Source organism: Nostoc sp., assembly GCF_036917615.1.
Lineage (GTDB): Bacteria > Cyanobacteriota > Cyanobacteriia > Cyanobacteriales > Nostocaceae > Nostoc.
In genome coordinates this window covers 1-115,343 of sequence record NZ_JBALCZ010000068.1, presented here as the reverse complement: position 1 = coordinate 115,343, position 115,343 = coordinate 1, and the positions used below count along the sequence as shown (strand labels likewise).

Genomic DNA, 115,343 nt, shown 5'->3' with positions numbered 1-115,343 from the left:
CCAAGTCTGTGATCTTTTGGTTTGAAGAATCGGAAAACAGTACACTGCTTGAGGTAATTCCATTTTTTAGCTCAACTAAGACAGCATCGATTGTACTGTCTTTAACCAAATAAAACCTCAGGTTATCACCAGAATCGAATTCTAGTAAGCGTGTGAGTTCTGAATTAAACCCATTGGGACGATTGGTAATGGCGGATAAAATAACCTTTGACCGTTGTAAGGCGGCTTGGGTGTAACCTGTAGCACCAGGGACAATACCGTTAATTGTGCCTTTATCATCGTCAACTTTAAATACTCCTAGTTCACTCACGCGGTTAGAATTGTTTTCAGTGAGAGTGACGTGGAGTCTTGCTTTAGCACCGTCGTTTTTGATTTGAAAGATGTTATCAATGGTATTTGTCAGAGCAATTTCTTTGATATCTTGGACGGTGATAGTCAAGGGTTTCTCATAGATGACTCCACTAATATCTGTAGCCTTGATCCTAATTTTGTAACTAGATTTAGTTTCAAAATCTGGGGAAGTTTTGATTTTAAGACTATTGCCATCAATTGTGAAAACGTCATTATCAGTATCGCCAGTCCCTGTGACTAAACTATAGATGAAGTTGTCATTTTTGTTTGGGTCAGTGCTGGTAAATGTGCCGATGACAGTGTTAGCGACGACGTTCTCGTTGACAGTAGTGGCGCTTAAGCTGCCGCCGCCAAAGCTGCCATTGCCGCTGTTCGCCTCGTTATTGATGAGAACCGAGGCGTTGACTGTGATGTTGCCACCGTTGATAAACACCACCCCGCCCATCTCGGCAGCACCGCTGCCGCCATCAACACCATTGCCACCCTGGGCGAAGCTACCGCTGAAAGTAATAAGTCCTGACAGAGTAAGTGAGCCCTGGTTGACGAAAAATAAGCCCGCATTACTGACATCGTTGGTGTTGTTGTTATTAACATCACTGCTGATGGTGAGTAGGTTAGTACTTGTGTTGGTAATCGTCAGATCTTGATTAACAAACAGCGGCCCGTTAGTCAGGGTAATTTTGGCGGTAGTATTAAAGACACTGTTGTCAAAGGTAATAGTGTCAGCACCGGTAGTAGCATTAGCTGCGTTGATGGCGTCGCGTAACGAGACGTCGCCGTTATTAATGCCGTCGTTTTCGTCGTTAAGCGTATTGACAATATAATTAGTCATAAATAAAGATTTAACTTTTATAGAAAAAAGACATAAGAGTTGGGGAAGATTTAACAAACCTCCTTTTTGTGATGTAGGATGCAGTTACATTGAAGCATAAATGAAAATTTTTGCCTACCCCTCAATACAATTCGATTAAGGAAAGTTATTTGAGCAAGGCGAGATAGGGGAGATGAAGACCTTACTCAGGACTCAGAACTTAGGACTAAGTAAGGTTAAAGCAGAAGTTGCTACAGGAAAAACGGAAGTTCTTCCAGGGAAGGCAGAAGTTACTACAGACTGCGCGAAATACGAAAACGTCAACCCTGGAGCAATATTTTTTGATAGATGTTAAATATGGGATTCTGTTAAAAGGCGATCGCATCTTCAATACCTTCGCCAAAAAAAGAGGATGAAGAGACAGGGCTGATGTAGTAGAGTTTCTGTCTTCTCAAACCCCAACTTCATTACTACAAGCACGACCAAAAGATAGTAATAACAAGAATAAAACGGAGGTAGTGTTAACATCTGAATTAGTGCGAATTCAGCAGTTAGAAGCGAACCCACGCCGACCTACTTAAAATTATGTCTAATAACGCAATTATCCAATCGGAATTATTGGAACCCAAAGCTGATAACAAGCAAAACCTCTGTCAGATTCTCACTATACAGGAATTAAGTCTTCTAAACGATCGCTCCAACACCAAAGGACTAGTTCAACTGGCTTTTCATCTCACTGTTATGGGTTTGAGTGGCTACCTGTGGGCAACAAACTTTGGCAATTGGTCGCTGGCTATACCAGCACTGGTAATCTACGGCTTCAGTCTGGCTTCGATGTTTGCACCGATGCATGAATGTGTTCACAGAACAGCTTTCGCTAACAATCGTTTCAATGATGCTGTAGCTTGGTTTTCCGGCTTGCTCTCATTTTACAACAGCACGTTTTTTCGTCGTTATCATAAGTGGCATCATCGCTACACTCGCGTTCCTGACAAAGATCCGGAATTGACCGATCCCAAACCGAACAACCGGGGTAAATACTTGTTGATAATTAGCGGTTTACCGTGGTGGTGGGGTAAAATACGTGGGCATTTTCAAGTTGCAACTGCTCAATTTGACAATTTTCCATTTGTGCCAGAAGCAGCACGAGCCGAAATCATTCGTTCTACACGTTGGCAATTAGGTATTTATGCTGGTGCGAGCGTTATCTCAATTGCAGTTGGTCAGCCTTGGTTTTTCCTCTATTGGCTGCTACCACTCCTTGTAGGTCAACCGATTCTGCGGTTTATTCTACTAGCAGAACATACAGGTTGCACTATTGACGCAAATCTGCTCACGAATACGCGTACAACGCTGACCCTCTGGCCGGCACGATTTTTCATGTGGAATATGCCATTTCATGCAGAGCATCATTTGTACGCATCAATTCCGTTCCACGCCCTACCAAAAGCACATCAGCAGTTGAGCAAACACTTTACCCATATTGAACCTGGCTATCTGAAAGTCAACTGGGATATTGTGGCTAAATAGCGGTAGTTGGTAGGATGACAATAAGTCTATTTGATTTTTGTTTGCTCTAGGCTCGACCTTAATGCACCTTTATCAGATGATCATGAAGAATGATTAAGAAAAACGAGTATAGACAAACGTGATAAAAATGCTAGCTGAAAACTTGATTGGAATTGAAGCAAGATTACAAATTAATTGGGTTTGGCTAAATGCCAGCTTACAGTTTGCTACTTGGGGACTTTTGTCACTTTTACTCGCTGAGGTTTTGAGAGACAGCTACCATGCTTTGTGTCACCAAGTCAATTGGCTTGCTAAATGGCACAACAAGCACCACATGGCCTATCGCCGGGATTTATCGATAGTTTCCCCGAAAGTTTACCAAGAATCCCAGCTCTATCACGACATTTTAGAGTCGAGTCTACTGCTGGTGGTATTGGTGGTAATTGCCTTAATTGTCCAGCAAGTGGGGTTATGGCTGGGAGTAGCTTATGCTTGCACCTTTTTATATGGCGCGTCCTTGCGATATTTCCAGGGAAAAATTGATACAGACTACAACCACCTACCCGGCCCTTTGGAGACAATTCCATCCATTTGGTGGGTGAATCGGTCTTACCATTGGCGGCATCATTTTGATGATGTCAACGCTTACTACAGTGGTGTCTTTCCCCTAGTGGATAAAATTCTTGGTACAGGACTGTCCCTCAAGGGGAAAACCATCGCTTTAACCGGAGCATCAGGAGCGTTGGGGCAAGCATTAACAGCTGAACTTATAAAAAATAATGCTAAAATCGTGGCATTAACCACCAATCCAGAAAAATTAGTAGAGCAAGTTGGGGTAAAGGTGGTTCCCTGGCGGTTGGGTAACGAAGCCGAACTGAAGAATAGTTTAGAGAAAGTAGATATTTTAATTATCAACCACGGAATCAATGTCTACGCTAGCCGCACACCAGAGGCCATCAACTCCTCCTATGAGGTGAATACCTTTTCCGCATTGCGGTTGATGGATGTATTTTTGACAACTGTGACAGGCGCACAAGCAAAAGCAACTAAGGAAATCTGGGTAAACACTTCTGAAGCTGAGGTGTCTCCAGCGCTGAGTCCGCTTTATGAACTCAGCAAGCGATCGCTAGGAGATATTGTTACTCTCAAGCGTTTGGACGGGGATTGTGTAATTCGCAAGTTAATTCTTGGCCCTTTTAAGAGTCAACTGAATCCTTATGGAGTGATGTCTGCACAGCAAGTTGCTCGTGCTATCTTATTTTTGGCACGCCGAGACTTCCGAAATATTATTGTGGCAATAAATCCTCTTACCTATCTACTATTTCCCTTAAAGGAAACTAGTACATGGCTATACTATCGAGTCTTCAGCCGGACAGCGAAGAGTTAATAATTTTCAGGTGATAACCCAGTTCCTACTTCAAATAGTTTAGGATCTTAGACTTGAGAACCTACAACTTTCATAGAGTGCGTTAACGACAGCGTAACGCACCTACTCAACTACACTTAATTAAGTAACTGCAAATTCAGTATACTGTCTGATATCGGCTGGTTGGAACGCGAGAACAATTTGATTTTTAGGAATACCAGCGTTAACAAGTTCGTTGGCTATACTGTATTCTGTACCGTCTCTTTGAATCCAGATTTTGTGGTTGTTAATAACAAATGAGGGGTGTTTGGTTCAGATAGCGATCGCCGATGAGTTGCTGTAGGACAAAAGCCCCCACATCCGCCCGCGAAATTTTCCCTGCCGTAACCCCCGTTAAGTCAGTCAGAACTCGGTAATTCCCTTTTGCCGAGTCATTGGTTAATATTCCTGGACGAACGATCACCCAATCCAGATTGCTCTGACGAATCTCGGCTTCCTGACGATCTTTGTCGTCGTAGATTCGCTTCAATATCAGCGGTAGAATCAGCTTGTCATAGAGCAAGCCGCCGTGACCTTTACTATCGCCTGCTCCAAGTCCAGTGATACAAATTAATCGCTTGACGCTGTGACGCTTCATTGCCTGAAGCAACTTTTTTGTGCCTTCCGAAAACAGTGTCACAGATTCAAGACTGATTTTTTTAGTGCCTAATGAGCTAATGACTGCATCTTGCTGCTGCACCGCATCTAGTGAGGCGAGGTCAAGGATATCCCCCTTCACAATTTGAAGGGAGTTGTGCTGCATTTCAAACTTGTCGGGATTACGAACTAGCGCAGTTACTTCGTGTCCTTGGGCTAAACCTTGCTTGACAATCTGCTGTCCCGTCGGTCCCGTCGCCCCAATGACTAAGATTCTCATCTCTGTTTCTCACTTACAAAACTCACAACATTTATCCCACATTCCGCACCCTCAACTGTCACACAGCCAAAATATAGTACAGAGGAACTAAACAAAGACCAGCAAACAGAGGCTTAATGATCAGAAATAGCATTGAGTCCAGCAACTGTAAAATGAAGTACAGAATGTTGGTTGTATCTCGTACTATTTGCATTTGACCTGCGCTTTTGCAGTATCCATTAAATACAAAAAAAGGGATAAGCCCAAAAGCCTATCCCCTAAAAAATCAATTAATCAATCATCAAGTTCCAGTAGTCCAAGAATTGGTGTACTCAATTTGATCTGGTGTTAGCGTATCAATCTTAATTCCAATCGCCTCCAACTTTAGTCGGGCAATTTCTTGATCCACATCAATAGGAATTGAGTGCAAACCAGGTTCTAACTTACCTTTATTCTTCACTAGGTATTCAACAGCTAAAGCTTGGTTGGCAAAGCTCATATCCATTACTGCGCTGGGGTGTCCTTCAGCCGCAGCTAGGTTAATCAAACGTCCTTGTCCAAGAACGACAACTGATTTACCACTTTGCAGTTTGTACTCTTCGGTGAAGGGACGTACTTCCTTGATTTCCTTAGCTTGAGAAGCCAAGTATTTCAAGTCAAGTTCAATATCAAAGTGACCGGAGTTACAAACGATCGCACCGTCTTTCATCACATCGAAATGCTCGGCGCGAATTACGTGCTTGTTACCAGTAACTGTAACAAACAAGTCGCCAACTTTAGCAGCTTCTGCCATTGGTAAGACCCGAAAACCATCCATTACGGCTTCAATTGCCTTGATGGGGTCAATTTCGGTAACAATCACGCTACCACCCATCCCACGGGCGCGGAGGGCTGTACCTTTACCACACCAGCCGTAACCAACTACGACAATATTTTTACCAGCCAGCAGAATATTTGTGGCGCGGATAATGCCGTCTAAAGTCGATTGCCCAGTACCATAGCGGTTATCAAAGAAGTGCTTGGTGTCGGCATCGTTGACGTTCACTGCGGGGAAGGTGAGAACGCCATCTTTGAACATGGCCCGGAGGCGCACAATTCCTGTTGTGGTTTCTTCAGTGGTGCCAATCAAATCAGCAATTTGGTGTTGGCGCTCTTGGATTAATGTGGCAACCACATCGCTACCGTCATCAATGATGATGTTGGGGCGGTGATCTAGGGCGATTTGGACGTGGCGGCTATAAGTTGCGTTATCTTCGCCTTTTTGAGCAAAGACGGGAATTTCATGATCGACGACGAGACTAGCTGCTACGTCATCTTGCGTTGATAAGGGATTGCTAGCAATTAGAAGCGCGTCTGCACCACCGGCTTTCAAAGCGATCGCCAAATGTGCTGTTTCTGTTGTAATGTGGGCGCAAGCCACAAGCTTTAAACCAGCAAAGGGCTTTTCTTGGGCGAAGCGATCGCGGATTTGCCGCAAAACTGGCATCTCGCGTCCAGCCCATTCAATGCGCTGTCTTCCCAAGGCAGCTAGGCCGAGGTCTTTAACCTCGTGCTTTAATCGGGGAGAAGTTGCGGTCATCAAAAGTTACCTCAAAAAATTAAAAAAGTTACGTAGAATTTACGCACTCTACTAGGTTATTCTACGACTGGCGATTTTTGCTTGCAATTAGCAAACTACTAGTCAATAGTCCTCAAAACTAGCTTGACGTTTGATAAGCGGAATGTCAACTTCATCCCCAGCTTCTTCCTTTTTGTTTTATCTTTGGTCAGAATAAGACTATTTTAAGTCTTACCTATTCATTGAAAATATATTGTCATCTATCTTTAGATAGATAATAGAAAAAACATCAAAATTTAATCATCTAAAGGGAAAACCTCAACTTTAGATAGGTACATTTACAGAAAGTAATTGCGGAGGATAGCTATAGAAGCAATTAATAGTAGATTTTACTTAAGGAGGTGCTTGAGTGCGCTTTCAATTTTTGGCGATCGCTAGTTCAATGGCTATAGCCGTTGTATCTGTGCCAAAAGCCACAGCCCAGATTCCTTTTTTACCACAGCTGCAAGCTCCCAGCAGTGTGAGTAATGATTCAGATAACAAAGTTGTTTCAGGCTGGATTTATTTAGATGGTCGTCCGTTATTTCAGATAGCGGCATCAAAAACCAACTTTCCTGAGCGTTCACAAGACATCCAAAAGAAGTTGGAGAAAATTGGCCAAAATTACTTTCAGTCACCACCAAAAACAGTAGTCGAGGTGAAAGTGCGGAAAGTAAACGAATTACCAGTGGTTTATGTCAACGACCAATACCTGATGACCATCACTTCTGAAGATGCCCGACTGCGACAGGTAGATATGTCAACATCGGCAGATCAAATCGCCGACGCACTAAAAGAAGACTTGCAACAAGCAAAACAAGAAAGACAAACTCAATTTTTAATTGAGCAAGGTAAAATTGCTGGGGCTACTGGACTGGCAATGATTATCATGAGTTGGGGGGTATATAGCTGGGAGAGGCGTTCCAGAAAGGATTCACTAGACTCCATTGCCTCTCAACGCCAAAGGGAACTCTTCAACCCCTCAACACCAGCAGAGGAACCAATTACAACACAACTAAATCAACGGGAACAGCACCATGTCCAAGAAGCCAAGAAACGATTGTTTGAGCTAATTCAAGCCGGAATTTGGGGAGGTGGAAGTTTCTTTATCTTGGGTTTATTTCCCTACACACGAGCATTTCAAGTGACGATTCTCACCGCCGCCCAATTTCCTTTACGATTAGGTGTTGTGCTACTGGTCACTTATGTAGCTATTCGTCTCAGCTATGCTCTGATTGACCGCTTCGCCTCCACTCTGATCAGCAGTGGTGCTTTCCTAACCCCAGAAAGTTCTGAACGGCTGCAACTGCGAGTTTCCACATTTTCTGGCGTGACTAAAAGCATCGCTACTATTATCTGCATAGGAGTAGGCTTCTTGCTAGCGCTGGTGTCATTGGGGATAGATATTGTTCCCTTGCTAGCGGGTGCGAGTTTAGTTGGTGTTGCGGTGTCTTTAGCTTCGCAAAACTTAATTAAAGATGCAATTAACGGTTTCTTGATCATTATAGAAGACCAGTACGCTTTAGGCGATGTGATTTCTGTGGGAGATGTGGGAGGCTTAGTAGAAAATCTGAATCTGCGGATGACCCAACTGCGGGATTCGGAAGGGCGCTTGATCACGATTCCCAATAGTGAAATTAAAGTTGTTGCCAATCTTTCTAGTCGTTGGTCACGAGCCGATTTAACAATACCGATCGCCTACCAAGCCGATACAGAACAGGCTTTGAAGTTGATTCAAACTATTGGTTTCGAGATGAATCAAGAAATACAATGGCAGCCTCAAATTTTGGAACCGCCGCAAGTTTTGGGAATAGATCAATTTGGCGATCGCGGTTTGATTATTCGCGTCTGGATTAAAACACAGCCTCTCAAACAATGGGATGTAGCACGGGAGTTTCGCCGCCGCCTGAAAGTTGCCCTAGACCAAGCTGGAATTTCCATTTCTGTGCCTAATGATGATCATTTGTTAAATTTTCAGGAGAATGGCAAAGCTAATTAGAAATTTGGCTCATTACCGCCTTTTTCAATTGACTAAACCAAATCTTGACCTCTCTCTTGCTAGGGGAGCAGAGGGGCAGGGGGAGCAGGGGAGCAGAGGAGATATATTTGAGAATGCAATATTATAAGTCTTTGATACTCGTTAATGAGGCTTTGAACTCCATTAATGAGTGTTTGAATGCATCTGGCTCTAAATGCTGTATTGGGGGGCTGCCGCCTCCTGAATTTGCGGTAGAGCCGTTTTTAATGCATTTTCAGGCTTTGGCTGGAAACGAGAATTTTCTCTTGTGTTTTGGCTGAAGTTGACACGCGTGAGCAATGCTGTGCCCCGATGATAGATGTGATTGAAATAAATGAAAACTGCTGAAAAAGTCCCTATTGCCCCTTATCCCCAGAGAGCGCAACGTGTTCCTCAATCCCTAATCCCCAATTTTGGGCGATCGCAACACTAAGCTTTAATAAATCCTTATATTAATAAAAAGCTACTACCTCACTAACCTGTCTTAAACTTTTCACTGATTTATGTTTGTCAACACCTTCATCAGACGTCCAGTCCTGACGACGGTCTGTACGTTCATCATTTTGCTGCTGGGAAGCATCTGTATTCCGATCCTGCCGATTTCTCAGCTACCGGATCTCGCTCCGGTGCAAATTACCGTTAGCTCCAACAATATTGGTGCGGATGCTCAAACAACAGAAAGTACTGTCACCAACATTATTGAGCGACAAATTAATGGTGTTAAAGATGTATCTTATATATCTTCTAATACGGGTAATGATGGTTTGAGCAATATAACTGTCTCCTTCCCAACTAATGTCAATAGCGATATTGCTCAAGTAAACGTTCAAAATAAAGAAACACTTGCTGACCCTCAATTGCCAGACGCTGTTCAACGCACAGGTGTCACCGTTGAAACGGCATCGAGCAGTTTGCTTCTCGTCTTTGGGTTTTACTCAGAAAATAATGAGTATGACAACATTTTTATCAGTAACTATGTTGATCTGTTTATTTTCGATCAGATCAAACGGCTTCCTGGTGTAGGAAAAGCCACTATTTTTGGGGAGCGCAAATATGCAATGCGTCTTTGGCTTGATCCCAACAAGCTTGCCCAACATCAACTAACTCCTCAAGATGTGACAACTGCCCTGCAAGAACAAAATATTCAGGTGGGTGCAGGGGCGATTGGTAAGGAACCAGCACCAGATAATCAAAGCTTTGAATTTGCTTTAAGGGCAACCAGTCGATTTAAAGATGCGGCTGAATTTGAGGAGATGGTGCTGAAGGTGGGTCAAGTTGGCACTAGTAGCACCTTAGTTAAGGTCAAAGATGTCGGTCGAGTTGAACTGGGAGCAGAGAGCTATCTGGCTGATGCCAAATTCACCCTACCAGGAAGTACCCCCAAGGCAGCCGTCGGTTTGGGGATATATCAACTTCCCGGTAGTAATGCCCTGGACGTTGCCCATGCTGTTGAAGAACAGATCGCAACACTATCGAAGAGTTTTCCACCTGGACTAAAAGCACAGCTGGCATTTGATACCACTCCATTTGTAGAAATTTCTTTAGAAGAAGTTTTGCACACTCTGGTTGAGGCGATTATCCTGGTGGTCTTGGTAATTTTTGTCTTTTTGCAAGACTGGCGGACCACGATCATTCCCACTGTTGCGATCCCCGTCTCCCTGGTTGGGACATGTGCGGCTCTGTTGGTTTTGGGATTTCAGATTAATACACTGACCTTATTTGGTTTCGTCCTGGCGATCGGTATCGTCGTCGATGATGCGATTATTGTAGTGGAGGCAGTTGCAGTCAAACTAGAGGAGGGCATGAGGCCTTTTGATGCTGCTGTCGAAGCTATGAAGGAGTTGACTGGGGCAATCATTGCCACTTCACTTGTACTCATGGCGGTATTCATTCCAGTTGCATTCATTCCGGGCACTACTGGGATTGTCTACAAACAATTTGCGTTAACCGTTGCTTGCTCCATTGGCATCTCGACCTTCAATGCCTTAACCTTCTCTCCGACGATGGCAGCCATCCTCATGCGCCCGGCTCAGACTCCACGGGGCCCTTTAGGTTGGTTTTTCACGCAGTTTAATCGGGGATTTAGCTGGTTCACACGCCGCTATGTCGGGTTTGTTAGCTATCTTACCCATGTCAAGCCGATTGTAATTGGGGTTTTCATTACTGGTTTAGTAGCAACGGTTTTGATGTACAGAACAGTGCCTACCGGATTTATTCCAGAGGAAGACCAGGGTTACTTCTTTGTAATTGTCCAGGGCCCTGATGGGGTTTCTTTGAAATACACCGAATCTGTAATGAATAAGGTTGTCAAAGAAGTAACATCGCTTCCCGAAGTTCAAGCTAGTTTTATGATCAGTGGCTTTGGTTTCGATGGCAATGCTTCTAATTTAGGCATTGCCTTTGCTAACCTGAAACCCTGGAAAGAGAGAACTCTAGAATCTCAGTCTGTCTATGGCATACTTCAGAGGGTGAACAAAAAGCTCTCTGCAATTACAGATGCCAGAGCGATCGCTGTGAATGCTCCTCCGGTTAGAGGGTTAAGTACTACGGGTGGTTTTGAGTTTATCATTCAAGACAAAACCGGAAGTGCGCCGATTCAAACGCTGGTTGATACTGCTAACAAATTCATTGGGGCAGCAAATAAAAAGCCTGTTTTACAACGAGTCTTCACTCAGTTCACCGCAGACACTCCGCAATTTGACATCCAAGTAGACCGCAACCAAGCCAAAGCTCTCAACGTGGAACTCAGCACTATCTTTGGGACATTGCAAAGTTACTTGGGGTCGCAATATGTGAATGACTTTGTGCAGGGACAGCGACAGTATCGAGTATATGTCCAAGCAGATGGGGTTTTCCGCTCTAATCCAGATGATATTGCCAAGCTGTATGTTCGCTCTGCGAGTGGGGCGATGATTCCGTTGAGCAATCTGGTGAAAGTTACTCCCTTTGTAGGACCAAAAACCATCTCGCATTACAACTTGTACAGGTCAATCAAAGTCCAGGGCGCTCCTGCTCCCGGTTCTAGTTCTGGGGAGGCAATTAAAGCGATGGAGCAAGTTGCAGCAGAGGTTTTGCCTCAAGGATTTGGTTACGAGTGGACAGGGACTTATCTTCAAGAAAAGACATCTGGAGGAGCGACAGGTCTGATTTTTGGTTTAGCGATCGTTATTGTCTTTCTGGTGCTATCGGCTCAGTATGAAAGCTACATTGACCCGCTGATTATTTTGCTGACGGTTCCCTTAGCAGTCTTAGGAGCGATGACGGCGATTTGGCTACGTTCCAATATTTTTATGGCAAGTAGCCTTTTCCCGAAAGTGGTGGATGATATCTATTGCCAGGTAGGTCTGGTGACTTTGATTGGTTTGGCCGCAAAAAACGCGATTTTAGTCGTGGAATTTGCCAATCAACTGCATGAGGAGGGGATGAGCTACACGCGGGCGGCGGTGAAAGCAGGGCAAGAACGTCTGCGACCCATCTTAATGACTTCCTTTGCAGCCCTGTTAGGATTTTTGCCCTTGGTGATCTCTCAAGGGGCTGGAGCCAGCAGCCGTTGGTCTTTAGGAACAGCGCTCTTTGGGGGGCTGATGCTTTCGACATTCTTGAGTTTGTTCTTAGTGCCAATTCTGTATATCTTAATCAAGACTCTGGCTCAGGCTATATTTTCTCGTAAGGGATCGGGAGGTTCAAAGCCTCCAGATTCTCCTAATGGAGCTTCGGCATCTGAACATCGGGTTTTGCCTGCTGGCTCAAGTCAGCCAGAGACACAACTTAGGTCTCAGCAAGATGGGATAAGCTGACTTTTGTTGTTAAATCTCTATTTTGGCTCTGCCGCTCTTTCTTGAGGCGGCAGAGCCTCTTATTAGGCATTCACAGTCGGAGACTCTTAACAAGATAACGAGATAACTTTAGGGGTTAAACAGCACTCTCAAGAAGAAGATGCGATCGCTCAAATAGCAGAAATCGCACCTGTGAAAGTGCAAAAATCAGCCTCTGAGGTTCGACGTTGACCTTCTGAGGCTCGACGTTCACCTTCTGAGGCTCGACGTTGACCTTCTGAGGCTCAACGTTGACCTTCTGAGGCTCAACTAACAAATATATTTAATTATTCTTGAATTTACAGGGGTGAGCGTGTAGTAAAATTTGCTCACCTTTGTAAAGTGAAACATAACTTTAGACTTCTTTGCTCAAAATCTCCGAGGACGCAACTATAGCGCTTTTTGTTTGTATGCAATACACTTTGACCTCTCTCCAAACCTCTCTCCTAAAAGGAGAGAGGCTTTGAATTTACTCCCCTTCCCTACAAGGGAAGGGGCTGGGGGTTAGGTCTGTATTCGACTCAATTGAGAAGCGCTATATAAAGGTAGGAAAGACCTTGCGGGTGGAAACTTTAGCTATGCCCACATCTGAGGGGCAAACTTCACCAATGCTAACCTCAAAGGTGTAAAAAATTTTATTTTTACTTTCTCCTAGTATTTACAAGTTAAGTCATTTAATAGTAATCTTCTAGTGTCACAGGACTTACGCATTGACAGAAATACCAAATATAGATGGTTTGAAAAACCATATCTGTCGTAGGATTTAGCATTGCTAAACCCCTACAACGCGCGTTTATTTACTATCCAAGAATAATTAATCAAAGCTTGAAACAACCTATTTTGGTAAATTCATACCATGATTAATTTGTACAGTGCGTAAGTCCTATGTCAATAATTTATCCCAAGGTGTTTTGATTTCATGAATATGATGAACTTTAAAATCCAAGCCTTTTTTACGACGTTAATGATTGGTAGTGTGTCAGCGTTGACCATTTCAGATGCTATCTCTCAAAAGGTGAACGCCCAAGGTGCGCCTTCTTGTAATAATGCAACCATAAGAGGTAGCTATGGAACTCAATTCCTTGAGAATAGTAAAACAGAGCAAATAGCTGTGGTTGGTTTAATCAAGTTTGATGGAAACGGAAATTTTCAAGGAAATGATACTCTTAGCTTAAACGGTACTATCGCAAACAGGACAGTGTCGGGGAATTATGATGTTCAACCAGATTGTACGGTACGGATGGTATACGTAGCTAATATCAATGGTACTGGTTTTTTCAACGGTATCATTGTTAATAGTGGCAAGGAAATCTTTATTGTCGCAACCAATCCAACTACAGTATTCACTGGTACTTTTAAAAAAGTGTAGTGATTTACTCTATCTGTCCCAACGCTTGAAAATTAATGGGCGAAGGCGGAGTTCGTTTGTGTCGCTGCGAATTCCATTGCCTTGATATCATGTCGGCTTAATTACTTATTAAACTCTAAGAACCCGACCCAATACAGTTCGGTTAACGTGTTTATTCGTCGGAGATCCCCCCAACCCCCCTTAAAAAGGGGGGCTTTTTTTTCTAATTACCCCCTTTTTAAGGGGGTCGCCACAGGCGGGGGGATCTTATCCGAACGACCCCGCGAACCCCTCCCCTCGGTAACTATGGTGTCGAATTACCCCCCTTAATCCCCCCTTGTAAAGGGGGGAAACTAGAAATCCAGTTCCCTCCCCTTTACAAGGGGAGGGTTAGGGTGGGGTGCAATGACCGTGGGAATCATAACTAATTATTCGGACATGATATGACTTTAAGATAAAAAATCCCTAAGCCGTTAATACCTGCTGCGCTGTCAGTTTTAACTCAGGGAAAGTCAGAGAATATATCTGCTGGTTTGCTGTAAATACTGTTTGGTTATAACGTCCTTCATCCAACAAACAGACTGTCACCTTTGCCTCAAGAGGATCAACAATCCAGTATTCAGGGATAGAAAAGGCTGCATACTCAAGTGGTTTCCTTTGATAATCTCGCTTCACAGACTCAGCACTAACCACTTCTATTGTCAACAGTGGAGGTAACTCAAGCACAGCCGATTTACCCTGAATAGATTGTCGCTGTTCTTCAGTCATCACAATTAAGTCAGGCAAGCGGGATTTTTTGACAGAGGTACGAACGCCAGTACCGCTAGGGCGAACTTGCCAGTCTAACCCTAGTCGTTGGATTTCTAGATAGAAGCGGATTAACAAGAAAGTAATGATCGCTTCATGCAAATCTGAGGCTGGAGGCATTTCTAGTAGTACCCCATCCTCAAGTTCATAGCGCTTGTCAGTGCGATCATCGTAGGTGAGATATTCTGCAAAAGTATACAGACGTTCTACAGATTTTGTCGTGGACATATTCTTGTAATTCGTAATTCGTAATTAGCTCTCAGAAGATAGTCGTGTAAAGCTAGTTGGGTTCACAGGGGTGACTTCAGAAGCGTAGCGGTTAAAGTCCCTAACGTTGAAAGTTAAAATATGGGTTAGCCTGTTGACTAACATTGAGGCTACAAGCCTAGCATCGTGGACGTTTACCCCCATTACCCCATACTGTAAAATTAATCGCTTCCACTCTGGATAAATCTCAGGTACATCTGGCAGTACCAAGAAGAAACCTTCTAAGCGCTCCAGTTCCGTCCTAGCTTCAGCTATGGTTGAGCCTAAGCCGTTCCTTTCACCAGATCGTGTTGCACTTCGCCAAAACTCTATGAGGTTTTGCGAAGTAATAAAAAGCTCTAACTCTGCTCCTCGTAAAGTTGAAATTGCGTTCAGTGTATCTGCATACATTGGGTGGTGTGGCTGTACGCTTAGTAGCAATAAGTTGGTATCGACAAGATAAGTCACTTAAATATCTTCCGACTCCTCATCATCGTATATTCCTGCCCGACTTAAAGCATACTCTGATAGTAAGGGCGTATCTCTCCTATGGCTCTCTGCCCATTCCCGAAAAGCTGTTATCCACTCAAGAGCCGTTGCAGTTTTGTAAAATGGTTGCTCCTGTTTTGATTTCATCAACTGCTCAAGCAATGCATCTAAATGTGGCTTAACCACTTCAGCAGGGAGCTTAGTTATGTTTGCTAACACCTGCACAACGCCTTCTAACTCTTCTCTGTCAACCTCTGAGGGTAATGGTAGTATTTGATTATTATTGTTGACCACGCTCGTAGCTCTCCATAAATAATATCGTATCTACTTTCTTCATTCTCAGGTAGTTTTGGAATGTAGAGTTGAATTTTTCCAAAATGTCTTTAACTGAAGAAATTCTTTCCCAATTACCCAGCGACGTTTTAGCAGGATTGCGCCAAAGCGATCGCATCCTCACATCTGTGCGCGAAAACACCGCACCTATCCCAACGTTAGTTAAAGAAAGTCAACAGCCTTTAAGCGTCGTAGACTTCGATGTGCTTATCTGCGGTGGCACTTTAGGCATTTTAATTGGTTGCGCCTTGGTGGTGAAGGGGCTGCGGGTAGCGTTGATGGAAAGGGGAATTCTGCGGGGGAGGGAACAAGAATGGAATATCTCTCGCAAAGAATTAGATGTGTTTGTGGAATTGAACTTGTTAACAGAGGAAGAATTAGCAAGTGCGATCGCTACTCAATATAACCCAGCGCGAGTTAGTTTTGATGGCGGTACAGAAGTTTGGGTAGAGGATGTCTTAAATATCGGCGTAGATCCAGTTTATCTACTGGCTACTTTGAAAACCCGATTTCTCGCCGCTGGGGGAAAGTTGTTAGAAAATACACCCTTTACCGAAGCGGTGGTTCATCCAGATGGGGTGATGGTAAATAACCAATTCAAAACTCGGTTATTAATCGACGCGATGGGACATCTTTCACCCATCGCCCAACAAGCACGCCAAGGCAAAAAACCAGATGCTTTGTGCTTGGTTGTAGGAAGTTGCGCCCAAGGTTTTCCGCAAAATAACTCAGGCGACTTGTTATTATCATTTACATCTTTGCAGAATCAATGTCAGTACTTCTGGGAAGCCTTCCCAGCCAGAGATGGCAGAACCACTTACTTGTTTACCTATATGGATGCACATCCCCAACGTTTGAGTTTAGAAGCCCTGTTTGAGGAATATCTGCGTCTTTTACCAGAATATCAGGGAGTGGAATTGAGCAAGCTGAAATTTCAGCGATCGCTATTTGGCTTCTTTCCCACCTATCGCCAAAGTCCCCTAAAAACCCCTTGGAGTCGCATTCTACCAGCCGGAGATAGCAGTGGTAGTCAATCTCCCTTAAGTTTTGGTGGTTTTGGGGCAATGGTGCGTCACCTGAAGCGTTTAACGTTTGGCATTTCCGAGACACTGGAAACAGAACAATTATCTGCAAAAGCCTTAGCACTGCTGCAACCCTATCAGCCAAGTTTGACTGTCACCTGGTTGTTTCAAAGGGCGATGAGTGTTGGTATAAATCAGAAAATCGATCCAGATCAAATTAACCAACTACTCTCAGCGGTATTTCAGGAAATGCAACAGTTGGGTACACCAGTGCTAAAACCATTTTTACAGGATATAGTACAGTTTTCGGCACTAACGCAAACACTGTTAAAAACTGGTTTATCCCATCCGCTATTAGTTGCCAAAATAATTCCCCAAGTAGGTTTAGGAAGTTTGTTAGATTGGATGGTGCATTACGGAAACTTAGGTGTATATACTGCCTTATTTTGGTTAAGTCCAATGCTAGAAACATGGATTAAGAATCAACCAAATGAACAACAATATTATTGGCATCGTTTGATTGATGCCTGGAAGTATGGTTCTGGCGGTGATTACTTAGATGAAACTTAGAATTTTACCTGTGTGAAAATAACATGATTGAACGGAAATCTTTAGGAATAAAATACTTTGCGGTGCTGATTGGATTCCTGCGCGATCGCCAAGGTTTTCTAGAGGAAGTTCGCCAAGGTACAAGATTACCAAACAAAATCATTTCTCTGCTGGTTTGCAGTTCCTTGTTTCTCGCTGCATATGGCGGAATCATTGGTGCATACCATAGTTGGATGCAAGCTTTGTCTTCCGCCATTAAACTCCCAGCCCTTTATTTAATTACACTTTTGATTTGTATTCCGACGCTCTACTTTGCTAACATTATTTTTGGTTCCAAGCGGACTTTTGCACAGCATTTAGCATTGGTATTGACTGCGGTTTCAGTCACCAGCGTACTTTTATTTAGCTTTGCACCAATCACACTCTTTTTCTTAATTACCACGAATAATTACCAATTTTTAATCCTGTTAAATGTATTCATCTTTGCATTAACTGGATTTATTGGTATTTCGTCTTTATATCAAGCTACAAGTTTAGTTTTAGAACAAGATAATGAAGGTAGCAAGACACGCCAGAAAATTTTACAATTTTGGCTATTTCTTTACGCTTTCGTAGGTAGTCAGTTAGGCTGGACTCTCAGACCGTTTTTTGGCACACCTGGTTCTGCCTTTGAACTATTCCGCGAAAAAGAAGGTAATTTCTATTTGAGTGTGATTCAAGCTATTAGCTATCTTTTGGGAATCCGTTAATTAGTCATTAGTAATTTCACCAAATATACAACAGATATTATGCTGGGAAAACAAAATCGCGGAATTCAACAATTTGGGGTTTTGGTTAATTTACTCCGCGTATACGCATAGCGGCTTGTCGTCAGACATCGCCAGTCCTTCTTAGAAGAAATTCGTCAGGGAGTCCGATTACAAAATAAAATCAGTTCTCTGTTCGTAACTAGTTCTATTTTCTTTGCCATCTATGGCGCAATTATCGGTACCAAGATTTTTACGTATTTTATATGAACTCCGGTAAATTCCTTATAATATATCATTGCGAGTGCAACGAAGTGTAATGTTCGCAATTGACTTATGTTCAGCCGGACACCAACAGCGCTAGCTTTACCACAACTAATAATTGCAGTTTATTGATTATAAGGTGGTTTAATGAAGAAATTTGTAATTGGCAGTTTGTTAGCACTTTTGATTCCTGTGGGATACACACTAGCTCAACCCGTACAATCCAGACAACCAGTTAAACCTGTAACTACTTCTAAACCAACTACTATTAGGCTGAGAGACAACAGTACGTTGACTGCCGATAAATTGATTCCACAAGCTAAAATTCTTGCTAGGGTCAACAAAAAAGCTGTGATTAAATCCATCAAACTTGTGCATTTTGGCGAACATCTAGCCACCCGTGAAAAAGTGGTTGGTATAGAGTCGGAAAATCCAGAGATATCCAGTAATAGATTAGTGTACAAATTGATTACGGAATTAACAGATTTTACAATTCCCCGCGCCGGTCACTTTGATCGCGCTACCATTACAACGATTATCGACGCTGAGACGGGAGAGACTTGGAGTAGTGATATTTATGCTCCTCCAGGTGCATTTCAATCTAACCATGACGCTTTACCACCTCGTGAGCAATGGAAAAACCAGTAAAGGGTATTAGTAGCATTGGATGCTGTTTGTTAGTTTTTACTTACTAACCACTGCTGGTGTTTTAATCTCAGAAAACCAAAAAGTTTTTTAGGTAATTAAACTATAGAGTAGGGTAGCACAGCTAGCTGTGCTACCCTACGATACTGGATTGCATTTTCTAACTAAGTAATGATCTTTGGAGTTATAAAACTCCGAATACGCTACAACAGAAAAAACTCTCTGCTAAACCTGTGAAAAAACGAGTAACACTCACCTTCCCAAAACGCGCCGTGCAAATGCCAGTCACTTACGTACTGGCCAAAGAGTTCAACGTCGCCGCCAATATTATCCGTGCCCAAGTTGCCCCAAATCAAATTGGCAAACTGGTAGTGGAACTATCGGGAGACATCGATCAATTAGATGCCGCTATCGAGTGGATGCGATCGCGCCATGTTAGCGTTTCTTATACATTAGGCGAAATTGCGATTGATCCTGATGTCTGTGTCCACTGTGGTTTGTGTACTGGGGTTTGTCCTACCGAAGCCCTCACCCTTCACCCAGAGACATACAAATTGACATTCACGCGATCGCGCTGTATCGTCTGTGAGCAGTGTATCCCCACCTGTCCCGTACAGGCAATCTCTACTAACCTTTAAGATTGCCGCATACACCACGGAGGATTGCCCATCCTACTTTCTCACCAATCCAAAATCCCAGTTGCGCTGGAAGCGCACCAAAGGTACGACCCAAAATTGATTTTAGCCCAACTTAAACACATCCGCCCTAAGAGGTAAGGGTTGGGTTCTGATTCAATTTTTGCTAGCCTTTTAAAATTTTTTGCATCTGTATTTTCGGGTTTGGGTTTTTTACATTTGTACCTGTGAGAACCAACAAACCATAGGTAATAATCAGTGTAAACAAGTCCTTCTATATTAATTTCTTGGATATGCAACTATCAATAGTCATAAGCCTACTTTACACCCCTGATTGGATAAAAAAATATCAAAAGTAGGTAGATATAAATTTTTAACTAATGTTATTATGTAATAACCTCATAAGGTACTCGTCATTTAAGAACAATTATGAAATTAGCTACACAACCCAAGGTAAAAACTCTAGGGGACTACGCCTACCAAGCGATTGAAAAACACTTTAAGAAAACCTTGAAGTGGGAAAAATCAGTGAAGAAAGATGAAGATCCAGAAGCGCTGCACCAAATGCGAGTGGGAATGCGTCGCCTACGGACAGCGGTAACTCGGTTTGGGCTAGCGGTAGATGTGTCGAAACCAGTCAGCGATAAAAATATTGGTAAAATAGCCCGTCGTCTTGGTAGTCTGCGAGATTTAGACGTACTCAAAGAAAGTTTGGAAAACAATTACAAACCAAACTTACCCCGCAAAGAGCAGGAATCTCTGCAAACAGCTTTCACAGCTTTGGCTAAACAACGTGAAGATGTACAATCGAGTGTGCAGAAAACGTTAAAGGATGAATCTTACAAGTCTCTAAAAGATGCATTGGATAAATGGTTAGATAAACCCAGTTATCAACCTTTGGCACCTATTACTATTCAGCAAGTCCTACCAGATTTACTTTTACCAGAAGTGAGTAGCTTTTTACTGCATCCTGGTTGGCTAGTTGGCACCCAATTTGTGGAATCAGAAGTGAAAATCCAGAAAAACTGGAAACCAGAAAAGATAGAACAACAATTGACAACAGAAGGTGAAATTCTTCATAGTTTGCGAAAAGAAGCTAAACGTATACGCTACCAGATGGAGTTATTTACTGAGTTATATGGCGAGTCTTACGCAGCTTATCTTACAGAAGTGAAAAGTATCCAAGAAATTTTGGGTACGATGCAAGATAGTGCCGTCTTAACTGACTGGCTTTCAGATGTCTTCAAGTCAGAAATTCACACCGAGATGCCCACCCTTGCTAACTTGTTAACTGAAAATCGTTACCAGTCGTGGCAGCAGTGGCAACCTTTGCAAGAACGGTACCTGAAAGCTGAAACCAGACATAGTTTTCATTTAACAATACTGCACCCGCTTTCAGGAGTAATAAATTAAAACCTCCTCTTTGTTGGGCAAGGGTTGGACTAATGAGCAGACAATTGAATAGGAGCCTCCAGCGACAAAACATAAACACTGCTCTGGGGAATCTGTACAACACGGGTATTTTCGGCAGAGTGCAAACCTGAAATTAGTCCAACAGCGCTTCCTAGCATTGCTCCCGGGTGAAACTGTTCGGGATCACCTTGGCTAAAAAAGCCCAAGGTGCTTCCACCAATCCTAGTCCAAACAGAGCCATTCTCGACAGCTTTATCATTAGCTCGTATATGGATCATGGTTTTGCCGGGAATCATCTGACTTGATGCTTTAATTGAGACAAATCGACCGTTGACAACCAATGACTGCGCCACAATTTTAGCGCCTCCATCAGTGGGTTTGCGGGTAATAGTTACAGGAGTATTTTTTGGCGCTACGATATTACCTTGATTATCTTTAATAGCGCTAGCTAAAGGAAGTGTGAAGGGATAATCCTTTTTTTGCCCGATATCTACAGTAACAGACGCTGGAAATGAGACAATAATCGCTGTATCTTCAGGAATGTTAATCTCTTGATTGACTGCTTGAATCGGCTGAAGTGGGTGAGTCGTTATTGGTTGGGCGATCGCTGGCAGGATTATGCAACCTAACATAGATATAGAACAGGCGAGGCTCAACAACATTTGCGTTTTCATGAGCGTTTTTTCCTTTGACATGAGTAGTGTTTTTTAGGATTGAATCCCTTCACTCAATCAATAGGTTTGTAGTTATTGATTTATCCAGCCTTAGATCAAAAAAAGATTTAATTTATTACCTTGTTAAGAGTCTCTGGCTGGGAATGCCTATTTTGAGGCTCCACCTCTCGAATTCGCGGCAGCAGCCCAATGAAAGTGCATTTGCTTTTTAGAACCTGGAAACGATAATTTCCGATAATTAAACGTAACTGGCGATAAATAAAGACGGGTTGCAGCCCGTCTAAATAGCTTGAAAGTGCAAATACACCTTAGACCTCTTGCAAAAGTCGAACATCCGCCTATACGCTATATTCATGGCAATCCCAAAGCTGCTCAAATGCAACGCAGTTTTTTTTTCTCCGATTTCAGTAACTATGGCACTTATGACCCTTACGGGTGACGCTCGAGTACTCGCTAACGCTACGCTAGCGCCAGTTCCCTACGGCGGGAAACCCGCTTGCAGGACTGGACTCACCAATTGACTGTTGATGGATTGACTCAATGGCATCCGGCTTTTCTACAACTGGGTAAAACATTAGATGAATGTGCCACAAAGTATCGGGGGTTTTGTCAAAGGTATAAACCAAAAGCAAAACCAGCCAAACTTTCTTGCTGGGGATTTTGTTGCTGGCTGGCCATAAAATTAGCCGGAATAAGGGTAAGCACAAATGCTCACCTGGTCAACTGACACTTTTCGAGCAGTGGCAGGTATCGGAGTGCCCACAATTGGCAACAGTTTTAAAGAAGTTTATTCTAGCTAATAGAGCGTTTGACGTAAGTTGCATGAATGAGGTATGATACGTCTCAGATCGTCGCCAACTGTGCCACCCCATAGGTAAGTATGTATGGTGGGTGTGGGTGTGGATCGATCGGATCTGGCCAAAGTGGTGGTGTGGCTACCACTAAAGTGCTTCCGCCGCCAGCAGTCGACAAAGTGCTTTTTACAGCTGTCGACAATAATGGGGTAGAGGCAGCAATCGTTGTAGTAGGTGTTTTGCTCTTCCAAGCTCCCCCGGAATATCGGAAAGCTTCTACATCTGAAAGCTCGCAAAACACTTCTCCCTTCAACAGCTTTGTCGAGTGTTGAGAATTCATACGTGATACTTCAATTAAATGCAATATGCAATGCTAGGGATTTATTCATCCCATATTGTTTAGTACGATGCATTTTCTGATTTATGCATTCAATAGACCTCTTGCAAAAGTCCCCAGTGGCATGAGAAAACTAGGTGAGAGTGAGGGGGATCTATGAGTTACCAACAGGTAAAAAACCTAAAGCCAGAGGATTTCAAACGCTTGAGTGGAGTGCGTCGGGAGACTTTCACTCAAATGCTGGAGGTAGTGCGAGCGCATACTCGGCCGAAAAAGAAAACTGGTAGACCAGGAAAACTCAGCTTGGAAGACCAATTATTGATGACATTGGAGTACTGGAGAAAGTACCGTACTTATTTTCATATTGGTCAGTCATGGGGAGTAAATGAGTCAACAGTATATCGTATCATTCGTAAAATGGAAGATGCTCTGGTCACCTCAAGAGCTTTCACACTTCCAGGAAAGAAGAAACTACAAACTTCTGATTATCAAATAGAAGTTGTTGTAGTAGATGTCACGGAAACACCAATAGAGCGTCCTAAAAAAACAAAAACAGTTCTGCGGAAAAAAGAAAAGACATACATTAAAATCTCAAGTTGTGGTAAACCAAAGCACTGGAAAAATCCTCTGTACCGCACATGGTAAAGGAAAAGAGCATGATTTTCGCATTTTCAAAAATAGTAAACTTAGGTTAATAAAAGACATTGAATTCTTGGGGGATAAAGGATATCAAGGAATTCATAAACTTCATGTCAAGAGCCGAATACCAAAAAAGAAACCTAGAGGCGGTAAACTCAATCGTGAAGAGAAAAAGAGTAATCAAGAGTTAGCCCAAGTCCGAGTTGTGGGTGAGCATATCAATCGAAAACTGAAAATATTTAAAATTTTGTCTGACCGTTATTGCAATCGTCGAAAAAGATTTGCTTTGAGATTTAATCTCATAGCTGGTTTATACAACTATGAGCTTCGTCTCCCCAAAACTGAATCTGCTTAACTGACTTTTGCAAGAGGTCTCTTATATAGTGTTGAAAATAACACAGTTAATTTTCTCAGAGTTGCCAATTTGCCAAATCATCAAAAGAACAGATGTTACATCCGTCCCACAAGTCCTGGTCTTTCCGGCTAAATCATTTACCCATGCATCTTTGAGGATTTACGGAAATTGCGATGTCTGACAACAAGCCCGGAGTAACAGAAACGTCTCCGGCTTTGCATTGCGCGTCTACGTACTCCTCACACTCATTCAGCAATTTTGAGCTACTCTCTGGTCTGAAAACAGTAATAATCGCCCTCAAAAAATATTGCTTTGTCTAAATCAGTCATAGTAGAGCTTACAGCTACTGCATACAGAAGCTGATCTAATCTGTTGTCAGACAGGTTTAGTTTGACATCAACTCAAGCAGCAGCAAACATCAAGGTTTATAAGCATCGAATATGAACGTTTTACTTTTATATCCCCGCTTTCCAAAAAGTTTTTGGTCTTTTGAAAAAACACTGGCTTTATTAGACCGTAAAGCAATGCTACCGCCTTTAGGCTTGGTGACTGTAGCCGCGATTTTACCCCAAGAATGGGAGTTCAAGCTAGTAGATCGAAATGTTCGCGTCTGTACAGAAGCAGAATGGGCTTGGGCAGATTTGGTTATTATGTCGGCGATGATTGTGCAAAAAGAGGATTTGCTCTCTCAGATATTAGAAGCAAAGCAGAGAGGTAAGCGAGTCGCTGTGGGTGGCCCCTTCCCGACAGCGCTACCGAATGAAATGACATCCGCTGGAGCAGACTACTTGATATTAGACGAAGGAGAAATCACCCTACCTTTATTTGTAGCAGCGATCGCACAGGGCGATCGCACAGGCATCTTTCGCTCTGGTGGTGAAAAACCAGATGTTACCAATACTCCAACTCCTCGCTTTGACCTGCTAGAATTTGAAGCCTATGCAGAGATGTCGGTGCAATTTTCCCGTGGATGTCCCTTTCAGTGTGAATTTTGCGACATTATTGTTCTCTATGGTCGCAAACCCCGCACCAAAAACCCGGCTCAACTGTTAGCAGAACTTGATTATCTCTACAAACTGGGTTGGCGGCGCAGTATTTTTATGGTGGATGACAACTTCATCGGTAATAAGCGGAATGTCAAATTATTTTTGAAGTCCCTCCTGCCCTGGATGGTGGAACATAACTATCCCTTTTCCTTTGCCACAGAAGCTTCAGTTGATTTAGCCCAAGATCAAGAACTGATGGATTTGATGGTAGTGTGTAATTTTGGAGCCGTTTTTCTGGGAATTGAAACCCCCGACGAAGAAAGTCTCACTTTCACTCAGAAATACCAGAATACCAGAGACTCACTCAGTGAAGCGGTGCATAAGATTACCCGCTCAGGGCTGCGAGTCATGGCAGGCTTTATCATTGGGTTTGATGGCGAGAAAGTAGGAGCAGGCGCACGAATTGTCAAGTTTGTTGAACAAACAGCAATTCCCACAGCCTTATTTAGTATGTTGCAAGCGCTTCCAGATACAGCCCTCTGGCACAGATTAGAAAAGGAAGGACGACTCCGCAATAAATCTGCCAACATCAACCAAACCACGTTGATGAATTTTGTCCCAACTCGACCGTTAGAAGACATCGCTCACGAATATGTGCAGGCGTTCTGTGATTTGTATGAGCCAGAGCGGTTTTTAGAGCGTACATACAAACACTTCCGTCTTTTGGGCGAAGCAACCTACCCGAAAAAGGGCAAAGCTGCCAAGAAACCATTGAACTGGAAAGTACTCCGAGCGTTTGTGATCATTTGCTGGCGCCAAGGTTTACGTCGTCGGACGCGCTGGCAATTCTGGCCCAACTTGTGGAGCATGTATCAGCATAATCCGGGTGGGGTGAGTAGCTACTTAGCCGTTTGTGCCCAAATTGAGCATTTCTTGGAGTATCGCCAAATTGTCCGGGATGAAATTGAGGCTCAAGTAGCTGGCTTTCTGGAAGCAGAAGCTAGGGTAAAACCTGAAGCAGAAGTGATGGAAGTGTTAGGGAGTTTAAAATAATAACTCATATCACAATACCCTTGGATTAAGACAAATTGTTGGGTGTTTTATACCATTTCACACAAACCCTAATACATATAGATTTCTCGTAAGGAACATTGCTCATTGAAACCTCGTTTCCAGCCAGAGGCTGGAAATGCTCCTCATTGCGGCTCTGCCGCAAGTCAAGAGGCGGCAGCCCCCCCATTAGGCATTCCCACTCAGAGACTCTTAACGAGACAAAAGGTAATACCTTGCAATGCCAATGCATCGGCCGCATTGTTAATGCGTCCCCCTACAATGCCAATGCATCCCGATACAATGTTAATGCGTTGCCTTGCATTAAAAACGCTACGCTTTTAGGCAAAACTGTACTAAGTGACTATGCCAGCCGATAATTTGGAGATTAATCAAACGACTGCGACACAATTTGCTCAATTAGTGCTGGATTGTATCGGGCGGGAGTATCCCAACAGTAATCTGTATTGGGCTGATAGCGACGAGGATATAAAACCACCGCGTAAATTGACTCCTGCTTTTTATGGTTGCTTAGATTGGCATTCAGCTGTACATGGTCACTGGTTGCTGGTACGTCTGATGCGTCACTTTCCTGAAGCTTCCTTCAATGCAGCGTCAAAGCAAGCACTTGAGCAGAGCCTTACACCTGAGAAGATTCAAGGAGAGATTGCCCATTTCCAGCGGCTGCCCTTTTATGAATTTCCTTATGGCGTGGCATGGCTTCTGCAACTGGCTGCGGAACTTCACGAGTGGAATCATCCTCAAGCGAAAGAATGGCGGGTTGTATTGGAACCGCTAGAAAAGTTGATTGCAGGTAACTTACACCGCTGGATTGAGGCACTGAAACTCCCAAATCGCACAGGGATGCATAGCCAAACAGCTTTTGCTCTCGGTTTGATGCTAGATTGGTCACGGATTACTGAAAATACTGACTTCACTCAGTTAGTGGAGAACAAAGCACGGCAATTCTATCTCAACGATCGCAACTACTCGTTACAATTCGAGCCGCTTGGCTACGATTTTCTCTCTCCTGGCCTTGCTGAAGCAGACCTGATGCGGCGAGTCCTCCCAACAACAGCTTTCACTGACTGGCTCACCGATTTTCTTCCCCAAATACCGATTCAGAATTGTGCAAATTGGTTACAACCGAACATAGTAGATAATCCTAAAGATTATATGCAATCCCACTTCTGGGGTCTTAATCTCAGTCGCGCTTGGATGCTTGAGGGGATCATTTCTGGATTGGCAAATAGCGATCGCCGCATAGAAACACTTCGCTCTGCTGCCGTTCACCATCGTCGGAATGGACTAGCAGATGTTGTCATTGAACATTATGCAGCTAGTCACTGGCTAGGAACTTTTGCTGTTTACCTCCTAACGAATCGTGGATTGCAAGGGCAAACTATTTGAACAGTCTGGACGATCTCACAATGTATCAGACTTTGTAAAAACTCGAACAATTAGCTCAAAGAGATAAGTAGTAAATTAAAGGGGGATTTTCCCAATCCCTAATCTCCAATGCCCCAAACCTTAAAAGATGCCAAGTAAATATCCCTTAGCCGACTGAGACTGTCAGGATCAGAAAGTAAAGAGTAAAAGGCAATCTATTTTGACTTTTAACTTTCTCCTTTTGTTCAAATTTCCACAACGGGAGGTTTAATCTTGACTAAATTGAAAGTTGGTATCAATGGCTTCGGTCGAATCGGGCGACTTGTGCTTCGCGCTGGCATCGATAACCCCAACATTGAGTTTGTGGGGATTAACGACCTAGTACCACCAGATAACCTCGCTTATCTGTTAAAGTACGACTCAACCCACGGTAAATTAAAGCACAAGATTGAAGCCAAGGAAGATGGCATCCTCATTAACGGGCACTTCATTCCTTGTGTCTCCGTGAGGAATCCAGCAGAGTTGCCTTGGGGACAATTAGGTGCAGATTATGTCGTAGAATCTACGGGACTCTTCACTGACTACGAAGGAGCCGCAAACCACCTGAAGGCAGGTGCAAAGCGAGTGGTAATTTCCGCTCCCACCAAAGATCCAAATAGAGTTCCTACTCTACTAATGGGTGTAAATCATCACTTGTTTGACGCCAGCAAAGATATAATTGTCTCCAATGCTAGCTGCACTACAAACTGTCTAGCTCCCATAGCTAAGGTGATCAATGACAACTTTGAGTTGACTGAAGGGTTGATGACCACAGTTCATGCGATGACTGCCACTCAGCCAACTGTAGACGGCCCCAGCAAGAAGGACTGGCGGGGTGGTCGAGGTGCAAGCCAGAATATTATTCCCTCCTCCACAGGCGCAGCTAAAGCCGTAGCACTGGTTTTACCAGAATTGAAAGGTAGGTTAACTGGTATGGCATTACGAGTTCCGACTCCGGATGTCTCTGTAGTTGATTTAACTTTCAAAACTGCCAAAGCCACCAGTTATCGGGAAATCTGTGCTGCTATGAAGGAGGCTGCCGCCGGCTCACTGTCGGGTATCCTGGGCTATACAGATGAAGAAGTAGTTTCCACAGATTTTCAAGGCGATACCCATTCCAGTATCTTTGACGCAGGTGCTGGGATTGAGTTAAACTCCAACTTCTTCAAGGTAATTGCTTGGTATGACAACGAATGGGGCTACTCGAATCGCGTGATTGACCTGATGTTGTCTATGTTACAGAAGGAAGAACTCGCACCGACAGCGGCTGTGGTTTAATTGGTCAATTAGTCATTAGTCATCTGTCATTGGTCATTGGTCATTAGTGATTAACTTTTGACTTTTGACCCTTGACTTTAGGGATTTGGGTCAAATGGTAAATACCTCGAAAACAAAACGTCATTTAGTATCTTTACTTAGTAAATCAGTGATATGAAACACGTGTAAATTTGGATGCTTTGGGCGATCGCTCAAAGCATCCAAATTTGCAGGTTATTCCTCAACCCCCAATCCCTATGCGTCGAACCAAAATCATTTGTACTGTTGGGCCGGCTTCATCTGCACCTGAAAGGCTGCAAGCTTTAGTAGAAGCTGGAATGAATGTGGCGCGGCTGAATTTTTCCCACGGGGCCTATGAATTCCACGCCCAAACGGCTCACTATCTCAGGCAGATTAGTATTGAGCAGCAAAAGCCGATCGCAATTATGCAAGACTTGTGTGGCCCGAAGATTCGCTTGGGAACTTTACCACCGGAAGGGTTAAATTTAGAAGCTGGTAGTGAAGTCACCTTTGTTTTGCAAGAAAAGGGTGAGACTATCGACGAACTACCCCTACCATTGCCGACTTTGTTCGCAATGGTGCGACCAGGCGAACCGATTTTGATTAATGATGGTCGCGTCAAGTTGATTGTTACCGCTCGTGATGCCGATCGCATTCGCGCTCAGGTGAAAATTGGCGGGTTAATTTCTACGCACAAAGGAGTAAACCTGCCAGAAACTCCTTTACCTGTCAGTTCGATCACCGAAAAAGACTTGCTGGATTTGCGCTTTGGGATTCAGTTGGGTATAGACTGGGTAGCGGTGTCCTTCGTGCGATCGCCACAAGACTTAGAACCCGCCAAGCGAATGATTGAAGCTGCTGGTGCTTCGATCCGTTTAATTGCCAAAATCGAAAGAGCAGAGGCAGTAGAAAACTTTGACTCCATTCTGAAAGTTGCTGACGCGATTATGATTGCCCGTGGCGATTTAGGGGTAGAAGTGCCAATTCATGAAGTACCCCTAATTCAAAAAGATATTATTCGCCGTTGCAATCGTGCTGGCAAGCCGGTGATTACAGCCACCCAAATGCTAGAGTCGATGATTAGCGCCCCTGACCCCACCCGCGCCGAGGCAACCGATGTTGCCAACTCCATCTTAGATGGTACGGATGCAGTAATGCTTTCTGGTGAAACCGCCGTCGGACAATATCCAATCGCCGCCGTCCAAATGATGCACAATATCGCTGTGCGGACAGAACAGGCTCTAGATGAGGGTAGCAGACATGCCTGGTGTCATGAAGCAGGCAGTCTCAGCGTTACCGAATCGGTGGCAGAATCAGTGTGTCGCATCGCCTATGAAACAGGCTCACGGGCAATTCTCTGTAATACTTCATCAGGAAGTACGGCAAGAATGGTGTCTAAATACCGGCCAACTTCCCCCATTATTGCCCTAACCTCTGACATCACTGCTTATCACCAGTTAGCGCTTTCTTGGGGTGTGGAAGCTTTGCTGATCCCACCAGTCCACAATGCCGAAGAGATGTTTACGAATGTGGTAGACACTGTTGTAGACATGGGTCTAGCGAATAAGGGCGATAAGGTGGTAATTACCTCTGGGGTTCCAATTGGTAAATCGGGAACAACTAGTTTAATCAAAGTGCATTCCATTGGACAGCCAATCTCAGCATAAGGCGCTTAGAATAGGGCTGTGGCTGTGGATAGTAAGCAAACTTGGGCAATGATTCCGAAAAATTGCCAAAATCAGAATTGAAGGAATAGTAGAGAGTGTAAAGAACTGGGGAATAAAGTAAATCCTGTAACATTCATCACGGAGCATTTTATGTCTAAGAGTTTACTGGAACAATTGCGGAAAATGACTGTCGTGGTTGCGGATACAGGGGATATCCAGGCAATTGAAAAGTTCAAACCTCAAGACGCCACCACCAATCCTTCTCTGATTACTGCTGCGGCGCAGATGCCAGAATATCAGGAAATTGTCGATCAAACTTTACTCCAGGCAAAGAAAGATGCTGGAGCCAAAGCTACCCAAACACAGATAGTTTCTCTCGCTTTTGACCGTCTGGCAGTTGCCTTTGGATTAAAGATTTTACAAATCATTCCCGGTCGTGTGTCTACGGAAGTGGATGCTCGCTTGTCCTACGATACCGAAGCTACCCTGACTAAGGCACGGGAATTAATTGCCCAGTATAAAGCCGCTGGAATTGGCCCCGATCGCGTGCTAATTAAAATTGCCAGCACCTGGGAAGGCATTCGGGCTGCGGAAATCCTCCAAAAAGAAGGTATTCACTGTAACCTTACCTTGTTGTTTGGTCTTCACCAAGCGATCGCCTGTGCAGATGCTGGCGTTACTCTAATTTCTCCCTTCGTTGGTCGGATTCTCGACTGGCACAAAAAAGATACCGGACGGGATAGCTACCCAGCAGCCGAAGATCCAGGAGTTTTGTCTGTCACCAAAATCTACAACTACTACAAAAAATTCGGCTATAAAACCGAAGTTATGGGAGCTAGCTTCCGTAACCTTGGTGAAATTACTGAACTTGCAGGTAGTGATTTGTTGACAATTTCGCCGTCGCTTTTAGGTGAATTGCAGGCAACCATTGGAGAACTACCACGCAAACTCGATCCTGCCAAGGTAGCAAACTTGGAAATTGAAAAGATATCCATTGACAAAGCTACCTATGACAAATTGCACGCCGCTGACCGCATGGCAACTGACAAACTAGACGAAGGCATCAAAGGTTTCACCAAGGCATTAGAAGACCTTGAGAAACTTTTGGCAGACCGACTAGTTCGCCTTGAAGCAGAGGTAGTAGCAACTCATTAGAACGTAACGATAGTCATTATTTAATGGTTAGTGGTTATTCTAATAACCACTAACCATTAACAATTGGCTTAGTTGCATCAGCAGTCATTAATACCGTTGTCGGATAATCAGGTATTGTCCAACTGGCTACCGTCGTCGGATATTTTCGTATCCTCTGAAATGCTCCCGTCGTCGGTTATTTTCGTATCGTTCAAAACGCTCCCGTCGTCGAATATTTTCGTATCCTCCGAAATGCTCCCGTCGTCGGATATTTTCGTATCCTCCGAAATGCTGCCGTTGTCGGATAATCTGCCGTCGTCGGATGATTTGGTATCGTCCTGATCGCCGTCGAGCAATTAAAAGCTCTCCGGTTTTATCTCCAACGAGGTTAGCCTCTGGCGCAGCGTTCTGTTCATTGCGAACATTACTTAGAGAAATATCCTTCGCTTCAGCTAATGAGGGCGGATACACAAAGGCACATAGCAATAGTGCTATTGAGGATAACTTCCTGAAACCTTTCATGTTTTTGCTTCTACTAGACTTTTGGTAATAACTTTATTAAACACCTTAAATTCAAAAAATCATCGCTCATCCACTTTTTTTAAACTTAATTTAGGATGAAATTTTATATTCAAATTTCACCCTTATGGATAATTGTAATATTTTCAATCTATGTATATAAATAATCAGTAACTAGCAAAATGTAATTTTTTCTACATCGAGAAATTATAGCGTTTATTAATTGAATACACTACATTTTTTCTGGTAACTTAGCCCGGAAAGCCTTTACTAATAAGGGTAAGATGCTCCCATATTTTGATTTAAACAAGCCTTAGCTCAGACTTATCTCCATCCCACAAGATGTATCAAAAGTGTATTCAATGTAAACGATAACTGCTAAATATTCTTAGGGGAAACTGTAAAGAACTAGCTGTTACCAGGTTTCTAGCTTCAGTCAACCTGACTCAAATAAACCCTGATTAAAATATGGCGATCGCTCGTTCAATACAGAGCAAGTGCAAGCAGTATGGATGCGGCGTATCTGGCAACCTGAGTTGAGTAAAGAATTGGCTCCACAATTTCAAGCAGCCTGCACTAGTGAATCATTGGCCGCCTTAGATGGCTTTTGGGATAGTCTCAGAGGAGCTAGGTGGGTGGATGATTTACAAAGGATTAACGCAGCTGAAAACAAGTTACGCCAACTAAGGGTTGCTTCGGAAGTTGGTCTTGTCATACCTCAGACTCTTGTCACCAACAATCCTCAAGAAGCACGAGAGTTTTTCCACCGCGTAAAGGGAAAAATGGTTGCTAAACTCCTCAGACCTCTTTCTTACAGTATGGAAGGCTCCTCTTTTTTTATGTACACCAGCGCAGTCAGAGAAGAAGATTTAGTTGATGCCGAGACACTGCGCTATTGTCCAGTTGTGTTTCAAGAACAAATCCCCAAACGGCAAGAACTACGGGTGGTGTATGTAAATGGCAAGCTCTTTGTCGGAGCATTAAATGCATCAGATTATGCAGCATCTACCCAAGACTGGCGACGTGCTCCAAAAGACGCTTGTGCATGGCAACCCGATGAATTACCTGATGAAATAATCCGTTGTCTCCATGCCTTTATGGCAAAGTTTGGACTGGTTTTTGGAGCCTTTGACTTCATCCAAACACCATCAGGGGAATACGTTTTTTTGGAAGTTAATCCTACAGGAGAGTGGGAAATGCTGGAGAGAGATTTGGAATATCCGATTGCGGAAGCGATCGCAGATGCACTACTCTCAACAAGTGCCCAATGATAACTTTGACCCTGATTAAAAATTCAAAACTCGGCAGTTGAATATGACTGTTTTAATCATTACCCACAGTGAAGACAACGAAAGTATTCCCCTAGTCATTCAAGCAATTGAGGCTCAAGGGAGCAAAGCATTTCGTTTTGATACAGACCGATTTCCCACAGAAGTACAGCTAGATGTTTACTACGGTGCAACTGAGCAAGTAATTCTAGAAGCAGATGACCAGAAGCTAGATTTAAGTGAAGTATCCGCAGTTTGGTATCGGCGGATCGCCATTGGGTCAAGGATTCCCACTACGATGGACAAGCAAATGCGACAAGCCTCAATTCAGGAATCTCGCGTCACTATTCAGGGGATGATTGCCAGTATTCAGGGGTTTCATCTTGACCCTCTGCCAAATATCCGTCGAGCCGAAAATAAGCAGCTTCAATTACAAATAGCAAGGAAAATAGGTCTGGATACTCCACGCACCTTAACTACTAACAACCCACAGGCAGTAAAGCAATTTGCCCAAGAGTGCGAACAGGGTATGATTACCAAGATGCTTTCTTCCTTTGCCATCTACGACGAGCAAGGGCAAGAAAAGGTCGTATTTACCAATCCAGTCGCACCAGAGGATCTCGACAACCTTGAAGGACTGCGTTTTTGCCCAATGACGTTTCAAGAGAAAATCCCAAAAGCTCTGGAACTGCGGACAATTATTGTAGGTCGAAATGTGTTTACAGCCGCAGTTGATTCCCAAGCTTTGGATAAAGCACGTTACGACTGGCGCAAACAGGGAATCGCCTTACTCGACGCTTGGGAATTATACACTCTACCCCAAGATGTGGAAGATAAACTGCTCAAACTCATGGCAGAATTTGGTTTGAACTATGGAGCGATTGATATAATTTTAACTCCAGATGGTCGTTATATATTCCTTGAGGTCAACCCAGTTGGTGAGTTCTTCTGGCTGGAACGCACTCCTGGCTTACCAATTTCCCAGGCGATCGCACAGGTTCTACAGAATTAATATAATTAACCAAACAAGTTTGCATAAGTCCATTCATAGCCACTGTTAAATCATCAGAACAAGTTTCTGAATATTACACAGTTAAAGTTGTCCGTCAGGACTGGGTGAGGTTTTTGTTTATTTTCTTTGTATCCCTAAGTTTAATTACCAACCAAGCTCCTCCAGAAGATATCAATAACAATGGTGTCAACCAATCACCCCAATGCACATATAGAGTTTGCGTCTGTCGGCGATAAATTGTTTCAGCATGAGTTTCGTAGGTATTATATCCAGATATCCACAAGGTTCTGCCGTGAGGATCTACAAAAGCTGAATATCCGGTATTAGTTGCCCGTGCTGACCATCGATCAGTTTCAATTGCCCGCATCATATCCTGTGCATGGTGCTGGAATGGCATTGATGCAGTGTAATGGGCATCATTAGAAGAACTGAGGATAAACTGCCCACCCGCCGCAGCTTGACGGCGAAATTGCTCCGGAAAAGCAGATTCATAACATATACTAGCGATCGCCCGACCAAAAGGGGTATCAAATAGCTGATTTGCTGAACCGGCAACTTGGTGTGCATCCAAAGGCGACAAGCGTTGAACTATTCCGCCTAAAATTCCTTCAAAGGGAATATATTCTCCCAGAGGTACTAATTTGGCTTTATCGTAGCGGCTGACAATTTCACCCTTACTGTTGAAAGTAAATAAACTAATTGTATAACTGTCTCCCCGTTCGCCAAAAGCCCCAATCCAAGCAACTACGCCTTTTTCTTTCACGGCTGCGACTAAGGCAGTTGCCATCAAGTTACGCTGGAAAATAGGTAAGGCTCCTTCTGGGGTGAGGACTGCATTTACACCTTGGTCTGCTAAAGTTAGATATCCATTGGTATAGTTTTCTTGGGCGCGACGAAACCCTTCGGAACTTCGTAAAAGTCGGTTCGGGATATTACCCTGAACAATCCCCACTTTCAAGGCTGCTTCTGGGGGTTGGGCAATGGGACGGCTATATAAGATAAAACCGATCAGGTGTAAGGTAATTAATAATCCTGTGGCGATAACCCAGTATTTATTAACGAACCGCAGAGGCGCAGAGGACACAGAGGAAATCTTGGCAGACTTGGCGTCTTCTCTGCGAGACGCTGCGCGTTCACGTAGTGTCTCCAAGAGTTGGCGGTTCGTCCATCCTTCAGCAATTAAGCCATTGACGGCAACTATTGTTGCTGTCACAGTATTAGGCCCAGAGAGTTGGCCCAGATGTAAAATTACGAGGTTATGCGGACTTTGTGTGTAAGCAAGAGAACTCCACCATAGAGGTCCGGCACTCCACAGACTCTCTAAGCCGCACCAGATGGCTGTACCAATTAATATACGTAACCACGGGTTTTGTCCGCCCAGGCGAACCATCACCGCCGCCCAAATAGCAACGAATACCCCTCCCAGGACACTGATGAATCCCCAACAAAAAAGGGTGATTGCCAAACTCGGCAACCAAGGAACACCCAACCATGTCATCGGATGAATTCCCGTAATCCAAAATAAGGCGACACCGTGATAACCGATACCCCAGAGGAAAGCCGGGGGGAATTGGTTTTTGCTTTTGGCTGAAGTGACAACTAGTACCCATAAAGGGACTATGGCAATCCAAGCCAATAACCATGCACCTACAGGGGCTACGGTTAGCCCCATTAAAATGCCGCTGGCTAAGGCAATCAAGTAAGGGAGTGAGGCGGTTAACCTCTCTCCCTGCTTTTTATTCAGCTTCTTCTGCATCGACAGCATCAGGTGGAACTATTGCCACTCCAGTAATGGCGTCGTCTTCGTCTAAACGCTGCACTCTGACTCCAGTTGCCGATCGCGATTGGATAGAAATCGCATTCAACGCTTGACGAATGATAATACCGCGATTTGTCACCATCATCATTTCATCATCATCATCGTTGACAATGCGTAGGGTTGCCAACTTGTCTTTGTTTTTGCGGTTTTTGAATTTGGTTGCCATTAAACCCTGACCAGCACGGTTTTGCAGGCGAAACTGGCCAACTGGTACGCGCTTACCATATCCTCCCATTGTAATTACTAACACCCAAGGTCCAATACTGCCGTTGCTAAGTACTTCTGCGGACTCTTCATTAATTTCGATAGTTTCGATATCTTCTGTTTCGATAGTTTCGATATCTTCAATTTCGGCTTCTGTAATTGTATCCAAAGTGGCAAGAATTGCTGCAGGGAGAATATCCATACCCACCAGTTCATCTTTATTTTTGAGTTTCATGGCTTTCACACCACGAGTCGCTCTACTTAAAGGACGCAGTTGTTCGTGGTTGCACCGGAAGTGAATCGCCATCCCGTGACGAGAACCAATGATTACACTGTCCTCTGCTTTAGCACGTCGCACCCAGCGCAGTTGGTCGCCTTCTTCGAGGGAAATCGCAATCAAGCCATTGGCGCGAATGTGGCTAAACGCTGCCAATTCGGTTTTCTTGATATTCCCGCCCTTGGTGAGCATCACCAAATATTCTTCGTTGCTAAACTCATCAACGGGTACAATTGAGGTGATTTTTTCCTCTTTGGGAATCGGTAGCATTTGGACAATCGGTGTCCCGCGACTGGTACGGGAACTAACTGGAATTTGATACGCTCTTAAGCAGTAAACGACGCCACGCTCGCTAAAGAATAAAATACTGTCGTGATCGCAGCAAGTCAAGAAATGCTCAACGGTATCATCATCTTTTACCTTAGCTGCGGCTTTACCTCTGGTAGCACGGCTTTGCGCCTCAAAGGTGTTGACTGGCATCCGTTTGATGTAACCTTGCTCTGTAACCAGAATGATCGCTTTTTCATTGGCAATTAGGTCACGGTCATCTAATTCTCCTTCCCCTGGTAAAATCACCGTGCGGCGGGGTGTGGCGAAGCTAGTTTTCAGTTGCGTGACTTCAGTTTCAATGATTTCTAGCACTCTCTCCCGGCGTGCCAGAATATCTTGCAAGTCAGTAATTTTCGCTTGTAGTTCCTCGTGTTCCAAACGAATTTTGTCGGCTTCTAAGGCAGTCAACCGCCGTAATTGCATCTGCAAAATCGCATCTGCTTGCACTTCCGAGAGTCCGTAAGTTGTGATGAGTTCGCCTTTGGCTGTGGGCGCATCGGGAGCATGGCGAATCAAGACAATAATCGGATCTAACTGGGACAGGGCAATCAATAACCCTTGCAAGAGATGGTCGCGTTCCTCGGCTTTTCGCAGTTCATAACGGGTGCGTCTGGCAATGGATTCGATCCGGAAATCCAAAAAGACGGTTAAGAACTGCTTGAGGGTGAGTACTTGGGGTTCGCTATTCACCAACGCCAGCATGTTCGCCCCAAAGTTGGCTTGCAGTGGCGTTTGCTTGTAGAGGTTGTTCAGTACGACACGGGGATAAGCATCACGCTTGAGTTCGATTACAACTCGCATCCCGTCGCGATCGCTTTCATCCCGGATATCTGCGATCCCCTCTAGACGCTTTTCGTTCACCATTTCGGCGATTTTTTCAATCAGCGCCGCTTTGTTGGTTTGATAGGGCAATTCGGTGATGATAATTGCTTCTCTATCTGGGCGTCCCCGCTGTTCAACGGTTTCAATGTTAGCTACGCCACGCATGGTAATGGAACCACGCCCAGTGGTGTAAGCTTCTCGAATGGCAGATGTCCCCAAAATCTGCGCCCCAGTCGGAAAGTCTGGGCCGTGGACATACTGCATTAATTCGAGATCGGTGATTTCTGGATTGTGGATCACTGCCACCAAAGCATCAATCAATTCGCCCAAGTTGTGGGGGGGAATGTTGGTTGCCATGCCCACGGCAATTCCAGACGAACCGTTGAGGAGTAACTGCGGAATCCGTGCCGGTAAAACTGTCGGTTCTTGCTGGGAACCGTCGAAGTTATCGGCAAAGTCTACAGTTTCTAATTCGATATCGTGCAGTAGACCGGCACTAGTTAAAGCTTGCAAGCGGCATTCTGTGTATCGCATTGCCGCGGGCGGATCGTTGTCTACCGAACCAAAGTTACCATGTCCGTTAACTAAGGGCGATCGCATGGAAAAATCCTGTGCCATCCGCACCAAAGCATCATACACTGCGGTGTCGCCGTGGGGGTGATATTTACCCAGCACTTCCCCTACCACACGGGCGCATTTCTTAAACGGGCGATCGTGGAGCAGACCTAGCTCGTGCATTGCGTAGAGAATGCGACGATGCACAGGTTTTAGACCATCCCTGGCATCTGGCAGCGCCCGACCCACTATCACGCTCATGGCGTATTCCAGATAAGACTGCGACATTTCGTTTCGCAAGTCTGTCGGGATAATCCTCTCCTGTGAGGTTGTCATAACCTAAAAATCTCCAAAAATCGTAGATTTTAGCTTTTTTATTCAACAAAGCGCAAAATTATTCTAAATTGCTCTTGAATAATTGCCATATTTTGATACAATCTTAGCATATATTGCTTTTTTTTGCCTGGATAACTAACTCAAATATCTAGAAAAAAAGGAGTATAATAAATCACATTAAACAGGCTCTTAGCTAGTTAAAGAGAGCATTAACTAAAAGCTTGCTTAGTGCAAATTTACTTAACTTGAAATATGACAGGGAAATTTAAAAGAACAATCTAAATTGGCTTTATAAGCTCTTACTTTTATAACCGTTATTTACCAAAAATTCTGAGGATCTGATGACTTTCCAACAACTAGAAATAGGTGACTACTTTCGGATACTTGGTATGAGTTACAGTTGCGTATATAGAAAGGCTAACAGTTCACATTGCAGGCTGAACGCTTTATTACAGCCAATCCGAGCAGAAACAAAAGTTACACCGCTTATTTTTGCAGAGATTACTAACTATTTTGCGCTCAAGCAAGAATTCCTTCAAAGTCTCAGGCGATAAAGGTTTTACGTTTTCTTTAACATTCAAGCACACGTTGGCTTTTTTTCCGATGAGGCGATACCTACGGCGGCAAGCTACGCTTTTTGATTGAGTATAATTTCAAACTTCTGTGACACTTGCTCAATCGAAAAGGAGTTTCACAGTTAGCACATCAGGATATTTTCACGAAAAGGAGAGCAAATTTTGGCAGCAGTCCGAGTCCGCCAGCATGTTAATCCACTTGGTAAAAAGTATCAAACACCAGCAAGTCCTCTTGACTGGGAAAACATTTATGCAAAGCCAAATCAACCATTACATTTAGATATTGGCTGCGCTAAGGGACAGTTTTTGGTGAATATGACCAACATAGAACCCAACTGGAATTATCTCGGCTTAGAAATTCGGGAACCGCTGGTGATGGAGGCGAATAAGTTACGTTCTGAGTTGTCTTTAATAAACCTGCACTACTTATTTTGCAATGTGAATAACTCACTGCAATCGCTTTTATCTTCCCTCCCTCCAGGAAGTTTACAACGCGTTACAATTCAATTCCCCGATCCTTGGTTTAAAACCCGCCATGCTAAACGTCGTGTAGTCCAACCAGAACTAGTGGCAGACTTAGCTAATTATCTTGCGGTTGGTGGAGTTGTATTTTTGCAATCAGATATGGAATTTGTCGCTGTGGAAATGCGCGATCGCTTTACTGCTCACCCAGCATATCAGAAAGTTGGTACGGGAGAATGGCTAGCCGAAAATCCTTTACCAGTACCCACAGAACGGGAAATAAGTACGCAAAAAAAGGGTGAACCTGTTTATCGGGCTTTGTTTGAAAGGGTGAGAAATACTGACTAGAGATGTTAGTAATATCAACTCTGTGCCACAATTGAGAATTGCAAGTTTTTTTGATCAGCCTTAAAACTATTTAGTAGTATAGACTTAAGTCTTATTTGCTATCTTGTCGTTAGATATTGCCGATCATTTGGGAAAACTTTTGGGACATAAATGTTTTATTAAAGGTTAAAAAGTTAGTGAAACATTCTCTGATAATTAATGCAAAAGCTTGCTTCTGGAGTAATAGATAGATATATAACCTTGATAAATAAATAGTTTTGAGTATAAACTGCCGATTTATGATTTGGTGACATAAAAGTTTTATTTATGTATATCAAAAATTTGCCAAACATAACTAAATCATTTTCATATTCTCTAAAATATAGACAGATTAGGTAATTACAGTACTTAGTGATTTAGCCTATATCTAGTTATATATTCTGAGGAAAAGCACGATGAAAAGGAATAAAAAGAATTCAAATATTCAATTGGACATTAGCAATCTGATTGATAATGCTGTTAACAATGCACTAACACGACGGAACCCAAATCATGATTCAGAAGATGCTTTGCTAACTCTGTCTGATGAAGAAATGGCAAACGTTGCAGGTGGTTTTGCAACGGTTACAAAATTAGATCCAACCATTGCAGGTGGTATTCCTGTGAGAGAACCGATTATTTGTGGACTAATTGCACAAGACCAGAACTTGATCTCTTGATTTGAAAGCACAAGCCTTTTAAGTTACCAGTCAGTATTAAACTCTTGGACATTTAATTTGCTTATTTAGGTTGATGGAGAGCAGTCCGACCCGAAACTAGCTATAAATCTCCATCAGCTTAAAAATACAATTCACTATAGGTTCAATTTATGGAAGACATAGCTACTGAAAAGACTACACTTTGCCCTAGTGCAAGACCAGAATGGCAGAACAGTGTTGTTTTCGGCGTCGTTGGTGGCACAGTCACAGAACCCCGCGTAGCTTATCTCAAGCAGCCACAAGCTGTCACAGATGAACTGATAGCAAAGGCTAGTCCAGTAACACCCACTGAAATTTTTCGGACGGCGGCACCCTGTGCAACTAAGGGTTGTCAACATTTTGATGGCAAAGATTGTCGTCTAGCAATGCGAGTTGTAGAAAATTTAGCAACGGTAGTAGACGATCTACCACCTTGTTCCATACGCCGAGATTGTCAGTGGTGGCAGCAAGAAGGCAAGGCAGCTTGTATGCGTTGTCCACAAGTTATTACAGATAACTACAATCCCTCTGAACTAACAGTTAAGGTGGCGATACCGACTGTCGGTTAACCGAGATCACAAAGTTTATTTAAGTAATTTAAGGAGAATATCATCTCAATGAACATTCATCAGAAATATCTCACAAGTCAAATTGAAATTACGAACTTGATTGAAGAAGCTGTTGTGAATGCATCTGCAAGACGAAAACAAGTTTTAGAACAAAACTCGCTCTCAGAACTGTCTAAAGAAGAACAGAAAAACATTACGGGTAGTGGAGTAGCAACAGATGTGAGAGATGCGATAATTTTATTAGGCGGCTATCTACTGGGTTAGTACTGCTGTGCGTAATTTGTAATTTATATACCGCAGACATTTGATTAATTTGGAATGGATGGTTTATTTCCAATGTGCGGTACTAGTTTTAAGAATCCTTGCAAAAACAGCCTGTGCTAGGAACTTAACTACCACAGTTTTCTATACATCAAAATTGGTTTATAAATAAAAAAGTTATGACATTTCTCTTAAACTCTCATAATGTTGTCGATTATTTAGTTGAACAGGAGTTATGTAATCAATCCGAGCAACCACCTATTAAGATAGAACCAGTTGCAGCTAAAAACTTTAATTTATTAGTTACTTTGTCAGGCGATCGCAAGCTTCTTGTTAAGCAAGAGCGGCACAATCAGGAAGGGAAAGCGGCTGGTGAATTTTTAAGTGAGTGGCGAATTCAAGAGTTTTTACAACGATTCCCACATCTTGGCAACTACCACTCATTTTTACCAGAGGTACTGCATTTTGATAGAGAAAATTCCATTATTGTTTTCAGATATCTGGATGATTATCGGGATTTAATGGATTTCTACACCAAGGAAAAAAGCTTTTCTACAGAAATCGCTATAGCTATTGGTAATATTTTAGGGACTATCCATCGTAATACTTTCAACCGCCAAGAATATCAGGAATTATTTTCTAAAAATTCAGATAATTTCATGGCTGATCAAGTATCACATTTAGTTCAGAGATTAGAACGGGTTGAACCGGAAATTTTTGGTTTAGTTCCTGGCGATGGGTTAAAGTTTTTTGCTCTATATCAACGTTATGATAGTTTGGGGCAGGCGATCGCCCAATTGGGTAATGCTGTAACGCCCTCTTGTCTTACCCACAATGATTTAAAACTAAATAATATTCTCCTGTACAAAGATTGGCAGGATTCCACTAATAATATTGTACGGCTAATTGATTGGGAACGTTCGGCTTGGGGAGATCCAGCTTTTGATTTGGGAACACTTATTGCTAGCTATGTACAAATCTGGCTGGGTAGCTTGGTTATCAGTAATTCTTTGAGTATTGAAGAGTCTCTACGCTTGGCAATAACACCTTTAGAACTACTTCAGCCTTCAATTGCTACATTAACCCAAGCTTATTTAAACATTTTTCCAGAAATTTTAGAACACCGCCCTGATTTCTTGCAGCAGGTGGTGCAATTTATCGGTTTTGCTTTAATTCAACAGATTCAGGCGATGATTCAATATCAAAAATCTTTTGGCAATATGGGGATTGCTATGCTTCAGGTTGCTAAGACGTTATTAAGCCGTCCTGTACAATCGATGCCAACAATTTTTGGTGCTGCTGCTGTTGAGTTAAATCACCTGAGTAGTTCTGCTGTTTAAATTATTTTGTTATTAATAAAGTAGTTATGCAATTATTAAATTCTCCTCAAACTCAGCTAGAGACTGGTTTCACTAGGCAATTACTGGATGTTCTGCAAGATATTGTTCGGAAAATTGAGATAAAATCTGATTTCTCGATCCACCATCCAGATTACAAACCTTTGGAATTACCATCTGAGGCAGTTGAACGTTTTCAGAAGATGCCAACCCAGATGCAACAGAAATATCTGAGTCTACAATTGCGGAGTTTTCTTTACGGTATCTATTACAACGGTTCTATGCAAAGTACGCTGGCACTAGATGGGGAAGGAAATGGTTTGCCCTTAGATTTGGAGAATAATACTGTTTTAGGGGTAGATGTGGGGTTTTATAAGCGATTGCATGAAAGTAATTTTGGAGACGGCTACTTTGACCATGGTTGGTTTGTTTTGAGAGAAGAAAGCGATCGCAGTTTAGCCGTGACTAAAGGCGGTTTGAGGCTGCATATTCAACGAAATAAGCATCTTCAACCTACTGAAGTGGCAGCTGTGGTAGGTAATTCTGTCGCTATTCGGATGCCGAAGAATCTGGTGCAAAATGGCTTTTACGTGGCAGTTAGCAATGTCGCATCTGAAAGTCAGAAAAATCTGGTACGGGTATACTTTAATTTCAGCCCAGAAGGTGCGGTAGGAGTGATGAGTAGCCTGACGCGGCGGCTGAATGCCATTCCCATTTTCTTCCACTTTAAGGTGCTGTATAACCCAGATGACTACAAGCGTTACGATTCAGGGGTACTGTATTTTGAAAAAGCCAACTATGAAGCTGTCCGGCAAGTCCTTGAGGCTGTCTATGCAGAAAACCAATCGCATTTTCAGCCGGAGATGCCGCTATTCACTATGCAGTTAGCACCAGGGTTAGGGTTAGCAGAAGAACCAGATCAAAAGTTTGGTGTTCAGGAAAGCTTTGGAATGAACCGCTGTCAGATTGTAGCGAATGGGTTACTAGAAGCTTGGCAGCAAGGGGATGATTCGCCAGAGGTAAGAATGCAGACTATTCTTGGGCAATTTTCTCGTTTGGGGATTGACTTGCAGCGCCCTTATGTCAATGCCAATTCAAAAGATATTTATTAGTAGTTCCGTAGTTTTAGGCTAAAGGGAAACTCCTTGTTCTTCGAGGCGGTAACGCTCCTCTTCTGCTTCAAGTTTCAGAAGTTCTTGATGACTTTCGCAATAGCAAATAGCTTCCTCGATCACAGCAAGGGGAAGATTCCAATTGTCTGCTGCCTCTTCTATTGACATCTGGTTAGCAATCATATCCTGCCACACAGTCGAGGCAAGTAGTTTTCGCCCTTTGATATAAAGTTGCCGCCGCCAAGGGTGAGGACGTTCCACCAGATACAGGCAGTCACCTGTTTGGGGAGATTCAAGTTCAGGGATAAGTAGGCGGACTTGCCCTTCTCTTGTGTGGAGAAACAGTTGAGTGCCTGGACGCATCTGGCGCTTGAGAGTGACCATTAAATCGATGGAACGCAGGATTGTTTCTTTGGTATCAGAAGCTGCGATCGCATCACGTAGCCAGTTGAGCTTTGCTTCTTGTTCTGGAGTAATGTTGAAATTCTGTCGCTTGGTTTCTACCGTTTCTGGATTAGATGATATCGGCGTGGTCATGTTACCTCATAACTAAAAATTAGTTGGGTAAATATAATATGAGTATATCAGACTCATTGAGTTTACACAATTGATGCGATGTCTACGACGGGCTTTGCCTACGCATTTTTGGCAATGGAACCATTTAATATCTGTTGATCAGCCTAAAGTTTAGATGCCAACTTTGTAGAGGCTGTGGAAAGCGATCGCGCAGTTGACCGCACATCTGACCTGAGTGAGACAGATTGTAGCGAATAGCATGGGGTCTGCTCCTATTGCCAGAATGAAATAACTCTAAATTTTTATTGTTCAGTCTAAGAGGATTCTTGGGCTGATTTTCTATTGGTTTTTCTAATTTGTAGAAATGAAGCAAGCAGTGAAAAAGGAAAAAGGTCATAAATATTTTATATACGTCATCAAAAATAAGCTGTTTTATCCAAATAAATATAATTTTTTTATTTCCCGGAAAATAGCGTATTAAATTTGATACTAAACAAACATATAACTGCATTCTTTTTGTCCCTAGTCTAGTGATTAAAAGATTGAAATCATCGATTATATAACAGATTATGGTAATGGAGGAGGCAATTAAAAGTCTAATCCCAACCAACACAAATTGACTTAGGAGTAAATTTCAAAATGGCTAGTATTATAATCTCTGAGCTACGTCCTGCTGGTATTGATCTCTTTCATGATTCTGAGAGTTTTTTCAGTGAGCTAACAGATGCTGATCTTGATTTAACTCACGGTGGTATGACTCCTATTTTGGCTGTTAGTTCAGCATATTGTGTCGGTGCAGGTATTTTTCTAGCTGGCTACCTAGTTGGAAGGCTGTCTGAGAAGTAGATGGAAGTCAGTAAAAACAAGAATTTGCAGAAAAATGGTCGAGTCCAATGTGAGACTGAAGTTACTACACAAATAACCAAGAATATCATATCAAACTCAACCCGCTTTCATCGTCAAATATTGTTGCTTCATTTTGACCCTCAACCTTGCTTCGCTCCCCATCGATCCAAGCAAGATTTCTATAACCAAATCTGGTTCTCTCACATTCGCTTTTTATGTTGTCTGGCTTGACTTGCAAGGTGTAGCAGATAGTTTGGCAGTTCCCCACTAAAGTTGTGGCTGCTGGTATTCTACATTAAACTGGATAATAAATAAGAGGAGAAAAAAATATTTTTTTCTCCTCTTTTTATTATTAAAACTCAAGCTATGAGCAAATTTAAATCCAGGTTTTTCGCTACTTTAAGTTGCTGAATTTGCTGTTTTATCCATTCAAAAAATAAAGTTAATAAAATTTGATAGCGCAGCTTTGTATCCAATTCTGGTTTAATAATTTCCTCCACTAAAATTAGATGCGCCCCTTTAGAAGTTATAATGGGTTTGAGAAGCTGTGGCGGCTTAACAGCAAAAATAGCAGCAGAAATTTCCGGTTTCAAATCTTTTCGGCGTACCATCCCTTGATATCCGCATTTTCGGCGTAATTCCGTATCCTGGATATATTTGTGAGCAACATCATAAAAACTCATCTCGCCTTCCCGAATGGCATATAAGAGTTCTATCGCCAAGTCTTCTTCATCTAGAACAACCTCATACATGACCACGCCAGCATAATCTAGTTGATTTTCAAAGAAATAGGGTTCAACTTTATCTGCAAACAGATGAGTAGCTAACTTATCAGAAATGACGGTGCTGTAGACAATTTCTTCATAATCATCTATAGAAAGACTATGTTTTTCCAACCATGCCCAGGTATGATCAGCACTAATAAGTTTGTTTATTAATCGCATTTGGTCTGCTGCTTTTTGCAATTCCTCAGTCTCTACTTTTATACCTGCCTCGGCTGCGGCATTTTCAATAACCTTGCGCGTAACAATCCCCTCAACAAACTCAGGAATTTTGCAAGATAGTTTGACTTGAGAAAGAATATCTTCTTTGGTAATAGTGATAGTTTGTGACATGATGTTTCTCCTAAGTAAATAGACGACATTAAATGTTTTTCGCTGAGAGGGGAGCTTTCTGCTTCTAACCTCCTTACAAGTAAGGAAGTTAAGTAGTTAGGTTTAAGAATGTATAAGTACCATGATACCCCTACAATTTCACTCCACCCTGCTGCAATTGCTTAAACGGGTCAAGCAGAAAATCAATAATCCGACGCTGGCGCACAATTACCTCAGCTGTCGCCGTATCCCCAGGATGCAAAACAATACATTTATTAGCCGAGAGAATACAATTTTGTTTGAGGGCAATTTCCAAATCATAAGCTGCTACCTTTCCATTAGATGTTTCCACCTCTATGGTAGTAGGAGAAATCTCTAATAATTCTCCTTCCACCACGCCATAATCCTGAAATGGATAAGCATCAAACTTTAACTTGACTGGCAACCCATTTTGCAAAGAACCACTCTCAGTTGTCGCCATTTGCGCCCGAATTATTAAAGGCGAACCTTGGGGTGCAATCTCCGCAATCATTCCTCCAGGCTGCACTACAGACCCAGCGCGTTGTATCGGTAACTGAAACACTCTACCATTCACGGTAGCTCTTAACTCTCGTTGTCCTAACTGAAATTTTAACGAGACAATCTGACTCTTACTCTGAGCAATCTCTGCCTGAAGCGTAGTAATTTCTGTCTCCAAATCCTTCTGTTGTTCGTCAATTTTTAGCAGAGCTAGCTTGCTGGAACGAGTTAAGGTCTGATAACTCCTTTCCTGTTCTTTCAGTCGTAACTGTGCCTGCTCAATATCTGCATTTGCTTGCCGAATAGTCCGCTCATAACTACTCTGTTGTTCTATCAAACGTAATTTAGCCTGCTGAATATCTGACTGATTTTGTTCGTATAACTGTTGCTTATCTTTAGCTATATCTTGCTTCTGGACAACATTAATTTCTGGAACAACCCCTGACTGCCAAAGACTGCGATAGCGTTCAACTTCTCGCTCGGTACTTGCCAAACTACTGTTTACTAACTTATTAGCTGTTTGACTATGCTCAAGAGTTTGCCGTGCCTGATTGACTTGAGCTAATTTTTCATCTTTTTGTAAGTCATAAGAATTCCTCAGAGCATTCATATTTTGTCGTGCTTGGTCAATTTGAGCCTGCTTTTCTAACTGTTGAGATTGATTCTGTTGCTCTTGAGTTGTCAAAGATACAACTAACTGACTTTTAGATGAATTTAACTGAGAAAGTCGATTTAATTGTCCTTCTAACTTCTCCTGTGCCTGCCGCAAGTCCGCCTTAACTAATTCCGATTCCAACACCAATAAAGTCTGTCCAACTTTAACCGAATCACCTTCCTTTACCCGAATTTCGGCAACAGTACCTGCCACAGCAGCATCCAGCCTAACCGTCTTTCCCTTTGGCTCAAGTCGCCCTCTTGCCGTACCCGTTTCATCCACCTTAGATAGCATCGCCCAAGGTAAAATGATCGACACAAACACCACCAAAAAATACAGCAATCCCCTTGTCCAAACCTGGGGCAAGCTATCAAGTAAATCCTTGGTTGCGTAAGCCCAATCATCAGTTGATATAGCTGGTGTTTGCTCCTTTAAAACTTCCTGGGGCTGTTCTACCTCATAAATTTGGGTTTCAACCCTTCCATTTAATGTGTTTGGCATGATTTTTCCTGATATTAATTTTGGATTTTGGATTTTGGCAGTGGGGACAATACGGTTTGGTTAATATGTTTGGCTTGAGGAGATCCCCCCAACCCCCCTTAAAAAAGGGGGGCTTTGTCTCCTATTTACTCCCTTTTTAAGGGGGTCGCCGCAGGCGGGGGGATCAAGTCTTATCCGAACCGTATTGGGAGTGGGGAGACAACAAAAGCTTCCTGCTTATCTTCTTTTTTCACCCCGCAACATCCATCTGCTGATGATTGAGATAAAAATAATGTCCCCGCTTCGCCATCAACTCTCGGTGAGTCCCACTCTCAATCAATACGCCGCGATCCAGCACCAAAATCAAATCTGCATGACGCACAGTTGAAAGGCGATGGGCGATTACTAAGGTGGTTCTGTCCTTGAGAATTGTGTTTAAATTCGTTTGAATAATCCTTTCTGATTCTGCATCTAGATGGGAAGTTGCCTCATCCAAAACCAACAGCTTGGGATTGCCTAACAACGCCTTAGCGATCGCAATTCTTTGTCGCTGTCCTCCAGACAACATCCCCCCTCCTTCACCAATCTGAGTTTCATAACCCATAGGTAACTTTTTAATAAACTCATCAGCACCCGCCAATCGCGCCGCCTCAATAATCTCTGCCAAAGTTGCCCCAGGATGTGCCAAACTAATATTTTCCCGAATCGTTCCGCCAAACAAAAAGGTATCTTGGTCAACTACCCCAACCTGCTCGCGTAGAGAACGCAACGAAAGACTGGTAATATCCTGCCCATCAATCAACACTTTGCCATCTGTGGGGGGATATAACCCCAAAACCAGCTTAGAAATCGTGGTTTTCCCCGAACCACTGCGTCCCACCAAGGCAACCATTTGCCCGCTGTGTACTTCAAAACTGAGATTTTCCAAAACATTGATATCGCCTTCAGGATGATAGCGAAATGTCACGTTATCAAAGCGAATGTTACCTTGAATGGGTGGTAAAGATTGCCGCGCCTGGTGCTGCAAATCCTCTTCTGGTTCCGCATCTAACACATCATTAATGCGTTCCACCGCAATCACCACTTCTTGCAATTGATTCCACAAAACTGTTAATCGTTGAAAGGGTCTGATAATATTTCCCAGTAGCATATTAAATGCCACCAGTTGCCCAATGGTTAACTCGTTGTGAATCACTTGGTACGCCCCAAACCACAGCAAAACGGTAGTTACCACTGCTTCAATTGTGTTGCTGAATATTTGCAGGCGATTGCTAATAATTTGCCCAGAAAAGTTAGTTTTTACTTCCTTACTTAATAACTCTTCCCAATGCCAACGCACTGTCTGTTCCACGGCTGTAGATTTAACTGTTCGCACACCAGAAAGGGTTTCAATCAGATAACTACTTTCATTAGCAACAGCATTAAAGATTTCTCTAGAAATCTTTTGTAAAAAAGGTGTGGCAATCAATGCTAGCAGGAAAAAAGGCGGTATAATCACCAACACCAACAACGCCATTTTCCAGCTGTACCAAAACATCAATCCTAAATAGATAAAGACAGTGACTAAATCCAGCAGGATGGACAACGCCTCACCGGAGAGGAAGCGTTGAATTTTGCGGTTTTCCTGTACACGAGAGATAATATCCCCCACATAACGCGACTCAAAGTAACTCAAGGGTAGCCGCAGGGTATGGCGAATAAATCCCACAATCAGTGCTAAATCGAGCTTATTCGCCGTGTGGTCTAACAGATATTGCCGCAACCCTGTCATCGCCACACGGAATAAACTAAAAATCAGTAACCCTAACCCCACCGCCGTTAAGGTTAGTTCAGAACGCTGCACCACCACTCGGTCTAAAATTAACTGGGTGAATAAGGGAGTCACAAGTCCAAATATCTGGATAAATAAGGAAGCGACAAATACTTCCAGCATCACTAAAGAGTGAGGCTTCATCAATTCAAAGAATTGCCAAAAGGGAGTAGAAGTCTCTTTGGTATCCTTGAGCATAGCTGTGGGTTGCAGCAGCAATGTGTAGCCAGTCCAGTTGGCTTTAAATTCGGCGTGGCTGAGGCTGCGTTGCCCGATCGCGGGGTCGGCTATAATAACGTGTTTGGGCGTAATTTCGTAGACAACAATGTAATGCTTGCCCTCCCAGTGGGCGATCGCAGGCAATTTTTGCTTCGCCAATTGGTCAAGACTCGCTTTCACAGGTCGTGTGGTAAACCCAATACTTTCCGCCGCCGCTGATAACCCCCGCAGCGACGAGCCATTGCGGTCAACATTGGCGATATCCCGCAGGCGATTTACACTAAAGTTTTTCCCCCAATAGCGAGACACCATTACTAAACAAGCTGCACCGCAATCCGATGCACTCTGTTGGGCAAAAAACGGATAGCGCCGAATCACACGCTGTAATAAATGCCCGACTCGCTGCGTGGAGTTGGGAAAATAGGCTTTGCTAATCTTTTTCTCGCGTAGCTCTACTGCTGGCGTTGACAAAATCTTCGTTTCATCGTGCCTTTTGGAGTCAGATGGGGGGTTATCTGAGTCCACCTGTTGAGAGTTACGAGATAGCGCCTTAGCCCACAAATGCTCCCGAATTTGGGGATATTTAGCTATCAATGGCCACAACATCTCACCTGGAACAAAACACAGTTGCAAGTTTACTGAAGCCCTTGCTGCATAAGGTTTAAAATCATCCTCCTTAAACAAGGTAAATTCCCCAAATGAGTCTCCCGCCTCCAAAGTGGTGATGAACTCATCAGCGCTAGAGAGCAACCTGACTTTGCCAGCGATCGCAATATATATACCTGATTCAACATCAGTTCCTTGCCAGAATTTGCCGACTTTCGGGTTGATAAATTTAACTTGTTGAAGACAGTGTTGAAATTCCTCTGTCGAAAGAGAATAACCCAGAGTATTGTTGAACTGTTGCAGAGTTACTAACTGAGCAGATATATCTTGCGCCATGAATGTCTAAATCTTTTCCTAAATTTGCAAAGTTAATAGGTAAAAATTCGGTATTATCTGGAATAGCCACCGATTTGAGGTCAGCAATCAAAATTTTGGAACCTTGAGCCTGTTCAGTGCTGTTTTGTTCAGCATTGTTAGGTTTTGGTAGTGTGGATAATCCCAGCTGTTTGAGTAGTCGCTTGATATGGCGATCGCTCACCTCAATCCCAAATTCTTTTACCAGATGTTTCCCAAGCCAGTTAGCCGTCCATCGTCGAAAAGCATAGCCATGATCGCGGGGACTACTACTAACCAGTTCTTTCAAACGTTCTAAATACTGGTCATTTATTGCTTTCGGGCGACCAATGGGGCAATCCTGCCATTGGTGCGCCATCCCCGTCCGGGCTATGTGCATCCAATGCCTCGCTGTTGCTGGACAACACCCCAAAATTTGACAAATTGACCTTTGGGTTTTTCCCTCATCTGCCAACAACATGATTTCAATGCGCTGTCGGTAAGATTCAGGTAAACTTTTTTCCAAACTTCCTAACAGTAATTTCCGCTGAAATGATGTTAAGTACTTACTATTTGTCACATTTGTGTATTTTGTTTCAATTTTTGTTTGGCAATCGGACATACACGTACAATTAACTAGTTTTTTAGACATACGAATGTATTGTAATTGATGCATACTTTGGCACTTATATGTCATCTAAGTAGAGATATACAAAAGCTAATTTTTCCTTGTAGCTATAATACTTATTACGTTTTGTTTTTTATTTTATGCAACAAATTTAATGTTAATAAGTGATATTTTTGACAACAAGGTTTTGTATATTACTTTTGTAGTATAGAACTAGGCTACAAATCCTATTTATAAATTCCGAAAATAGTCGCTGAATTTTAATAAAGTTTTTGTAAAGATATTTTTTTTGGGCAGAGAAAAAAGTTATAGCAGAATCGCCGTTACCACGGATGAAAATTCCTTTGAGAGCAGTTTTCAATTGAATAGACCACGCATAACAGCACCGTATTGAACTATGCTGCTCGGTAGTGAATACTTAATAACATTGCTAAGTACTGCTTTGCGTAAAATCGGAGCTTTTTTCAACGCAGAGGTAGACGCAAAGCGGCTTGCTGAAGGCTACGCAAAGAAAGCCCAAAGAAGCGCGGAGTTTTGCTAAATTTAATGCGCTACGAATTAATGGGACTTAGACAAAAAGTAGCCAGAAAAAAGCCTCAAATGTATATACAGAGATACTTTGACATCGATTGCCTAGTTTCTTGATATATCTGGGTTTCAAGCATTTTTGAGCCTTTGGTGTATTTTCCTTGCCCTGTATGGTTTGAGGCTTGTTTATACCCTAAAAATGTTTAAGTCCCGTTAATAAAATGCTGTACTGAGATTATTCTTTCCATACCCAATGCACAATGCCCCTTTAATTAAATCCAAGAGTTAAACCACATTCGCAGCTTATAACCATTAGGGGAGAGAGGTAAACCCAAATAAACGGGCATCCAGAAAATAAAAGCAACCAGAATGATAAAAGTAATAGTGACACCTACCGCCCGGAGTTGTTGATAATAACTGCGAAGACACTGATTAACAAACCAAGCGATCGCTAAAAATATAAACACCACTGCACACATATAGTGATAGATAAAAGCGCACCTTGTCACTTTCACCCAAGGTAATAAGTTAGCAGCATAATTTATAACTAAATACAAGGCAATCCAAGTATCAACACTAAGAGTTGCAGGCACAGAAAAACGCTTTTCCTTCACCCAAGGAATTACTACTTGTGACACCAGCATTCCTACTAAAAACAACATGGCAGCAACACCGAACCACCACAAAAATGGATTGCCCATTGCATGGACATCATAAATAACTTGTCCAGCACCGGCAGGTAAAGGCGGGCCCATCACAGGTAACGGATCGGTGATACTTTCAGCCGTTTGATAATAATATGCCATTGGTCGAGTCATCAAAGGCCATTTATACCAGGCAGCACAGTAAGGATGCACATTGGGACTATTGCCACCTAAATGTAAGTGAAACTTTAAAATTTGCTGATGTACTGCAATAAATCCATATCTTTTATCTAGTTGAAGGTGGGGAATCCAGATGATGCTATAGATAAAAGCTGGGATAATTCCTAGATAAAACAGCATCTGAAAAATATTTAGCTGAGTCAAGTTTTGTAGTGGTGTCTGAGATGAGGGAGAATAAGTACTAACTCCAGACTCCAGACTCCTGCCTTCTGCCTGCTTCAATGAGGGGGATGTAAAAAAGAGTTTGGGGTTAGGAAAAGAATGGATTAAATGAATTATCCAAGCTGTTACCCAAATCAGATAAGCACCTGAGAGGAACCATAAACCATTCCACTTACTACCAACTGACGCACCAAAAGTAATGCCAGCAAAAACTAACCAAAAAGAACGTCGCCGATTTTGGTTATCTAATGCTAATAATAAAAACCAGTGCCCTAACAAACCAAAGATGACGATATAAATATTACTTAAAGCATAACGAGACTCAACCAGAAAGATGCCATCACAAGCTGTGAACAAACCTGCAAGCATTGCAAAGCTACGGCGATAACTCAACTGATAAGCGATCGCAGCCACAACTAAAGGAATAAATGAGCCAGTGAGGGCATTTAACCAACGATAAGTCCAAGGCGATCGCAAAGAACCTGTCAGCCCATTTACCGTATCGTGCCCAAAAGGAATATGACTGCCAATCCAAATGCCGATACCAATAATATATTGACTCAGCGGCGGATGAGCATTAAAAAATGGCGTATGCGTGAGATAATTATTACCGAATCTAGCAAAATAAACTTCATCAAATACTAGAGTGTTGAATCGCTCTAGTCCCCAAAACCGTAAGGCAAGTGAGAGAAGAAATATACTCACCATCCCAATTTGGAACCACTTTTTATTCATTAGTCATTGGTTATTAGTTATTGGTTATTAGTTATTGGTTATTGGGCATGGGGCATGGGGCATTGGGCATGGGGCATTGGGCATTGGGCATGGGGAATAGGAAATGAGTCTTTAATACTCGTGAATGAGTCTTTGATACTCGTGAATGAGTCTTTGATACTCGTGAATGAGTCTTTGATACTCGCCGATGAGTCTTTGATACTCGCCGATGAGTCTTTGATACTCGCCGACGAGTCTTTGATACTCGCCGATGAGTCTTTAATACTCGCCGACGAGTCTTTAATACTCGTGAATGAGTCTTTGAACTCCACTTTTTTGCCCCCCTACCCTCTGCTCAAGAACTGCTCCCTTGTTCTCCCTCCACTCTTCAAGTGCATCTAGTTGAAACAGGAGTAGTTCAATATCGTAATACTTGTTTGTCCGCTCCACTGGTTTCATACCCAATCGTTCTGTTACACGGATTGAGGCATGATTTTCTGGCTTCACTACAGGATAAATCACTGGCAAGTCCAAGATACTAAATCCGTAGTTGAGCATAACTTGTCCTGCTTCTGTTGCATACCCTTTACCCCAAGAAGCTCGCCTCAAGTGCCAGCCTACCTCATAATCTAGAGTGGGTAAACCATCTTTGTCGGGCAATTGCAACAGAAGAATAGTTCCCACAATTGTTGTAGTTTCCTTTTCGACAATTACCCAAGAACCAGTACCATTGTTGCGTTGGTGCATTTGCTCGATACCTTCAATCAAGCGCTGACGCTGTAACTCAATGCTTGCGACGCGAGAAGCTTTGCCGAGAAAGTGTGTAACTTCAGGGTCATTATAAATTACAAAGGCTTGCTCGGCATCGCGTTCGGGTATCCAATTGCGAATTATCAAACGTTCGGTTTGCAAAAGATTTGTCATCTTGCTTTTGGCTAAAATAAATCGCCATTCTGCAAAATACTAAGATACTTATGGTTGAGCAGTCAAAAGTTTTGTAGACAATTACACAAACAAAATATGGCGATCGCTATGCTATGGGCAGTTATCCAGAAGTTCAACTACCGTTGGTTATGCGATGCCTGCGGCGGTAAACTACGCAAATTCTGAATCTTTCCGCAGTTGTTCAGATCGGAACCCTAACACAATCTGATCGTTTGGTATATCTGCCTTCACTAATTCGGTTGCTTGCCAGTGAAAACCGCTAATTGAGCAGCGAAAGCACACTTGAAGGCGGGCCGCGCTTCGCCACGGGCAACATAGGTAGAGAGATTCGGATAGTCGTCCAGCATATCCGAGTTTTTCAATCTGAGCAGCACTGACACCATCATCAGGTCGCCTGCGCTGAATGCGCCATCAAGCCAGTCGGCATCTCCAAGGTGACTGGAAAGTTCTAAGAGCCGATTACGGACGCGACCTTCGACGACACGCAGGCGCTGCTCGTACCAGGCCTGATCGCGCTCTAAGTACGTGGCGATTCCCCAATCAACGATTGGCGGCTCCATCGTGTTAAGTGCGGCAAACATCCATGTGATTGCTCGCGCTCGACTATTCGCATCGTCTGGCAACAGCCCTGTATGGCCCTCCGCGATATGGAACACGATCGCTCCCGACTCGAACAGGGCGAGATCACCTGACTCGTAGGTTGGAATTTGCCCGAAAGGATGAAGCGCACGGTGCGGGGGTTGCTTCATCTCACTGAACGAAACAAGACGAACGTTGTAAGGTTGGCCCACTTCTTCGAGCGCCCAGCGAACGCGCATGTCACGCGCCAGTCCCTTGCCGCCATCAGGCGACCGTTCAAAGGCGGTAATAGTGGGTGTCATTGTCAGGGTCATGGTGATTTCTCCTTTTGATCCAATTTTCTGCTTTGGGTATGTGTTCTGTCCGGCAAGAACAGCAACTCTAGATATCAGCGTCAAAGCTGGCATTAAAAGCACCGGCGGAACTATCGCAAAAAGACAGATGTAACACTATTACCAATAATGTTACATTTTGCGCGGCTGATGCTGCGATTTGCGATTGACCACTTGTATCGTTTCGCTTGCATTGGACTTTGCCTCAACTGAGTACCCCAGAACAGTGTCAGAGGTGGAGCGACCTTTTACGAATTAGTACCCTCGACTTTTGCCACTTCTAGCATTGTCTTTAAAACTGAATCAGGATTTAGGCTAATCGAGTCAATTCCTTGTTCAACCAAAAACTGGGCAAATTCTGGATAGTCGCTGGGTGCTTGTCCACAAATGCCGATTTTGCGATCGCATTTTTTCGCCGCTTCTATGGCCATTTTCACCATTCGCTTCACACCCTGACTGCGCTCATCAAATAACCGTGCCACCAATGCCGAATCCCTGTCTATCCCCAGTGTTAACTGAGTGAGGTCATTGGAACCAATCGAGAAACCATCAAATACCTCAGCAAACTCCTCAGCCATAATTACATTATTAGGCAACTCACACATCACGTAAACCTGCAAGTCGTTAACACCTTGCTTTAAACCATTTTTTGCCATCTCTGCCAAAACCAAACGCCCTTCATCGGGAGTACGACAAAAGGGAATCATCGGAATAACATTCGTCAAACCCATTTCTTCCCGTACCCGCTTGATGGCATGACATTCTAGGGCAAAAGCTTCCCTGTAGCCTTGATCATAGTAACGTGCCGCTCCTCGCCAACCCAGCATTGGGTTTTCTTCATGGGGTTCAAACTGTCGTCCACCTAACAAATTGGCATATTCATTACTTTTGAAATCTGACATTCGGACAATCACTGGTTTGGGATAGAATGCCGCTGCAATTCTACCTATACCTTGGGCTAATTTATCTACAAAATACTGCGGCTTATCGTCGTAAAGTGCGGTAATATAAGCGATTTTAGCTTTCACAAATTCATCTTTTAACAAGTCATAGTGAATCAACGCCATTGGATGAATTTGGATTTGGTTAGCGATGATAAATTCTGTCCGTGCTAAACCTACGCCATCGTTGGGAATTGCGGATAAACTCAACGCTTCTTGAGGATTACCCACATTCATTAAAATTTGAGTGCGGGTGCGGGGTAAGTTCTCTAAGGGGACTTCTTTAACTTCAAAAGGTAATAAGCCTGCATAAACTTTTCCCTCTTCCCCTTCAGCACAAGAAATTGTTACCTCTTGACCAGGTTTCAAGATTTCCGTAGCATTGCCGCATCCCACGATCGCAGGTACACCCAATTCTCGCGCAATGATCGCTGCATGACACGTGCGGCCACCAGAATTGGTGACAATTGCACTGGCGCGTTTCATAATCGGTTCCCAATCGGGGTCAGTTCTCTCTGTGACCAAAACTTCCCCAACTTGGAATTGGTCGAGTTTGTGAACATCTAAAATTAGGCGTGCTTTTCCTTGACTAATTGCTTCTCCAATAGCCCGTCCGATAACAAGAGGGATTAAGGATTCGGGAGTGGGAATTGGGGATTGGAAAAACTTTTCTCCATTCCCTATTCCCCATTCCTTATTCCCCAATAACAATCGATAACTCCGCAACACATTTCCCGTCTTCTGTGACTGGACGGTTTCGGGACGTGCTTGCACAATAAAAAGTTGGTTAGTAATTCCATCTTTTGCCCACTCGATATCCATTGGAGTGTAAATGCCGTGGACTTGGGAATAATGGTCTTCAATTAAACACGCCCAACTTGCAAGTTGTAAAATCTCTTGATCACTCAGGGCAAATTTACTTCTTTCACTGCTCGAAACAGATACATTTTTTGTAAATTTAGAGCCGTCATCATAAATCATTTTCAGTTCTTTGCTGCCCAACTTTTTATCGATAATTGGGCGGAAACCCGCTTTTAAAGTTGGTTTAAAAACATAGTATTCATCGGGATTTACAGACCCCTGAACAACATTTTCCCCTAAACCGTAGGCGGCTGTAATCAGTGCCGCATCCTTAAAACCGGTTTCTGTATCAATGGAGAACATCACTCCAGAGGTTGCTAAGTCAGAGCGCACCATTTTTTGCACGCCCACAGCCAGAGCAATGCTAAAATGGTCAAATCCCTTGGTGTGACGATAAGAAATGGCGCGATCTGTAAATAGGGAAGCAAAGCATTTATGACAAGCTGCTAAAACTCCTTCGGCACCGACAACGTTGAGGTAAGTTTCCTGCTGTCCAGCAAAACTAGCATCGGGCAGATCTTCAGCGGTGGCGCTGGAACGGACTGCAACATCTGTCTCTGCGTTGTATCGCTCACAAAGACTCTGATAAGCTTTAGCGATCGCCTCCCGCAATTCTACAGGAAATGGGGTGTGGATTAATAGCGATCGCGCTTTTTTTCCCCGTTCTCGTAAATTTTTGACATCTTCAACATCTAAATCTGCAAACAGTTGGCGTAACTTTATTTCTAACCCTGCTGATTGAATAAAATAACGATAAGCATAGGCAGTGGTAGCAAATCCGGTGGGAACATTAATACCTTTAGGCGTTAGCTGTTGAATCATTTCTCCCAGTGAGGCATTCTTCCCACCAACTACAGGGATATCAGCAATACCAACTTCATCAAACCACAGGATGAGCGATCGCTCTTTGGCAGATACAGATAAAGTGCTTTTAGATACAGTAGCCATAAATATTACCTTTAAAGTTTATACTCAATTCGATCAGTGCGTAACCCCTAGTATATTTTTATTATCTTCAATTTTAGATTTTGCAGCCAGTGAAGTGATTTTGGATTGTGCAATTAAATTGCAAACTATAGTCTATAAATAACAATTATTCGAGATAATGGGTATATCTAAATACCTGAAGCAATCCCCAATGGTGCAACTAGAACGACTGCTGAAAATGGCAGAAGATGAGCTAACTGAATACAGCACTGATGCCCGTAAAATTGAAAAACTGCGCCGTAAAATAGGTTTAACAGTATCGGCAACAGAACAGCAGCAAGTTAAAGAGGCATTACTCGCTACTATGAAATCTAATATAATTACCCAAGTTGTGGAAGAACAAAGACAAGCAGTAGCCTTACCATTTTGGGGAATCGCTGGATTAGGTTTGTTATTGGGAATTTCTTTAAATCAACCCATAGGCTTATTAGCATCTGTAGTTGGGACTGTATTAGCTTACAGAATTCAGAAATGGGGTTGGAAATTGCAGGCAACTCGTTTATTGTTACAAACGTTGGAAGATATCGAAATGCGTATAGCCCAACCCAAGAAGTAACAAAATAGATGCACTTTCTAGATAAATTATTTATGTATGCTTATAGCTTAATATACCAAATAATCAACTAATCACTTGATTGACACCTCGTAAACACTTAACAATTCCTTTGGGATCACCATAGCAAAAAAATTAGATATTGGATTTGAGATCAGGTATTTATGATTTTAGTTTGCCTGCTATGAATACTACATGATCCTTTGGCAGAACGTATTGCTCATAACTAGGGGTTGTTTCAACTTGGAAACCCACGCCGGAGAGTTCACTTGTCCTTTCTAAGCAATGTCGAAGATGAATACACGCCCAAAAGTTAAGGCGTTATATCTGCGGTGGAAAAGTTGAACAAGCGTTTGGCGATCGTTGTCTAGATCAAACAGGTAGCTGAGGCATTCACCAATTAGACATCTCCAGAAAAGAATGTAGAGACGCGAAATTTCGCGTCTCTACAAGGGTTTGAGTGAACGCATAATTAATTTTCCCAGATGTCTATTGATGTAATGGCATTACAAGGTGGAATATCTGTCTTAAATAGTGAATCGATCCGAAACTCGGCAGCTGGCACTCTTGTTCGTGCAATATTAATCATTCACTCGCACCATAGGCATCGCTTCTTTTAAGTCTTGCAACTCCCACTCCAGAATACGAGTTAGCAGTTCAGCAGCAACAAGACTTATACCATTTCTTTGTGAGGCGGCGCTAAATTTTGTTGACTTCTTATTTGTTTCTTTCTTTGTGTCCAACTCTACAAGACGCTACGCGTAGCTTGCTTCTCCGTAGGAGTATGCGGTTCGTTCCTCATGGCGCATCTTCATCCAGAATTGGTATTACATCTTGCCCCTCTTGTGCAGCTTTTTCAGATTGGGCTTCTACTTCTGGACTAAGAGAAATAGACAATACACATAGACTAGGTTTTCCTGCTATCGAGCCTCTGCGCGTCATTCTACCAAGTCCCAAGGAATAAAGCCTAACTACCTAACTTAGAAAGCTCATCTTTTACAGCTTCAATAAAGTATTTTTTCAACGAAGAGGAGGATTTTTGGTTTTGCTTATTTTTAAATTGAGTATTTTACTTGGCATTTTCCAAAAACTTTTCGATTTGCAGAAATTATTATCTTTATTGCCTCCTCACAGCAATTGTGTAATTAGGTAGATGTGAGGCATCTGTTTGAGTTTTCACAAGTCGCCAGTCATTATCTATATATAAATTCTCAAACACTTGAGAAGTTGCTAAGGATGTTTTTTGAAATTCATTAGCATGATTTATCTCTAGATTTTCTAAGTTGACAGTTTTAGGCAAAGCCAGTTTTGACGCATTCAGTTTGACTTTAGTGTTAACTACATTAGTAAACCAGTTATAAACTGATTCTAAAGTTAGAGGAATTTCTTTATTTTTAAAAGCTTGAAATCTATCAATGTTTTGAAGACCCCATTTACCATTTAGAACTCCATATTTTTGGATCACCATAAAATCATAAGCTGGTAAATTTGATTCAAAATTCTGGGATAAAGACGACTCTTTTCCCAGTATATAGCGAGCTATACTGGCACAGTAACCATCACGCTGGAAAATTTGGAAGGACTGCTCTTGTATTCTTTTTGGTAAACTTTCATGAAACGATATGGTAGACCAGATTGGTGTCCAAACACCCACTAAAAGCCGTAATTGCTCTGTTACACTGAAAGCAGGATTATCTTGGCTCAACTTTATAAAATAGGGAAGTAATTCAGTTTTGTAAAATTTTATTTCGGCATTTAAAGTTTCTGGCTTTCGATCTTGAACTCGTGCTAAAATTTCATTTTTAAATTTTATTGTTTTTCTAGCACTTGATTGATTTTTTTCTAATAGTTCGAGCATTACCATTTACCTTTTTCTCATTTTTTTAGATGACTTGGTAAGAATTAAAAACTGGTGAGTTTAGTGATAATAAAGGTCTCATGCATCCTTTTATTCTGTAAAAGGTAGAGCCTTTTAGCTCCTCCTTTTAACAGTTATTAGGTGTTTATATGCTTGATACTATCTATTTTTACTTATAAAATGGTGTGATCATGATCACTATAAACTAAAATATATTGAAGAGGCATTTAGAAATTATAATATTGCATACATAGGTAGCGGCTACTCTACGAATTCTCCAACGGAGTTATCCGCAGGCTAGGAAAAGCGCTATCAATTTACATTCAATGAAGTGCGAAGGATGAAAATTTTGCTCCTTCACACTTGATTGTTTATCTGAAATTTCTAAGACTCCCGTCCCGATGCCCAGGTATCACGCCATTTAACGGTACCTTCTTTGGCAATCACCCAGCGGCGATTTACCAGATTTTCCCGCAGAGGCGATCGCCCTTCCCGCCACATGGCATATTTATAAGCAATCAGCTTACTAGCAGTCTCATCAAAGGGAATCTCAGCAGACCAGGTATTCGAGTTGATGTACTCTAGGGGATATGCTTTGCCGATATCCCAATTACCCAACTCTGGGCAATCTCCAGTTACCACAATGATTTCACCGGGTTGGGTATCCACGCCATTGAGTTGAACGCGCACAATTGTCTGTGCTTTTATCCGTTCCCCAACGTGGCTGAAAACAATCACTCCGCGTTCTTCTAGTACTAAGTCATAAATCTTACCATCTTTCACTTCATACTTATTGCGAGTCACTACGCAGGTATGTTCTCCATCGGGCAATTCTGTTTCTACTTCTGGTAGAGTAACTTCTCCTCCCCGGTTCAAAGCAACAAAACATAAGGAGTCACGATAGCGGCGCACATAACAGTAAATGTCGGGGGTGAGATATTTTTGCCAGTGGCTACCCATTGACACTGCGGGATTTAGTCGCCGTAAGCCAGATAACAGCCTGATGCAACGATAAATCTCACTCTCGGTATCCCAACTTTCCATCATCGGGCGATTGTATGGATCGTTACCGCCATCGCTGTCGTCATGCAGATATTGTTCTGTACCGTAGTAAATGCAGGGAATGCCACGAGATGTCATAATTAAGGCGATCGCAACCTTCAGCATCCCTGGATCGGGGTTCAGCGATTGAAAGCGACACATATCATGGTTATCGATGAAAGTGACTAACTCTGCTGCCCCGTTATAGCGATAATCCTGGTCAAAAATGTATTGAATTGTTTGGAATCCCATTTCTGAACCTTGCCCCAGTGCGGCTCGAATTGCCACACACAACCCAAAGTCTAGAAGTGTCATGCCTGAGTGGTTAACAAATTCCACTGAGAGATCGTCAGTAGGATTACTGTAAATCCATTCACCAAAAATAAATACATCTGGTTTGTGATTGCTCATATCACCAGTGAATTCTTGCCAAAACCAGATAGGCATGTGCTTGACAGTATCCACCCGCAGTGCATCTACACCCCGGTCTAGCCATTGTTTAATTGCTGATTTAATATACTCACGATATTCAGTATTGTTCTCATTGAAGGTTGCTAGACCAGATAGTTCACAGTTCTGTACTTGCCAATCGTCTTCCCAGTTTTGCACTTCGCCATAATGGTGATACCAATTATTGACATCATCATTGAAGTCAGCAATTTTCACGCCATCATCATACAATTCTCCTTTGCTACCGCTGGTATCAGGTGTGCTATGGTTGCAGACAATATCTAGCACCAGCTTCATATTCCGCTTGTGCAGTTCTGTAATTAACCGATCAAAGGTCGTATTTTTTTCTTCCTGGGTAACATTTAAAGAAGGGTTCTCTCCTTCAGCAATGTAGCGAGGATTGAGCCGCTTAAAATCTTTTGTCCAATAGCCATGTAGCGCTGCATTGCCAACAAATAACTCTTCAACCTGCTCGAACAGTGGAGTTAACCAAAGGGCGGTAACCCCCATATTTTTGAGATAATCTAATTTATCGATGACACCTTGCAAGTCGCCACCCCAGTACTTACCCCAATCTTGTCTACTTGAATCGTACAGTTCTGAGTTTGCACCTTCGCTGTTATCTGGATCGCCATCATAAAAGCGATCGACCACAAGAAAGTAAATGGTTTCCTGACGAAATTCAATATCTCTAGTGTAAAGAAACTCTAGGTCAATCTCAGTCTCTGATGGTGGTGTTTCTATAATAGCTTGTACTTTTTCGTGTGCAGAATCAACTTTGTATTGATCTGGTGAAAACTGAGATGGAGGGGTTTGTACCATAAAAAACTCAAAATTTCATGAAATTCATATTTGTAGAATCAACAGTACAACGTTTCGAGTATTGTCTGTTACTACAAACTTTGGGATTGTGACATCCGGCGCACGGTATAGGTATCTATCGCTAGCTAGTTTCTAATTCGATCGGTAGATATAATTCATCCGCTAGAGGATAAAAATCAAGCAATATAGCAGTTATTAACGGTAATGGCTTCCTAACAAAAATTTACAACATCTAGTCAAAGTGACTTGCGGTGAATATTGAGTCTAGCTAGTGTTTAAGTGTATATTCGACGATGGATTTTAGAACACCTTAACTCCTTAGAGGATGTCTGAAAAGTTTTTTTATACACCTAACCCTTGGAGATCCCCCTAAATCCCCCTTAAAAAGGGGGACTTTGAGACTCTTATTCCCCCTTTTTTAAGGGGGGTTAGGGGGGATCAACAAATATTTGATACTTCTCAGACATCCTCTTAGATGTGAAACCAGAATTTACACTGCAAAGTCAATCCCTGGTTAGTAACCCTATTGAATGCAACCTCGATCAAGTTCGCCCTGTCAATTACTACTACTCTGTGAAGTTAAGAATGCTTGCTTTGTAGTGAGCGCTTTAACGCTCAAATCAAGGACTAAAGTCCTGACCCTTCTTTTGACAAAGCACGTGCAAGGGACGGGTGACGCTCGTAAGCGTTGCGTAAAGCCTGCGGCATGGCTTCTCTTCTCCTTTGGAGACGCTAACGCCAACGAGAGGCTGCGCCAACGCTTAGAGCGACTGTGTGTAGCGTCAGACTCGTTGGCGTAGTCCAAGGTAGAGAAGAGGCTGCGTCCCTTGGGCGTCTCGTTAGCGCAGCCCAAGGTAGAGAAGAGAAGACAGTTTTTTACGAAAATATCGCCGATCGCTTCGGAGTTTGTCTCAAATCATAATATGGTAAGTCAGGAGTTTGTGGAGTTGGATTACAGCAAGGCTTAATTAGCGCTGGAAATTAGCTATCAATAAAGTTTTGTTACACCTGAGCAATACTGAGTAAAATATGTATTAGCCAACTTTTTCTCTAGAAGATTCGCTCCATTGGTAAACTGACCATTGTCACTTTCAATCTGTTATTACTATCAAAGAATTAATTTAGGTAGCAATTATGACAAAATATGACTTGGTTTTTAACTCACCAAAGACATCAGAGGAATCACTAAGTCCAGAGGAAGCGGTGGCGGCGATCGCAACTGTCACTGCGATCGCTGATTCATCCGTTGAAGATGTAGATGCAGAAAATTTAGCGGGTATCCTCTGGGAATTCGAGGTCTTCGAGGAATACTCAGAAGATGATATCGCAGAAATAGTTGATAGACTCATAGACATTGCCGAAGAAGAGGGAATTGGGCCTTTGTTTAATGTCGCCAAAGTATCTCTTTCTGATGAATTAGTGCTGGATGGTTTTGCAGCTGGGGTGATAGTGCTTTTAGACGATGATCTCGCCATCCCGAAACCGAAACAAGCTTACCTCAAAAAGCTACAAGCAGCCTTGGAACTTGAGGATGAAGAAGCACACGAAATCATTAAAGAGGTAATTGCCGCCTTTAAAGAAGCAGAGGAAGAATATGCAGACGACGAAGATGAAACAGTAGTCATAGAAGATTTTAGTCAACAGACCTATGAATCACCCTTAGGTAATTTTACGGTGGCGATTCCGGTTGATCCGCACCAAGGCGGTAGAATTCAAAGTCAGGAAGGAGTAGTTGGTTTTTCTGATGACATTGGTACTTTGCTGAGAATCGATTATTATCCTTTCCCTCTGGAACAGTTAGAGGAACTGGAGTCTGTTGGACAAGAAGAATATTTACAAACAATCTTAGTAGACAAGTATGTACCCCAAGCGATTTTTGCCAATGTACCAGATGCTTCTGTGGAATATAGCGAATATCTAGAAGATACTTTGCGAGGGGCTTACTATGTGTTAATCGATATGCCCAAAGGTTCGACGATTTCTAAGCAAGAAAATAATGGAACTGCGATCAGATTAGATGCGTACCGGGGACTGCTCACCTTTATCAGTGGTGAATTTTTGTATATAGTTAGTAGTCAGCAGAGCTTTCTTGAGGGCGAAACTCCCGATTCGGTTCAAGAAGAAGCCGAAGACATTAAGCAGAGTATTTTAGAGTTTGTTGAGACTATAGAGTTCACTTAGTACACGTCACCGCAAAAAAGGGTCGGAAATAGACTTTTTATGGTGACGGTATTAAGTAATCTCTCTATCTAAAAAAGCCATGTCTACGACGGGCTAGGCCTACGCTAAACGAATTCACGCCATCATACCAATAAACTATTGGGAACAGATGGCGTTCTCAATTAACTGTCCATAACTCATCAACTCATCTGATGTACATTTGGAAAGGGCGATGTCTGACGACAAGCCCAAAGAAGACAGGAAGTCTCCGGCTCCGCACTGGCTGTCTACGCTTGTAATTTTTCATGACAATAACCCTGCTGAACAATCGCTATCAAATTATCCAAGTAATCGGCGCTGGTGGGTTTGGCGAAACCTTTCTAGCAGAAGATGTCCATATGCCTTCTCGCCGCCGCTGTGTGATCAAGCAACTAAAACCGATAACCAATAATGACCCGCAAACCTACCAACTTATCCAACAGCGGTTTGAACGAGAAGCTGCAACCTTGGAGTATTTGGGTGAAAGTAGTCACCAAATTCCTAAACTCTACGCCTACTTTTCTGAGAACGGGCAGTTTTACCTCGTTCAAGAATGGATTCACGGCCAAACCTTGAGAAAAATTGTCGAAGCTAAAGGATTTGAGAGTGAAACTGCTGTTCGGCAAATTCTATTGAGTCTGCTATCAGTCTTAGATTATGTCCACAGCAAAGGCATTATTCACCGGGATATCAAGCCAGATAATATCATTCTCCGTTCTGTTGATGGCAAGCCAGTTGTGATTGATTTTGGTGCAGTCAAAGAAACAATCCGTTCAGTGGTGAAGTCACCAGGATATCCTACGCAATCGCTCGTGATTGGTACGCCTGGGTATATGCCTAGCGAACAAGCCGTTGGACGCCCAGTTTACGCCACTGATATCTACAGCTTAGGCTTAACGGCGATTTATCTGCTGACTGGCAAACACCCACAAGAATTACTAACTGATCTGAAAACTGGGGAAATACTTTGGCAGCAGTACGCCCCTAACGTCTCTTCCCAATTGGCGGCGGTACTTAATCAGGCAATTAAGCCTCATGCTGGCGATCGCTACAGCACTGCTAATAAAATGCTACACGCCTTGCAGTCTGCTACTAATATACCTCCTGAATTCGCTGCAAATATTTCCACAGTCATTTCTTCTCCCAGTGCTACATCGACTCGACGAATCCAGCCATTATATTCCCCGCAAAAAAATTCTGCGTTAGCGAAGCTCACCGAAGGTATCGCCAGGTCTTCCTCTGGTGGAAACTGGCAGAAACCTGCTGTGATTGTTGGTAGTTTGCTGGTAGGCGGCTTGCTTGGTGCAGTCGCAATTTCTAGCTTCACTCGTCAGCAACAACCAGAAATAACCATTGCCACAAGTCCCACCCCATCGCCAGAATCTTTGCCTTCCACTCCTACATCTCCCGAATCGCCTGTTTCTTCCAAAACTTCTCCAGTTGCAGTTGTACCAACCTCACGACCAAAACCGCGAGTAATTCCTGATCCTTTGCCAACCTCTAATCCCCCAGTTGTATTCACACCACCGCTAGAAAAGGAGCCTGTAACTTCAGATACTCCAGCACCAGTAGCAGTATCCACACCACAGTCAGAACCTGAGAATATTGCAGTTCCCATACCAAAAGTGCGTTCCACACCACAAAACAACGATCAGCCGCCTAGCAAATTAGCTGTCACTACCAGCAGCCAAAGGGTTCCCGCATTTCCTACAGGTACACCAAGAAGCGCCGTAGAAGCTACCCTCGGCAACAAACCAAATCAAGATTTAAAAGGCGCATGGGGCAAGACCCGTGCTGTCGTTTACAAACTAGTGCCAGACAAAATTGACCTTGGCTACTTATTTGATCGTAATTCTAAAGTGCTGCGTCAAACTGAGGTATCTTTTGCCCAATCGGTAGACCCACAGGTAATGGAGACTACCTTGAATGGAATGTTAGATGGGCAAGCCACTGAAGAAATTAAGCAGGGACTTAAAAACGTACAACAGGGACAGTCTGATAGTTTTAGTTTTAAGAATGGCTCAGTTAAAGGTCAGATTATCCGCCAACAATGTAATTTTATTTACATCAGCATTTGGGATGTAGATTTACATGATTTTGTCAGTCCATCGACAGCCAAAAGGTGTTAATTTCCTGGGAGATCAACGGAACTGAAAAATTGCATAAGGCAATGTAGCCATATCTTTTGGGGAAATATCAAGGGTAGTGGTAAATATATAGTGATAATAAATTTAGGCGCTACAGCAAGAATTCTTACTATCTTTATACTTTAGCAAAATTAATATGTATTCTTAAATACACAATTATATCTACTTAACCTGCTAAAATTCCTGATGCATTAAGAGATCAGATTTATGATAAATATACTAATCGATGAAACTTCTGTACTAGAGGTACTAAACATCATTGAAACAGCACCAGATAGTACACTTATCCTAGTAGATTTAGATGAAACTCTCTTCCTTCGCAATTCAACGCAAGAGTATCTTAACACATTACAACCCCGCGTACTTGGGTGGTTATTGCTCACCTTGTTGAATTTTCTCAAACCGTGGAATTGGTTACCAGGGAAAATCAAAGGAGAGGTGTCACGAGATTGGATGCGGGTTTTAGTCGCAACCCTACTTTTTCCTTGGACTATAATTTTGTGGCAATGGCGAACTAAACAGCTAGCTCAAGCCTATGGGAACACTACCCTGATCCGAGCACTCACTAAGAATGCAAATTCCCGTGTAATACTGACCACCCAAGGGTTTGGTTTCATTGTTCGTTCACTGTGCAAACACCTACCCATAACTTTTAATGATGTCATAGCTTGTCGATTTTGGCAGGGAGCTATAGATCGACAGCGAGGAAAACACTTCTTGGTGACAGCATTATTGGGTGAGAATGAAATTGCCCGTGCGATTGCAATCACAGACTCAAATGATGATAATCAATTACTTGCATCTGTGGCAACTCCATGCTTAGTTATTTGGCCAGAAGCAAAGTATGTTTCGGCTATGGCTGATGTTTATATTCCGTTTTTGTATCTAGAGCGAGCGAAGCGACCAGGTGAGCGATATTTTGTCAAAAAAATATTATTAGACGATTTTGTGGTCTTGATACTAGGTTTGAGTTTGGTGAATAGCCAACCAATTCTTCATGCCATCAGTATGCTTTTTTTAATACTTTCTTTTTGGTGCATCTATGAACTAGGCTATGTGGAAAATGACATAGTTGCTGAACGGTTTGAGAAAAAACCAACGCTTTCAAAAACCTACCAAAAGTATAAGAACCGAATCAGTGTATGGCAGGCTTGGCTTTGGTCTGTAATTTTCGCTGTTCTCGGACTAATTGTTCTGGAATTGACTAAAGTCATATCAAGTGATAAGAGTTTTCCTTCGGAAGTTGGTGCCCTCGACTTAGTAACAATTTTAACTAATATGGCATTGTGGATCGGTCTACTCCTGGTAGTACGAGTGACTTTCTATGCTTACAACCATGTTGATAAACAGACACGAATTTGGCTTTACTTTATATTGCAAGCTTATAAGTACTTTAGCTTTCTGGTAGTGACAAAAACCAATATCATCGGGGCGATATTATTCATAGCACAAGTGATTAGTCGCTGGATACCCTACTTTGTTTATCGTTTGACTAATAGTGAGTGGTTAAAAGATTTACCCCATCAACTGGTTGGTCTGGTTATATTTGGATTTATAATTATCGCCGTCGCGCTAGGGACTCAAAATAGTTCTATATTAATGAATTGGCAGACTTTAGCAATTTTAATTTGGTCTGCTTACCGGGCAAAATCTCAGTTTTTGAAAATAGTCCATGAAATACATCCGATTTCCTCAGAAAAAATAATAGTATAATAATAAGCTATCATGAACTGTGCATACTAAGAGGTTCTTTTAAAAGTCCTGAAAGATATAATTTTGCCCTTTTGATTTGGGTCAACTACAAAGACAAATCAAGATTTCAGCTATCTACTGAGGTTCTTTGCTGTGATTATTATGAAAGTAAAATACCCTTCTAAAACATCCTCTGAGTCTTGAAAATCTGTCTTTGCTATACCCAATGCCCAAAAACAAATTTTTAAAACTGAGTTTTCAATTCTTAATCTTCATAAAGTTATAAATACCATTATTAAGTTTTTGATAATACTTGTCTCAGCTTCTACATTTATGTCGTCAAGTGCGATAAAAATTGTGTAATCTGAAGACAACTAAGCTAATTATTGAATTGAGGTCTGATGACTCCTACAATTATGCGTCAGCTTTGGTCAGTGGTTGAAACTGCACAAGCCAAGCTCCTCTTGCAACTGGATGATGCTAGCTTGGTGCAGTGGTTAGTGAAACAAACCGAAACGCAAGTGTTGTTAGATTCTAACGAAACTGATTATCTGTGCCACTACATTCAATCTCGGCTAACCCTTATACGTGATATTGCCCATGAACGTCAGTGTTCATGATAGCAAAATCACGATAAATTAATTGATAGTGAAGTGTTATTACTGTTGACTATTGTCTTTTTTGGGGAAAATAACCTTCTACTAAGCAGTCAGAGCCGACTACACGCCAACGAACACGTTCTAGAGACAACGCTTCTGTCATGGTAGTAAACCCTAAATCGCCCACAGGTGTAGGAGCAATACTACCACCAATGATTTTCGGGGCGATAAATGCTAGAACTTTTTGCACTGCTCCTTGAGCGATCGCACTAGCAGCTAAAGTACCACCACACTCCCACAACACGCTACAAAAACCCCGCTCATATAAGTACGCCATTGCCTTATCTGGTGTAAGTGATGTTAATTCCACCACCTCCACTCCCAGTTTTCGCAACAGTTCTTGAAAATCGGGGTTAGCACCCTCCTGTGTCAACACCAAAGTCGGAGCATCCGCAGTTTGCCACAGATGGGCACTTTCCGGTAAGTTGAGATGGCGACTCATCACCACCCGCAGGGGATTATGTGCCCCGATTTGATGGCTGGTTAAGTAAGGATTGTCCTGGCGGACTGTATTACCACCGACAATTATTGCATCACAAGCCACCCGCAGTTGATGTACTTCAGTGCGGGCCTCTTGGCTTGTCACCCAGGCGCTGTGACCAGAGGTAGTAGCAATTTTGCCATCTAAAGTCATGGCATATTTTAAAATTCCCAAAGGTCGTTTGTAGAGAATGCGATGCACAAAAGCTTCATTTAGCTGATGACAAGCTGACTCTTCTACTCCTACCAACACTTCGATCCCCGCCGCACGTAAACGGGCAATACCACTGCCAGCTACCAGTGGATTGGGGTCAACCATACCCACCACCACTTTTGCCACCCCAGCTTGGATCAAGCCTTCCGAACAAGGGGGAGTCCGTCCGTAGTGATTGCAAGGTTCGAGGCTGACATAGATTGTTGCACCACGAGAGCGATCGCCTGCTGCCTTCAAGGCAAACACTTCTGCATGAGGCTCACCTGCACGAGGATGAAACCCTTCGCCGACAATCTCGCCATCCTTGACAATCACCGCTCCCACTAGCGGATTTGGCGAAGTACGTCCTAAAGCGCGGCGAGCAAGTGACAAACACCGCAGCATCATGCGAGAGTCAAAGTCAGTTCCTACCTTTTGCTTCGGTGGTGAATTCGATCCAACTGCTGACTCCACTATTCGTATATTTTCCTGAGTGTAATTTGGTAAGGATGCATCTGCTTGAGCGACCACTGGGGAATTATCCATAATTTTAGACAATACTGTAAATATTCTGCACGCGATCGCGCAGCCTTTCCACAGGAGAATCGCGCTTTGCTCCTGATAATTAAACAGAGTCAAATCCAGGCGCTATTATAAGCTTGTCTTAACTTGCATCAGCCTGTAATATTCACATTACAATTTTTTCTATAGCCTTTTTCATCTATTTAAACCACAATCTCCTGTAGGGTAGCACAGCTAGCTGTGCTACCCATGCATTTACAGCGTTGCTACAAGTTCCTGTAAGCGATCGCGTCCATCGCGGAAAACGGGCCAACCATCCCCCACCAGCACTGCTTCTACCCGACTCAGTTGAGCCAACCTGCGAACAGAAGCAACAGCCTCCTCTCGATTCAGCAGCTTGTCATCTGGCAATATAGTTAAGCTACCTGCTTTGCGTGCCCTGACTAAATCTCCTGTAATCAAAGTCGTCTCCTCCAATAACAGAGCCAATTCACCGGGAGTTTTCGAGCCTTGGAGTTCAATCACCTTAAGTCCTGGCACAAATTCTTCACCATCAGACAGCCAGCGATCGCAAGGTATGGGGAAAGTGTCTTTTTCTGCCAGAGGGCCAGCTATTTTAGCATAGGTTTGATCGGCAATTTCTTTACTTGCCCTGATATGCTCGGAATTCGTCAGCACAATCCAAACTACACCACCGAGGGATTTCAGATGATTCCAATCATGGTTTGATAGGGCTACTGGGTCAATCAAGATGTTGCCATCTGGGCGAATCCAGGCAATCCCATTGAAATCAATATTTCTTGCCGGATTGAAATTAGACCAGCTATATAGATCGGGACGGTGCAAAGATTTCATGATGATTCTGGATCACTACTTCAATAATTGACTATTAATATCAATAATTAAGTATATAGATTATAAGGTTGCATTCTCTCTGGATCTGGAATTTGAGTATACTACGATAAATCTATCGATATTATGAATTTTATTTGGTTTACAGAAATTCCCGCATAACTGCAATAGAGATCAACGGAGGTATAGGGGTGAGTCAGATGCAGCGCCAAAAAATATCAGCGAAGGCAGACCAGTTTACAGAGTCGGTGATTCGAGAAATGACAAGGGTAGCACTGCAATACAGTGCAGTGAATCTGGCGCAGGGGTTTCCCGATTTTCCCTGTCCCTTGGAGTTGAAACAGGCAGCTTACGAAGCAATAGAGGCAGATGTCAACCAGTATGCCATTACTTGGGGCGATCGCCCATTTCGTCATGCGATCGCCAACAAAGTTCGTTGGTATCTCGGCTTAGATATCGATCCCGAAACCCAAATCACCGTTACCTGCGGTTCCACAGAAGCAATGGCAGCTGTGATGCTAGCGACAGTCGATCCCGGTGACGAAGTAATTATCTTTGAACCGTATTACGAAAACTACGGCCCCGATGTGATTTTAGCTGGTGCTAAACCCCGCTACGTGACACTGCATCCCCCCAATTGGACATTTGATGAAGCACAGTTGCGTCAAGCTTTCAATGCCAATACCAAAGCTATTATTATCAACACACCCCACAACCCCACAGGTAAAGTCTTCACCCATGAAGAACTCACCCTAATTGCTGAACTTTGTCAAAAGTGGGATGTGTTAGCGTTCACAGACGAAATTTACGAACATATTCTCTATGACGGCACTCAACATATTGCCTTAGCGACCCTTCCCGGAATGGAAGAACGCAGCGTTACCATTAACGGTTTATCCAAAACTTATAGCGTCACTGGATGGCGAGTCGGCTACATTTTGGCAAACCCCGAATTAACGGGAGCGATTCGCAAAGTCCATGATTTTCTCACTGTTGGCGCTCCCGCACCATTGCAACGAGCCGGAGTTGCCGCCATGCAATTGCCACCATCCTATTATCAAGAACTAGCCAAACTTTATCACCAGAAGCGAGACAGGATTTTACAGATTCTAGATCAAGTTGGCATTCCCTATTTCGTTCCCAAAGGAGCTTATTACGTTCTTGCAGATATTTCCAAATTTGGCTACAAAACTGATGTTGAATTTACTTATCATTTAATTAAAAATATTGGTGTTGCCGTAGTTCCTGGTTCCAGCTTTTTCAGCCAACCAGAAAAAGGACATTCATTAATCAGATTTTGCTTCAGCAAAAGACCTGAGACATTACAAACAGCGAGCGATCGCTTACTCAAACTCTAAGTAATCCTACAACCCACATCCTAACACTAATTTCTTCTCTCTGCGCCCTCTGCGGTTCGTTATGATGAGCGGTTCTGAGCTCATGGGACACTTGTATGCTGTGTACAAAAATGTGCGCTCGCACTGCAATGGCGTGTGAGATGATGAGCGATGACGCGAAAATGATGGAATGTGCTGCCACTGCATTTGTTAATTTATTATACGCTTTACAATTTGGGTGTGTAAAACTGCATTTATTATATATATGCTTTATCTGCCGCCTGCAAATGTTCCAACGACTTTTGGATTTAACTGGGTTGATGATGAAGATATCCAAGGTGTAATGGCGATCCAAAATAAACTCTCTGCTGCCTTTATTGTGCAACAGTTAAATCCTATTCTAAAAACGCTTTGCCCTGTTATATATTGCAAAGCAGATGGTGCGAAAAGTCCGCCTTATGACGTAGTTATTCAGTTAAATCCTGGATCGGATCACACATTTAACCAAACCTCTGACGCTCAAACGGGACTAATTGCATCTTATTCTTACAATCCACCACCTGCTTCAAATACAGATACTGGGCCGCCATATGCACCATATACATTCCAAGTGTCTGGACAGTATAGTTCTACAACAAATGTTTATTTCAACGGTGATAAAATCACAATTTCTGGTTCAATAACGGCTAATGGTAGCACTTATACGCAGGTTGCTGGCAGTCATTCATCATCCGAAGTAGATATGCCGAATACTACCTACAACTGGTCAGTAGATTTACAGCTTTATATGGATGCTTCAAATAATGGACAGCTGGACTTAAAGGTAGTAAATCCGGACTTCAACAGACCTCCCGTGGTTGAGCAACATGACACCTCATGGTGGGAAAAATTTTTGGAATCCTTAAGTGGTTTTATGCAGTCTTACACGCAAAACCTTGGAGATCTGCGGGGACAAATCCAGGGCAGCATTGAAAGCAGCATAGTTCCTAATCTGAAGCAGACGATAAATCAAGCCAATCACTTTGTTTTCCCTGGTGGGAAGACTTTCAGCTTTAAAGACCCGACCTTTACTAATAACAAGGATCTGGCAACAAACATCACTTATCTCAACCCTAACGCATAATTGATAAACTCCCGGAGGAAGTTAAATGAGTAAAATTCAAGTTTCTACTGAACTGATGAAAAACCAAAAAGCGGCTTCGGTATTACCAGCACAATCGCTTTTTGAAGCTTTGCAACAGGCAAACGGCAATACAATCTTTTTCTCTATTGGAGACAACAAAGTATTTAATCTAACTCTTGAAAAATCAGGTACTAAAACTGGTTGGGAAGCTATAGATATTAGTTCTGAGTTGAGTGTATTTCATGGTAATAAGGTCATTGCCGCACAGACTTTTGCAGTAACTCAAAACTATGAGAATGGCAATATTACAATTGCACTTGTTGTCCGTGCTGATGGAGAAACTTCAGACACACTCTATGTTCTTTCTTCGCTTTCCAATGCACCTGATGCGAGCTGGTTAAACTCCTCAACTGCCAGAAACTGGCTTGCGCGTCCCTATGATGATCCACAACATCCGCTGGACTCTGTTAGTATCGCATACATATATCTGACTCCGACGCAAAAAGAGTCATCAGACACTCAACTCGTTGCCGAAATCCCCAGTACAACTACAGGATATCTCCAAAACTATACGGTAAATTTGAGTGGGAATAATGCCTGGACTGTTCTACAAACCGCAGAGAACTTTGACGCTGTACTAGGGCAGGTTATCGGCCAACCAACGGCTTCCTACTATGCTGGGTTGTACCAGCTAACCAGTCTCAATGGTGGTTTGACAATTGATTTCATTCCCATGCAGTCAATGTTTGGCCCACCAACCATTATAAAGATGAAGGCACCTGATGGTGCAACAAAGTTAGCCACACTCACGGTAGACGATCAAAATCATACCAATCTCTTTATTGCTGCGAAAGATGGTCTCTATCTATTTACGCCGGATAAACAGCTCAACTTTGGCGAAGCGATGAAAGTCGTGGATAATGCCATCTTCGCTGGTACACAAAAGCTCTACGCTCATCAGTCTAGTAACGATACTATTGTCTGGGGCTTAAATCAGAAAGGTGATGTTTTTTACTCTAGATGTGCCAAAGGGCAGGAAGGAGTTACAACAGCTTGGTCTTATCCGATTCCTATTTTGAGTGGTGTCGAGCAGCTCGCGTCGTTCCTGAATCAGGATAGCGCCAATAGTGTGATTTTTGCTCATACTCAGGGACAGGAGTTAATTCAGCTTTCTCAGGATAGTCAAACTACTAGCTGGCAACAGCGTAACATTCTCCTTCCAAGCCCCAATGTTAACGATGTTGTGGAATACAACACTTTCAGCACTCATATTCAACTTACGGGTGATGATAACCTGCCACTTTCTGAAGCGACACTTTCCATAATTTCCACGAGTCAGTGCAGTGTCTATGTGAATAATGTCTATCACATTCTTTCGCCAGACATACCTATTGATATCACTACGGATGTAACAGGCATTATTACTGTTATTCAGGAAACACAGGGCTTGGTTGCTGTTTGCTATCACCTTGAATTAAAAGCTGATAATACAAAGATTGATGTGAATCCAATGACAAAGCTTGTCGATATCGTGTCTGGCGTGAAAAACGGGGACGATCTCGCAAATGTCAGTGTTACCAACGCTGATGGCAGCACTCAAAAACTTATACCACAAGGTACATCCAAGCAGGATGTTGATAGCACCGCACCAGCATTGCAGCAGTTTGTGAATATCTCCGCTCAAATGCCACAGGATGGCTCTCTGAAGTCAGTAAGTAGCCCTCAAACGTCCGCTGTGAGAAAAACCAGCCCAATGTCTTTTGTTGTAAGTCCAGATACTATCTGGGGGATGTCATTTAGCTCTGATCGGGTTCAATATTATGAGGGAGCCACAGCAATGTCGCATTTTGGCTTGCAGTTAAATTCCTCAACATCTTTGATGGGGGTTTCCTCTCCCACGATACAATTGAACGATATTGGGAATACTATAGAAACGACTGCTGGTGACTTTTTTGACTGGTTGAAACATGCTTATAAAGATGTGACTAAATTTTTTGTCAACGTTGGAGATAATGTATATTACTTCTTCATCGAACTTGGCGGGCAGCTTTACCGCTTTGTACTGGATTGCGTGCATGATGTAGTCAATGCCATCGAGTTCGTTTTCAATAAAATAAAGGTTTTCATTGAGGATCTTATCAAGTGGCTTGGTTTCCTATTCCAGTGGGATGATATTGTACGCACACATAAAGTTATTAAGAACATCATCAAGCAATACATTGTAAATTGTGTCCAGCAAATCGACACATATAAGACCAATATTGCTGGAGCGTTTGACGATGTTGAAGAACGTCTCAAGGAGTGGGCGGGACTGGAGTCAACTCCTGGTAACCTCAGCGAAATATCAGCTTCAAACAATAAGATGCTTGGTCAAAACGATCCGCAATCCCACTGGGGTATTTACCATCTGAATAACAATGCAGATTCAGCTTCGGCTAATATAACTGCGACAACCGGCACTAGTTCTCAGCTAGAAGAGTTGATGCAGGAACTCTCAAAAGCGATCCAAGCAGAGGATGATACCTTTCAAAATGCCTTTAACACCTTACAGTCACAGATTTTGCATTTGATCCAAAATCTTTCAGTAGGTGAGATTATTAAACGCATTATTGCAGTTCTTGGGGATCTGCTAATAGAGAGTGTAAAAAATATTGTTATTACATCTATCGAGGTCATGGAAATCCTTGTTGAAGGCGTTTTGACAGTTCTAGATACACCTATCGATATCCCTGTCATTTCATCGGTTTACAAGGAGATTGCCGATGACGAGTTAAGCTTGCTTGATGCCGTATGCTTAGTAGTTGCCATTCCATCTACTCTTGTCTATAAAATCGCTTATAACAATGCTCCTTACCCTGATAATTCTTTTACTGATAGGCTTATCAACGCCAAAAACTGGCAGGAACTTCAGCAAATTTTCAATGAGCCAAATTTGCGTGCTGCCACCACAGATAACCAGGCTTTCCTTCTAGCATCTGACACTGCTGCCGCACCTGCTAAGGCACTCGAACTCCAAACCATAGATGAAAGTGAGCAGAATACCATGGTTACGACAACAATTATAATTCTAGAATTTTTTGGATACTTCAGCAGTATGTGTTTTATGTGTTTGACCACTATAAAAGCTAAAACAAATCCACCCACTGCAGTACTCAATGGACTGCATACTGCGTGTTTTTTCACAACTACCGGGTTTAGTATTACTGCTTCACTTATTACTTCTTCAGAGCAAACGTGGACAAGGGTAGTAGCTGAAACAGTTTATGGTTTAACTGGTGTACAAAAAGTGCTTGATACCTTCACCTACAACGGCACTGTTGTTATGATAATATGGAAAAATATTACAAAGGAACTTGATTTTGTCCTTGGTGTTGCTGGCTTTGTTCCAACTATTGGCATTTTGTTTTATAAGAGGGATACCAAAACTATCACCTCGACCATCGCCAACTCTTTCTGGAATGCCCAGCGCATGACTACTCCTTGGGCTAATATCGATGAGATATTAATTTTAAAATTGATCGAAATTGGTTTCTTCGGTATAGGCGAACTAGTTCTGGGTCTTGAGGATTGACATATTAAGGTAATTGCCAGCTATGGTGTAAATAAGGCTGTTTTTGGTTAACTGTAAGCGCTTTTTCTGTTTGCGGGAAATGCGAGCAATCTTAAACCAGTCTTGGCCTTACTCTTGTCGTCATTCCTCAAAGGCGATCGCCCATCTATTCTTCTTTGAATTGAGGCAACGTAGAAGTTGTCGAAAGCGCGATCGCTACCAGACCAATCCACAACAGGTTCCTTAGTGATCGCCCATCCATCTTGAATCAAAGCCTTTTTAACCGAATCGCGAGCTGCAAAAAATGCAAGAATATGAAGAAATCACCATTCTCACTTTTGTTAGCCTGTTGCACCAACAGAGAAGCGATCGCCCAAAGCAGTGTTTCTTAAGCGCGTATCTTTAGAGCAAAGAAGTCGGATTGACTGGGGAAACCAAAGGATGAAAGTGACACTCCCCTGGCAGATTGCAGATGTCATTTAAGAGATATTCAATTTTCAATCCCACACCCGACGCAAATTCAACACAAAACCCGGTAACACCGCTTCACCGGACAACTCAGTCGGATTCTCCAACACTTCCACTGCTAATCTCGGTCGATAAATTTCCACCCGTCGCTGCTGCGGATCGATTAACCAGCCCAGCAGAGCGCCATTGTCAATGTATTCCTTCATCTTAGTTTGCAAAGACCCAAGCCGATCTGAGCGAGAGCGTAACTCAACAACAAAATCCGGGCAGATATTAGGAAACGTTCCTTTTTGTTCTGGAGTAAGTGCCTGCCAACGTTCTCGGCTCACCCAAGAGGCATCGGGGGAGCGAGTCGCACCATTGGGTAAAATGAAGCCAGTCGAAGAGTCAAAGGCTTTACCCAAATCTTCGGAATCTTCGTACCAGCGATATAGTTGTCCAGTGAGGCTGCTGTTGCGTTCTCCAGTTTCCCAGCCTGTTGGTGGGTTCACAATTAACTCTCCACGTGCGGTTCTTTCCAGTCTCAAATCTCGGTTGGCTGCTGCTAGAGCTGCAAACTGTTCTTGGGTGACGTACAACCCAATCGTCTTAGGCAACTCAATCAATAGGGTTTCGGTTTCTGGACTGGCGGGTGTCTGTACCATCTTAACCTCTTACACAATAGGGATTTAAGTGAAAGATGCCTACCCTATTAACTAACACATTCTACACGCTTGTCTTCGCGATCGCCTTTTAGCCAATGCGATTCTTGTTTCATAGTGAACTATAGTTTGACGATTTTCAGGTTGTAGTCTAACCCAACCCTCCACAAGCATTTTATGCAACACCCTCTGTTACATATATCTCTGCGTTCATTGCATCAAAATCAACCGCAGAGGATCTAAACGCACATACCAAGGAAAAGGTTGATCTTTCATAGTCGCCCATTTTTCTTTGAAGACTTCAGCTTGCAGATGATAATCTTGAGAATTCTTGCCAGCTGAATGTAGTTTGAGAAATAATGTCATTCTATGAGGCGTTTCACTGGTTCGTACTACCCAGCAGGGAAAGGTATTTTTTTGTAATGAGTCGTTGGTAAAAATGAACTGATGGGCACGAATGCCGACGTGGGATAATTCGCTTTTGACAGGTTCAATTACTTGCAGAGTACAACCCCAATCAGTCGCTTCCACCTGTTGCGATGACTGGAGAACAGCACGGGAGAAGTTTTTGCATCCGGTGAGTTGGGCGACACTAACAGTAGCAGGATGTTGGAAAATATCATATTTGCTGCCATAATGAACGGCTCTACCATGCTCCAATACCAACAGATTTGGGCAAATCCGATAAGCTTCTTCCATATTATGGGTGACAAATAGAGTCACACCTTGATAGCCAGCTAGAGTTTCTGTCATTTGCTGCTCTAATTGACTACGCAGATGGGTATCGAGTGCCGAAAATGGCTCATCTAAAAGTAATGCTTCCGGTTGACTTGCTAATGCTCTTGCTAAGGCTACCCGTTGTTGTTGTCCCCCAGAAAGTTGGTGCGGATAGCGATCGCCTAATCCCTGCAACTGCATTGCTATTAGTTGCTCCTCTACTTGCACCCGAATACTCCCAGCAGATAGGTTTTTGGGCAAGCCAAAAGCGATATTTTGCGCCACACTCATGTGCGGAAACAGAGCGTAATTCTGCACTAAAAAACCGATGCGGCGATCGCGACTGGGTAAATTAATTCTTTGTTCCGAGTCAAACAGGACTCTACCATTTAAAACTATCCGCCCGATTGTGGGCGTTTCTATCCCCGCAAGGCAGCGCAAAATCATGCTCTTACCTGCTCCAGAACCCCCTAACAATCCCAAGGGTTGCTCATCAGTAGTGAAAGCAACTTTTAAATGAAAGCTAGGAAGTATTTTTTCAATGTTGACAAACAATCCACCAGATTCAAAGCTAGAGTGCGGAGTATAAAGAATTTCTCCCCCCGCTCCCCCTGCTCCCCCTGCTCCCCTCTTCCTTTCTCTCAATTCTTGCCAGAAGTTGACTGCAATAATTCCAGATAGAGAAATCACCATAATTGCGATCGCCCAAAACCAAGCCTCATTCATTGCTCCCCCTTCCACAGCAAAATAAATCGCCATTGGGATTGTCTGCGTTTGTCCGGGAATATTACCAGCCAGCATCAACGTCGCGCCGAATTCTCCTAAAGCACGGGCAAAAGCGAGCATTGTGGCGGCTACAATGCCAGGTAGTGCTAGGGGTAAACTGATGCGCCAAAAGATTGTGGCTTCAGTTGCACCAAGGGTTCTGGCTACTCGCAGCAGATTACCATCTATTTGTTCAAAGGCTCCAAGTGCAGTTTTATACATCAAAGGAAAAGAAACTACAGTAGCTGCGATCGCTGCACCATACCAAGTAAAGACGATGCTGAAGTCAAAAGCCTGCATGAGTTTCCCTACAGGGCCATTTTTGCCAAAAAATAGCAGCAACAAGAAGCCGACAACCGTGGGCGGTAAAATCAGAGGCGCAATAAAGATACCCTCAATCAACGATTTACCTTTGCCACGATATCCCAGCATCCAGTAGGCAGCAGCGATACCCAAGAAGAAGGTGATAAATGTAGCAAGTAATGAAGTTTTGAGTGATATCCAAAGAGGCGATAAATCCAATGGCATAGTTGTCTGCGGAAGAATTAGCTCAACTAATCCATAATTTACCAACTTTAGTTTGAATATGTCTTTAAAAGTTGGTAAATTACATAACAATCAATAAAGGAAATCCCAAAAATTATCCGAACTTTCAAAAAGATTTTCGTCCGGTCAATTTATTGTAGAAAAAAAAGCACAACATTGTTGTGCTTCTGTAGTTCGTTTGTATTTAGTTCATTGTGACAACAAGATAGTTTCTTAATTATTCCAGTTGAGTACTGTAGGCACTAAAACCATAAGCCAAAGTTTCTTTTAAATTACCTGATGGCTTGAGACTTCTGTTGATGGCATTAGCAAAGGGCACCGGAATTCCTTTGATGGTTTCCGGCAAAATTGCATATTCTTCCGTTGGTTCGACAGTGTATTGTGAACACTTAGTTTGTATGCCAGCAGTCGCTAACATTTCATTGATTTCACTAGATGTATATTGCTTGAGATAAACTGGGTTTCTCACAAATGGGTTCAGCCTTCTGATAAAATTATGGATAATATGAGAAGGACAAGACTTGTTGTGAAATGAATGATTAAAAACGAAAATTCCACCGGGTTTGAGTACACGAGATATGTCAGCCAACAAATTTCTTAATTGTGCATCCGGTATATGCATAAAGACGCAGTTAGAAATTACCAAATCTATAGAATTATCTTCTAAAGGCAATATTTCAGCAGAATTGCAAATCAAGTTAAATTCAGCTTCTGGGAAAAAATCGTATTCTTGTTTAACCTTGATTAACCGCCGCAATAAAGGCTCAGAAATATCAATTCCATAATATTTCTCGCATCTCAGATTTTTCGCTTTAGAAAGATGCAAAGGTGCGCGACCATAACCAGAACCAATCTCCAGAATAGAATCAACAGATTTATTCAACGGAAATTTGTCCCAAGTACCTCCAGGCGTGCCAGTTAGCAGAGTGTAATCTTGTTTAATCGGCGATGCATCTGTAACTTTGTCAATTTTTTGGGAACCATAGTATGTTTTACCAATTGCGTCCCATGTTTTTTTATGTTGAGTATTATTCAACTGTTCGTAGTCGCTAGGAAAATAAATGCCATCTCGTAATTCAAAGTCATTCAGACTGAATTTTACATTTGCTAATTGAGTCATTAGGATTATTCCCGATAAATAGTTAAGTCTGTTCTCTGTTATACTCTCAACTCAGCATTAACCGCAAGTGATTTTTACTGAAATGCTTCCCTTTAGCCTTTCTTCAAAGTTTATAACTGTTTTCAATTCGATGGAATATAGATCGTAGGGGCACACAGGTGTGCATTGGTGTCAACTTAAGCTCAAACCCTTTTAAAACCTCGTTTCCAGCCTCTAGCTGGAAATGCTCCTCATTGCGGCTCTGCTGCAAGTCTTGAGGCGGAGCCTCACGTTAGGCATTAAGAGTCAGAGACTGGGAACGAGACAATCTCTAAAAGCTTGTTCTAAACTAACTTTCACGTTAAGTTGACACCAATGACAGCTGTGCTATCAAAGCGCTGCATCCAAAGGAAACGGCCTAATTAGCGTAAGTATTGAAACCTCTTAGAAGTTTTACTACGCAAAACCGTCCTTCTCCGACTCCCAGAGGGACAGACTTTAACGAAAGTTCAACGCAGGGAGAGGTTTGTCGAACTCACGTTACATTAGTTGATGGACTGCAACAATCGGAGGCTGGGATGGTAGAAGGGTCAGAACAAAAACGGGTGGTAGTTGTAGGTGCAGGTTGGGCTGGTTTAGGAGCAACCTACCATTTGGCAAAACAAGGCTATGATGTGACCCTTCTAGAAGCAGGCCCCTATCCCGGTGGATTGGTGGCAGGTTGGCAAACAGCCGCCGGAAAATCTGTTGAAGCTGGCATTCATGGCTTTTGGTATCCTTACAAAAATATTTTTTCCCTAATCAATGAATTAGGAATTAATCCTTTTACTACTTGGACTCGTTCTTCGCAATATTCGCCAGCAGGTTTGGAAGTTGAATCACCAATTTTTCAAGACTTACCGCGACTCCCCTCCCCACTGGGAACTTTTCTCTACACTCAGTTTAAGCGGCTGCCACTAATTGACCGTCTCAGCGCTCTGCCTTTACTTTATGCTGTTGTTGATTTTGACAATTCCGATGCAGCTTGGCGGCGCTATGACTTTGTAACTGCCCGTGAATTGTTCAAAGACTTTAACGTTTCTGCACGGCTTTACCGCGAGGCTTTTGAACCAATGTTATTAGTGGGCTTGTTTGCCCCTGGCGAACAATGTTCAGCCGCAGCAACTTTAGGGATGCTTTACTTTTTTATTTTGGCTCATCAACCGGATTTTGATGTAGTTTGGTGTCGGGGAACTGTCGGGGAAAAGATATTTCGTCCTTGGGTGGAACGTATCGAAAAACTAGGTGTGCGAGTGTTACCCAAGCGCCGAGTTACAGACTTAATTGTTGATAGTAATCATCGAGCAAAGGGTGTGGTTTGCCAGGATGAAGTAATTGAAGCAGATGCGGTGATTTTTGCGGTTGGGATCACGGGTATGAAGAAAATTGTCTCAACTAGCCCTAGTTTACAAAGCCGTGAAGAATTCCGTAATTTGAGCAATTTAGGAGCAATTGATGTTTTAGCAACACGACTATGGTTTGACCGCAAAATTGATATTCCTCGTCCTTCTAATGCTTGCTTTGGATTCGACGCAACTACAGGTTGGACGTTTTTTGATTTGAATGCTCTACATGATGAATATCAAAATGAGCCGGGAACAGTGATTGAAGCTGATTTCTATCACGCGAATCAGTTTCTCAGTTTGAGCGATGAAGAGATTTTACCAATAGTCCAGCGTTATTTAGCAACTTGTGTGCCAGCGTTTCGGCAGGCAAAGATAATTGATAGCAGTGTAATTCGGCTAACTCAGGCGGTGACTCACTTTGCACCTGGTAGCTATCGTTATATGTTACCCGCTAAGACAAGTTTTGAAAATGTGTTTATGAGTGGGGATTGGATTGTGAACCGTCATGGTTCCTGGTCACAAGAAAAGGCTTATGTTACTGGTTTGGAGGCGGCAAATTTGGTGGTGTCTTATTTGGGATCAGGTCAGCCATCTGAGATTTTACCTGTGGAAGAGGATGAAGCGCATATACAAGTGGCGCGATCGCTCAACCAAACTTTGCGTGACTTGGGCAAATCTATCCTACCTGACTTTTGGTTGCCGTAATCTCTGGGGTAGCACAGCTGTGCATCCCTACTGGATGTATATTTCTCGCAAATATAGTGAATTATTAATTGTAATCTAAATTCGGTAAGCTAAAGAAAGCGATTGCGATACCATCCTTATAATGTAAATCAAATCACATAAGCTTATGGAGCCAGACTCTTTACAAACTGAGGTGATTCTGACGCATCCGCGCAAGTCCCTTGGTAGAGTGCAACTTGATTGGACACCCCAACCCGGAAACTACCTCGATTTTGAAGGTAAAACCTACGCGGTTTTAGAGCGCCGCCATCGATACCAACTTACAGCTGGGCGCTACCGCTTACATAATATTGCCATTTACGTCCAGTCTGCTAAACGACCATCTGAGAAAAGTTTGGTAGCGGGATGTTGGGTAATTGGCGATGCCACTTGCTGCTACAATGCTCATTCAGAAATCATTCGCTGTGCAGTCAACCCAGATGGCCCTTGCCAATCTTGCCGCTTTTATGAAAAGTCAGGAGTTATTTAATTTTGGATTTTAGATTTTAGATTTTTCCTTGAACTCACATCTTGCACCTCACCGTAAAAACCCAGGTAATATAAAAGGATGCGCGATCAAGCTACCTTATTTTTATTAGCTTTTATCGCTAAATCAAGGATTTAAGATTAATACTGAGTAATGAAATTACATCAGACTTTGCGGGTGCAAGATGTGAAGTTAATCCCAAATCCCAAATTCAAAATCTCAAATTGGCAACCTCTCAACTCCCCGCGCCAAACATTTCTCCCACAGTTAAGCGGGTCCCATTCACAAAATCCCATCCCGACTGGGGACGTTTACCAGCTAGCTGAACCTCTCGCAACAGCAACAAACCTTCCCCAGTTTGGACGATCGCCCCAATTCCTTTGGCAATGCTCACTACAACTCCCGGTCTGTCTGATATATTTGACAAATCAGGCAATTTATCCACTAATTCTTGTAATTCTGGTGGGAGATGGCGATCGCCTACAGAACCAATGGGAACAGAAGCGGTGATTTTCAGCAGATTGTCACGAAAGGTAGCTGTGCAGTTAGGGTAAAAGCCTCTGATTTGATTGTGTAATTCAATAGCGCTTTTTGACCAATCCAAACCATAATCTTGTTTTTGAATCAGAGGCGCATAAGTAGCTGCTAAATTATCTTGGGGAATTGGTTGAATTTCCTGACGTTCCAACTTCAATAGAGTTTCTACCAACAAATCCCCACCGATCGCAGCTAGTATGAAGGCTAAATCTTGGGCATTATCTAGTAATCCAATCGGTGTAGTGGCTATTTGTAACATTGGGCCGGTATCCATCCCCGCATCCATTAACATGGTTGTGATCCCCGTTTCCCTCTCACCGTTATACAAACACCACTGAATCGGCGCTGCACCCCGATATTTGGGTAAAATCGAGCCATGCACATTAATGCAGCCCAATTTTGGCATATTTAAGATTTTTGAGGATAAAATTTGTCCATAGGCGACAACAACAAACACATCTGCGTCTGATTGTTTGAGTTGGGTTAAAGTTTCAGTGTCTTTTTTCACCCGCTCAGGTTGCCATACTGGTAAGTTGTGAGCAGTAGCGATCGCTTTTACGGGTGAAGGAGTCAGTTTATTTCCGCGTTCCCGGCGTTTATCTGGTTGAGTGACAACTGCCAACACCTCAAATTCGGAATGATTCAATAACTTTTCCAACGTGGGCACAGCAAACTGTGGTGTACCAAAGAATACAATTTTCATTAATAATTAGTTGTTTATCGTTAGTCATTAGTTAATAGTAAGTGCGCCCCTGATAACTGACAACATTTAAGTTGCATGTTGAAATAGAATTCACCATGCCAGATTTAGCAGGCTTCTGGATTCTGGACGGCAGTTGCAAAGCAGAGTTGATTTGCTGTAAATAATATCGGCTGTTTGGTGGTAGAATATTTTCGTATTGGTGAAACCCAAGGCTGCAAGATTTAACTTACATAGTTAAGTTGACAAGTGTAACAGCTAGTATCAGCTGCATCTGCCTAAGGTGAGCCAAATCGTTTAGTGGTGTCTCGTCACCAGCCGCTAGAGCATCTACCGAGTAAATTTTGTTGTGTTCCCGATCATTTCCCCCAAATTGACGTTAAATGCAATTGGTTTCTAAAAAACTATTGCGTCTTCTAGCTATTTTGTAGTTGAGATTACAATTGATCACTTTGGGTTGCTGATAGCAATATTTTCTGAGTATGATGTATTATGCGTCCGCTTTAAGAGCTTTTCACGTAACGCCTCATGTTTACCATTATCAGGGTTTGCGCTGTTATATCTAGTGTGTAACCTGGCTTATTTGCTGCGGACTAGCGATCGCTAGTACGATCCCCAATAACTGAGTCATCTCACTCTTGGTTGCCAGCTTCATGAGCCACAAACTATACCTTAAATATCCTTTAACTAATACCTGTTTTTGGTGTGGTTGGGTATAGCAACAGGAACATTATATATGGTGTAGTAATTACTGACTTCTGAGCATATTTACTATACTCACATATTTTTGCCCAAAAATATTTAGTACCTGAACAAGGAAATATGTATGCAATGATACTTAGTTTTTTAAAACTCTACAAACTTTGAAGAGATTATCTCGTCAAAGCTTTTAGTTTCTTGTTATACATATAATTACCGCCTGCCCCATTGCTGCATAGGTATTGCTTCTCACATAGCAACCGCCCCTCTAGAGAGTCTACAAATGCTTAAACCCCTTTTGCTGTCAGGATGGTTCCGCGCGCAACCATTTCTCAATTACGTTGTCGTTGTGATACTGATCGCACCCTTGCTAGGGGCATCGGGTCACTCGACCCCAGTCAGATCCGAAGTAGCTAAACTAACTCCGATGACTGGAGAGTCTGACTCTGTATCAAAGGAAATAGCTGTAGTTGAAGAACCTAAAATAGCTGAAATATTAAAAACAGATCAAGTTAATTCCTTAACAAAAGAATTTGACTCTGTGCCAATACAAAGTACTGCTGTCCAGGAACCGCAAGTATTACCAGCGGATAAAACTGAGTCTTTGGCTCAAGCAGATAGTTCTGTGTCAAACAGCGATTTAACTGTACCTGATCCTTTAGCAGCAGTGGAACTCGCACCATTAACTGATGTTCCTATTAGTCAACTTAATTTAATACGAAAACTCAAAGCTGCTAAGATCAAGTCTTTGAAAGGAGAAGAAAATTCTCTCTCTAAAGAAAAGTCTTTTACTGAATCATTGACAGCAACTCAAGTAGCACCAACTCTTAGAGAATCACAACCAACCACAACGACGGAAATACCTGTTGCTGAACCACGTGATGAACCCCAAGCAGAACAAATAGATCCTATAGGTAGTCCTCATCCTATTCCTTGGAAATGGATCACAGCTACTCAAGAGGCAATTGCTTCTAAGGGTGGTTCGGGAGTGCGTCACTACCGCAGCGTACCCGTGGTTTCTCCAGATGGTAAATATGCTGTTTATAGCCGGGTGCAATTAGAAGTAAAACCTCAAATGTATAACAGTCGTGTCACCAGCGTTTTGTTTGTCCAAGACATGCAAACCAAGAAGTTGTGGGTGATGGCTTCAACTACTCCTGTTAGTGATCCTTTATTAAAAGTAAAGGTTGTAAAGGCGGCATCGTCAGAAGAAACTGATACGAACGGTAAAATTGGGGTATTAGTTCCAGTTAGCTGGTCAGAAAAAGGCGATCGCTTCTTAGCCCGCAAGTTTGAAGGTATATTTAACACAGGTGATTCCACAGATAGTGCCGTGATTTGGGATCGGCAGAAAAATCACGCTAACACCGTTGCTCCTGCTAATGAGCAAGAACATGAACAAATTGCCGTATTGTTAGGTTGGAGTAAAAGCCAACCGGATCGTGTGCTATTTCGTGCAGGTGAATTGGGCGAGGAAAACTGGCCATTAATGCAAGTTGCTAATGATGGCAAGACTGTTACTACAACAAATAATGATCAGCCTATTACCTTTGGTAAAAAGGTTACAGAAATTTGGGCAGGCCCACAAGTAGCCTACCGATAGTTTATTAAAAATCTTATATGCTCCCGTTGTTAGCAGTGACGACAACGGGATTTTTTTAGAGGAGAAATACTAATAGGTGTATAGTCCAAATCGCACTAAGAAAAGCTGACGAGGCTGGGAGAAAAAAGAGTAATTTTTGGTAATTTTTAGTACCTTTTTTTCATAGTATACACTTCTTTATTTGTCTCTCCTAGCACCCCCAGCTTGCCTCAATAAATAACTAAACTTAGTGCCATTCGCTACTAATACCCTTTAACCATCAAAGGAATCTCTAGATGCCTCCCGTTCAGCATCACGCTCATATGAATCTGCCAACTCTCTTAGAGAATTAGCTAAACGATGATAGCCATGAGACTCAACTTTTTCAGCTTGTGCGCGATACTTTTCAGCTAACTCTCGTTCTTCTCGGCCCTTTGGATCTACCCAATGAACACCACGTGAGTTAAATAGCTCAGTTGTAAATCCGTTCCGCATATCATTGGCATCTTTGGCATTCAGCGCCCTTGCTGCTGCATGATGTAACCAAAGTCCATCAGAAGCAGGGGGAGTATGAATGAGAACATGACCAACCATTAAAAGCGCAATTTCTAAATGACCAGACTCCGCACAGTCAGATTTGACCTTCTCCAACCAGGCAGTGAGTGCTTCACCGTTATACGTCCCATCTTTCTGGCTACCGGGAGGCATCCTCCATTTCTGAAGCAGACAGTAGGCATTTGTTGCAATGTTCTTCTGTTTCTCCGTGGGTTCTTCAGGAGGTTCTTCCTCCTTCTTCGACTGAAACACAGTGCGAATGACCTCGCAAAAGAAATCAGGATCGTCGGATAACCGTTGCTCTAGCAGACTAGGGGACGCATTATTATGTTGATCGAGAAGAGGTAGAAACGCCCATTCAACTTTGAAAAGGTCATCGGGATTTGTCTGCGGATCATCTTGCAACGCCTTTATAACTTCGATAACAGCATGTACATCCATAGCACGAACATTCTCTGGTGAATGAAGTACTGCTTGAAGCACAGTGACGGCTTGTTGACTATTCAGAGGACTCTTGTCGTGCAGTATTCTCTCAAAACATTTAATCGCTTCATGCGGTCGGCCATATTGAACCAAGCGATTAACAGCTAGTTCAAGACCTGCTTCAACTTCATATGGATTTGCATTAGTTTTCGACCAATACGGGGACTCATCTTCTCCCAGAAGTCGCGCCGAACGCTTCCAAGTATCAGGAACAAATGGAAGAAAAGCTAAGAACTGCCCTATTTGGGAGGGTGTCCAATGCGAAGTGTCGATCTCATCAACCCATTGCCATCTGTATCCACGAAATTTCCCCCAGATAAAGCCAGCCGCGAACTGAGCAAGAGACTTGGTTTCCGACTCCAACAATGCCGGAAGCGTTTTTTCTTCAGCGTCATTTTCTGCAATTACACCAAAAGCAACACCTACGCGCCAAGGCGTTTGTACTGATTTTGCAAATTTCAGAACTGCTTCCAGTCCACCAGATGCAAAAACTTCTTCAACAGCCTGTTGTCGTCGGTCTTCAAGTTCCCTGATTTGCTCCTCATAGTTGCCCTTTTCCTCAAATACATTAGAATCACGCTCACTAAAAAGTCGTTGGTGACGATAAATTGGAGTTTTAGGTTCTAGGCTTTCGGCAATCGCAGCGATCTCATTCACGACCTCTGGTTTCATAGCCCATTTGGCATCCGTAAACTTTCGGTGCTTTGAAACCAAATCGACAAGTTTAGTCCACAAGCGCAACCTATCTGCCTGTGGCAGCGAAATGATTATGTCTGAACGTAAGTGAGTGAGAAGTTGATCACGCGCAGAAGGCGGAAGATCATCTATCCGGTCAATGATCTCAGCAAGTTTCGAGAGGTCTTGTTTTGCTGCACTAACCGCCAACTCTGTGTAGACTGTGATCTGCTCCCAGTACTCTTGGCGTGTTGCACCTTCCGACCAATCGTCAGGAATAATCTCCCTCCATGCTGGCTTACGAGACCCCGTAGACGACTGGTGTGGACTGGGAAGAATAGTTAACAACACTTTCCAAGCAACTTCCGGGTTCTCATTTAGCAGTGTTGCAACAGCAGACTGTCTCTTTGCTACAGAAGCACAAGTTTGCGGAAACCAAGGCAAGAGAACTGTTGTAAAAGAATTGGCTGGTCGATTAGCCCAATTTCCGCCAGGATCTCTCGCGGTTAATTCTCCAAGGATTACGACTACACGGGTTAAATACGCAGCATCCCAAGCTAGTGTTTCCAGTGCCCAAAGTAAGCCAGTTATATAGATGCCACCAGTAATTCCAGATACCTCTTGTGCAAAGATCATATCAAAAGGACACGTATCATTACTCAAGGCGCTTTCAACAGCATCAAGAAACTCTCCAGGTGCGGCCTCAGCTAGCAATGGTAATTGGTGATTTAAGCTAGCCCAAAGAACCCAGTCTGCATTAGCTAGGATCTCCCGCACCGTAAGACGAGCGATCATCTCAGCTTTGCCGAAGGAACATGATGTCAGCGCTCTTGAATGGCTTCCAAGAAGAGCCAAGCCCTCCGTTAAACCGTTTCGTAACGAACTTGAATGGGCTAGAACTTTACCGTGAATATTTGCTGCATATCGTTCATTTGAGGGTAATTCAAACTTCGGATCTCGTTCGCACAAGACCTTGACTGCTAAATCTTTTAACCTAGCCAGATGCTCGTCAAATATTCTCGGACCAAGGGCGTACCACCCTTCATATCGGGCAACGACCTTCCAGACACCATCCCGTTGAATCAGGGGAGTGCCCGGACGAAACGTGATTTCACGCATTTTTCCGATCCACTCCCCGTAGGAGTTTCCCGACAATTCCTCCACAACTGTTTTGTCCACTTCAGAGTGTTCACTCCATGCACCCAGAAGCTCTGCAATTGCAAGTTCCGCTGCATCTGTTTCCTGTGCCCACTCCGGCATCAGGGAAAGGTTTTGAAGACACCTGAGCAAGGAATTCAAGTTGCCACCACTCTTTTGTGCAAGAACGCGGGCACGTTCTGCGTTATAGCCAGCTTTCTTTAAAGCCTCCTCGATTTGATAGCTTTTCGGGTTTGGGATAGAAACTCGATTTGGGTGGGGGATACCACCGGGCATTCCCCCAAATATGACTGCATGACCAGCCCTACGAGCTTTTTCGAGAAGTTTCGTTCCTATCGAGTCAGCCTCATCCAGGTCGAAGTTTGCTATCAGTACGTGTGCGTCTCGAAGGGACATTATCGCGTTCCATCCGTCAGTACCCGATACAACAAGACAGCGACCGACAGCATCAACTTTGGCATCATCTTCCATGTCCGCCACATAGGCAGCAACAAAGTCTGCTACTTGGTTAGGAAAACGAGTGTCCAGCTTCAACTGAAGCGTTGTCCTGGAGAAAACCTCTTTGAGCTTGGTACATGCCGCCTCACGATTTGCGAGAAAAACGTCTGGCATAAGTGGTGGCGGATCGCCAATGGTTTTCAGATCAGCCCAGTGCTGCTCTGGAGTCTGCATTTGCTGTGCTGGAAGTTTTATTGCGTCAGCAAACCATAATTCAACAGAGGGAAAATGATGTAGCCAGTCGATTAGGACAGTTCCGTCAATAACACGAACATCTCGCCAGTCGTTGTGCTGGCGACGATCTGTCAGCCACTTAGCTTGCGCCTCTTCTTTCCACGTATGCTGCCAGTCCCTTCTGCCAGATAAAGGAGTGACGAAGACAAATGTGGATTCATGTTTGATCTCATTAGGTGTTGCAGCCGTTAGATCGTTATAATCACGTGTTGCTTTCGCTCTGGCATTAATACCAGTGCCGATTTCCCAGAAGGATCTCCCCTCCGGCACAAATGGGTCAAAGTCGAAATCTGTATTTAAGACTCCATCCGGTCCAGGTTGTCCGATACTGTCGCCGAGTGGAAAACGTCGCTCTTTGGGATTTGGAGATGAGTCTTTAACTAGTCGATAGACAAGCTCAACAATCAAACCCTGCGCGTCACGAGCGTTGTCACGTACCCATTGGTCGAGTTGGTTCTCCGTAACTATCCTGTTATGCATTATTGTGAGTGCTTTATCTATCGATCATTAAGATCATGAATCTGCTCTGAAGGTTCTGTAGATTGTTAAGCACTGGCTAATCGAATTTGAGAGGAAATCAGCCTCAGTATTACACCCTTTTAGCAGGGTTTCAAAGAGTGTCTAACTATTTATTAGACGGAAAATTTTCGTCTAAATATCTTGTCGATGGCAGTATATCGCAATTACAGGTATTCCTTTTTGTGTTATACAGAAAAATTTTATATAACGTCAATATTTAGGTATAGGTCGAATAGCAATAAAAAAAGCTCTAAGCTATGCTCCATAAGCACTACAGATTTTTAAGCTATTGAACAATGGAAGGATGGCTCAGGAGATTGTTCTTGATGCAGTATCCTCTAAGCGATCGCCGCTTTAATTCAGGATACTTTGCGATCGCTGTGCCGTGCAGAGACAGTGGAATGAAATTTAGGGTTTGTGTAATTTTTGTGGTAGGTAGAAAAAGTTTACCCGCTCATGAAATACTTTCTTTGAGACAAGCAAACAAATTTAACTACTACTACTGCGACACTAAGAGTACAAATCCTCAAGGATAAATTATAATTCACATTTGGGATTACCTTTTAAAGAGATGTTACCATCCTCAGTAATTGAGCAAGCCCTTGCGGAACTTAAAATTAGATATAAGAGGCGGTTATTTGACCCAATAGTAACCCTTTGGGCCGGGCGTTTTTACCTCAACTTTTAGACACTCATAAAAGTTGCCACAATGCAGTGAGTAAAATAATTGCTCATTTGGCAGGACAAACAGTAGAAATATTGAAGATAATTTAACTACATCCTAAATAAAAATACTTAAGATTAAAACTATAAAGACTAATCACCCCTTTCCCACTCAGGTATGACACCTTTTACCCGGCGGATGGGCAAATTAGCAATTAAAGCTGTGGTTCGTTGGTTGCTTTCTAAAGAAAACTCTAAGCCCTCTGTCTCAACTTCGACATAGCGACAGACTACATCTAGGATTTCTTGCCGCATTTTTTCCAACGTTTGAGGGTCTATGTCAGCGCGATCATGAGCAATCACCAATTGCAGACGACGTTTCACTTGAGTTCGACTGCTATCAGGACCGCGAGAAAAAAGTCGTTCTAAAAGTTCAATCATTACGAATAGGTCTGGGGCGGAGACTGGAAAATAAGTTAAACAATCTTTGTCCACAACAACCTTCGTAAACGGGCGAAGATGCTGTCTTGGGACGAGTCGATTTCCAGAAATTCGACACTTTCCCCTTCTAATCTACGAGCAATGTTCTCAAAGGCTGTGGCAGCTAAAGAAGGATTTTCCGCTAACACTAAGGGTTCGCCGCGATTGGTAGATACAATAACACGCTCGTCGTCAGGGATTACCCCGATCAGGGGAATGGCGAGAAGTTCCTGAACATCTTGCACTGACATCATATCATTTGCCTGCACCATTGCGGGTCTGATGCGGTTAATTATTAAATGAACACGCTTGATACCTTGTGCTTCTAGTAACCCGACTACCCGGTCAGCATCACGAACTGAGGAAATTTCTGGCGTGCTGACAACTAGCGCTTCTTTTGCTGGACCGATCGCATTTTTAAACCCATTTTCAATGCCGGCGGGGCTATCGATGATTACGTACTGATACTTTTGCGCTAGCGCATTCACCAATAACTTCATTTGTTCAGGTGTGACTGCATCTTTGGAGCGATTTTGGGCTGCCGGCAGGAGTACGAGATTGGGTTGGCGCTTATCTTTCACCAAGGCTTGTTCTAAGCGGCACTCTCTGGCTAAGACTTCTACCGCAGTATAGACGATGCGGTTTTCCAGCCCTAGCAGCAAATCCAAATTTCTCAGACCAAAATCCGCATCAACCAAGGCAACTTGACGCCCTATTTTGGCTAAAGCCATGCCCAGATTTGCTGAAACTGTGGTTTTACCCACTCCTCCTTTGCCGGAGGTAATCACAATAATGCGAGTCATGATAGAAATGCGGTCAATGAGGGTTCAGGAAATATAAAACAGTAAATTGCAGTATAAAGTATGAAGTATCGTATCAAGTATGAAGAAATATCTGGTCTCCCTGATTCGGGCGAGGGATGAATATTTTTTGATTACGATGTCTGACGACAAGCCGATGCAGCGTCTACGCTCCGTTGTGTGCAATACACTTCGCTAGGGGAAAGGGGTTAGGGATTAGGGATTAGAGTAGTGTATTCTATCTACATAAAAACCGCTATATTTCATCCTTCATATTCTTCATCTTTTAAGTAAATATTCAGGGCTACTGATTGATCTTAGTAAATTGGTTTCGGGAAAAATCACTAGCTCTAGCGATGCGAATCCCTTGGGGCATAATATGTGCCACTTCTGGAGAAAATTGCATCGGTAATTTTTCTGGTGCCCTAGCTACAGCATCTGCGATCCGCAATTGGGTTGGTTCCATTTGCAAAGCCATAATCAGACACTCACGATTACCTCCGGCCCCAGCATGAGCAATTCCACGTAGACGACCCCAGATGATAATATCTCCATCTGCAATTACAATACCACCTGGATTTACATCTCCCAAGATAATTACTGTACCAGGATGACGAATTTCTACTCCAGAGCGGACTGTTGTTTCCAGATAGAGGGCATCTGCCTGGGGTATAGCTGTAGCTTTTGCCTCGGAAATCAGAGAAGTTACGGGCTGTAGTTGTTCTACAGAATACCCGGATGTGACGGCAGCGATCGCAGTTTGCCGACGACTTGTCGAGACAGATATTAGCCGCAGTTGAACTTCAGTTAAAGCCTCGGCAAGTTCTTGCAGTTGTCTGGTATCTACTAGGCGGTCTTGTGCCATTAGATGTACAGGTGTGTTAGATATACGGAAGCGATCGCCTGCATTCAAACGCTGTCTTATTTGTTGCCAAATATCAGACCAACTAAGTTCTGAGGCAGATACTTGAGATTCCGGAGGCAAAATTAATAACAGTCGTCCCTCCTGACTTTTTAACTGGACTTGAGTATTGTCATTTACGCGATTTCCTGATAATGCTGACTCATTGGGATTTAAATCAGTCAGGATAAAATCTGATGCCGCATCAATATTTGACTCTACATCTGGGTTAGCAGTATTTGACTCTACAGGAGCAAGGACAGTATTTGATTTTAAATAAAGGAGGACAGAATTTAACTCAGCATCCGGGAGGATAGAATCTGACTCTACATCAGAAACAGTAGGATTTACCTCTACCTCAGAAAGGATAGAGTCAAATTCTGCATTAGGAAGTGCAGAATTTGACTCTAAATTGGGAATCGCAGAATCAGAAGTCATGCAGTACTAGCCAAAAGACAAGGGACACTCCGAATAATTACTAATATTAGATCAGTTGCAAAATACAACAACATTGTCAGGCAAGAAAGTGCAAAGTTAGCAGTCAGGAGTAAATAAAAAAAGCTCTTTATCTAGCTTGTAGACCAAAATACTCTACCTCACTAACTTGCGATTCGCTGTAGTTCAGAATTATGATCATTTTCACTTAGCACTCAAGACTGTTTTAGTCAATCTTTGATAAATTGTCCCCAAAGCATCAGCATCGCCGACGTTACCTGGAAACAGCACCACTGGCAAATTAGGAAACTGAGGATGATCGGATGGCGTTAACACCATTGAACAACCAGCTAAAATTTGACCGAGTAAGCGGGCTGAAGTTAAAGCTAGTCCAGTACTCAAAACATCGTTTGAGGTAATACCACCCTTGCTGATTAAGAATCCTATATCAGATGGTAAACCACGCACAATATCCATCAATAAACCTGAAACTTTTGCTCCAAACTCCAATCGTGTCTTGACATCTTTAAAACTCAGTTCCTGACGGCTAGTATAAACCACTGGTGTTTTGCCAGCCTCGTGTACCGCCCGTGTACTTTCTTTGATTTCAGTTAGGAGTGCAGCAGATTGATTTTCCCCATCATCAAGTAATCGCGCTACATTCACTTCGATTCCCACTGTTCCTTCTACTTGCAACAGCGCCTCTAATTGCTGAGTAGTCTTTTTCACATGGGAACCAACAATCACCACACCTGGTTTGCCTTGCCGCACGTACTGCGCCATGTTTTCGGCAGCAATGGGTTGGGGTGGTAAAGCCGCTAAAGCCGTTAAAATACTTGCTGCACTGCGAAACAGAAAGCGTTTTCCCTGACTTGCTGCTGCTAATATGTCTACTGCAAAGCGGTTAAGATCAGCTTGAGTTTCACCATCTACCACAGCGCACTGATTACCATTGAGTTGTAACAAGCGTTCCAAACTACCAGCGCGAATATCAGCCAGGAGAAATCTTTCCACAGCTTCGGCATTAATTCCTCCTTGAGTCTTCTCTTCGACATACTTGGGTAAGTAACTGTGATGGTAGCTGAAGACTGAATCACGGGCAAATTCAGTTTCATGGACTGGGGTGGGTACACCAGCAATAATTAAGTAATGCACACTGTCGCGGGTGATGCGTCCGCCCTCGAAAAATGCAGGTACAAGAAAATGAGCATCAAAAGGGCCGAGTTCTTGTGCGATCGCATCAGTTTCAATGGGATAATGTCCCCGCAAAGTAGAATCAGAACGGCTGACAATCAGAAAATCGTCAATTCCTTCAGCATTAAAGGCGATTTTCAAGTTATGGCAAACTTCTTTGATAACAGATGCTGCTGATTCTGGGGTTAATGATCTAGTGTTAGTCAGCACAAAGAAAATCGGCGAATCATCCTGCAACCCGCTGCGTAAAGTGTCCACATCCCAGTGCATTAGCAGCAAGCAGCTGTGGACTGTTTGAGAACCTGTAGGGTCATCATCCAGGACAATTATTTTTGGTTTGTTGCTCATTTAAGTCAACGGGGCGATTGTTTTCTGGGAAAGTGTTGGGGGAGTTGAAGTCACTATTACACAAGCGCGTGGACTAATTAGTCTTTATGCAATTTTCTGATTTCTGCTTGCACATCGATCGCAATTTGCAATGATTGATTTAGCAGTTGAGCATATTCGCCTGCTTGACTACTAACCTCTAAAGCTTGCAGATTGGCTAAATTATTGACAAATAACTCTTGATTATTAGCAAGCAATTTTTTATTATCTCGCAAAATTCGTTCCGTTTTCAGAGCGCGGACTAAATCTTCTCTAATCAGTTGCAGGGCGGCGGTTACTTTATCTCGGTCATGGATACTGCTTTCTACGTTTCCTGATGCAGCCAATTGGTCATTAATATCTATAGCGTGGATCAGGTCATGATATTTATCAACTTCATCTAAAAGTATTGTCAGTCCTTCAGGACAGGTCAACTGCCGCCAGAGCGCTCGCCCGACTAATATCGGGATTGGCACTATAATTAGTAAAAGAATTCCTAGTCGAATTGAAGACCCAATTGTCGGCAGAATGATAAATGCGTAAACAAAGCCAACAATTATTGGCGTTAGCGCCAGCGTCACCAGCATTTCATTGATGAAAAACCCTAATCGCTTCTTGCTATCTCGCAGAACCGAGGGTCGAAAAACGTCTTCTGGATCGAACCCAGTCAAACGTCTCAGTTCTCCTTTGCTAATTTCCAAACCTATTAAGTCCGGCTGCACGGATTGATACTCCTTGAGGAAGCGCGAGTTGCGTATTCATTTTAATCGGGTTTGGCGTGGATGAATTTCTTGAGCCAGATCAACTTAGGATAAACGCCAACTCAGTGTAACTTGCACTTGTCCATCAGGCAAAGCTGACATTTGCCATCCACCATCTGGAAGTTCAGAGGCGATCGCATCCATCATTTTAGTGCCATAGCCACCTTTTTTGCGTTCACAGGTAGTAGAGTTTATAATTGATCCATTGTTTGCGATCGCCAGAGTACATCTGACTCCCTGTTGCTCTAAACTAATACACACTTGAGTAGCAGTACCGTGAGGTGGTTGGGCGTGTTGGATCACATTATTCAGTGCTTCGCCCAAAAAGCGATAAATTTCCTCTCGGTGTTCAATCCAAACACTGTTTAATTCTGGTTCTTGCAGAGGCTGAAGTTCTGTAATCACTGTTAAAGTTAACTTTCCAGAATTGACTAAATCTTGCAGCGTCGCTCTAATTCCGACATCTAACCCTTGTCGTAATGCTGGAGTCACCTCCATTTTCTCAGCTACACTACGAATGTTATACAATTTATCCCTAATTTCCTGCCCTAAAGCTGCCAGCTTATCTAAAATTGAATCCACATCTAAATCAGATTCCAATTCAATTTTGTCCATTACCAGCTTCAAATCTTGTAAAGCCCCATCATGGATATCAGAAGCAGTGCGATGAAGGATTTTACGTGTGCGGGAAAGAATCGCTTCTTGTTCAGCCGCCTTTAGTTGGCTAATTTGATACTTTTGGAGAAGAATAAATTCTTTTTGTCGTACCCAAATGAAATAAATAAAAACAGATATCTCTGTTGCTGTCCATATCAACAGAGGCAGAATAATTGATAATATCCACTTACATTTCAAGAGAATTAAACATAGTCCCAAATAACCGCCAAATATTATTGCCAAAACTAACCCTAATAAACGCCAATTTTGATAACTAGAAACACTACCACTAATAAAAACCGCTCCTAAAATAATGATTATCAACTCCAACCATTGCGGCGGAATTTGTAAAAATGAATCTGTCATCAAACTGGCCATGAGGTTAGCCTGAATTTCTACGCCGGACATGCTGTCGCCGAAAGGTGACAGCATCGCCATTGTGTGTATGTTGTTCCCTTCTGCAAAACCAATGAACACGACCTTATGGCGTACTTGTTGAGACAGTTTGCTAGGAGACACAACCAAACATTTTTTGTCTTTACTAGGCTGACAAATAGATGTCAGTTCCAGAGAAGGAAAAGTTCCCGCCCTACCCCAAAAGTTAATCTCTACCTGAGTTGGAATTTTAGCAAGTCGTGAAGAGAGAAGACTTTTTTGCTCTTGTTGTTCAAACTTTTCTAAAGCTAAAAGAGCAGCAGATTTAAAAGTTTTAACTTGATTATTTTCTTCCGAGATCAAAAACTGACCAACTAAGTGAGAGCGTCGAGCAGTGCTACTTAAATTTCTCGGAAATTCTGCTTCCGGTTCGTATTCAAAAAATCCCTGAAGAGTATGAGGAGGAATTAAAGGTCGAAGTTGTTCGCCATCAAAAGGGATAAGATGATTATAAATTAAAAAATTTGTTTGTTTATAATTAGAGATTGAATTGGTGCGCGTCACTAAAACAAGCTTATCGCTATGATTTTGCACCAGATTTTTTAGAGGTCTATTTATTGGCTCAGTAATTTTGCTGGAGTACTCAAATGCTGGTTCTCGCCAGTCATTGCGGAGATTTAAAACAACAACAGATGCACCTGCTTCTAAAAGATGCTCAACTAAATCTGCATAGAAAATTCGCCCTATAGATAGCTTTTGATTTGCTAAATCCTTTTTTTGAATTTTTACCAGAATAATTTCTTGAGGCGGAGATTTTGGGTGATGCAATCTCAGCAAAGTATCCTGAAGCTGTAACTCCAATTTCTGAACTAGAGGAATTTGGGAGAAAATGAAATTGTAAAATACACCGCAACTGATCCCTAAGCTGAGAAACTTAATTTGCCAACCTTTGCGCCACATCTGGTTACGGTTTGGGAAAAAGACGATAGCGAATAATCCGATAGGGATTATTTTGAGACAAGCTGACTCCTAACTCGTTCCCTGTTTGGACAAACTGCCAAGTTCCAGCATTCACCTTTACAGTTCCATTGAGACCAGTAGAGTTATTTAACTGGAATGGTGGGTCATTTTTTGAGGGGCCAGAGAGGAATTGCACACGGTTGTCTGCGACCACCAATTTTAACTCAACTGTCCCACCTTCGCCAGCACCACTGATAATTCTGCCTGTTCCTGACCAAATTTGTTGAGCAAAGGCGGGTGAACCGAGTCCCCACAGCAAAAATACTGTGGTGAGGATAATATGCAGTCTTTGTATAGGGAATTTCATAACTGGAATCTGAAACCTGATAGCTGCCGGATAAATTATGCTCTCACTCTTACCACAATTGGGTTTTTAGATAGGTTTGTAAGTCAGCAAATTAATTTGCGGGAGTTCGCAAAGTTTTCTGCGGTGATAGTCGTAGATTTTTTGGGTGGATAAAAATACTATCGGTAAAAGCTTAGTTAATCGCAATCTAAATCAATAACTTAGCAATTCACAGTAATCAAGGAAAGAATTTTATGTTCAAGAAAGCAGCAATAGTAGCCTTTGGCTGGGCATTAATTGGATTTTCAAATATTCCAGCCTATGCTGATAGTGCGTCTTCAAATTCCAATTTAAAAATTGGCAATATCAGTCTTTCAATTAATAATTCACGTACATTACTGACTAAAACCGAAGCATCTACAGGCAAATGGCTAGGAGAACAAAAATTTAAGAGTTTTGATAGTATTATGTGGGTTCCTGAACAGAATGTTCTTTTTGTATCAGGTCGCCTAGAAAATAGCAATATATCTGTCCTTGTCAAAATTAAAGGTACTGGTGGCACTGGACAGAATATGTTTGCCCTGAATCCAGATGGAAGTTCAATGCCTAAGTATAGTTACCGTTTAGGTTCGCAGTTTCTATCCGATAATGTCATAAATATGCGTTACAACGGTAACTTACGAGTTGAAATTAAGAGGAGTCCTAAGTCAAGAGTCTATTGGATTAGAGGAACGGGAGGTACTGGTGATAATATGTTTGCGCTAGTTAACAACCAAGACTGTCAAAGCATGGATGGTTACAACTACCTTTTAAAATGCGGAGATTAATAATTATAAAAAATCCTCAAATATAAATCAATGAGATCACTCTTTTGAGAATAGGATGATTATAGGCTATCGCTCTTTTGATAAAAGGATGATTGTAGGCGATCGCATTTTCGATAACAGGATAATTTTAGGCGATCGCTCTTTTTGAATAAACCAAAAACTCAGAGCGATCCCACTTTCTAGTATATTCAGATCCCCGACTTCTTGAAGAAGTCGGGGATCTAGTCTCCCAGATGACACGATGATTTTGGGCGATGCCTACGGCGAAAACTACGCACTTTTGATTACACGATGATTTGAGGCGATGGCAATGATTTCGAGTTGAAGTGAAATAGATGAGAGCGATCGCTTTCTCGAACTAATAACTTGGTAATTCACAGTATTTTCGGAAAAACAAGTGTATGAAATTATTAATTAACATAAAGCAAAATTTTGTTTTCCATGCTTGTTTAGCAGCAAGCGTTTCCTGTGTAGGATTGGTATTGGCTCTTACGCCAGTTTCAGAAGCTTCAGCCCAAAACAAGACAGAATACTACAAGAGCGTTGCTTCTTCTTGTCAAAAAACGCTCCAATCTAACGGACGTAGCGCTTTGTGGTTAGACATAGAAGCAGCCGCTGCGACTGATGCGGGAAACACCAGTAGTGACACTTTTTACAAACGAGAGACCGAACATTGTGAGTCGAATCTGAGAGGCGAGAAACCTCTATGGGAGCAGATCAGATTCAATGCGATTTCGACCCTGCCAATTCCTAACCAAGATTATTACGAAAAAAGACTTGCTGAACACTGTGAGTCGCTGCTGAATAATACAAAGCGTCCAGACTGGTGGCGTTTAGTCCGAAAAGCTGCCTTAAATGATGCAGGAGGAAAAATTAACAGTCCGTATTATTACAAGCGAGCTGGTGAACACTGTGCTTATGTTCTTCGCGAACGGAAGCGTCCTGAGGATTGGCATTTAATTGATAAATCTGCAAGATTAGATGCGTTTAATCAGTAACACTACGATCTCCACACGCCATTCAGATCCCCGACTTCTTGAAGAAGTCGGGGATCTGATTTCCCACTTTCTACAGCACGATGATTTTATGCGATCGCACTGGTAATAGTTCTGAACGCACATAGGAATTATTCGATTAATTAGTAAGTTGCTGAGAGTGATCATCGACGCTTATTAGAAGCGAATAATTTCGATCGTGCGGCGCGATCGCTGAAAACAGACATCAACGCACTCTCGATAACCCGAATTATTTTAGGCGATCGCACTTTTGATTACACGATGATTTTAGGTGATCGCAATGATTTCGAGTTGAAGTGAAATAGATGAGAGAGATCGCTTTCTCGAACTAATAACTTGGTAATTCACAGTATTTTTGTAGTAGCAAGCGTATGAAATTATTAAAAACTCTTTTCTCTGTTGGAGCTATGTCTGTTATGACTATAAGCTCTTTAAATATTTTGATGCCTTCAACTGCCAAAGCAGAAGATTTTCGTAAAACAAGTTTTGAATTGACAAATATCCAAGGATCTGGTAAAGCAAAAACTGGAGCATTAACAGTCCAAATTAGCATCAATGTCTCTGGTGAAGCATCTGGAAGAGGGTCTGGCTTATTTTCATATCGAGGAGAACAAGATGGTCTCCAAATGGTTGTTCGCGCTGAGTGTGTCAACACTTTTCTTTTGGGAAATGCGAGAACTACCGTCAGCACTATTGCTGGTCCAATTGTTGATGGTTCTTCCTCAGTGACTGGGAAAAATAAATGGGTATTTGTTCAAATAAAAGATCAAAATCCTGATCAGATCCGTGTTATTGATGTTTCTAGAGAAACTGCACTACAGCTTTGTAACGCGCCAAGTGCTAATTTCCCTGCCACGTTTACATTTGGGAATATCACTATTTCGCACTAGTTACTTCTAGCTTGGGTGGAGTAAAGCGAAACATAACACTATAATTTCATGCGATCACACTTTTTGGTTCATTCAAAAAGTGCGATCGCACTTCCTAGTATATTCAGATCCCCGACTTCTTGAAGAAGTTGGGGATCTAGTCTCCCAGATGACACGATGATTTTAGCGATCGCAATGATTTCAAGTTGAAGTGAATGAAATAGATGAGAGCGATCGCTAATCAATCTCTTGCTCAGAGGAGTGGTGATCAACATCGACGCTTATTAGAAGCGAATAATTTTGATCGTGCGGCGTGATCGCTGAAAACAGACATCAACGCACTCTCGATAACCCGAATTATTTTAGGCGATGCCTGCGGCAGTAAACTACGCACTTTTGATTACACGATGATTTTAGGCGATCGCATCTGAATCAATAACTTAGTAATTCACACTATTTTCGGAAAGACAAGCAGATGAAATCGTTAAAAACTTTTTTCTCCGTTGGGGCTATTTCTGTCATATCTACATTAACAACGGTTGCTATAGCACAGGAGTCAATAGCAAGAATAAGATTTACTTGGAACTTTCCCGAACCAGGTGGTGCAATATATATGAATATTTGTACTGATCCTGATTTCAATATAGATGCACAGTCTGGCGGTTGCGCTGATATTAATGTTTTAAACTCAGTTGTTACAAATGTCCGAGGTGGAACAAAGTTAGTAACTGACAGATTAAAAACAGGAACTAGTTATAAAGCTTGCCTTGTCGCTGATAATATATATTCACGCAGTCAATATGAACGTAAGGGGCGTTGGATTACTTGTAAAGTATTTACAGCACAAGACAAAGCAACAATTCTATTCTCTTATCAGGAGTTACAATTTGTTAGGGAAAAACCTTAATAAGAAATCACTGACACGATTATTTTTTATCGCACTTTCCACTACACGTCATTCAGATCCCCGACTTCTTAGAGAAGTCGGGGATCTAGTCTCCCAGATGACACGATGATTTTGGGCGATGCCTACGGCGTAAACTACGCACTTTTGATTACACTATGATTTTGGGCGATCGCTATCAATCTCTGCTCAAAATCAATTCGGTATAATCAGTTGTACAATCTCTACCATGTATGACGATACCTGCCGATTCCTCGCCGAACACTTCTCAGCCGACTTTGCCAGTTGGCTGTTAGGAAAGCCTGTGACGATGACAGAACTCAAACCCTCTGAACTCTCCCTCGATCCGATTCGCGCCGATGCCCTAATTTTGCTAGAATCAGACGAATCTGTTTTGCATATCGAGTTTCAAACACTTCCTAAGAACAATATTCCATTCCGTATTTTGGATTACCGCGTGCGAATGTACCGCAAAGATCCAACCAAACCGATGCGGCAAGTTGTGATTTATCTGAAGCAGACTGGATCGCAGTTGGTTTATCAAACGAGCTTTACAATGGAACGCACACGTCATGAGTTTGATGTCATTCGATTGTGGGAGCAACCTGCATCACTCTTCCTGCAATATCCCGGACTGATTCCCTTTGCAGTTCTCGGTCAAAGTCCGGATGCAGAGGAAACGTTACGCCAAGCAGCTCAAAGGATGGATCAGATTTCAGATCCCGCAACACAAGCGAATCTGATGGCAGCGTCCGGGATTTTAGCTGGGCTAAAATTAGAAAATGAGGTCATTTATCGCATATTACGGAGAGACATCATGCAGGAATCCACCGTTTATCGTTCGATCTGGAGAGAGGCCGAGGAAGAAAGAAATCGGACGATCGCTATCAATCTCTTGCGTAGAGGAGTAGCAATCGATATCATTGCCCCTTCCACGGGCTTATCGATTGAGGAAGTTCAACAACTTCAGCAGCAACTGAATCAGTCTCCACAAAATTAGCCTCAACTGTGTGGCTACCGCACTTTCCACAACCTGATAATTTTATGTGATCGCAATGATTTCAAGTTGAAGTGAAATAGATGAGAGCGATCGCAATCAATCTCTTGCGTAGAGGAGTGGCGATCAACATCGACGCTTATTAGAAGCGAATAATTTCGATCGTGCGGCGCGATCACCCAAAATAGACATCAAATTCTCGCTCATAAGTTCGTTTGCCCAAGAATTAAGGGCAGCTGAGAAGCTTGTGTCCAGGCAAATGCTAGGCGAACTGGTTCCAGATTCCCAATTTGAATATGCACAAATAAACCCCGTGCTTCAACCCTTGCAAGATTTCCAGCCAATGGCTAGCGGACAGTTTGTTCCTCCCAAATTGCACCCAATTGCAGTCCGATGTCATAAGGTAATAGATTGACCGTAGATCCAGTATCTAGCAGTGCATTCGCAAAGAAAGAAAAGCCTGCATGACTTAGAGTGATGGGAATCATGGGTAATGCTTCATCGTTAGAAAAGGGAAACTCGATTGTACTAAGCATGAGTAGATGTCTCTTGGTCATCCTGAATCATCTGCATCAGAATGTTTGAGGCTTCCGTTTGTTTGGCGATTGTTACCCCGATTATAGACATGATAAAAATTACCAATTTGTAAGGAAATTTGTCGTCGTGGCATAGGCAAGAATCTGAGGTATTTTTTTATTATTCCCTTTTAATACCTCAGTTACTTCAGCTCCCCGACTTCTTCAAGAAGTCGGGGAGCTAGGGGAAGTGATGCTTACGACGGTATAACTATGCACTTTTGATGTAATCGACCACAGAGCGATCGCATTATCTAGTGGATTGATCTTGTTAACGCCCAATAGTAAGGATTTTGGCAAAGTTATAGCACTAAAGGTGGAAGATTGGACAGCAAGCGAAAATGTTGGAGCAGGTTAAAACGATGCCTACGGCGGGAAACATAAAATACACAGGTTTAATTTCAGCCGTATTTACGAATCATCGCCCAGATATGAAAGCCAAGCCACTGCTGTTTCTCGTTGTAGAAGATCACCCGGAGGTAGCCCAAAATAACTGTGATTTTCTGATAAAATTCGACTCCTCTGCTGTTTGTGTGATCGCCAACACTCCCCAAGAAGCACTACAACGTCTACAAATAGAGACACCAGATTTAATTGTCCTTGATTTACAATTTGTTTCACCTTCTGGCTCTCAGTCAGCTAAATCTGCTTTCAAACTATTAGAGTTAATTTTTGATGTTTATTCCTCTCTAAATATTCTCATCTACAGTAGTGAACCCAGTTGGCTGATAAAACTTGTCACATCTATTAATCATCACTGCGGTGGGTTTGTAGTTGTGAATAAGATGGAACGGCGCAAATCTTTTTTAGAAGGGGTTGAAAGTGCGCTGAATGGAGAATTGAAGCTGCCTAGAGAGTTACGTCAAGAATTACACTTGAATCAGAAAGAGTTGGAAGTTCTTGGGCTTTTATGTCATGAATCCTTAACAGACCAAGCGATCGCTCATCGTCTTCATATATCGCTCAGGGCTGTTCAAAATCATATCCAACATCTCAAAATAAAATTGGGTATTGATGAAGTTGACCAAAAAGATATCAACTCTCGCATCGCCCTATGTATGAAAGTAATTCAGAAAAAATTATTATCATTTTGATTTAGGTTATAATCCTTTATCCGGTCAGCATAAATTAAGTATCTATTCTAATCAGCTTTAGTGTGATAATTGTGGTTATATTTGGGAAAGCAGTTTTCATTAGATGAAAAGTGACTAGTGCGAAGTTGGTTAATAGTTGTCCTGAGCCAAAGGTAATAATCTTGGTGGTATAAAGTCTGAGTTGATGGTTGTATTTGGATCACCATACACTTGTTAAACTCCGATAATTTGTATTAGACACAGTGTGTTTTATACACCAATTGTGCTTCAGATTGTGAATATTCAGAATTGCCTCCAATCTTTCACCAAAATAAAAATACTCCCTGTGACACCATCATAATAAAGAAAGTTGAGTTGTTGGTTGATTGATTATATAAGCGATTGGTCTGTGGGGAAATCTTCAGTTGGTATTCCAGGTTGGGATCGTAGCCTTGGGCTGCTAATGCTCCATACTCAGTATCCATCATGCCAAGGTTATGAATTTCAGTTAGAGTGCAATACCAAAAATATTCCTTAAGTCTGAACTAAAGCTTACTGAAAGAATGAGGTTTTAATTTACAAAGTCACTGAGAATATACGAAATACCATTCATTAATCTCCAAATTATCAGCCCTAGAAATCGATTATTAGTGAAGGGAAAAGATAGCTAAAACTAAAGCAACAGACATTCTTTCATTAATTGAAGCAGATGAACAGTTAACCATAACTTGCACGTAATTAACGCTATGTGCGACTTATTCTTAAAACCCCGCTTCCATTCCTCTCCCCGAAACGGAGGAGCCACTGGGTTGGGCGGCGAGCCACTCTTGTTGCACGTGGCGTCAGAGGCTTTGATTCTTTCTCCCCAACGCTAGTAGGCAAGGGGTTGGGGGTTAGGTTTGAGAGTAAAGTTCCACATGGCGTTAATTAGGGCATTAAAATTACCAAGCTATTCATCATGAGGTGTAAAAATGACTGCTACAAATGATCAGCGTAAAATTCGTTATGCCGTTGTTGGTTTAGGTTGGTTTGCTCAAGAAGCCGCCTTGCCTTCCTTTGTCCACGCCGAAAATTCGGAATTAGTGGCAGTGGTTTCAGATGACGCTACTAAAAGCGAAGAACTGAGCAAAAAGTATGGCATTAAGCATACTTACTCCTACGAGGAATATGAGGACTGTCTGACAAGCGGTGAGGTTGATGCCGTTTAGATTGCGCTGCCCAATCACTTGCATTGCGAATACACTGTACGGGCTGCTAATCAGGCAATTCACATATTATGTGAAAAGCCAATGGCAACGACTGAACAAGAGTGTGAGGCAATAATTAAAGCTGCCAATGACAACAATGTGAAGCTGATGATTGCCTACCGCTTACATTTAGAAGAAGCCAATTTACAAGCAATCGAAATTGTGCGCTCAAAGCAAATTGGTGAACCACGGATTTTCAACTCGGTTTTTACTCAGCAAGTAGAAGAAGGCAATATTCGTTTACGAGATGCTACAGGTGGTGGCACGCTCTATGATATTGGCATCTACTGCATTAATGCTGCACGTTATCTATTGCAAGATGAACCAATTGAAGTATTTGCTGTAGCTGCTAATAAGGGAGAAGAACGCTTCAGCGAAGTAGAAGAAATGACTAGCGTCATCTTGCGTTTTCCCAACGAGCGATTGGCAACATTTACCTGTAGCTTTGGAGGGGCAAGCGTTTCGAGCTATCAGATTGTAGGTACTCAAGGGGATTTGCGAGTAGAATCTGCCTATGCTTGGCAGGGAGAACTGAAGCACTACCTAACAATTAATGGTGAAACCCAAGAGCGTACCTTTGAGGATCATGATCAACTAGCAGCTGAATTTATCTACTTCTCTGATTGTATTCTGCAAGATAAAACCCCGGAGCCATCTGGAACGGAAGGGTTGATTGATGTTTCGATCATTCAAGCGCTCTACAAGTCAATTGAGACGCGTCAACCTGTGCAGATAGAAACTCGCGATGCCTGCGGCGGTAAACTACGCCATCAACGTCCTACATCGGCTCAAACTATTGAGCGTCCTGCTGCTGAGGAAACGCCAGACCTGATTCATGCTGCTGCACCTTCTAAGGAGTAAGGTAGGTTGAAGTATCCTTGACTAAATAAGGGGATACCAAAAAATAAATTATCCATTAATCGTAGGGTGCGTTACGACATTTCGTCTAACGCACGTCGTTTTAAGCTAAACCGCATCTAATTTGCATATTAAAATTTTCTTAATATCTTGTGGGATGGGCATCTTGCCCGCCCTGATGGGAGCAACTTCAATGCCGATTAGCTTAGTTAAAGATGGTGTATTACTAAAGAATTGGATATTTTTTTAATTGCAAGTCCTTAAGTATATGATTGTCATATCATAAACACTTACTACTAGTCATGTAGTAGCGATCGCCCAACAAAAAGGGAACATCCCAAATGTGTAAAAATACAATTTGTCATTGCGAGCGTAACGCACTAGAGCAAAGCAATCGCAAAGTAGAGATGTTACGATTGCTTCATTTGGCTTCTCTACCAGACGCAGCGCGTTTGCTTGATTTGCAATGACAACTAATGATCTTGGTAAATTTGCTTGCATTGGGATGCTCCCAACAAAAAAAGGCAGATAAATAAATGGCGGATAAAGTAAAATTGCTACCGACAATCATCTATTCTGCCCCGTGAACAACTAAGTATAAAAACTTAAGGATAAAGACCTCTGTCAGTTAGTGCTTGAGCCACTCTACCCACCCCTATGGTGTAAGCTGCTAACCTTAAAGAAATTTGCCGTACTTCCGACTGGTGAATCACCCGATGGTAGGCTTGCACCATCAACTGCTCCATTTCGCGGTTAACGCGCTCCTCATCCCAAAATATATAGGAAAGACCCTGCACCCATTCCAAATAACTGACTACCACACCACCAGCATTCGCCAAGATGTCCGGTAGCACTGTCACACCCCGCGCCTCTAACGACAAGTTAGCCTCAAGAGTAACTGGCCCATTAGCTGCTTCTGCGACAATTTGCGCCTGCACCTGATTCACGTTTTCTTCAGTGATCTGATTTTCTAAAGCCGCTGGTATTAAGACATCGCAGGGTAAAGTTAATAAATCTGCATTGCTAATTGCTACAGATTGCGGGAAACCCATAATACTCTTGCGATTTTCAGCAGCGTAGACTTTCAACTTGGGAATATCAAGACCAACTTCGGAAAATACTCCCCCAGCACCCGTTGAAATAGCGATAATTTTCGCGCCCGCTTGATATAGTAATTCCGCTGCGGCACTACCAACGTTACCGAAACCCTGAATAGCTACTCGCACTCCTGCCAAGGATTTACCTTGTTCTGCTAGCGCCTCACGGACAATAATCATCACGCCACGTCCGGTTGCCATTTCCCGTCCCAGCGAACCACCAATAGAAAGCGGTTTCCCAGTCACAACCCCTGGCACAGCATGACCGACATTTACAGAGTAAGTGTCCATCATCCAAGCCATCTCACGAGCAGAAGTGCCCATATCCGGTGCAGGAATATCTACGGCAGGTCCAATATCTTTAATCAACTCGCTGATATAACGGCGGCTGATTCGCTCTAATTCGCCAACGCTGTAGCGTTTTGGATCTATGGGAATGCCACCCTTGGCACCACCATAAGGAATACCTAACAAGGCACATTTCCAGGTCATCAGCATTGCGAGAGCGGATACTTCCCGCAATGTTACAGCCGGATGATAACGAATTCCGCCCTTATAGGGGCCTAAAACATCGCAGTGCTGCACACGATGTCCGGCGAGAACTTGTATTTCCCCATTATCTAGTTTCACGGGAATGGAAACCGTGACAACCTTACGCGGGTGGCTGAGAATTTCCACCAAACCCTGATTTAAATTTAATTCTTTAGCTGCTGCTTCTAAGTAGCTACAGGCTTGAGCAAATGGGCATATGTGCGCCGGAGAAGCAGGTTCTGGCAGCAACAGGGATTTTGAAATCATAAAATTTTCTCCTAATCACGGTATTTTTACGAACCGGATATCATATTTAACTAGCTTATCTTTTTTTCAGACAAAATAGGGTTTTTGTAGTTTTTGTTACAGTTTTATATTTGATATCTTGGTGAGTGTGCAAACTTAGGGAATTCCAAAAAATAAATTATCCAATCTTGTGGAAAGTGGCTCCCTAGTCAACCTTCGTAAAATCTCGTTTCCAGTCTCTGGCTGGAAATGCATACCCTGGCGGCTTTGCCGCCAGGAGAACGGAAAAGCCTCTCTAGATAAGTCCTTTAGAGATTACCTCGTTCCCAGTCTCAGACTGGGAATGCCTACTGGGGGGCTGCTGCCTCAAGATTTGCGGCAGAGCCGCAATGAAAGAGCATTTCCAGCCAGAGGCTGGAACACGAGATTTTAAAGGAGTTTTTGCTTAAGTTGACACGTATGGGCAATGCCATGCCCCTATCAATGTATTTGTATCATTATTAAAGTGAAATGGTATGAGATGCCCATCCCACAAAAAATAGTTGGATATTTTTTTACTTGGAAGTCCTTTACTGTTGGTAATAGTAGCCTGAGTATTTGCAGTAAATGCTTAAGCGTTAATAACAAAAAATCGATTATTTTTACAAATATTTCAACGTTGGTAACAGCAGCTTAACTATTTGCAGCAAATGCTTATACATGAGCAATAAATGTTTAATTAAAACTTATAACCGCTTTAGTGTTTGCAGCAACTGCTTACATATGAGCAAAAAATGCTTAATCAAAAATTATACATGATCTAGCTCAGATAGTAAAGCCCACAAGTTTTTACCTTGCTATGGCGATCGCAGCATTCTGTCCCCCAAAGCCAAAACTCAAACATAATACATGCCTAATTTTACTTAGACGTGCTGCTGTAATCACATCTAAGTCAAACTCTGGCTGCTGCAATCCTACATTAGGTGGTAAAATTTGATGCTTTAATGCCATGAGAGAAAAAGCTACACCTAAGGCTCCAGATGCTCCTAGAGTATGAGCTGTGCTTCCTTTGGTGGAACTAACTGCCACCCCTTGGGGAAACAAATGCTGGATTACCATGCTCTCTATCCGGTCATTTAGCTGGGTAGCTGTGCCATGAGCATGAATATAATCAATATCGGCTGGTGACAGACAACTACTTTCTAGACATTGTTTGATGGCAGCGATCGCACTTTTCCCTTCAGGTTCTGGTGAATTGGTATGATATGCGTCGTTAGTTAAGCCGAAACCGAGAATTTCACCATACACTTTTGCTTGACGCTGCTTTGCCAACTCTGCTGATTCTAAGACAAACACACTTGCGCCTTCGCCCAACACTAAGCCTTCTCGGTGCAAATCAAAGGGATAAGCCCCAGTTTTCGCCAAAGCACCCATCTGCTCAAACCCAGCTAAAGTTAAGCGTGTAATCGGTGCTTCCACTGCGCCAGCTAGAGCCTGTTGACATTGCCCAGTTTGTATAAGCAAAGCTGCTTGGGCAATAGACCAAATTCCAGTAGCACAAGCAGCCATTGGTGCCAAAACTATCCCCGATGCACCGATTTGTCGCGCAGATGCGATCGCATTCATGTGAGGTAATGTATCTAGCCAATTTCCAAAAGAGGACACGGGCAAATTTGCCGCGTCTTCATACATTTGCTGCGCCAGCATCTCCCAAGATGCTTGATAAGAGCGACTCGATCCAATTACTACAGCACAATCAGCTAAAGGTAGAACTAACCCAGCATCTTGCAAAGTAGAACTAATAACCAGTTGAGTTAACATTGTCAACCCAGCTGGTTGTTGACCAATCAAGCCTAGAGGAAGTGGTGTAATTTCTGGAAATGGTTGATGCAACCGAATTCCAGATTTACCTGCTAGCAAATTTCGCCAACTATCCTCTAAGCTTCCACCCAAGGCAGAAATTAAACCAATACCAGTTACACAAACCTTAACCAATTTAAATTTTGGGATGAGGAGGATGAGGGAGATATGGGGGATGAGGAAGCGTAATTATCAATACACTTGTCCGGAAATTAGGTTTTGACTCTCGATTTGTAAGCCTTCGAGGTTAATTCGCGGATATGTCTAATAAACTTCCTCATCTCCCCTATCTCCCCCATTTCCCCCTGCTCCTCTTACTGCGCTGGTGTTTTCAGATTTTCAGCACCTTGGGTGACTTTAGCAGAGTCAATGCGATCGCCTTGCTGAATTTTGTTAACTACATTAAAGCCTTGAGTGACATTGCCAAACACGGCGTAGTTACCATCCAAGAACGCCAAATCTGCTAAAGCAAAGTAAAACTGAGCAGAAGCGGAGTCTGGTGGTTGCGATCGCGCCATTGCTACTGCACCCTGCTTATGGGGTAATACGACAGGTTGAGCAGTAGCATCAAATGGTTTATTGTAAATCGGAGTATCTGAACCTTTTGGCTTAACTTCTAAAGGTATATAACGAGCATTTCCCGTTTTTGGGTCAATATAGCTACCTGTTCCCAGTCTATTTGCTGGAAATTTCGGGTCTTTGCTTTGAGGATCGCCCCCTTGAACTACAAACGGTTGGGGTTCGCGCACAACTCGATGGAAAGCTAAACCATCGTATACACCCTTTTGCACTAAATCTACGAAGTTGCCAGCTGTAATGGGGGCATCAGTGCCGTCTACTTCGATAGTAATCGGCGAGCCTTTAACAGTGAGTACCACAGTAGCCTTGCCTTCGAGCCGTGGTAAATCTGTGATTCCAGGAATACTCTCACTACTAGTTTGAGCTACAGATGTTGTTTGAGTAGTTGTCTTAGTGCTTGCCTCGCTTGTGGTCGAGGTAGGCGTCAAGGTTGGAGAAGACGTATTAGAAGCGAGTTGCTGTGTTGAACATCCTCCCAATATGAAGGCACTGATGAGGATAAGAGAAAGCAAAAATTGTGATATTTTTAACCGCATTGCCAGTTACTGATTCAACCACAGTATCTTATCGTTTCGAGGAGCATTAGGAATGGGGCATGGGTCATTGGGCATTAGGCATTGAAAAAATTCTTGGTTTATCCCCCTTGTTTCCCAGTTTATCCTCCTTGTCCCCACTCCCCAATCCGCAATGCCCCATGACGCCAGTCGCCTCAAGTCGGGAAACCATCAAGGCAGTTCCTCCTGGGGGAAACCCCCTCTGAGCGACTGCCGACGCTCCTACGTCGCTAACGCTGCGCTAACACCACGGCGCTGGCTCCCACATGCCCAATGGCTCCATCCCCAATTAATTAAAGTCCTTCTAGTGACACTCCCAAAAAGCGGGCTAATTTTGCGCCTTCTGTTTCCAACTCTGTTAAAGATAACGGTTGTCCAACCCGTGTTAAGGGTATATCTCGCCGGCCCTTAATGCGTAGATAGAGGGCGCGAAGGGGATTAAGACCTTCTTTGACGGCTATTCGCACGGATTGCACATCTTCTATGCGGCTTTCAATCTCAATTCGGCGGTTTTTGCCAGGAAATCCCTTACGGAATATTTTGATTGTGCCAGTTTCCTGATTAAATTCGTTGTAACCGCCTCCCACGTCCCATAAAATCACTAGCCAGAGGTATGTTGCTAATAGCAAGCCAGCAGTGCCATATAACCCCATCACCAATCCTTGGGGAACGAATACCAGTTGGGTTGGATCGGAAACTATGAGTAAATTAACTTTTAAATAACTGGATATCCCAGCCAATAAAAAGCCACTTGCTCCCAAGGAAACGATAGTTGCCCACCAGTAATTACTGAACCGACGAGAACCGAGAACATTTTGATGCAGGAGGCGATCGCCTTTGTTAATCGTTGTTGATGCCGTCATTGAACTACCATTGCCCGTGAGATAATCGCTGTGACATACTCGCACACTGAATGCTCTTGCATAGAGTGTGGGCATCTGTGCCAATCCGGCTATTGCTTAGGAGGCACTGAAGCTCTGTTTTTAGTCCACGGGATACCCTGCCGCAGACTATGAATTTTTTACCCTGTACCCGACAAATTTTACTGTCCTGGATTATGCTGGCTTACTTGCACTAGCTTACTTGCACTATGGGACAAACCACTTAGGCTATTTCTATTAGTCAAGATGTGCCAACTTCCTTTCCCGTTGTCCAACGTTTCACATAGGTTTTCCAGAGGTGTATCAACGACCGTGGCGGCGAAGTAACCATCGATATTTTACCAAACATTGTTGACAAAAACTCAACTGCGTCCCTCCCTGTTTCTGCTACCCATATAATTTGTTAGGGTACGTTATATAATTTCTTGACCCAATGGCTGATATAAATTCTTTCTCCCCTACCTCTTTTTGACCTCTTGGGAATGAGTTACCTACCTACGCCCATCTAGACTAAATTTTTTCAGATTTCTGAGAAAACTTGTGTCAAATTGTAAAAATTCTGATATTCATATTATTTATAAGGTTCGTGTTCCATGCCTGATTTGCTTCTGCATATCAGGCAAAAACCCGGACTAGTGTGATAAATTAAGAATCATTAAGTTACCACAAGCTAGATTTAGTAGCGGATGGTACGTGTAATGGCATAAAGAAAGAGAAATGCTGATTTCACTGGTCAGCAAGCTCTCAGAATCTCAGTTGCTTTCAGGCTGTTGAGATTGTCAAAAAAAAACGTTAATTCCTCACGGCAGTCGGTTCCACTGGCTCTCCGTAGTGCCTTAGAAACGTTGCAATTTTAGTAAAAAAAGAGGATTTTAGTCCGATGACCATCGCAGTTGGACGCGCCCCCAGTAGAGGGTGGTTTGACGTTCTAGACGACTGGCTCAAGCGCGATCGCTTCGTATTCGTAGGTTGGTCAGGGATACTACTGTTCCCCTGCGCCTT

Annotated in this window: 96 protein-coding genes and 5 pseudogenes (1 of these 101 running past the window's edge); 47 read left to right on the top strand and 54 right to left on the bottom strand. The window is 42.8% G+C overall.

The window, feature by feature from the left end:
* Positions 1–1,183 carry the 5' portion of a DUF4114 domain-containing protein gene (locus V7K85_RS23940; protein WP_334817193.1) on the bottom strand. 626 nt of this gene lie to the left of the window's left edge, so only the first 1,183 of its 1,809 coding nucleotides appear in the window; the start codon lies at positions 1,181–1,183; the stop codon falls past the left edge of the window.
* 172 nt (positions 1,184–1,355) lie between these two features.
* On the opposite strand from V7K85_RS23940, the gene V7K85_RS23935 reads away from it, so the two are divergent.
* The 3 genes from V7K85_RS23935 to V7K85_RS23925 all read left to right on the top strand — a co-directional run bounded on the left by V7K85_RS23935 (position 1,356) and on the right by V7K85_RS23925 (position 4,058).
* Positions 1,356–1,517: a hypothetical protein gene (locus V7K85_RS23935; RefSeq protein ID WP_334817191.1), complete on the top strand. Its 162-nt coding sequence runs from the start codon at positions 1,356–1,358 to the stop codon at positions 1,515–1,517.
* Positions 1,518–1,747: 230 nt separating this feature from the next.
* Positions 1,748–2,692, top strand: coding sequence for a fatty acid desaturase family protein (locus tag V7K85_RS23930; RefSeq protein ID WP_334817189.1), 945 nt, complete (start codon positions 1,748–1,750; stop codon positions 2,690–2,692).
* 127 nt (positions 2,693–2,819) lie between these two features.
* Positions 2,820–4,058, top strand: a complete 1,239-nt coding sequence (locus V7K85_RS23925) for a bifunctional sterol desaturase/short chain dehydrogenase (RefSeq protein ID WP_334817187.1) — start codon at positions 2,820–2,822, stop codon at positions 4,056–4,058.
* Positions 4,059–4,178: 120 nt separating this feature from the next.
* Here V7K85_RS23925 and V7K85_RS23920 read toward each other — a convergent pair.
* From V7K85_RS23920 to ahcY, 3 genes and pseudogenes are all read right to left on the bottom strand, one after another.
* Positions 4,179–4,328, bottom strand: a pseudogene (locus V7K85_RS23920) (element excision factor XisI family protein); the annotation flags it as partial.
* Positions 4,324–4,953 (bottom strand): NAD(P)-dependent oxidoreductase, encoded by a 630-nt coding sequence (locus V7K85_RS23915; RefSeq protein ID WP_334817185.1) that lies wholly within the window; start codon positions 4,951–4,953, stop codon positions 4,324–4,326. The gene V7K85_RS23915 and the pseudogene V7K85_RS23920, both read right to left, overlap by 5 nt.
* A 280-nt stretch (positions 4,954–5,233) precedes the next feature.
* Positions 5,234–6,511 carry an adenosylhomocysteinase gene (gene ahcY / locus V7K85_RS23910; protein ID WP_334817183.1) on the bottom strand — a complete coding sequence of 426 codons (1,278 nt, stop codon included), beginning with the start codon at positions 6,509–6,511 and terminating at the stop codon, positions 5,234–5,236.
* 388 nt (positions 6,512–6,899) lie between these two features.
* Here ahcY and V7K85_RS23905 point away from each other — a divergent pair, with 388 nt between their 5' ends.
* Together V7K85_RS23905 and V7K85_RS23900 are read left to right on the top strand one after the other, a co-directional pair.
* Positions 6,900–8,528 (top strand): mechanosensitive ion channel family protein, encoded by a 1,629-nt coding sequence (locus V7K85_RS23905; protein ID WP_334817181.1) that lies wholly within the window; start codon positions 6,900–6,902, stop codon positions 8,526–8,528.
* Positions 8,529–9,049: 521 nt separating this feature from the next.
* Positions 9,050–12,343 (top strand): efflux RND transporter permease subunit, encoded by a 3,294-nt coding sequence (locus V7K85_RS23900; RefSeq protein ID WP_334817179.1) that lies wholly within the window; start codon positions 9,050–9,052, stop codon positions 12,341–12,343.
* Between the two features lie 115 nt (positions 12,344–12,458).
* Here the strand turns inward: V7K85_RS23900 and V7K85_RS23895 are convergent, their stop codons facing one another.
* Positions 12,459–12,638: a hypothetical protein gene (locus V7K85_RS23895; RefSeq protein WP_334817176.1), complete on the bottom strand. Its 180-nt coding sequence runs from the start codon at positions 12,636–12,638 to the stop codon at positions 12,459–12,461.
* A 648-nt stretch (positions 12,639–13,286) separates the two neighbouring features.
* Between V7K85_RS23895 and V7K85_RS23890 the strand changes: the two genes are divergently transcribed.
* On the top strand, positions 13,287–13,730 hold the full coding sequence (locus tag V7K85_RS23890; protein WP_334817174.1) for a hypothetical protein: 444 nt from the start codon (positions 13,287–13,289) through the stop codon (positions 13,728–13,730).
* Positions 13,731–14,174: 444 nt separating this feature from the next.
* Here the strand turns inward: V7K85_RS23890 and V7K85_RS23885 are convergent, their stop codons facing one another.
* The 3 genes from V7K85_RS23885 to V7K85_RS23875 are packed head-to-tail and all read right to left on the bottom strand — an operon-like array spanning position 14,175 to position 15,545.
* On the bottom strand, positions 14,175–14,744 hold the full coding sequence (locus tag V7K85_RS23885) for a Uma2 family endonuclease (RefSeq protein WP_334817172.1): 570 nt from the start codon (positions 14,742–14,744) through the stop codon (positions 14,175–14,177).
* Positions 14,745–14,768: 24 nt separating this feature from the next.
* The gene (locus tag V7K85_RS23880) at positions 14,769–15,230 is read right to left on the bottom strand and encodes a type II toxin-antitoxin system VapC family toxin (RefSeq protein WP_334817171.1); all 462 of its coding nucleotides are present in this window, start codon (positions 15,228–15,230) and stop codon (positions 14,769–14,771) included.
* On the bottom strand, positions 15,231–15,545 hold the full coding sequence (locus V7K85_RS23875) for a hypothetical protein (RefSeq protein ID WP_334817169.1): 315 nt from the start codon (positions 15,543–15,545) through the stop codon (positions 15,231–15,233).
* A gap of 83 nt (positions 15,546–15,628) precedes the next feature.
* Between V7K85_RS23875 and V7K85_RS23870 the strand changes: the two genes are divergently transcribed.
* The 4 genes from V7K85_RS23870 to V7K85_RS23850 all read left to right on the top strand — a co-directional run bounded on the left by V7K85_RS23870 (position 15,629) and on the right by V7K85_RS23850 (position 19,448).
* Positions 15,629–17,176 carry an FAD-binding oxidoreductase gene (locus tag V7K85_RS23870; protein ID WP_334817167.1) on the top strand — a complete coding sequence of 516 codons (1,548 nt, stop codon included), beginning with the start codon at positions 15,629–15,631 and terminating at the stop codon, positions 17,174–17,176.
* A 23-nt stretch (positions 17,177–17,199) separates the two neighbouring features.
* A complete protein-coding gene (locus V7K85_RS23865) occupies positions 17,200–17,904 on the top strand; it encodes an actin-binding WH2 domain-containing protein (protein ID WP_334817166.1) in 705 nt (234 codons plus the stop codon).
* 408 nt (positions 17,905–18,312) lie between these two features.
* On the top strand, positions 18,313–18,813 hold the full coding sequence (locus V7K85_RS23855; RefSeq protein WP_334817165.1) for a hypothetical protein: 501 nt from the start codon (positions 18,313–18,315) through the stop codon (positions 18,811–18,813).
* Between the two features lie 230 nt (positions 18,814–19,043).
* Entirely contained in the window at positions 19,044–19,448 is a 405-nt protein-coding gene (locus tag V7K85_RS23850; RefSeq protein ID WP_334817163.1) for an NIL domain-containing protein, read from the top strand.
* Positions 19,449–19,489: 41 nt separating this feature from the next.
* Here V7K85_RS23850 and V7K85_RS23845 read toward each other — a convergent pair whose 3' ends face one another.
* Entirely contained in the window at positions 19,490–19,744 is a 255-nt protein-coding gene (locus V7K85_RS23845; RefSeq protein WP_334817161.1) for a DUF3616 domain-containing protein, read from the bottom strand.
* A gap of 130 nt (positions 19,745–19,874) precedes the next feature.
* On the opposite strand from V7K85_RS23845, the gene V7K85_RS23840 reads away from it, so the two are divergent.
* Positions 19,875–20,858, top strand: coding sequence for a CHAD domain-containing protein (locus V7K85_RS23840; RefSeq protein ID WP_334817159.1), 984 nt, complete (start codon positions 19,875–19,877; stop codon positions 20,856–20,858).
* A gap of 29 nt (positions 20,859–20,887) precedes the next feature.
* Here V7K85_RS23840 and V7K85_RS23835 read toward each other — a convergent pair whose 3' ends face one another.
* From V7K85_RS23835 to V7K85_RS23825, 3 genes are all read right to left on the bottom strand, one after another.
* Complete coding sequence (locus V7K85_RS23835; protein ID WP_334817157.1) at positions 20,888–21,532, bottom strand: hypothetical protein; 645 nt, start codon at positions 21,530–21,532, stop codon at positions 20,888–20,890.
* A gap of 464 nt (positions 21,533–21,996) precedes the next feature.
* Positions 21,997–22,239: a hypothetical protein gene (locus tag V7K85_RS23830; protein WP_334817155.1), complete on the bottom strand. Its 243-nt coding sequence runs from the start codon at positions 22,237–22,239 to the stop codon at positions 21,997–21,999.
* A gap of 136 nt (positions 22,240–22,375) precedes the next feature.
* Positions 22,376–22,504 carry a hypothetical protein gene (locus V7K85_RS23825; RefSeq protein WP_334817153.1) on the bottom strand — a complete coding sequence of 43 codons (129 nt, stop codon included), beginning with the start codon at positions 22,502–22,504 and terminating at the stop codon, positions 22,376–22,378.
* A gap of 315 nt (positions 22,505–22,819) precedes the next feature.
* Between V7K85_RS23825 and V7K85_RS23820 the strand changes: the two genes are divergently transcribed.
* The 6 genes from V7K85_RS23820 (at position 22,820) to V7K85_RS23795 (ending at position 31,221) form a co-directional block, all read left to right on the top strand.
* A protein-coding gene (locus V7K85_RS23820; RefSeq protein WP_334817151.1) for an IS5 family transposase occupies positions 22,820–23,657 on the top strand; the annotation gives its coding sequence in 2 pieces (ribosomal slippage) (positions 22,820–23,205 and positions 23,204–23,657; 840 coding nt in all).
* Positions 23,658–24,097: 440 nt separating this feature from the next.
* Positions 24,098–25,696, top strand: a complete 1,599-nt coding sequence (locus V7K85_RS23815; protein ID WP_334817149.1) for a B12-binding domain-containing radical SAM protein — start codon at positions 24,098–24,100, stop codon at positions 25,694–25,696.
* 363 nt (positions 25,697–26,059) lie between these two features.
* The gene (locus V7K85_RS23810) at positions 26,060–27,103 is read left to right on the top strand and encodes a DUF2891 domain-containing protein (protein WP_334817147.1); all 1,044 of its coding nucleotides are present in this window, start codon (positions 26,060–26,062) and stop codon (positions 27,101–27,103) included.
* Positions 27,104–27,355: 252 nt separating this feature from the next.
* Positions 27,356–28,399 (top strand): type I glyceraldehyde-3-phosphate dehydrogenase, encoded by a 1,044-nt coding sequence (gene gap / locus V7K85_RS23805; protein WP_334817145.1) that lies wholly within the window; start codon positions 27,356–27,358, stop codon positions 28,397–28,399.
* Between the two features lie 236 nt (positions 28,400–28,635).
* Complete coding sequence (gene pyk, locus V7K85_RS23800; protein WP_334817143.1) at positions 28,636–30,066, top strand: pyruvate kinase; 1,431 nt, start codon at positions 28,636–28,638, stop codon at positions 30,064–30,066.
* 150 nt (positions 30,067–30,216) lie between these two features.
* Positions 30,217–31,221 (top strand): transaldolase, encoded by a 1,005-nt coding sequence (locus V7K85_RS23795; protein ID WP_334817141.1) that lies wholly within the window; start codon positions 30,217–30,219, stop codon positions 31,219–31,221.
* A gap of 126 nt (positions 31,222–31,347) precedes the next feature.
* Here the strand turns inward: V7K85_RS23795 and V7K85_RS23790 are convergent, their stop codons facing one another.
* Entirely contained in the window at positions 31,348–31,722 is a 375-nt protein-coding gene (locus tag V7K85_RS23790; RefSeq protein ID WP_334817139.1) for a hypothetical protein, read from the bottom strand.
* Between the two features lie 458 nt (positions 31,723–32,180).
* On the opposite strand from V7K85_RS23790, the pseudogene V7K85_RS23785 reads away from it, so the two are divergent.
* Both V7K85_RS23785 and V7K85_RS23780 read left to right on the top strand, forming a co-directional pair.
* Positions 32,181–32,990: pseudogene (locus tag V7K85_RS23785) on the top strand (MvdC family ATP-grasp ribosomal peptide maturase); the annotation flags it as partial.
* 43 nt (positions 32,991–33,033) lie between these two features.
* The gene (locus tag V7K85_RS23780; RefSeq protein WP_334817137.1) at positions 33,034–33,999 is read left to right on the top strand and encodes an MvdD family ATP-grasp ribosomal peptide maturase; all 966 of its coding nucleotides are present in this window, start codon (positions 33,034–33,036) and stop codon (positions 33,997–33,999) included.
* A 94-nt stretch (positions 34,000–34,093) separates the two neighbouring features.
* Here V7K85_RS23780 and lnt read toward each other — a convergent pair whose 3' ends face one another.
* Positions 34,094–35,755, bottom strand: a complete 1,662-nt coding sequence (gene lnt / locus V7K85_RS23775) for an apolipoprotein N-acyltransferase (RefSeq protein WP_334817460.1) — start codon at positions 35,753–35,755, stop codon at positions 34,094–34,096.
* A complete protein-coding gene (gene gyrA / locus V7K85_RS23770; protein ID WP_334817135.1) occupies positions 35,736–38,342 on the bottom strand; it encodes a DNA topoisomerase (ATP-hydrolyzing) subunit A in 2,607 nt (868 codons plus the stop codon). The genes lnt and gyrA overlap by 20 nt, the downstream gene beginning before the upstream one ends.
* A 737-nt stretch (positions 38,343–39,079) precedes the next feature.
* On the opposite strand from gyrA, the gene trmB reads away from it, so the two are divergent.
* The 6 genes from trmB (at position 39,080) to V7K85_RS23740 (ending at position 43,722) form a co-directional block, all read left to right on the top strand.
* Positions 39,080–39,727: a tRNA (guanosine(46)-N7)-methyltransferase TrmB gene (gene trmB / locus V7K85_RS23765; RefSeq protein WP_334817133.1), complete on the top strand. Its 648-nt coding sequence runs from the start codon at positions 39,080–39,082 to the stop codon at positions 39,725–39,727.
* 434 nt (positions 39,728–40,161) lie between these two features.
* Entirely contained in the window at positions 40,162–40,425 is a 264-nt protein-coding gene (locus tag V7K85_RS23760) for a hypothetical protein (protein ID WP_334817131.1), read from the top strand.
* Positions 40,426–40,574: 149 nt separating this feature from the next.
* Positions 40,575–41,012 (top strand): nitrogen fixation protein, encoded by a 438-nt coding sequence (locus V7K85_RS23755; RefSeq protein ID WP_334817129.1) that lies wholly within the window; start codon positions 40,575–40,577, stop codon positions 41,010–41,012.
* Between the two features lie 48 nt (positions 41,013–41,060).
* On the top strand, positions 41,061–41,276 hold the full coding sequence (locus V7K85_RS23750; RefSeq protein ID WP_334817127.1) for a hypothetical protein: 216 nt from the start codon (positions 41,061–41,063) through the stop codon (positions 41,274–41,276).
* 176 nt (positions 41,277–41,452) lie between these two features.
* Positions 41,453–42,613 carry a phosphotransferase family protein gene (locus V7K85_RS23745; RefSeq protein ID WP_334817125.1) on the top strand — a complete coding sequence of 387 codons (1,161 nt, stop codon included), beginning with the start codon at positions 41,453–41,455 and terminating at the stop codon, positions 42,611–42,613.
* Positions 42,614–42,639: 26 nt separating this feature from the next.
* Positions 42,640–43,722 (top strand): T3SS effector HopA1 family protein, encoded by a 1,083-nt coding sequence (locus V7K85_RS23740; protein WP_334817123.1) that lies wholly within the window; start codon positions 42,640–42,642, stop codon positions 43,720–43,722.
* 18 nt (positions 43,723–43,740) lie between these two features.
* Here V7K85_RS23740 and V7K85_RS23735 read toward each other — a convergent pair whose 3' ends face one another.
* Positions 43,741–44,259, bottom strand: coding sequence for a hypothetical protein (locus V7K85_RS23735; RefSeq protein ID WP_334817121.1), 519 nt, complete (start codon positions 44,257–44,259; stop codon positions 43,741–43,743).
* Positions 44,260–44,877: 618 nt separating this feature from the next.
* On the opposite strand from V7K85_RS23735, the gene V7K85_RS23730 reads away from it, so the two are divergent.
* The gene (locus V7K85_RS23730) at positions 44,878–45,084 is read left to right on the top strand and encodes a hypothetical protein (RefSeq protein ID WP_334817119.1); all 207 of its coding nucleotides are present in this window, start codon (positions 44,878–44,880) and stop codon (positions 45,082–45,084) included.
* 359 nt (positions 45,085–45,443) lie between these two features.
* Here the strand turns inward: V7K85_RS23730 and V7K85_RS23725 are convergent, their stop codons facing one another.
* The 6 genes from V7K85_RS23725 to V7K85_RS23700 form a co-directional block, all read right to left on the bottom strand.
* Positions 45,444–46,199 (bottom strand): peptidylprolyl isomerase, encoded by a 756-nt coding sequence (locus V7K85_RS23725; RefSeq protein WP_334817117.1) that lies wholly within the window; start codon positions 46,197–46,199, stop codon positions 45,444–45,446.
* A 130-nt stretch (positions 46,200–46,329) separates the two neighbouring features.
* Positions 46,330–47,853 carry an HlyD family efflux transporter periplasmic adaptor subunit gene (locus V7K85_RS23720; RefSeq protein ID WP_334817115.1) on the bottom strand — a complete coding sequence of 508 codons (1,524 nt, stop codon included), beginning with the start codon at positions 47,851–47,853 and terminating at the stop codon, positions 46,330–46,332.
* Positions 47,854–48,082: 229 nt separating this feature from the next.
* Positions 48,083–50,803 carry a peptidase domain-containing ABC transporter gene (locus tag V7K85_RS23715; RefSeq protein ID WP_334817113.1) on the bottom strand — a complete coding sequence of 907 codons (2,721 nt, stop codon included), beginning with the start codon at positions 50,801–50,803 and terminating at the stop codon, positions 48,083–48,085.
* Positions 50,697–51,380: a helix-turn-helix domain-containing protein gene (locus V7K85_RS23710; RefSeq protein WP_334817111.1), complete on the bottom strand. Its 684-nt coding sequence runs from the start codon at positions 51,378–51,380 to the stop codon at positions 50,697–50,699. Before V7K85_RS23710 ends, V7K85_RS23715 begins: the two co-directional genes overlap by 107 nt.
* A gap of 848 nt (positions 51,381–52,228) precedes the next feature.
* Positions 52,229–53,737, bottom strand: a complete 1,509-nt coding sequence (locus V7K85_RS23705; protein WP_334817109.1) for a dolichyl-phosphate-mannose--protein mannosyltransferase — start codon at positions 53,735–53,737, stop codon at positions 52,229–52,231.
* Positions 53,738–54,016: 279 nt separating this feature from the next.
* Complete coding sequence (locus tag V7K85_RS23700) at positions 54,017–54,640, bottom strand: GNAT family N-acetyltransferase (RefSeq protein WP_334817107.1); 624 nt, start codon at positions 54,638–54,640, stop codon at positions 54,017–54,019.
* A 54-nt stretch (positions 54,641–54,694) separates the two neighbouring features.
* On the opposite strand from V7K85_RS23700, the gene V7K85_RS23695 reads away from it, so the two are divergent.
* The gene (locus V7K85_RS23695; protein ID WP_334817105.1) at positions 54,695–54,826 is read left to right on the top strand and encodes a hypothetical protein; all 132 of its coding nucleotides are present in this window, start codon (positions 54,695–54,697) and stop codon (positions 54,824–54,826) included.
* 65 nt (positions 54,827–54,891) lie between these two features.
* Here V7K85_RS23695 and V7K85_RS23690 read toward each other — a convergent pair whose 3' ends face one another.
* Positions 54,892–55,554, bottom strand: coding sequence for a glutathione S-transferase family protein (locus V7K85_RS23690; RefSeq protein ID WP_334817103.1), 663 nt, complete (start codon positions 55,552–55,554; stop codon positions 54,892–54,894).
* A gap of 266 nt (positions 55,555–55,820) precedes the next feature.
* Entirely contained in the window at positions 55,821–58,322 is a 2,502-nt protein-coding gene (ppsA, locus tag V7K85_RS23685; RefSeq protein WP_334817101.1) for a phosphoenolpyruvate synthase, read from the bottom strand.
* A gap of 190 nt (positions 58,323–58,512) precedes the next feature.
* On the opposite strand from ppsA, the gene V7K85_RS23680 reads away from it, so the two are divergent.
* Positions 58,513–58,917 (top strand): hypothetical protein, encoded by a 405-nt coding sequence (locus tag V7K85_RS23680; RefSeq protein WP_334817458.1) that lies wholly within the window; start codon positions 58,513–58,515, stop codon positions 58,915–58,917.
* A 578-nt stretch (positions 58,918–59,495) separates the two neighbouring features.
* On the opposite strand, the gene V7K85_RS23675 is transcribed toward V7K85_RS23680, so the two are convergent.
* The 4 genes from V7K85_RS23675 to V7K85_RS23660 all read right to left on the bottom strand — a co-directional run bounded on the left by V7K85_RS23675 (position 59,496) and on the right by V7K85_RS23660 (position 63,085).
* The gene (locus V7K85_RS23675; protein WP_334817099.1) at positions 59,496–59,657 is read right to left on the bottom strand and encodes a hypothetical protein; all 162 of its coding nucleotides are present in this window, start codon (positions 59,655–59,657) and stop codon (positions 59,496–59,498) included.
* 55 nt (positions 59,658–59,712) lie between these two features.
* Positions 59,713–59,856: a hypothetical protein gene (locus V7K85_RS23670; protein ID WP_334817096.1), complete on the bottom strand. Its 144-nt coding sequence runs from the start codon at positions 59,854–59,856 to the stop codon at positions 59,713–59,715.
* Positions 59,857–60,031: 175 nt separating this feature from the next.
* The gene (locus V7K85_RS23665) at positions 60,032–60,772 is read right to left on the bottom strand and encodes a hypothetical protein (RefSeq protein WP_334817094.1); all 741 of its coding nucleotides are present in this window, start codon (positions 60,770–60,772) and stop codon (positions 60,032–60,034) included.
* 384 nt (positions 60,773–61,156) lie between these two features.
* Positions 61,157–63,085: an alpha-amylase family glycosyl hydrolase gene (locus V7K85_RS23660; protein ID WP_334817092.1), complete on the bottom strand. Its 1,929-nt coding sequence runs from the start codon at positions 63,083–63,085 to the stop codon at positions 61,157–61,159.
* Positions 63,086–64,219: 1,134 nt separating this feature from the next.
* On the opposite strand from V7K85_RS23660, the gene V7K85_RS23655 reads away from it, so the two are divergent.
* The 4 genes from V7K85_RS23655 (at position 64,220) to V7K85_RS23640 (ending at position 69,743) form a co-directional block, all read left to right on the top strand.
* Entirely contained in the window at positions 64,220–65,266 is a 1,047-nt protein-coding gene (locus tag V7K85_RS23655; RefSeq protein ID WP_334817091.1) for a hypothetical protein, read from the top strand.
* 284 nt (positions 65,267–65,550) lie between these two features.
* Complete coding sequence (locus tag V7K85_RS23650) at positions 65,551–67,413, top strand: serine/threonine protein kinase (RefSeq protein WP_334817089.1); 1,863 nt, start codon at positions 65,551–65,553, stop codon at positions 67,411–67,413.
* A gap of 225 nt (positions 67,414–67,638) precedes the next feature.
* Positions 67,639–69,144, top strand: coding sequence for a haloacid dehalogenase-like hydrolase (locus tag V7K85_RS23645; protein WP_334817087.1), 1,506 nt, complete (start codon positions 67,639–67,641; stop codon positions 69,142–69,144).
* Between the two features lie 380 nt (positions 69,145–69,524).
* Positions 69,525–69,743: a hypothetical protein gene (locus V7K85_RS23640; protein ID WP_334817086.1), complete on the top strand. Its 219-nt coding sequence runs from the start codon at positions 69,525–69,527 to the stop codon at positions 69,741–69,743.
* A 49-nt stretch (positions 69,744–69,792) separates the two neighbouring features.
* On the opposite strand, the gene ribD is transcribed toward V7K85_RS23640, so the two are convergent.
* Positions 69,793–71,001, bottom strand: a complete 1,209-nt coding sequence (ribD, locus tag V7K85_RS23635) for a bifunctional diaminohydroxyphosphoribosylaminopyrimidine deaminase/5-amino-6-(5-phosphoribosylamino)uracil reductase RibD (RefSeq protein ID WP_334817084.1) — start codon at positions 70,999–71,001, stop codon at positions 69,793–69,795.
* A 231-nt stretch (positions 71,002–71,232) separates the two neighbouring features.
* Positions 71,233–71,832 (bottom strand): MBL fold metallo-hydrolase, encoded by a 600-nt coding sequence (locus tag V7K85_RS23630; RefSeq protein WP_334817082.1) that lies wholly within the window; start codon positions 71,830–71,832, stop codon positions 71,233–71,235.
* A 197-nt stretch (positions 71,833–72,029) separates the two neighbouring features.
* Here V7K85_RS23630 and V7K85_RS23625 point away from each other — a divergent pair, with 197 nt between their 5' ends.
* The 3 genes from V7K85_RS23625 to V7K85_RS23610 all read left to right on the top strand — a co-directional run bounded on the left by V7K85_RS23625 (position 72,030) and on the right by V7K85_RS23610 (position 77,860).
* Complete coding sequence (locus tag V7K85_RS23625; RefSeq protein ID WP_334817080.1) at positions 72,030–73,187, top strand: pyridoxal phosphate-dependent aminotransferase; 1,158 nt, start codon at positions 72,030–72,032, stop codon at positions 73,185–73,187.
* 244 nt (positions 73,188–73,431) lie between these two features.
* Complete coding sequence (locus V7K85_RS23615) at positions 73,432–74,289, top strand: hypothetical protein (RefSeq protein WP_334817078.1); 858 nt, start codon at positions 73,432–73,434, stop codon at positions 74,287–74,289.
* Positions 74,290–74,314: 25 nt separating this feature from the next.
* Positions 74,315–77,860, top strand: a complete 3,546-nt coding sequence (locus V7K85_RS23610) for a hypothetical protein (RefSeq protein ID WP_334817076.1) — start codon at positions 74,315–74,317, stop codon at positions 77,858–77,860.
* Positions 77,861–77,907: 47 nt separating this feature from the next.
* Here V7K85_RS23610 and V7K85_RS23605 read toward each other — a convergent pair whose 3' ends face one another.
* From V7K85_RS23605 to V7K85_RS23585, 5 genes are all read right to left on the bottom strand, one after another.
* A complete protein-coding gene (locus tag V7K85_RS23605; RefSeq protein ID WP_334817074.1) occupies positions 77,908–78,111 on the bottom strand; it encodes a hypothetical protein in 204 nt (67 codons plus the stop codon).
* Between the two features lie 69 nt (positions 78,112–78,180).
* The gene (locus V7K85_RS23600; RefSeq protein ID WP_334817072.1) at positions 78,181–78,318 is read right to left on the bottom strand and encodes a hypothetical protein; all 138 of its coding nucleotides are present in this window, start codon (positions 78,316–78,318) and stop codon (positions 78,181–78,183) included.
* Positions 78,319–78,336: 18 nt separating this feature from the next.
* Positions 78,337–78,951, bottom strand: a complete 615-nt coding sequence (locus V7K85_RS23595; RefSeq protein WP_334817070.1) for a Uma2 family endonuclease — start codon at positions 78,949–78,951, stop codon at positions 78,337–78,339.
* Positions 78,952–79,158: 207 nt separating this feature from the next.
* Entirely contained in the window at positions 79,159–80,958 is a 1,800-nt protein-coding gene (modB, locus tag V7K85_RS23590; RefSeq protein WP_334817068.1) for a molybdate ABC transporter permease subunit, read from the bottom strand.
* A gap of 235 nt (positions 80,959–81,193) precedes the next feature.
* Complete coding sequence (locus tag V7K85_RS23585; protein ID WP_334817066.1) at positions 81,194–82,096, bottom strand: class I SAM-dependent methyltransferase; 903 nt, start codon at positions 82,094–82,096, stop codon at positions 81,194–81,196.
* A gap of 557 nt (positions 82,097–82,653) precedes the next feature.
* Between V7K85_RS23585 and V7K85_RS23580 the strand changes: the two genes are divergently transcribed.
* Both V7K85_RS23580 and V7K85_RS23575 read left to right on the top strand, forming a co-directional pair.
* Entirely contained in the window at positions 82,654–84,165 is a 1,512-nt protein-coding gene (locus V7K85_RS23580; RefSeq protein ID WP_334817456.1) for a hydroxysqualene dehydroxylase, read from the top strand.
* Between the two features lie 145 nt (positions 84,166–84,310).
* Entirely contained in the window at positions 84,311–84,673 is a 363-nt protein-coding gene (locus V7K85_RS23575) for a DUF6464 family protein (protein WP_334817064.1), read from the top strand.
* 232 nt (positions 84,674–84,905) lie between these two features.
* Here the strand turns inward: V7K85_RS23575 and fmt are convergent, their stop codons facing one another.
* Positions 84,906–85,910, bottom strand: a complete 1,005-nt coding sequence (fmt, locus tag V7K85_RS23570; RefSeq protein WP_334817063.1) for a methionyl-tRNA formyltransferase — start codon at positions 85,908–85,910, stop codon at positions 84,906–84,908.
* 979 nt (positions 85,911–86,889) lie between these two features.
* On the opposite strand from fmt, the gene V7K85_RS23565 reads away from it, so the two are divergent.
* A complete protein-coding gene (locus tag V7K85_RS23565) occupies positions 86,890–88,209 on the top strand; it encodes a hypothetical protein (protein WP_334817061.1) in 1,320 nt (439 codons plus the stop codon).
* Between the two features lie 252 nt (positions 88,210–88,461).
* Here the strand turns inward: V7K85_RS23565 and V7K85_RS23560 are convergent, their stop codons facing one another.
* Positions 88,462–92,271: a hypothetical protein gene (locus V7K85_RS23560; protein ID WP_334817059.1), complete on the bottom strand. Its 3,810-nt coding sequence runs from the start codon at positions 92,269–92,271 to the stop codon at positions 88,462–88,464.
* Between the two features lie 365 nt (positions 92,272–92,636).
* Here V7K85_RS23560 and V7K85_RS23555 point away from each other — a divergent pair, with 365 nt between their 5' ends.
* On the top strand, positions 92,637–92,846 hold the full coding sequence (locus V7K85_RS23555) for a hypothetical protein (protein WP_334817057.1): 210 nt from the start codon (positions 92,637–92,639) through the stop codon (positions 92,844–92,846).
* A gap of 280 nt (positions 92,847–93,126) precedes the next feature.
* Here the strand turns inward: V7K85_RS23555 and minE are convergent, their stop codons facing one another.
* From minE to V7K85_RS23520, 7 genes are all read right to left on the bottom strand, one after another.
* A complete protein-coding gene (gene minE, locus V7K85_RS23550; protein WP_334817055.1) occupies positions 93,127–93,414 on the bottom strand; it encodes a cell division topological specificity factor MinE in 288 nt (95 codons plus the stop codon).
* Positions 93,415–93,449: 35 nt separating this feature from the next.
* A complete protein-coding gene (gene minD, locus V7K85_RS23545; protein ID WP_174712164.1) occupies positions 93,450–94,256 on the bottom strand; it encodes a septum site-determining protein MinD in 807 nt (268 codons plus the stop codon).
* 301 nt (positions 94,257–94,557) lie between these two features.
* Positions 94,558–95,592, bottom strand: a complete 1,035-nt coding sequence (gene minC, locus V7K85_RS23540; protein WP_334817052.1) for a septum site-determining protein MinC — start codon at positions 95,590–95,592, stop codon at positions 94,558–94,560.
* A gap of 201 nt (positions 95,593–95,793) precedes the next feature.
* Positions 95,794–97,131, bottom strand: coding sequence for a four-carbon acid sugar kinase family protein (locus tag V7K85_RS23535; RefSeq protein WP_334817050.1), 1,338 nt, complete (start codon positions 97,129–97,131; stop codon positions 95,794–95,796).
* Between the two features lie 77 nt (positions 97,132–97,208).
* The gene (locus V7K85_RS23530; protein WP_334817048.1) at positions 97,209–97,871 is read right to left on the bottom strand and encodes a hypothetical protein; all 663 of its coding nucleotides are present in this window, start codon (positions 97,869–97,871) and stop codon (positions 97,209–97,211) included.
* Positions 97,872–97,955: 84 nt separating this feature from the next.
* A complete protein-coding gene (locus tag V7K85_RS23525; protein ID WP_334817046.1) occupies positions 97,956–99,902 on the bottom strand; it encodes a sensor histidine kinase in 1,947 nt (648 codons plus the stop codon).
* Positions 99,903–99,906: 4 nt separating this feature from the next.
* Positions 99,907–100,269 carry a hypothetical protein gene (locus V7K85_RS23520; RefSeq protein ID WP_334817044.1) on the bottom strand — a complete coding sequence of 121 codons (363 nt, stop codon included), beginning with the start codon at positions 100,267–100,269 and terminating at the stop codon, positions 99,907–99,909.
* Positions 100,270–100,502: 233 nt separating this feature from the next.
* On the opposite strand from V7K85_RS23520, the gene V7K85_RS23515 reads away from it, so the two are divergent.
* Positions 100,503–101,075 (top strand): hypothetical protein, encoded by a 573-nt coding sequence (locus V7K85_RS23515; protein ID WP_334817042.1) that lies wholly within the window; start codon positions 100,503–100,505, stop codon positions 101,073–101,075.
* A gap of 66 nt (positions 101,076–101,141) precedes the next feature.
* Here the strand turns inward: V7K85_RS23515 and V7K85_RS23510 are convergent, their stop codons facing one another.
* The gene (locus V7K85_RS23510; RefSeq protein ID WP_334817040.1) at positions 101,142–101,315 is read right to left on the bottom strand and encodes a hypothetical protein; all 174 of its coding nucleotides are present in this window, start codon (positions 101,313–101,315) and stop codon (positions 101,142–101,144) included.
* A 161-nt stretch (positions 101,316–101,476) separates the two neighbouring features.
* On the opposite strand from V7K85_RS23510, the gene V7K85_RS23505 reads away from it, so the two are divergent.
* Both V7K85_RS23505 and V7K85_RS23500 read left to right on the top strand, forming a co-directional pair.
* Positions 101,477–102,073, top strand: coding sequence for a hypothetical protein (locus V7K85_RS23505; protein ID WP_334817038.1), 597 nt, complete (start codon positions 101,477–101,479; stop codon positions 102,071–102,073).
* A gap of 389 nt (positions 102,074–102,462) precedes the next feature.
* The gene (locus V7K85_RS23500) at positions 102,463–102,981 is read left to right on the top strand and encodes a hypothetical protein (protein ID WP_334817037.1); all 519 of its coding nucleotides are present in this window, start codon (positions 102,463–102,465) and stop codon (positions 102,979–102,981) included.
* Positions 102,982–103,049: 68 nt separating this feature from the next.
* Here the strand turns inward: V7K85_RS23500 and V7K85_RS23495 are convergent, their stop codons facing one another.
* Positions 103,050–103,235 carry a hypothetical protein gene (locus tag V7K85_RS23495; RefSeq protein WP_334817035.1) on the bottom strand — a complete coding sequence of 62 codons (186 nt, stop codon included), beginning with the start codon at positions 103,233–103,235 and terminating at the stop codon, positions 103,050–103,052.
* 200 nt (positions 103,236–103,435) lie between these two features.
* Between V7K85_RS23495 and V7K85_RS23490 the strand changes: the two genes are divergently transcribed.
* Together V7K85_RS23490 and V7K85_RS23485 are read left to right on the top strand one after the other, a co-directional pair.
* On the top strand, positions 103,436–103,867 hold the full coding sequence (locus V7K85_RS23490; protein WP_334817033.1) for a hypothetical protein: 432 nt from the start codon (positions 103,436–103,438) through the stop codon (positions 103,865–103,867).
* Positions 103,868–104,093: 226 nt separating this feature from the next.
* A complete protein-coding gene (locus V7K85_RS23485; RefSeq protein ID WP_334817031.1) occupies positions 104,094–104,864 on the top strand; it encodes an Rpn family recombination-promoting nuclease/putative transposase in 771 nt (256 codons plus the stop codon).
* 344 nt (positions 104,865–105,208) lie between these two features.
* Here V7K85_RS23485 and V7K85_RS23480 read toward each other — a convergent pair whose 3' ends face one another.
* On the bottom strand, positions 105,209–105,397 hold the full coding sequence (locus V7K85_RS23480) for a hypothetical protein (RefSeq protein ID WP_334817030.1): 189 nt from the start codon (positions 105,395–105,397) through the stop codon (positions 105,209–105,211).
* A gap of 401 nt (positions 105,398–105,798) precedes the next feature.
* Here V7K85_RS23480 and V7K85_RS23475 point away from each other — a divergent pair, with 401 nt between their 5' ends.
* Positions 105,799–106,530, top strand: a complete 732-nt coding sequence (locus V7K85_RS23475) for a response regulator transcription factor (RefSeq protein ID WP_334817028.1) — start codon at positions 105,799–105,801, stop codon at positions 106,528–106,530.
* A gap of 101 nt (positions 106,531–106,631) precedes the next feature.
* Here the strand turns inward: V7K85_RS23475 and V7K85_RS23470 are convergent.
* A pseudogene (locus tag V7K85_RS23470) lies at positions 106,632–106,736 on the bottom strand (DUF29 domain-containing protein); the annotation flags it as partial.
* A gap of 96 nt (positions 106,737–106,832) precedes the next feature.
* A complete protein-coding gene (locus tag V7K85_RS23465) occupies positions 106,833–106,997 on the bottom strand; it encodes a hypothetical protein (protein ID WP_334817027.1) in 165 nt (54 codons plus the stop codon).
* A gap of 483 nt (positions 106,998–107,480) precedes the next feature.
* Between V7K85_RS23465 and V7K85_RS23460 the strand changes: the two are divergent.
* Positions 107,481–108,617: pseudogene (locus V7K85_RS23460) on the top strand (Gfo/Idh/MocA family protein).
* A 297-nt stretch (positions 108,618–108,914) separates the two neighbouring features.
* On the opposite strand, the gene V7K85_RS23455 reads toward V7K85_RS23460, so the two are convergent.
* The 5 genes from V7K85_RS23455 to V7K85_RS23435 all read right to left on the bottom strand — a co-directional run bounded on the left by V7K85_RS23455 (position 108,915) and on the right by V7K85_RS23435 (position 114,323).
* Positions 108,915–109,115, bottom strand: coding sequence for a hypothetical protein (locus V7K85_RS23455; protein ID WP_334817025.1), 201 nt, complete (start codon positions 109,113–109,115; stop codon positions 108,915–108,917).
* A 104-nt stretch (positions 109,116–109,219) separates the two neighbouring features.
* Entirely contained in the window at positions 109,220–110,509 is a 1,290-nt protein-coding gene (locus V7K85_RS23450) for a Glu/Leu/Phe/Val family dehydrogenase (RefSeq protein ID WP_334817023.1), read from the bottom strand.
* Between the two features lie 807 nt (positions 110,510–111,316).
* The gene (locus V7K85_RS23445) at positions 111,317–112,462 is read right to left on the bottom strand and encodes a beta-ketoacyl-ACP synthase (RefSeq protein ID WP_334817021.1); all 1,146 of its coding nucleotides are present in this window, start codon (positions 112,460–112,462) and stop codon (positions 111,317–111,319) included.
* Between the two features lie 179 nt (positions 112,463–112,641).
* Complete coding sequence (locus V7K85_RS23440; protein WP_334817019.1) at positions 112,642–113,442, bottom strand: peptidylprolyl isomerase; 801 nt, start codon at positions 113,440–113,442, stop codon at positions 112,642–112,644.
* Positions 113,443–113,753: 311 nt separating this feature from the next.
* Complete coding sequence (locus V7K85_RS23435) at positions 113,754–114,323, bottom strand: photosystem I assembly protein Ycf4 (RefSeq protein ID WP_334817454.1); 570 nt, start codon at positions 114,321–114,323, stop codon at positions 113,754–113,756.
* 898 nt (positions 114,324–115,221) lie between these two features.
* Between V7K85_RS23435 and V7K85_RS23430 the strand changes: the two are divergent.
* Positions 115,222–115,343 (top strand): annotated as a pseudogene (locus V7K85_RS23430) (photosystem II D2 protein (photosystem q(a) protein)); the annotation flags it as partial.

Excerpts from the sequence above, each read along its gene's own strand:
- V7K85_RS23935 (WP_334817191.1), top strand. The coding sequence starts at position 1,356 with ATGAAGACCTTACTCAGGACTCAGAACTTAGGACTAAGTAAGGTTAAA.
- V7K85_RS23930 (WP_334817189.1), top strand. The coding sequence starts at position 1,748 with ATGTCTAATAACGCAATTATCCAATCGGAATTATTGGAACCCAAAGCT.
- V7K85_RS23925 (WP_334817187.1), top strand. The coding sequence starts at position 2,820 with ATGCTAGCTGAAAACTTGATTGGAATTGAAGCAAGATTACAAATTAAT.
- V7K85_RS23915 (WP_334817185.1), bottom strand. The coding sequence starts at position 4,953 with ATGAGAATCTTAGTCATTGGGGCGACGGGACCGACGGGACAGCAGATT.
- ahcY (WP_334817183.1), bottom strand. The coding sequence starts at position 6,511 with ATGACCGCAACTTCTCCCCGATTAAAGCACGAGGTTAAAGACCTCGGC.
- V7K85_RS23900 (WP_334817179.1), top strand. The coding sequence starts at position 9,050 with ATGTTTGTCAACACCTTCATCAGACGTCCAGTCCTGACGACGGTCTGT.
- V7K85_RS23890 (WP_334817174.1), top strand. The coding sequence starts at position 13,287 with ATGATGAACTTTAAAATCCAAGCCTTTTTTACGACGTTAATGATTGGT.
- V7K85_RS23885 (WP_334817172.1), bottom strand. The coding sequence starts at position 14,744 with ATGTCCACGACAAAATCTGTAGAACGTCTGTATACTTTTGCAGAATAT.
- V7K85_RS23870 (WP_334817167.1), top strand. The coding sequence starts at position 15,629 with ATGTCTTTAACTGAAGAAATTCTTTCCCAATTACCCAGCGACGTTTTA.
- V7K85_RS23865 (WP_334817166.1), top strand. The coding sequence starts at position 17,200 with ATGATTGAACGGAAATCTTTAGGAATAAAATACTTTGCGGTGCTGATT.
- V7K85_RS23855 (WP_334817165.1), top strand. The coding sequence starts at position 18,313 with ATGAAGAAATTTGTAATTGGCAGTTTGTTAGCACTTTTGATTCCTGTG.
- V7K85_RS23840 (WP_334817159.1), top strand. The coding sequence starts at position 19,875 with ATGAAATTAGCTACACAACCCAAGGTAAAAACTCTAGGGGACTACGCC.
- V7K85_RS23835 (WP_334817157.1), bottom strand. The coding sequence starts at position 21,532 with ATGAAAACGCAAATGTTGTTGAGCCTCGCCTGTTCTATATCTATGTTA.
- V7K85_RS23815 (WP_334817149.1), top strand. The coding sequence starts at position 24,098 with ATGAACGTTTTACTTTTATATCCCCGCTTTCCAAAAAGTTTTTGGTCT.
- V7K85_RS23810 (WP_334817147.1), top strand. The coding sequence starts at position 26,060 with ATGCCAGCCGATAATTTGGAGATTAATCAAACGACTGCGACACAATTT.
- pyk (WP_334817143.1), top strand. The coding sequence starts at position 28,636 with ATGCGTCGAACCAAAATCATTTGTACTGTTGGGCCGGCTTCATCTGCA.
- V7K85_RS23795 (WP_334817141.1), top strand. The coding sequence starts at position 30,217 with ATGTCTAAGAGTTTACTGGAACAATTGCGGAAAATGACTGTCGTGGTT.
- V7K85_RS23790 (WP_334817139.1), bottom strand. The coding sequence starts at position 31,722 with ATGAAAGGTTTCAGGAAGTTATCCTCAATAGCACTATTGCTATGTGCC.
- V7K85_RS23780 (WP_334817137.1), top strand. The coding sequence starts at position 33,034 with ATGACTGTTTTAATCATTACCCACAGTGAAGACAACGAAAGTATTCCC.
- lnt (WP_334817460.1), bottom strand. The coding sequence starts at position 35,755 with ATGCAGAAGAAGCTGAATAAAAAGCAGGGAGAGAGGTTAACCGCCTCA.
- gyrA (WP_334817135.1), bottom strand. The coding sequence starts at position 38,342 with ATGACAACCTCACAGGAGAGGATTATCCCGACAGACTTGCGAAACGAA.
- V7K85_RS23760 (WP_334817131.1), top strand. The coding sequence starts at position 40,162 with ATGAAAAGGAATAAAAAGAATTCAAATATTCAATTGGACATTAGCAAT.
- V7K85_RS23755 (WP_334817129.1), top strand. The coding sequence starts at position 40,575 with ATGGAAGACATAGCTACTGAAAAGACTACACTTTGCCCTAGTGCAAGA.
- V7K85_RS23750 (WP_334817127.1), top strand. The coding sequence starts at position 41,061 with ATGAACATTCATCAGAAATATCTCACAAGTCAAATTGAAATTACGAAC.
- V7K85_RS23745 (WP_334817125.1), top strand. The coding sequence starts at position 41,453 with ATGACATTTCTCTTAAACTCTCATAATGTTGTCGATTATTTAGTTGAA.
- V7K85_RS23740 (WP_334817123.1), top strand. The coding sequence starts at position 42,640 with ATGCAATTATTAAATTCTCCTCAAACTCAGCTAGAGACTGGTTTCACT.
- V7K85_RS23735 (WP_334817121.1), bottom strand. The coding sequence starts at position 44,259 with ATGACCACGCCGATATCATCTAATCCAGAAACGGTAGAAACCAAGCGA.
- V7K85_RS23730 (WP_334817119.1), top strand. The coding sequence starts at position 44,878 with ATGGCTAGTATTATAATCTCTGAGCTACGTCCTGCTGGTATTGATCTC.
- V7K85_RS23725 (WP_334817117.1), bottom strand. The coding sequence starts at position 46,199 with ATGTCACAAACTATCACTATTACCAAAGAAGATATTCTTTCTCAAGTC.
- V7K85_RS23720 (WP_334817115.1), bottom strand. The coding sequence starts at position 47,853 with ATGCCAAACACATTAAATGGAAGGGTTGAAACCCAAATTTATGAGGTA.
- V7K85_RS23715 (WP_334817113.1), bottom strand. The coding sequence starts at position 50,803 with ATGGCGCAAGATATATCTGCTCAGTTAGTAACTCTGCAACAGTTCAAC.
- V7K85_RS23705 (WP_334817109.1), bottom strand. The coding sequence starts at position 53,737 with ATGAATAAAAAGTGGTTCCAAATTGGGATGGTGAGTATATTTCTTCTC.
- V7K85_RS23700 (WP_334817107.1), bottom strand. The coding sequence starts at position 54,640 with ATGACAAATCTTTTGCAAACCGAACGTTTGATAATTCGCAATTGGATA.
- V7K85_RS23690 (WP_334817103.1), bottom strand. The coding sequence starts at position 55,554 with ATGACCCTGACAATGACACCCACTATTACCGCCTTTGAACGGTCGCCT.
- ppsA (WP_334817101.1), bottom strand. The coding sequence starts at position 58,322 with ATGGCTACTGTATCTAAAAGCACTTTATCTGTATCTGCCAAAGAGCGA.
- V7K85_RS23680 (WP_334817458.1), top strand. The coding sequence starts at position 58,513 with ATGGTGCAACTAGAACGACTGCTGAAAATGGCAGAAGATGAGCTAACT.
- V7K85_RS23670 (WP_334817096.1), bottom strand. The coding sequence starts at position 59,856 with ATGACGCGCAGAGGCTCGATAGCAGGAAAACCTAGTCTATGTGTATTG.
- V7K85_RS23665 (WP_334817094.1), bottom strand. The coding sequence starts at position 60,772 with ATGCTCGAACTATTAGAAAAAAATCAATCAAGTGCTAGAAAAACAATA.
- V7K85_RS23660 (WP_334817092.1), bottom strand. The coding sequence starts at position 63,085 with ATGGTACAAACCCCTCCATCTCAGTTTTCACCAGATCAATACAAAGTT.
- V7K85_RS23655 (WP_334817091.1), top strand. The coding sequence starts at position 64,220 with ATGACAAAATATGACTTGGTTTTTAACTCACCAAAGACATCAGAGGAA.
- V7K85_RS23650 (WP_334817089.1), top strand. The coding sequence starts at position 65,551 with ATGACAATAACCCTGCTGAACAATCGCTATCAAATTATCCAAGTAATC.
- V7K85_RS23645 (WP_334817087.1), top strand. The coding sequence starts at position 67,639 with ATGATAAATATACTAATCGATGAAACTTCTGTACTAGAGGTACTAAAC.
- V7K85_RS23640 (WP_334817086.1), top strand. The coding sequence starts at position 69,525 with ATGACTCCTACAATTATGCGTCAGCTTTGGTCAGTGGTTGAAACTGCA.
- ribD (WP_334817084.1), bottom strand. The coding sequence starts at position 71,001 with ATGGATAATTCCCCAGTGGTCGCTCAAGCAGATGCATCCTTACCAAAT.
- V7K85_RS23630 (WP_334817082.1), bottom strand. The coding sequence starts at position 71,832 with ATGAAATCTTTGCACCGTCCCGATCTATATAGCTGGTCTAATTTCAAT.
- V7K85_RS23625 (WP_334817080.1), top strand. The coding sequence starts at position 72,030 with ATGCAGCGCCAAAAAATATCAGCGAAGGCAGACCAGTTTACAGAGTCG.
- V7K85_RS23615 (WP_334817078.1), top strand. The coding sequence starts at position 73,432 with ATGCTTTATCTGCCGCCTGCAAATGTTCCAACGACTTTTGGATTTAAC.
- V7K85_RS23610 (WP_334817076.1), top strand. The coding sequence starts at position 74,315 with ATGAGTAAAATTCAAGTTTCTACTGAACTGATGAAAAACCAAAAAGCG.
- V7K85_RS23600 (WP_334817072.1), bottom strand. The coding sequence starts at position 78,318 with ATGACATCTGCAATCTGCCAGGGGAGTGTCACTTTCATCCTTTGGTTT.
- V7K85_RS23595 (WP_334817070.1), bottom strand. The coding sequence starts at position 78,951 with ATGGTACAGACACCCGCCAGTCCAGAAACCGAAACCCTATTGATTGAG.
- modB (WP_334817068.1), bottom strand. The coding sequence starts at position 80,958 with ATGCCATTGGATTTATCGCCTCTTTGGATATCACTCAAAACTTCATTA.
- V7K85_RS23585 (WP_334817066.1), bottom strand. The coding sequence starts at position 82,096 with ATGACTCAATTAGCAAATGTAAAATTCAGTCTGAATGACTTTGAATTA.
- V7K85_RS23580 (WP_334817456.1), top strand. The coding sequence starts at position 82,654 with ATGGTAGAAGGGTCAGAACAAAAACGGGTGGTAGTTGTAGGTGCAGGT.
- V7K85_RS23575 (WP_334817064.1), top strand. The coding sequence starts at position 84,311 with ATGGAGCCAGACTCTTTACAAACTGAGGTGATTCTGACGCATCCGCGC.
- fmt (WP_334817063.1), bottom strand. The coding sequence starts at position 85,910 with ATGAAAATTGTATTCTTTGGTACACCACAGTTTGCTGTGCCCACGTTG.
- V7K85_RS23565 (WP_334817061.1), top strand. The coding sequence starts at position 86,890 with ATGCTTAAACCCCTTTTGCTGTCAGGATGGTTCCGCGCGCAACCATTT.
- V7K85_RS23560 (WP_334817059.1), bottom strand. The coding sequence starts at position 92,271 with ATGCATAACAGGATAGTTACGGAGAACCAACTCGACCAATGGGTACGT.
- V7K85_RS23555 (WP_334817057.1), top strand. The coding sequence starts at position 92,637 with ATGCAGTATCCTCTAAGCGATCGCCGCTTTAATTCAGGATACTTTGCG.
- minE (WP_334817055.1), bottom strand. The coding sequence starts at position 93,414 with ATGATTGAACTTTTAGAACGACTTTTTTCTCGCGGTCCTGATAGCAGT.
- minD (WP_174712164.1), bottom strand. The coding sequence starts at position 94,256 with ATGACTCGCATTATTGTGATTACCTCCGGCAAAGGAGGAGTGGGTAAA.
- minC (WP_334817052.1), bottom strand. The coding sequence starts at position 95,592 with ATGACTTCTGATTCTGCGATTCCCAATTTAGAGTCAAATTCTGCACTT.
- V7K85_RS23535 (WP_334817050.1), bottom strand. The coding sequence starts at position 97,131 with ATGAGCAACAAACCAAAAATAATTGTCCTGGATGATGACCCTACAGGT.
- V7K85_RS23525 (WP_334817046.1), bottom strand. The coding sequence starts at position 99,902 with ATGTGGCGCAAAGGTTGGCAAATTAAGTTTCTCAGCTTAGGGATCAGT.
- V7K85_RS23520 (WP_334817044.1), bottom strand. The coding sequence starts at position 100,269 with ATGAAATTCCCTATACAAAGACTGCATATTATCCTCACCACAGTATTT.
- V7K85_RS23515 (WP_334817042.1), top strand. The coding sequence starts at position 100,503 with ATGTTCAAGAAAGCAGCAATAGTAGCCTTTGGCTGGGCATTAATTGGA.
- V7K85_RS23505 (WP_334817038.1), top strand. The coding sequence starts at position 101,477 with ATGAAATTATTAATTAACATAAAGCAAAATTTTGTTTTCCATGCTTGT.
- V7K85_RS23500 (WP_334817037.1), top strand. The coding sequence starts at position 102,463 with ATGAAATTATTAAAAACTCTTTTCTCTGTTGGAGCTATGTCTGTTATG.
- V7K85_RS23495 (WP_334817035.1), bottom strand. The coding sequence starts at position 103,235 with ATGTTGATCACCACTCCTCTGAGCAAGAGATTGATTAGCGATCGCTCT.
- V7K85_RS23490 (WP_334817033.1), top strand. The coding sequence starts at position 103,436 with ATGAAATCGTTAAAAACTTTTTTCTCCGTTGGGGCTATTTCTGTCATA.
- V7K85_RS23485 (WP_334817031.1), top strand. The coding sequence starts at position 104,094 with ATGTATGACGATACCTGCCGATTCCTCGCCGAACACTTCTCAGCCGAC.
- V7K85_RS23480 (WP_334817030.1), bottom strand. The coding sequence starts at position 105,397 with ATGCTTAGTACAATCGAGTTTCCCTTTTCTAACGATGAAGCATTACCC.
- V7K85_RS23475 (WP_334817028.1), top strand. The coding sequence starts at position 105,799 with ATGCCTACGGCGGGAAACATAAAATACACAGGTTTAATTTCAGCCGTA.
- V7K85_RS23465 (WP_334817027.1), bottom strand. The coding sequence starts at position 106,997 with ATGATGGATACTGAGTATGGAGCATTAGCAGCCCAAGGCTACGATCCC.
- V7K85_RS23455 (WP_334817025.1), bottom strand. The coding sequence starts at position 109,115 with ATGCAAGCAAATTTACCAAGATCATTAGTTGTCATTGCAAATCAAGCA.
- V7K85_RS23450 (WP_334817023.1), bottom strand. The coding sequence starts at position 110,509 with ATGATTTCAAAATCCCTGTTGCTGCCAGAACCTGCTTCTCCGGCGCAC.
- V7K85_RS23440 (WP_334817019.1), bottom strand. The coding sequence starts at position 113,442 with ATGCGGTTAAAAATATCACAATTTTTGCTTTCTCTTATCCTCATCAGT.
- V7K85_RS23435 (WP_334817454.1), bottom strand. The coding sequence starts at position 114,323 with ATGACGGCATCAACAACGATTAACAAAGGCGATCGCCTCCTGCATCAA.